The 94,332-nt window shown below is 62.6% G+C and carries 82 protein-coding genes and 2 tRNA genes; 41 read left to right on the top strand and 43 right to left on the bottom strand.

Annotated elements, in window-relative coordinates; all coding sequences use genetic code 11:
* Positions 1-582: hypothetical protein (locus VFO25_14185; protein ID HET9344052.1), on the top strand; the 582-nt coding region annotated here is incomplete at its 5' end.
* A 14-nt stretch (positions 583-596) separates the two neighbouring features.
* Here the strand turns inward: VFO25_14185 and VFO25_14180 are convergent.
* Positions 597-1,073 carry a DoxX family protein gene (locus VFO25_14180; protein HET9344051.1) on the bottom strand — a complete coding sequence of 159 codons (477 nt, stop codon included), beginning with the start codon at positions 1,071-1,073 and terminating at the stop codon, positions 597-599.
* A gap of 95 nt (positions 1,074-1,168) precedes the next feature.
* Here VFO25_14180 and VFO25_14175 point away from each other — a divergent pair, with 95 nt between their 5' ends.
* The gene (locus tag VFO25_14175) at positions 1,169-1,561 is read left to right on the top strand and encodes a hypothetical protein (GenBank protein ID HET9344050.1); all 393 of its coding nucleotides are present in this window, start codon (positions 1,169-1,171) and stop codon (positions 1,559-1,561) included.
* Positions 1,562-1,651: 90 nt separating this feature from the next.
* Here VFO25_14175 and VFO25_14170 read toward each other — a convergent pair whose 3' ends face one another.
* Positions 1,652-4,261 carry a TonB-dependent receptor gene (locus VFO25_14170; protein ID HET9344049.1) on the bottom strand — a complete coding sequence of 870 codons (2,610 nt, stop codon included), beginning with the start codon at positions 4,259-4,261 and terminating at the stop codon, positions 1,652-1,654.
* Positions 4,262-4,504: 243 nt separating this feature from the next.
* Between VFO25_14170 and VFO25_14165 the strand changes: the two genes are divergently transcribed.
* On the top strand, positions 4,505-7,744 hold the full coding sequence (locus VFO25_14165) for a TonB-dependent receptor (GenBank protein HET9344048.1): 3,240 nt from the start codon (positions 4,505-4,507) through the stop codon (positions 7,742-7,744).
* A 74-nt stretch (positions 7,745-7,818) separates the two neighbouring features.
* On the opposite strand, the gene VFO25_14160 is transcribed toward VFO25_14165, so the two are convergent.
* The 3 genes from VFO25_14160 to VFO25_14150 all read right to left on the bottom strand — a co-directional run bounded on the left by VFO25_14160 (position 7,819) and on the right by VFO25_14150 (position 10,612).
* Positions 7,819-8,697, bottom strand: a complete 879-nt coding sequence (locus VFO25_14160) for an AraC family transcriptional regulator (GenBank protein HET9344047.1) — start codon at positions 8,695-8,697, stop codon at positions 7,819-7,821.
* Between the two features lie 451 nt (positions 8,698-9,148).
* On the bottom strand, positions 9,149-9,856 hold the full coding sequence (locus VFO25_14155) for a hypothetical protein (protein ID HET9344046.1): 708 nt from the start codon (positions 9,854-9,856) through the stop codon (positions 9,149-9,151).
* A 24-nt stretch (positions 9,857-9,880) separates the two neighbouring features.
* Positions 9,881-10,612: a hypothetical protein gene (locus VFO25_14150; protein HET9344045.1), complete on the bottom strand. Its 732-nt coding sequence runs from the start codon at positions 10,610-10,612 to the stop codon at positions 9,881-9,883.
* Between the two features lie 205 nt (positions 10,613-10,817).
* On the opposite strand from VFO25_14150, the gene VFO25_14145 reads away from it, so the two are divergent.
* On the top strand, positions 10,818-13,562 hold the full coding sequence (locus VFO25_14145; protein ID HET9344044.1) for a response regulator: 2,745 nt from the start codon (positions 10,818-10,820) through the stop codon (positions 13,560-13,562).
* Positions 13,559-14,635 (top strand): HD domain-containing phosphohydrolase, encoded by a 1,077-nt coding sequence (locus VFO25_14140; GenBank protein HET9344043.1) that lies wholly within the window; start codon positions 13,559-13,561, stop codon positions 14,633-14,635. Before VFO25_14145 ends, VFO25_14140 begins: the two co-directional genes overlap by 4 nt.
* Positions 14,636-14,829: 194 nt before the next feature.
* Here the strand turns inward: VFO25_14140 and VFO25_14135 are convergent, their stop codons facing one another.
* Positions 14,830-16,440 carry a hypothetical protein gene (locus tag VFO25_14135; protein HET9344042.1) on the bottom strand — a complete coding sequence of 537 codons (1,611 nt, stop codon included), beginning with the start codon at positions 16,438-16,440 and terminating at the stop codon, positions 14,830-14,832.
* A gap of 281 nt (positions 16,441-16,721) precedes the next feature.
* On the opposite strand from VFO25_14135, the gene VFO25_14130 reads away from it, so the two are divergent.
* Positions 16,722-17,642, top strand: a complete 921-nt coding sequence (locus VFO25_14130; protein HET9344041.1) for a hypothetical protein — start codon at positions 16,722-16,724, stop codon at positions 17,640-17,642.
* Between the two features lie 84 nt (positions 17,643-17,726).
* Here the strand turns inward: VFO25_14130 and VFO25_14125 are convergent, their stop codons facing one another.
* Positions 17,727-18,662, bottom strand: a complete 936-nt coding sequence (locus VFO25_14125; GenBank protein ID HET9344040.1) for a stalk domain-containing protein — start codon at positions 18,660-18,662, stop codon at positions 17,727-17,729.
* A 199-nt stretch (positions 18,663-18,861) separates the two neighbouring features.
* Here VFO25_14125 and VFO25_14120 point away from each other — a divergent pair, with 199 nt between their 5' ends.
* On the top strand, positions 18,862-19,911 hold the full coding sequence (locus VFO25_14120; protein ID HET9344039.1) for an alpha/beta hydrolase: 1,050 nt from the start codon (positions 18,862-18,864) through the stop codon (positions 19,909-19,911).
* Between the two features lie 43 nt (positions 19,912-19,954).
* Here the strand turns inward: VFO25_14120 and VFO25_14115 are convergent, their stop codons facing one another.
* Genes VFO25_14115 through VFO25_14095 form a run of 5 tightly spaced genes read right to left on the bottom strand, consistent with a single transcriptional unit; the run spans position 19,955 to position 23,127 of the window.
* Positions 19,955-20,401 carry a GNAT family N-acetyltransferase gene (locus VFO25_14115; GenBank protein HET9344038.1) on the bottom strand — a complete coding sequence of 149 codons (447 nt, stop codon included), beginning with the start codon at positions 20,399-20,401 and terminating at the stop codon, positions 19,955-19,957.
* Between the two features lies 1 nt (position 20,402).
* Positions 20,403-20,837, bottom strand: coding sequence for a hypothetical protein (locus VFO25_14110; GenBank protein ID HET9344037.1), 435 nt, complete (start codon positions 20,835-20,837; stop codon positions 20,403-20,405).
* 3 nt (positions 20,838-20,840) lie between these two features.
* Positions 20,841-21,533 (bottom strand): CDGSH iron-sulfur domain-containing protein, encoded by a 693-nt coding sequence (locus VFO25_14105; GenBank protein HET9344036.1) that lies wholly within the window; start codon positions 21,531-21,533, stop codon positions 20,841-20,843.
* 22 nt (positions 21,534-21,555) lie between these two features.
* Positions 21,556-22,245 carry an SDR family NAD(P)-dependent oxidoreductase gene (locus VFO25_14100; protein ID HET9344035.1) on the bottom strand — a complete coding sequence of 230 codons (690 nt, stop codon included), beginning with the start codon at positions 22,243-22,245 and terminating at the stop codon, positions 21,556-21,558.
* A 12-nt stretch (positions 22,246-22,257) separates the two neighbouring features.
* On the bottom strand, positions 22,258-23,127 hold the full coding sequence (locus VFO25_14095; protein ID HET9344034.1) for an NmrA/HSCARG family protein: 870 nt from the start codon (positions 23,125-23,127) through the stop codon (positions 22,258-22,260).
* Between the two features lie 136 nt (positions 23,128-23,263).
* Here VFO25_14095 and VFO25_14090 point away from each other — a divergent pair, with 136 nt between their 5' ends.
* Both VFO25_14090 and VFO25_14085 read left to right on the top strand, forming a co-directional pair.
* Positions 23,264-23,818 carry a helix-turn-helix domain-containing protein gene (locus tag VFO25_14090; protein HET9344033.1) on the top strand — a complete coding sequence of 185 codons (555 nt, stop codon included), beginning with the start codon at positions 23,264-23,266 and terminating at the stop codon, positions 23,816-23,818.
* A gap of 143 nt (positions 23,819-23,961) precedes the next feature.
* Complete coding sequence (locus tag VFO25_14085) at positions 23,962-24,492, top strand: GPR1/FUN34/YaaH family transporter (GenBank protein ID HET9344032.1); 531 nt, start codon at positions 23,962-23,964, stop codon at positions 24,490-24,492.
* Positions 24,493-24,555: 63 nt separating this feature from the next.
* Here VFO25_14085 and VFO25_14080 read toward each other — a convergent pair whose 3' ends face one another.
* The 4 genes from VFO25_14080 to VFO25_14065 all read right to left on the bottom strand — a co-directional run bounded on the left by VFO25_14080 (position 24,556) and on the right by VFO25_14065 (position 29,991).
* Positions 24,556-25,242 carry a choice-of-anchor tandem repeat GloVer-containing protein gene (locus VFO25_14080; protein HET9344031.1) on the bottom strand — a complete coding sequence of 229 codons (687 nt, stop codon included), beginning with the start codon at positions 25,240-25,242 and terminating at the stop codon, positions 24,556-24,558.
* A 631-nt stretch (positions 25,243-25,873) separates the two neighbouring features.
* Complete coding sequence (locus VFO25_14075; protein HET9344030.1) at positions 25,874-26,773, bottom strand: hypothetical protein; 900 nt, start codon at positions 26,771-26,773, stop codon at positions 25,874-25,876.
* A gap of 69 nt (positions 26,774-26,842) precedes the next feature.
* Positions 26,843-27,256, bottom strand: a complete 414-nt coding sequence (locus VFO25_14070) for a hypothetical protein (protein ID HET9344029.1) — start codon at positions 27,254-27,256, stop codon at positions 26,843-26,845.
* A gap of 8 nt (positions 27,257-27,264) precedes the next feature.
* Positions 27,265-29,991: an adenylate/guanylate cyclase domain-containing protein gene (locus VFO25_14065; protein ID HET9344028.1), complete on the bottom strand. Its 2,727-nt coding sequence runs from the start codon at positions 29,989-29,991 to the stop codon at positions 27,265-27,267.
* A 210-nt stretch (positions 29,992-30,201) separates the two neighbouring features.
* Here VFO25_14065 and VFO25_14060 point away from each other — a divergent pair, with 210 nt between their 5' ends.
* Positions 30,202-31,212 (top strand): NHL repeat-containing protein, encoded by a 1,011-nt coding sequence (locus VFO25_14060; GenBank protein HET9344027.1) that lies wholly within the window; start codon positions 30,202-30,204, stop codon positions 31,210-31,212.
* Between the two features lie 5 nt (positions 31,213-31,217).
* On the opposite strand, the gene VFO25_14055 is transcribed toward VFO25_14060, so the two are convergent.
* On the bottom strand, positions 31,218-33,977 hold the full coding sequence (locus tag VFO25_14055; protein ID HET9344026.1) for an adenylate/guanylate cyclase domain-containing protein: 2,760 nt from the start codon (positions 33,975-33,977) through the stop codon (positions 31,218-31,220).
* A 79-nt stretch (positions 33,978-34,056) separates the two neighbouring features.
* Complete coding sequence (locus VFO25_14050; GenBank protein HET9344025.1) at positions 34,057-34,902, bottom strand: helix-turn-helix domain-containing protein; 846 nt, start codon at positions 34,900-34,902, stop codon at positions 34,057-34,059.
* Between the two features lie 309 nt (positions 34,903-35,211).
* Between VFO25_14050 and VFO25_14045 the strand changes: the two genes are divergently transcribed.
* Genes VFO25_14045 through VFO25_14035 form a run of 3 tightly spaced genes read left to right on the top strand, consistent with a single transcriptional unit; the run spans position 35,212 to position 38,687 of the window.
* On the top strand, positions 35,212-37,425 hold the full coding sequence (locus VFO25_14045; GenBank protein HET9344024.1) for a hypothetical protein: 2,214 nt from the start codon (positions 35,212-35,214) through the stop codon (positions 37,423-37,425).
* Positions 37,426-37,428: 3 nt separating this feature from the next.
* On the top strand, positions 37,429-37,809 hold the full coding sequence (locus VFO25_14040) for a hypothetical protein (protein ID HET9344023.1): 381 nt from the start codon (positions 37,429-37,431) through the stop codon (positions 37,807-37,809).
* A 5-nt stretch (positions 37,810-37,814) separates the two neighbouring features.
* Positions 37,815-38,687 (top strand): NAD(P)-dependent oxidoreductase, encoded by an 873-nt coding sequence (locus VFO25_14035; GenBank protein ID HET9344022.1) that lies wholly within the window; start codon positions 37,815-37,817, stop codon positions 38,685-38,687.
* A gap of 49 nt (positions 38,688-38,736) precedes the next feature.
* On the opposite strand, the gene VFO25_14030 is transcribed toward VFO25_14035, so the two are convergent.
* Positions 38,737-38,811 (bottom strand) — tRNA-Val (locus VFO25_14030).
* Between the two features lie 148 nt (positions 38,812-38,959).
* Between VFO25_14030 and VFO25_14025 the strand changes: the two genes are divergently transcribed.
* Together VFO25_14025 and VFO25_14020 are read left to right on the top strand one after the other, a co-directional pair.
* The gene (locus tag VFO25_14025; protein ID HET9344021.1) at positions 38,960-39,562 is read left to right on the top strand and encodes a hypothetical protein; all 603 of its coding nucleotides are present in this window, start codon (positions 38,960-38,962) and stop codon (positions 39,560-39,562) included.
* A 91-nt stretch (positions 39,563-39,653) separates the two neighbouring features.
* On the top strand, positions 39,654-40,967 hold the full coding sequence (locus VFO25_14020; GenBank protein HET9344020.1) for a trypsin-like peptidase domain-containing protein: 1,314 nt from the start codon (positions 39,654-39,656) through the stop codon (positions 40,965-40,967).
* Here the strand turns inward: VFO25_14020 and VFO25_14015 are convergent.
* Genes VFO25_14015 through VFO25_14005 form a run of 3 tightly spaced genes read right to left on the bottom strand, consistent with a single transcriptional unit; the run spans position 40,964 to position 44,570 of the window.
* Positions 40,964-42,550 carry a Na+/H+ antiporter gene (locus VFO25_14015; protein HET9344019.1) on the bottom strand — a complete coding sequence of 529 codons (1,587 nt, stop codon included), beginning with the start codon at positions 42,548-42,550 and terminating at the stop codon, positions 40,964-40,966. The genes VFO25_14020 and VFO25_14015 overlap by 4 nt on opposite strands.
* Before the next feature lie 48 nt (positions 42,551-42,598).
* The gene (locus VFO25_14010) at positions 42,599-43,696 is read right to left on the bottom strand and encodes a redoxin family protein (GenBank protein HET9344018.1); all 1,098 of its coding nucleotides are present in this window, start codon (positions 43,694-43,696) and stop codon (positions 42,599-42,601) included.
* Complete coding sequence (locus VFO25_14005; GenBank protein ID HET9344017.1) at positions 43,689-44,570, bottom strand: AraC family transcriptional regulator; 882 nt, start codon at positions 44,568-44,570, stop codon at positions 43,689-43,691. Before VFO25_14005 ends, VFO25_14010 begins: the two co-directional genes overlap by 8 nt.
* Positions 44,571-44,805: 235 nt before the next feature.
* On the opposite strand from VFO25_14005, the gene VFO25_14000 reads away from it, so the two are divergent.
* Both VFO25_14000 and VFO25_13995 read left to right on the top strand, forming a co-directional pair.
* Entirely contained in the window at positions 44,806-45,030 is a 225-nt protein-coding gene (locus VFO25_14000) for a hypothetical protein (GenBank protein ID HET9344016.1), read from the top strand.
* Between the two features lie 271 nt (positions 45,031-45,301).
* Positions 45,302-46,183, top strand: a complete 882-nt coding sequence (locus tag VFO25_13995) for a hypothetical protein (protein HET9344015.1) — start codon at positions 45,302-45,304, stop codon at positions 46,181-46,183.
* Positions 46,184-46,293: 110 nt separating this feature from the next.
* Here the strand turns inward: VFO25_13995 and VFO25_13990 are convergent, their stop codons facing one another.
* From VFO25_13990 to VFO25_13980, 3 genes are read right to left on the bottom strand one after another with little or no spacing between them, the layout of a single operon-like run.
* Complete coding sequence (locus VFO25_13990; GenBank protein HET9344014.1) at positions 46,294-47,499, bottom strand: hypothetical protein; 1,206 nt, start codon at positions 47,497-47,499, stop codon at positions 46,294-46,296.
* A gap of 22 nt (positions 47,500-47,521) precedes the next feature.
* Entirely contained in the window at positions 47,522-48,208 is a 687-nt protein-coding gene (locus VFO25_13985; protein ID HET9344013.1) for a hypothetical protein, read from the bottom strand.
* Entirely contained in the window at positions 48,174-48,590 is a 417-nt protein-coding gene (locus VFO25_13980; GenBank protein HET9344012.1) for a prepilin-type N-terminal cleavage/methylation domain-containing protein, read from the bottom strand. Before VFO25_13980 ends, VFO25_13985 begins: the two co-directional genes overlap by 35 nt.
* A 76-nt stretch (positions 48,591-48,666) precedes the next feature.
* On the opposite strand from VFO25_13980, the gene VFO25_13975 reads away from it, so the two are divergent.
* The 5 genes from VFO25_13975 (at position 48,667) to VFO25_13955 (ending at position 57,792) form a co-directional block, all read left to right on the top strand.
* Positions 48,667-51,051, top strand: a complete 2,385-nt coding sequence (locus VFO25_13975; protein ID HET9344011.1) for a bifunctional diguanylate cyclase/phosphodiesterase — start codon at positions 48,667-48,669, stop codon at positions 51,049-51,051.
* Positions 51,052-51,157: 106 nt separating this feature from the next.
* Positions 51,158-54,718, top strand: coding sequence for an AAA family ATPase (locus VFO25_13970; GenBank protein HET9344010.1), 3,561 nt, complete (start codon positions 51,158-51,160; stop codon positions 54,716-54,718).
* Between the two features lie 26 nt (positions 54,719-54,744).
* On the top strand, positions 54,745-54,942 hold the full coding sequence (locus VFO25_13965) for a hypothetical protein (GenBank protein ID HET9344009.1): 198 nt from the start codon (positions 54,745-54,747) through the stop codon (positions 54,940-54,942).
* A gap of 37 nt (positions 54,943-54,979) precedes the next feature.
* Positions 54,980-56,407 carry a hypothetical protein gene (locus tag VFO25_13960; GenBank protein HET9344008.1) on the top strand — a complete coding sequence of 476 codons (1,428 nt, stop codon included), beginning with the start codon at positions 54,980-54,982 and terminating at the stop codon, positions 56,405-56,407.
* On the top strand, positions 56,407-57,792 hold the full coding sequence (locus VFO25_13955; protein HET9344007.1) for a hypothetical protein: 1,386 nt from the start codon (positions 56,407-56,409) through the stop codon (positions 57,790-57,792). Before VFO25_13960 ends, VFO25_13955 begins: the two co-directional genes overlap by 1 nt.
* Positions 57,793-57,897: 105 nt before the next feature.
* On the opposite strand, the gene VFO25_13950 is transcribed toward VFO25_13955, so the two are convergent.
* Entirely contained in the window at positions 57,898-59,574 is a 1,677-nt protein-coding gene (locus VFO25_13950) for a hypothetical protein (GenBank protein ID HET9344006.1), read from the bottom strand.
* A 159-nt stretch (positions 59,575-59,733) separates the two neighbouring features.
* Here VFO25_13950 and VFO25_13945 point away from each other — a divergent pair, with 159 nt between their 5' ends.
* Positions 59,734-59,865 carry a hypothetical protein gene (locus tag VFO25_13945; protein HET9344005.1) on the top strand — a complete coding sequence of 44 codons (132 nt, stop codon included), beginning with the start codon at positions 59,734-59,736 and terminating at the stop codon, positions 59,863-59,865.
* Here the strand turns inward: VFO25_13945 and VFO25_13940 are convergent.
* Complete coding sequence (locus VFO25_13940) at positions 59,843-61,132, bottom strand: choice-of-anchor tandem repeat GloVer-containing protein (GenBank protein HET9344004.1); 1,290 nt, start codon at positions 61,130-61,132, stop codon at positions 59,843-59,845. The genes VFO25_13945 and VFO25_13940 overlap by 23 nt on opposite strands.
* 201 nt (positions 61,133-61,333) lie before the next feature.
* On the opposite strand from VFO25_13940, the gene VFO25_13935 reads away from it, so the two are divergent.
* Positions 61,334-63,409: a hypothetical protein gene (locus tag VFO25_13935; GenBank protein HET9344003.1), complete on the top strand. Its 2,076-nt coding sequence runs from the start codon at positions 61,334-61,336 to the stop codon at positions 63,407-63,409.
* Between the two features lie 15 nt (positions 63,410-63,424).
* On the opposite strand, the gene VFO25_13930 is transcribed toward VFO25_13935, so the two are convergent.
* The gene (locus tag VFO25_13930) at positions 63,425-63,628 is read right to left on the bottom strand and encodes a hypothetical protein (protein ID HET9344002.1); all 204 of its coding nucleotides are present in this window, start codon (positions 63,626-63,628) and stop codon (positions 63,425-63,427) included.
* Between the two features lie 235 nt (positions 63,629-63,863).
* Here VFO25_13930 and VFO25_13925 point away from each other — a divergent pair.
* From VFO25_13925 to VFO25_13915, 3 genes are all read left to right on the top strand, one after another.
* A tRNA-Val gene (locus VFO25_13925) sits at positions 63,864-63,935 on the top strand.
* 87 nt (positions 63,936-64,022) lie between these two features.
* Positions 64,023-64,478 carry a MauE/DoxX family redox-associated membrane protein gene (locus tag VFO25_13920; protein HET9344001.1) on the top strand — a complete coding sequence of 152 codons (456 nt, stop codon included), beginning with the start codon at positions 64,023-64,025 and terminating at the stop codon, positions 64,476-64,478.
* Between the two features lie 124 nt (positions 64,479-64,602).
* Positions 64,603-65,124: a DUF1264 domain-containing protein gene (locus VFO25_13915; protein HET9344000.1), complete on the top strand. Its 522-nt coding sequence runs from the start codon at positions 64,603-64,605 to the stop codon at positions 65,122-65,124.
* Between the two features lie 87 nt (positions 65,125-65,211).
* Here VFO25_13915 and VFO25_13910 read toward each other — a convergent pair whose 3' ends face one another.
* Together VFO25_13910 and VFO25_13905 are read right to left on the bottom strand one after the other, a co-directional pair.
* Positions 65,212-65,769: a hypothetical protein gene (locus VFO25_13910; protein ID HET9343999.1), complete on the bottom strand. Its 558-nt coding sequence runs from the start codon at positions 65,767-65,769 to the stop codon at positions 65,212-65,214.
* Positions 65,766-66,278: a hypothetical protein gene (locus VFO25_13905; GenBank protein HET9343998.1), complete on the bottom strand. Its 513-nt coding sequence runs from the start codon at positions 66,276-66,278 to the stop codon at positions 65,766-65,768. Before VFO25_13905 ends, VFO25_13910 begins: the two co-directional genes overlap by 4 nt.
* 118 nt (positions 66,279-66,396) lie before the next feature.
* On the opposite strand from VFO25_13905, the gene VFO25_13900 reads away from it, so the two are divergent.
* On the top strand, positions 66,397-66,831 hold the full coding sequence (locus tag VFO25_13900; GenBank protein ID HET9343997.1) for an Lrp/AsnC family transcriptional regulator: 435 nt from the start codon (positions 66,397-66,399) through the stop codon (positions 66,829-66,831).
* Here the strand turns inward: VFO25_13900 and VFO25_13895 are convergent.
* On the bottom strand, positions 66,828-67,772 hold the full coding sequence (locus VFO25_13895; protein ID HET9343996.1) for a tetratricopeptide repeat protein: 945 nt from the start codon (positions 67,770-67,772) through the stop codon (positions 66,828-66,830). The genes VFO25_13900 and VFO25_13895 overlap by 4 nt on opposite strands.
* A 249-nt stretch (positions 67,773-68,021) precedes the next feature.
* Between VFO25_13895 and VFO25_13890 the strand changes: the two genes are divergently transcribed.
* Complete coding sequence (locus tag VFO25_13890; GenBank protein ID HET9343995.1) at positions 68,022-69,266, top strand: ammonium transporter; 1,245 nt, start codon at positions 68,022-68,024, stop codon at positions 69,264-69,266.
* A gap of 22 nt (positions 69,267-69,288) precedes the next feature.
* Here the strand turns inward: VFO25_13890 and VFO25_13885 are convergent, their stop codons facing one another.
* From VFO25_13885 to VFO25_13860, 6 genes are all read right to left on the bottom strand, one after another.
* Positions 69,289-69,852: a hypothetical protein gene (locus VFO25_13885; GenBank protein HET9343994.1), complete on the bottom strand. Its 564-nt coding sequence runs from the start codon at positions 69,850-69,852 to the stop codon at positions 69,289-69,291.
* Positions 69,853-69,876: 24 nt separating this feature from the next.
* Positions 69,877-70,347 (bottom strand): N-acetyltransferase, encoded by a 471-nt coding sequence (locus tag VFO25_13880; protein HET9343993.1) that lies wholly within the window; start codon positions 70,345-70,347, stop codon positions 69,877-69,879.
* A 151-nt stretch (positions 70,348-70,498) separates the two neighbouring features.
* Positions 70,499-70,816: an STAS domain-containing protein gene (locus VFO25_13875; GenBank protein ID HET9343992.1), complete on the bottom strand. Its 318-nt coding sequence runs from the start codon at positions 70,814-70,816 to the stop codon at positions 70,499-70,501.
* A gap of 79 nt (positions 70,817-70,895) precedes the next feature.
* Positions 70,896-71,318 (bottom strand): hypothetical protein, encoded by a 423-nt coding sequence (locus tag VFO25_13870; protein ID HET9343991.1) that lies wholly within the window; start codon positions 71,316-71,318, stop codon positions 70,896-70,898.
* Between the two features lie 203 nt (positions 71,319-71,521).
* Positions 71,522-72,184 carry a response regulator transcription factor gene (locus VFO25_13865; GenBank protein ID HET9343990.1) on the bottom strand — a complete coding sequence of 221 codons (663 nt, stop codon included), beginning with the start codon at positions 72,182-72,184 and terminating at the stop codon, positions 71,522-71,524.
* The gene (locus VFO25_13860) at positions 72,177-73,772 is read right to left on the bottom strand and encodes a HAMP domain-containing sensor histidine kinase (GenBank protein ID HET9343989.1); all 1,596 of its coding nucleotides are present in this window, start codon (positions 73,770-73,772) and stop codon (positions 72,177-72,179) included. The genes VFO25_13865 and VFO25_13860 overlap by 8 nt, the downstream gene beginning before the upstream one ends.
* 77 nt (positions 73,773-73,849) lie before the next feature.
* Here VFO25_13860 and VFO25_13855 point away from each other — a divergent pair, with 77 nt between their 5' ends.
* Entirely contained in the window at positions 73,850-75,970 is a 2,121-nt protein-coding gene (locus VFO25_13855; protein HET9343988.1) for a hypothetical protein, read from the top strand.
* Positions 75,971-76,083: 113 nt separating this feature from the next.
* Here VFO25_13855 and VFO25_13850 read toward each other — a convergent pair whose 3' ends face one another.
* Positions 76,084-77,712: a hypothetical protein gene (locus VFO25_13850; protein HET9343987.1), complete on the bottom strand. Its 1,629-nt coding sequence runs from the start codon at positions 77,710-77,712 to the stop codon at positions 76,084-76,086.
* 282 nt (positions 77,713-77,994) lie between these two features.
* Here VFO25_13850 and VFO25_13845 point away from each other — a divergent pair, with 282 nt between their 5' ends.
* Genes VFO25_13845 through VFO25_13825 form a run of 5 tightly spaced genes read left to right on the top strand, consistent with a single transcriptional unit; the run spans position 77,995 to position 80,501 of the window.
* Positions 77,995-78,330: a metalloregulator ArsR/SmtB family transcription factor gene (locus VFO25_13845; protein HET9343986.1), complete on the top strand. Its 336-nt coding sequence runs from the start codon at positions 77,995-77,997 to the stop codon at positions 78,328-78,330.
* Entirely contained in the window at positions 78,327-78,764 is a 438-nt protein-coding gene (locus VFO25_13840; protein HET9343985.1) for an ArsI/CadI family heavy metal resistance metalloenzyme, read from the top strand. The genes VFO25_13845 and VFO25_13840 overlap by 4 nt, the downstream gene beginning before the upstream one ends.
* Positions 78,754-79,173: an arsenate reductase ArsC gene (locus tag VFO25_13835; GenBank protein ID HET9343984.1), complete on the top strand. Its 420-nt coding sequence runs from the start codon at positions 78,754-78,756 to the stop codon at positions 79,171-79,173. Before VFO25_13840 ends, VFO25_13835 begins: the two co-directional genes overlap by 11 nt.
* On the top strand, positions 79,174-79,830 hold the full coding sequence (locus VFO25_13830) for an aquaporin (GenBank protein HET9343983.1): 657 nt from the start codon (positions 79,174-79,176) through the stop codon (positions 79,828-79,830).
* An 8-nt stretch (positions 79,831-79,838) separates the two neighbouring features.
* Positions 79,839-80,501, top strand: a complete 663-nt coding sequence (locus tag VFO25_13825) for a cation transporter (GenBank protein ID HET9343982.1) — start codon at positions 79,839-79,841, stop codon at positions 80,499-80,501.
* A 1-nt stretch (position 80,502) separates the two neighbouring features.
* On the opposite strand, the gene VFO25_13820 is transcribed toward VFO25_13825, so the two are convergent.
* The 5 genes from VFO25_13820 to kdpF form a co-directional block, all read right to left on the bottom strand.
* The gene (locus VFO25_13820; GenBank protein ID HET9343981.1) at positions 80,503-81,642 is read right to left on the bottom strand and encodes an outer membrane beta-barrel protein; all 1,140 of its coding nucleotides are present in this window, start codon (positions 81,640-81,642) and stop codon (positions 80,503-80,505) included.
* 11 nt (positions 81,643-81,653) lie between these two features.
* Positions 81,654-82,256 (bottom strand): potassium-transporting ATPase subunit KdpC, encoded by a 603-nt coding sequence (kdpC, locus tag VFO25_13815; GenBank protein HET9343980.1) that lies wholly within the window; start codon positions 82,254-82,256, stop codon positions 81,654-81,656.
* A 45-nt stretch (positions 82,257-82,301) separates the two neighbouring features.
* Positions 82,302-84,368, bottom strand: coding sequence for a potassium-transporting ATPase subunit KdpB (kdpB, locus tag VFO25_13810; protein HET9343979.1), 2,067 nt, complete (start codon positions 84,366-84,368; stop codon positions 82,302-82,304).
* 2 nt (positions 84,369-84,370) lie between these two features.
* Complete coding sequence (kdpA, locus tag VFO25_13805) at positions 84,371-86,071, bottom strand: potassium-transporting ATPase subunit KdpA (GenBank protein HET9343978.1); 1,701 nt, start codon at positions 86,069-86,071, stop codon at positions 84,371-84,373.
* Between the two features lie 96 nt (positions 86,072-86,167).
* Positions 86,168-86,290, bottom strand: coding sequence for a K(+)-transporting ATPase subunit F (gene kdpF / locus VFO25_13800; GenBank protein ID HET9343977.1), 123 nt, complete (start codon positions 86,288-86,290; stop codon positions 86,168-86,170).
* 108 nt (positions 86,291-86,398) lie between these two features.
* Between kdpF and VFO25_13795 the strand changes: the two genes are divergently transcribed.
* From VFO25_13795 to VFO25_13770, 6 genes are all read left to right on the top strand, one after another.
* A complete protein-coding gene (locus tag VFO25_13795) occupies positions 86,399-87,940 on the top strand; it encodes an APC family permease (GenBank protein HET9343976.1) in 1,542 nt (513 codons plus the stop codon).
* Positions 87,941-87,962: 22 nt separating this feature from the next.
* A complete protein-coding gene (locus tag VFO25_13790) occupies positions 87,963-88,205 on the top strand; it encodes a hypothetical protein (protein HET9343975.1) in 243 nt (80 codons plus the stop codon).
* 150 nt (positions 88,206-88,355) lie between these two features.
* Positions 88,356-89,669, top strand: coding sequence for an MFS transporter (locus VFO25_13785; GenBank protein ID HET9343974.1), 1,314 nt, complete (start codon positions 88,356-88,358; stop codon positions 89,667-89,669).
* Positions 89,666-90,106, top strand: a complete 441-nt coding sequence (locus VFO25_13780) for a hypothetical protein (GenBank protein ID HET9343973.1) — start codon at positions 89,666-89,668, stop codon at positions 90,104-90,106. Before VFO25_13785 ends, VFO25_13780 begins: the two co-directional genes overlap by 4 nt.
* Positions 90,107-90,137: 31 nt before the next feature.
* The gene (locus tag VFO25_13775; protein HET9343972.1) at positions 90,138-91,085 is read left to right on the top strand and encodes a hypothetical protein; all 948 of its coding nucleotides are present in this window, start codon (positions 90,138-90,140) and stop codon (positions 91,083-91,085) included.
* 175 nt (positions 91,086-91,260) lie between these two features.
* Positions 91,261-94,191, top strand: coding sequence for a hypothetical protein (locus tag VFO25_13770; protein ID HET9343971.1), 2,931 nt, complete (start codon positions 91,261-91,263; stop codon positions 94,189-94,191).
* The last annotated feature ends 141 nt before the right edge of the window (positions 94,192-94,332 follow it).

Genomic DNA, 94,332 nt, shown 5'->3' with positions numbered 1-94,332 from the left:
CCCCCCCCCACGACGCTCGCGAAAGAGCCGTCAGCGCTCGTCGCGTTCGATCAAGCGTGGCGAGGCGTGACCGCGTATAGCGCGATGATCACGGTCTTCGAACAAAAAGGTTCCCAAACTCAAAACATGACCTTCGACTACCGCTTCACGAAACCGTCGAATTTGGCGCTTCGCGTCGTCGCCGGCGCGAACAAGGGCGCGACGCTCGCGTGGAGCGGCGGCAAGACGGTTGTGGTCAGACGCGGCTCGGGTTTCTTGTCGCTCTTCAGGCGGACGGTTCCGCTGAACGACCCGCTCGTCGAAACCATTCGTGGCTCGACGATCAATCAGCTGAGTTTCGGGGCGATCCTCGCACACAGCGGCCAGCCCGGCTCACTTTCAGAGACGCAGGGAGAAGTGATCGACGGAGTGGCGACCGAGTCGGTGACGCTCGTCCCGTCGAGTCCGCTGGCCGACGCTGATCTCACCCGCGAAGTGATCGAGATCTCGACGGCGACGCACTTCCCTTTGCGCATCCTAGGGTATGAAGGCCCGACGCTCGTCCGCAAGATCGACATCGCCGAAGTTCACTTCGTCCACTAACACCGCTCCGCCGTTCACCGCCCTGACACGAGCCGGCCGCCGCGGACCGTCGCGCCGATGACGATCCCTGCGCTGATGAGCACGATATTCTTGATGATGTACTGGCCCTCGAGCGTCGGTGCGAACGGGATCACCGAGAACGTCTCTTTGGGGAAGAAGAAGAGCGGCAGCAGCGTGCCGATCATCTGCGCGTAGAGAAGCAGAAGTGTCAATCGCGGCACGGCACCGGTCAGCAGGCCGACGCCGATGAGGCATTCCCAGACAGCCAATATCGGCAAACTCACGCTCGGACCGATATGCCCGAATGACAACACTCCGATCGTCTTACCGGCCAGAGTCTCCGCCGGGCTCATGTGCGGGAAGAACTTCAGGGCTCCAAACCAGAGAAATACGATTCCCAGACTTACGCGCAATAGCGTCAATCCGGAGCGGGCCATCCATCGGGTGATCGCCGCGTCTGCGCGCTGGAAAAATCCCTTTGCCGCCTTCATACAGGTCAGGCGTTCGCCGCTCTCTGCACGATTTCCGCAGGGCCTCAGCCCGTCGCCTATCCAAGTGCGGCGCTATGAGAGGGCTTTCCATGTTCATGAAATCGCTCGTTCTCGCCGTGGCTTGCGTCGCCACGTATCACGCGGGAGCGCAGGCGCAGACGTTCGACGCATCGTTCGCGTTCGCGCAAGGCGGCAATTGGCTGCGCGAAACCGATACCTGGAAAGGCGGCGGCGATCAGGGGTTCATCACGCTTGATGCTGCCCGGCATCGCTGGACCGAGGTCGTCGTCGACAGCGGTCGCGGCACGACCGTGCTGCGCGGCACCGACACCGGCGCGTCGAAGCTTGACCTGCGCAGCGTGTATCCGGACTCTCGTCTCCATACCGTGATCGCGAAGGTCGACGCGACGCATTTCTCGGTCGCCGCCACGCAGGCCGGCGCTTTCGGCAACGTCTCATCGAACGACCTCTGCGTCAAGCAGCCCTGACGCGCCATAAAAGGCCGCGGCGGTCGACCATAAAGGTCGACCGCTCCCTTTTTCCATACGCGGCCTTGTCGGCGTCGATCGAGTTCCGCTTTAGATCTTTTGCGTGATCGTCAAGATGAACTCTTGGCTCCCGGGAATCGACCCGGGGATGTACGGGCTCGGGCCGTAGTTGACGAACGGGTCGCCGTCGAACGGATTCGACTCGAGGAACGTCGGGCGGTAGTTCGCGGTGAGGTTCTGGATCTGTACCCCGACGTTCGTCTGGTTGCTCAGATCGTAGTAGAGGTTCAAGTTGTAGAGCAGGGTGGAGCAGCACACCCGGCCGTCGGCGAACTGCGATTCACCCGGGTCGGGCGAGTTGGTCGGGATGATCGCGCCGCATTTCGGCTGGGTCGGATCCGGTGCCTCGCCCGGGCAGTTGGTGTTCGCGTAGGTGAACTTGCCGACCCCGTACGGATATCCGCCGATGTAGTTGATCACCGGATTGATCAGCCACCGGTTGTGGCGGATATTCATCACGAGATTCGCCGTGTTCGGCGGCACGAAACTCACCGGGAACAACGCCCCGGCGTACTTGGCGCCAAGCGGAACCGACTGGTTGTAGTCGCCCGGCACGACGGCGAGCGCCCGCATGTGGGTGTAGTTGATGAAGCCGGACACGCCGTTGCCGCTGTGGTTGAACTGCCACTCGCCTTCGAAACCGTTGACGAAGTACGGTCCGACGGCGGTCGGCAGCGCGGCCGGTTGGCCTGGGTTATGGAATGTCAGGACCAAGTTGTCAGACTTCCGGTAGAACGGCCCCGCTTTGATCGCCATGCCGTCGCCGAAGTCATGCTCTACCGAGAAGTCGTAGAGATGGCTTTGCGGCACGTCGGGCTCGGCTTCTCTCAGGACCGCGAGCCGATTCGACGGCGAGTAGTCGAAGAAGTTCGGATACCCGGTCAGGAACAGTTCGACGCGGCTGTCGTACGGCAGCTCGGCGAAATTGCCGTCGGATCCGCGAATGACCGTGCCCGGCGACAACGTGTAGGTGAAGCTGCCCCGTAGCTGGTTCACTCCATCGGTGAACGTCGGCGCAGCGACGCGGTAATAGGTCCGCGTATCGCGCCGCCCGCTGATGTCGAGATCCAGCTTGTCGGTCGGCTTGAACGAATCGGAGATCCAATACGAACCGTCGCGGTTGTTCGTCGGTTCGACTTCGCCCACGCCGGACGACGGAAGCGCGATCGTCAAGTTGTTCGTGCTGTAGATCGACTGACCGCCGAACTTGATCAGGTTCTGCGCGTTCAGCTGACTGGTGTACTCGGCGAACAGTTCCTGTTGGTCGGAGTGGCGGTTCTCCCAGAGATCGTCAAACGACCCGTCGCCGAACGGGAACGAGAACGTGACGTACGAGCCGACGCGCGCGTAGTGCATCGACAGTGCCGAGCTGGGCCCGAAGTTGTGCGTCCAGCCGAGCTTGTCGATGAAATAACCCTGGTCGTCGTGATCGGTCATACCGGGCGTCGCCGACTCCGTGCACGACGATTGTCCGGGAAATAGGCCGATCCCATTGTTGCAGATGCCGCCTACAGCGTTCGGGCTCGTGGCGACCGCGCCGTCGGCGGGATTCATGCTGGGGAAGAACAGCGCCTGGAGCGTGTTGTTGTAGTGCTCGATGCCGGTCGTTCCCAGGTATTGGATGTCGTTGTCGTTGTTCGGTCCGAACCGGTAGTGCAGGTTGAGCACTTGGTCACGGCTGGGGCTGACGGCGCCGAGCTCCCCGATGGACGCCGTCTCGGCGGATTCCGGACCGGGATAGAACGTGTTGCGATTACCCCAATCGTAACCGGAGTTCCACGTCACCGCAGCCGCATACCAAGAGAAGCGTCCGTCGGGCGTCGCGCTGCCGTAGTCGAAGTTCAGGCCGTGATAGAACGTCGGGCCTTGTACGAGTGTCGTCACACTGCCGTGCGCGGGGTACGTGCCGACGCCGACGACGGTGTTGACGACGCCCGAGATCGAGTTGCCGCCGGACGCGTCGTACCCGCCGGTGCTGACCTGGATCCTCGAGATGCCGTCTTCCACGAGGTTCGTCGCGAACGTACCCGTGACGGGCTCAACGGTCGTGAGTCCGTCGTATTCGTAACCGACTTCTTCGAGACGACCGCCACGGATGTGCGCGGTGCCGCCCGAGTCCAACGTCACGCCCGGGAGCGTGCCGATGATGCCCGGCGTTTGGTACAGCGACATCGATCCACCCGAACCGTTCGTGGATGTTGCCGCAGCCGCGGTCAACACGTACTGGTCCGCCGTCACGTGCGGTTGGACGACGCTCGTCGCGCCGCGCACGGTGACGTGGCTGAGCACGGTCAGCTGCTTGGAAAGCGCGATGTTGACGACCGCGCTGTTGTTCTGGATGACGCTGTTGCCGTCCGACATCCCTGTTTGATAGCCGGCGGCAGATGCGGTCACGCGATACGTATCGGGGTACACGTTGACGACTGCGAAATCGCCTCTCGCGTCGGTCGTCGTGCGATACGTGCCCGACGGCGATACCGCCGTGATGCTGGCACCGGCGACTGCGGCGCCGGTAGCGGAGTCGGTGACTTTGCCTGTGATCTGTCCGGTCGAGCCAGCCAGTACCCTTGTTTCCTGGCCGAACACCAACCCCAGAACCAGCGCAACGCCTAAGACGCCGCGTAGGATCTTGCCGTTCATATGTCCTCCCATTTTTTTTGCCTAGTCGGGCCGTAGGGAACGGCCCGACTCGAGTCTAGCATCGCGTAACTCGTCTCGTCGCGGACGCTCGGACGTGCTCAAGCACATTCGGACGCGCTGGCATTTTCGTGACGCGCGCGCATTTGTCCGAAAATACTAACTCGGTCCGAACGTGCGCGACGCTCACCGCGCGTCGATGCTAGACTTCAATCGGATGGCAATCGCCGATCCAAGGAGGAAAACATGTCAAAGCATCGGCTCCTGGGCTTCGTGCTCGTGGTGTCGCTCGTGTTCTGCCAGGCAACGAAGACGCTGGCGGGAACGACCGGCAACATCAGCGGCGTCGTCACGGATGCAAGTGGTCAAGCGATCGCCGGAGCGGCTGTGTCGGGCACGTCGCCTTCACAGTCGGTCCGGGCGGTCACCGACGCAAAGGGATTCTTCGTCCTGTTGAATCTCTCGCCGGACACCTACGCCGTCACCGCGGTGAAGGACGGTTACGATCCCACCACCGAGTACGGACTTACAGTCTCCGCTGACCAGACGACGCGCGCCGACATCTCGCTGCGCCCGTCGGCCAAGGTCATCGGTCGCGTCACCGCGACGGCACAAACATCGGTCGTCAACAAAGCGGTCACCGGCGACCTTTATGCGGTCAACGCCACGTCCATCAACGGCTACCAGGGCAGCGCTGGCGGCGCCGAGACGCTCTATAGCCAAAATGGCGTCGTCGGCTCGCTGCCGGGCGTGGCTCGTCAAGGCGGCTCGGGCGGCGGCTACAACGGCCAGGGCACGCTGAGCTTGCGCGGAGGGTCGTTCGACCAAGTCGGGTTCGAGCTCGACGGCATTCCGCTCAATCGCGGTTTCGACCAGTACAACGCGACGTCGTTCTTGACCAACGGCCTCGCGAGCCTCGAGGTGTACACCGGCGGCGAACCCGCCGATGCAGGCCGCGCGATGTCGGGGTACATCAACCAGGTCATGCAGCGCGGCCGGTATCCGGGCGGTGCCGATGTCACGTTCGTGGGCGGCAACCCGACCTTCGACCACACGCTGCAAACGGACATCTATGGTGCGACGCCGGACGGCCACTTCAGCTACTACGTCTCGACGCTCGCCATCAACGCGGCGTATGACTTCAACAACCAGTCGAATAATCAAGGGCTGACATTCAACATCCCCGCCGGCGACGCGGGTTGCGCAGACTACAACCACATCGCGACCGGCGGTGGCTTCACCGGCGGAGCGATCCTCAATTGCGCGCAGTCGAACTCGCTGCGTGCGGAGATCTCGCAAGGGTTATACAACAACAATCCGTATGCGGACGAGCGCGACACCGTCGGCAACTTCCACTGGCTGTTCTCGCACAACGGCCTGCAGGACGATCTGCAAGCGCTCTACGTCGTCGGCATGACGATATCTCCGAACTATGACGCATACGGCGGCGGCGCAAAAGTCGACCCGGCGCTCTTCTGCGAAGAAGGCGCGTGCTCGATCGGCAACCCGAACCCGAACTCCATCGACTGGCCGACGGGCGCGGTCTATACGGGCGGCGTCGGCAAGCCGTACGATCCTTCGAAGTTCCTCGCACTGACGTGGCCGACGGCAGGCGGCTCGCAAGGGCCGATCGCGGGTGGATTCACCGACAACCAAGCCACCCAGTACTCCATCGAGAAGCTCGGCTACACGCGTTCGTTGAGCTCCACCTCGTATCTGCGGTTGTACGGCTACAAGATGTATTCGTTCTGGACGCTGAACCAACCGACTGAAGGCATCGTCGGCGGCACGTTCTACCAGCTGCACGACAACGCCACCGGCATCACGTTGAACTACGAGAACCAACTCAGTCCTGCCAATCGCGTCGCGGTCGACGTCGACTACAGCAAAGACATCACCGACCGCAACAACTACGGCAACTACTTCGGCATGTCGGATACTGCTGGGGTGCCCGGTGGTCGGACCGAGTGCGGCAACCTCTCCACGGATACGCTCGTCGCCTGCAATCCGGGCGATACCGTAGTCGAGACCCGCGGCCCCTACAACTACCTGTCGACGACGACGCCGATCTTCGGCGACGTCGTGCTTGCCGACACCTATCGACCCTCGGAGAAGTGGACGTTCAACGTCGGCGGGCGCTTCGACCAGTTCAAGTTCGCGTTGATGCCGCTTCAGATCACCGGCGCGAACGGCCTCGCCATGCAGTCGGAGCTGCAAGACGGCGTTTGCCTCCACGGCTTCGCCTATCCGGTCGGCGACCCGTGCAACGGCTACCTCAACGTCCTCTCGACGACCGGCGGCGGATTGCCCGTGGACGCGCCCGGCAAGGCGAACTGGCAGAACGTCTCCGGCGATCTCACCTACAACGAGTTCAGCCCAAGATTCGGCATGACGTTCGCGATGTCGTCGCGCGACGTGATCCGAGCGTCGGTCGGACGATACGTCGAGGCGCCGAACTCCGCGTTCCTCGAGTACGAATCGCCGAGCGTGTGGGGTCCGGGCAACACGGTGCGCGCGTTGAACCGGTACTGGGATGGCCTTGGCTTCACGGCGCTGCATCCTGTGCAGCCGGAAGACAGCACCAACTACGACCTCTCGTTCGAGCACGACTTCGCGAACGGCCTGTCCGCCAAGATCACACCGTTCTACCGCAACACGCGCGGACAGATCCTGACATTGCCGGTGAACCCGGCGATTCCGACCTTCGTCACGGGCTACAACTACGGCGCGGCCCGCATCAGCGGCAGCGAGTTCTTGCTTCGCAAGAACCGCGGCGGCGAAGATGGTTTGTCATTGACGCTGTCTGCGACGTATACGAACTCGAAGATCCGCTACACGAAGGCGGGCAACGGATCGTCGTTCATCGACGTCCAGAACGCCGGCATAGCGGCCTACAACGCAGCGCATGGTACGAAGTATGCCTTGCTCGATCCGAACGGCTACTACTACCCGTCGTTCGTGCAAGCGCCGCTCGTCGCCACGCCGTCGTACGTCGTTCCGTTCGTCTCCACGCTGACGCTCGACGAGCGGACGCACGGCTTCGACATCATACCGACGTTCAATTACCAGTCGGGCGCGCCGTACGGCGACCCGTCGCTCTTCCCGGATCCGAGCGGCCTCTCGGCCGTAGGACCGGATCCGTACACGCACACATTCGACGCGCCGGGATCCCTCAAAGGCCCAGCGTTCTTGACGATGAACCTCGCGGTCGGTCACGATCTGGGGCAACGCACGAAGGCGACGTTGCTCGTGACGAACGTGTTCACGTCGATCCACAACCACGGTTATCCGTGGGAGCTCCCGACCAGCGATGGCGTGATCTCCTACTCAGATAACTACTTCTATCAACTGAGTCCGCTCGGCGCGCCCGCGCTCAGCGGGTTCCCGCAAAACCCGGCCTACTACGGCGACAACTACTACCCGTACGCGCCGTACGGGCTAGCATCTGCTCGCCAGTTCACGTTCAGCGTCTCGACGAAGCTCTAACGAGCGGGCAGCGTCGATTCCGGTCGAGCTAAAGCTCGACCGCTACAAGGGTCAGTCGAGAAATCGGCTGACCCTTAGCGCGAGTTGCGGACGACCTCGGTCGGAGTGACGCCCATGACGCGGCGCATGCAGCGCGCCATGTGACTCTGATCCGCGAAGCCGGCTTTGAGCGCCGCGGCGCTCAGCCGCAAGCGACCGCCGGATATCAGATCGACGGCGCGGTCGAGGCGCTGCCGGATGACGTATTGATGCACCGGGAGACCGGTGGTGCGCTTGAAAAGCGTCTTCAGATGCGACGCGCTCATGCCGGTGGCGGCGGCGATTTCGGCGACGGAAAGGTCCGCGGCCAGATGCGCGTCGATGAAGTCGACCGTCGTGCGCAGCTGGCGCCGGGTCAGACCGTTCTTCGGCAAGACATCAGCGGTGCGCGAATAGCGACACAGCAGCTGCGCTGCGATAGCGGTCCCTAAACCCTCGGCATACAGCCGCTCTCGCGGATCGCCGTTTTCCAACTCGGCCTTGAGGGCCCAACAGATGTGCTCTAATTTGGGATCGCGGATCTGGAGCTGAGGCGCGATCGATAAGGCGCTCATCGAGAGGCCCATCGCATCGGCCGTCGACTCGAGCAGCGTCGGCATCAGGCGGACGAGTAGGCTTGTCGATGGGCCGACTTCTTCCCACTGCGCCGGTTCTCCGAACGGGATGATGTCGATATCGCCGGGCGCATGGAAACCGCGATGCATGACGCCGTCGCGATGATAGACGCTCGTCACCGGATTGCCGACGTTCATGTAGACGCTGAAATGCAAGAAGCTTGGACGATGCTTGAAGAGTCCGCCGGACGTGTGGTGGATCGATGCCTGTAGACCAGCCCAGGTTCGTTTCTTGCTCGATGCGACGAGCGTGAGCTGCGTCGGTCGTGCATCGTCCGGTTGCGGTACTCGGTCTAACATGTCTCATGACGATTTGACTTTGTGCTTCGCGTGTCCTAAGGAGCGGCACTTTGTTGTCACTCGATCGCGTTTTGATAGACTCGCAAATAATCCCGAAGCTTGTCGGATTATCCGTGTCATCGTTGCGCCAAAGAAAAAAGCTCTTGTCGCCACAGCAAGATATAGCGACAAGAGCCGTCGGTTCAAGGGGCTAACCAGGAACCAACGCGATCATACTACGTGAACACGGACGATTCGATGACGTTCGGATGAGGTTCGATATAATCGGGCGGATATTCGATGTCAGGCTGATGACGCGTTCGCCTGCGCATCCCGCTGAGTACCTGAACGTGCGCGACGGGAGATGCCGACTCTGTTACGCTTCTGGTCGGCCTCCTCTTGAAGCGAGAAGGAAGCATGACGGGCGCCGGCTCGCACTCGGCGGCCGTCATGTTATTTTGCCTGCGATTAGCTACTTCGGACCGGGCGAGCCGTCGGACCAATGGGAAACCGGGATAGCGATCGTGAGCGGCTCGTATTGGCGATAATACGCTAAACTCGAGGGCCCAAGTATCGGCGAACCCTTGAAGCCTGCGGCCCACGTCGAGACCTGATCGTACGCGATAAACGGCATGACGTGCGGATGCCAAGGGCCGTCCGCACCGAGTAGGTAGCCGTCCTTCGACATCATCAGCGCGAACGAACCGGCAGCAGGGTCGGTGAACTTGTGGTCGGCGTAGGCGGCCTTCGACTTCGCGGCGATCTCTTCGCGCGTGGCACCCGCGATGGCCCACTGCGTTCGCGCGAGGTACTGCGGGAGCACGCTTTCTACGGCGGGAGGATTGAGGCACGCCGGCCCGAGACCACGCCAGTTCCAAAACTCGGGATCATCGAGACCCGCCGTCCACGAGCGCCCGACAAAACAGACCCAGCCGTTTGTGCCCTTTGCCGCTACGACGTAGCCGCTGCGGGTCAGCACGAGGACCTCGGCATCGGCCGAGACCGACGGCGGTGCTGCGGTGCGAGCCAATGCGATTTCGGCGGTAGCGCTGGGCATCAAGTACTTCGCGATCGGCGCCATCGCGCGATACGGATCGGCCTGCGACGCTTGACCGTGCGCAGCGGCGCCCGATGCGAGCAACGAGGCAAGAGCAAGAGCAACGTAAGCGACGTTCTTCATCGGGGTCTCCTCAAGGAATTAAGATCACATGATCGGTGCGGACGATCCATCTGACCAGTGCGACACGGGAACGAAAAAGAGCGCCCACGGCTGGGGCCAGACGAGGTGGCTGCTGTCGTACACGACCGGAGAGCCGACTCGGTCCGCACCCCAACTTTCTCCGGATCGCGCACCGAGGGTCCGAGGCGTGTAGACCATGATGTGCGAGTACCACGCCTTGACATGATCGTCGATGTATTGCTGCTTCGACATCATGTAGCCCATCGAGCCATTTTCAGGGACCGGCAACTGCTTGTCGGCGACGGCAGCCGTGAGCCGTTCGCGGATCGTCGCTTCGGTCGCGCCGGCGAGCGCCAGTCTCGTCGCAAATATCGAATATGGCAGCACGGTGCGCGAAGCTTGCGGATTGAAACAAATGGGCGTGCGAACTCTCGAGTTCCAGAAATTGTCGTCATCGAAGGCCTTGGTCCAAGAGCGGTCCACAAAACATGTGAAACCGTTCGAGCCTTTCGCAGCGGTTTCGTAGCCGTGCATGTCGAGCACCAAGACGGTCGCATGATCCGAGATCGCCTTAGGAGCGGCGCTACGTGCCAGGTCGATTTCGCTTTGGCGGTCCGCCATCAGGTATTGACTGACGGGAGCCATCGCTGGGTAGAGCGTCGGCTGTTGACCGGCTCGCGCCACGCTTGGGATCGCAGTGCTCAGAAATGCGAGCGACGCGAGCGCTGAAAACACGATGGTTCGACTAGCGTTCATAGTTCATCACCCGACGGATTAGCGGAAGTGGTCTGACTGCGGCGTTTGAGACCGGTCGCCACACTTACCTTTCACGTGTCGCAGCGTTGTCGCGATAGGACCGATCGTGCTGCGATGTGTCCGAGGGTGCTATTTTCGGCGTTCGGGACAGCCCGCGGGCTGTGGGCTTCTGCCCAGCGACCGATAACTACGGTGAGGGCTGAACATGCGCGTAAGCCTGAGCACCAAGACGCTCCTGCTGGTCTCCGTTCCGCTCGCATTCATACTCGTCACCAGCGGTGTGTTCCTGAGGCTCCAGCAAAGCACCGAATCCGCCGAGCGATGGGCATTGCACTCGGCGCTCGTGATTTCCGACGGCCAAGCGCTCCTCGCTTCTCTCGTTGACGCCGAAACCGGCGTGCGCGGCTACGTCGCTACGGGCGATTCGAACTTTCTCCAACCGTACGACCGGGCGGTAGCGACGATCCCGGCGAGCGCCGCGGACCTCGTCGACCTCGTCTCCGACAACCCGCACCAGGCCGCAACCGCTCAGCATCTCGCAGCGCTCTCCGCTTCGAACCTGCGATACCTCAGCTCGACGATCAATAGCATGAAAGCCGGACGACGTCAGGACGCTTCGAGCGCGCCGCATCTGCTCTCGGGCAAACGGCTCATGGACGCGCTCAGATCCACGACGGCCTCTTTCCTCAGCGAAGAGCAGCAGCTCGATGCGGATCGACGAGCCGAACTCGCGCAGACCTGGCGCCAGTTCGATGACGTCCTCTTGGTGACGATCGTTCTCGCCTTCGTCCTCACCGGCGCGATCGCGTTTGTCGCGAACCGCGGGTTGGTCAGCCGATTGTCGGAGCTGAAGAGCAAGACGGAATTCTTCGGCGTCCACGGCGAGCTGCGTCCGCCCATCCGAGGCGATGACGAGATAGCGCTAGTCGATCGGGAGTTCACGAAAATGGCGTCGGTGGTCGCCGACCGTCAGCGGGCGCTGCTGCATGCCCGCGATCAGGCGGCAGACGCCAATCGGCTCAAGTCGCAGTTCTTGGCGAACATGAGCCATGAGATCCGCACGCCGATGAACGGCATCATCGGCATGAGCGAGCTGCTTCTCGGGACCGATCTCGGCGACGAGCAGCGAGACTTCGCGCGCATCGTCCACGATTCTGCCCAAGCGCTGCTGGCTCTCATCAATCAGATACTCGATCTCTCGAAGCTCGAATCGGGCAAGGTCGAACTCGCGCTGCTCGACTTCTCGCCCGTCGCCGTCGTCGAGGATGTCGCCGAGCTGATGAAGTCGCGCGCACGCGACAAGGGCCTAACGCTGCGGACGTTCGTCGCTCCGGAAATTCCCACACGCTTGCGAGGCGATCCCGGCCGCCTACGACAGGTCCTTCTCAACTTGCTCGGCAACGCGGTCAAATTCACGGAGCGTGGCGGCATCGCCATCCACGCGGAGGTCGCTTCGCTCAACGATGCCTTCATGACCGTTCGCTTCAGCGTGACCGACACAGGCGTCGGTCTATCGCAAGAGGCGCGGGAGCTTATTTTCGAGCCTTTCACCCAGGCACACACGGCGCCGGCCGGTCCCGGCGGCACCGGCCTTGGGCTATCCATTTCGAAGCGGCTGGTCGAGCTCATGGACGGCGAGCTCGGCGTCACGAGCGCGCTCGGAAACGGCTCGACGTTCTGGTTCACGGCGCGCTTGGAACGTCTGACGTCCGAAGGCCAGCCCGTCACCGAAACCGTCTTGCACGGGCTTCGAGCGCTGGTCGTCGACGATGACCCCACCGATCGCGAGATCATACACCGCTACGTCGTCTCGTGGGGGGTCCGCAACGGGTCGACGCGCGATGCCGACGGTGCTCTCGCGATCTTGCGCAAAGCAGCGGCGACCGGCGATCCTTACGACGTGGCGATCGTCGACTTCGTGATGCCCGGTATGGATGGGCTCCAGCTCGCCCGCGCTATCGCCGACGAACCGTTGATCGCAAAGACTCGGATCATCCTCATAACGGCATATGATGCCGCCGAGATCCGGCGCGATGCTGCGCGCGTCGGAATCTCCGCATATCTGTCAAAGCCGATCCGTCAATCGCAGCTCTTCAATTGTCTAGCGGGCATCGCCGAAGCAGACCTCGCGGTGAATCGGCGCGTCGAGCCGGTGAACGGGGCAAAAGCGGGTACGATTCGGCTCGTAGAAACGACCGGCGGCCAGACCGGTCGAATACTGCTCGTCGAAGACAACCAAGTCAATCAGAACATAGCGCTGGCGCAATTGAACCGGCTCGGCTACGAGGCCGACGTCGCGGTGAATGGCCTTGAGGCGGTCGACGCATTTGCCCGCGGCACGTACGCCCTGATCCTGATGGATTGTCAAATGCCGACGATGGACGGCTTCGCCGCGACGAGCGCGATAAGGACGCTCGAGCAGCGAAAAGGGTACCGGACGCCGATCGTCGCGATGACGGCGAACGCGATGGAAGGCGACCGAGAGCACTGCCTTGCCCGCGGCATGGACGACTATTTGCCAAAACCGGTCCAGCTCGAAGCGATGCGTGCGTGTGTCGACCGATGGGTTTCGCAAGATCCGGTGCCACTGGGTGTGATGGCGGGCAATGGGCGAGCCGCCGAGAGTACCTCGTCAGGCGGACGCGGCTTCGACCAGGACCGGCTGCGCCAACTGTTCGGTACCGACCAGTCCGCCATGCGTGCAGCGCTCGAACTCGCACGATCGGATATTGACCGCATCGTCCGCGGTTTGGGTTTAGCGATCGACGCGCGCGATGCCGGCGGCGCGAAAGCGCTTGCCCACGAGTTGAAGGGCATGGCGGGGAACATCGGCGCCTCGACCGTCGCAGCGGTCGCAGCGCGCCTCGAATCGGCCACCGCTGCTGGAGACTGGCCGCAAGCCGAGGGTTTGACGAGCGAACTCGCCGCGGCGGCGGATCGTCTCCGATGAACGTCGTCATCGTCGACGATAGCGAACCGAACCTCCTCATCTACAAGGCGGTCGTCCGAAACCTGTCGGGTTGCATGCCGATCGCCTTCTCGTCGTCGGCGGAAGCGCTGAACTGGTGCCGAGCCAACGAAGCAGACGTTCTCATCGTCGACTACAACATGCCGTCGCCCGACGGATTGGAATTCATCCGCCTCTTCCGCGCGCTCCCCGGCAAGGGCGAAGTCCCGATCCTCATGATCACCGCTGAGACCGATAAGGCTCTACGCTACAAAGCTCTCGAGACCGGCGCCAGCGATTTCCTCACCAAGCCCGTCGATGCGATCGAATTCGCGGCGCGGACGAAGAACATGCTCGAGTTGCGACGCAGTCGACGAGATCTAGAAAGCCGCGCGGGTTGGCTCGCTGACGAAGTCCGCAAAGCCACCCAAGAGATCGCCACGCGCGAACGGGAGACGATCTGGCGTCTCGCCCGCGTCGCCGAATTCCGAGACGTCGCGACCGGCATGCACATCGTACGGATGGCGCAGTACTGCAGAGCTATCGCGAAAGCGGCCGGTCTCTCCGCCGACGATCAGGAGCAGCTGTTCCTCGCGTCGCCGATGCACGACATCGGCAAGGTAGCGATCCCCGATTCGATCCTGATGAAGCCCGGCAAGCTCACCGAAGCCGAGCACGCGACGATGAAGCAGCACACGGTCATAGGCCACAGGATCCTCAAGGACAGTCCGTCGGCACTGCTGCGAGGCGCCGCAGAAATCGCGCTCAGCCATCACGAACGGTACGATGGGTCCGGGTATCCATTCGGACTGAAGAAAGATGACATCCCGATCAGCGCGCGGATCTGCGCACTCAGCGATGTCTTCGACGCCCTGACGTCGGTACGGCCGTACAAGGAGGCGTGGCCGCTCGAAGACGCGACCGCCGAAGTCCGCGCGGGCGCCGGCACCCAGTTCGATCCGCGCATCGTCAACGCGTTCGATACGGCGCTGCCGGAAATCATCCGGCTGAAACGCGACTTCTCCGATAGCGCTCAGCGGGGACAAGCGGATCTGACGGATAGGGCGACCGGCTAGGTCGACGACAGTATAACCGACCTAGGGCGATAAGCGCGCCGTCCGCCCCGGGGAGCTGCTCGATTCGAGGCTTCGTCGCCCGCCGGTTTACCGACCGGCGAGGTGACATTTCTTTTCACGGACATCAAAGGCTCGACGCAGCGCTGGGAAGCGCATCCCGAAGCGATGAAAGCCGCGGTCGCGGCGTCTAAGGACTACGAGTTGAGGGCCGCTCGCAGGTCTCGAAGGGCAGCCCGGGATGACGAATTTCCGCCGAGTTTGACGCAGAGATCGAGCGCTCGAAGGTGGAGCAACGGGCCGGCGGCGCCACGCGAGAGCTCGACGGCCTCCTCGCTGTACGCGCGCGCCTCACGTTCGCGCCTCAGAGCGACAAGCGCGCTGGCTTCCGCAAACCTCGCACGGCCGAGAAGGCGCGGCCAATCGCGAACGCGGACGCCCGCCGAGTGAGCCATCACGGCAGAACGCCCCGGTCGCTCGAGCAAGGTCAAGGCTTCGGCCTCGGAGATCGCCAGCGCTTGTGAAATCGAGAAAGGATCGCAAGGCAGCGCGCGAGCGGCTTTGATCCATCCTAAGGCGGCATTCCCGTCTCGACGGTGGATGTCGATGCGCGCGAGGTTCGAGAAAACGATAAGGCGATCGAGAGCGCTCCCGAATAAGTCGATGAGCGCCCACGCCTCCAACGCGAAGTGTTTGGCCTCATCGAACCGACCCAACGTCAATAGGTGCGCCGACATCATCTGCATTCCGACGCGCAGGCTCCGAACATCCCCGTCGCGGCTGCCCGCTTCCACGATCTTGGCCACGTCCTCCAGAGCGCCAGAAACCTGGTCGGCGCGAAGCGCGCGGAGTCCCGAGGCCCGAATTGCGACATCGACTCCCAAACGCGTGCTGGTGAGCCTCTCGCGCGCGACGATCGACGACGCTTCATCGATAATAGCCAGCGAGCGCACGACATCGCCTTGTTCGAACAGGATCGAGCCCTCCGCGATCAGAGCTTTCACGAACGTCTCCGCGTAGCTGCGATCGCGCGAGTAATCGCGACGGAGGGCTTCGATCAGAAGGTTTCGGTCGGATACAGCCGCGGGGGTCCCTTGGCAGTGCGCAACCTCGAACTCCACGAGATCGCAGCCAGCACTCAAGATGTTCTTCAAGGGGCTATCAGCGATATCGGCGAGCAGAACCCGTGCCTGCTCAGTCGTCGCGCGGGCTTCCGCGAAAGACCCGAACTCTGTTTGCAACTCCGCGCATAGGCAAAGCGCGCGAATGGTCAGCCTTGGATCACTGCTGTCGCGAGCGAGGGTTAGCGCCACGTCGTACGCTCGTTCGAACTGGCCACTGTCGCGCAGCGCGCCGATCGCTAAGAATTTCGCCTCGTTTTCTGCTAGTCCGGTGAAGTCTCCATCGCCGCTGCTCCGCAGTGAGAGGCGGTCCTCAAGGGCGTCAGTAAATCGTTCTCGCGCTTCGCGGAGGTCACGGTAGAACTGGCTCCGCGAAAGGTTCATGCCGCGGGCAATGGCAGCGTGACTTTCGCGTTCGACGTCGCTTTTTCGAAGGACGGCAAAGCGGCGCCGCTGTTGGTCGGACTCGGAGCTTAGCTCGTCGAGGAGCGAGGTGACGATGCTCGGCAGCTGGTCCGCAAAGCTAACACGCCTCCGCAGATCTTGACGCGGCGCAACGTTGCCATCGGCTTCCATAACCAGAGGATGCCGCGCTAGGGCATGGCGATTGCGAACGTTATGCAGAAGCGTCACCGCCGCGCGCACCCGAATATCGCTCTCCCGCACCGCTGCCTTTGCCTCCGTCATATGAGACCGTCAAGAGGGAGAGCGGGTTTCTCGGCGGCGTTCGCAACGACCCGCCGAATTTGCGACAAAGACGGGACTTACTGGGCTGGGAAGAGCATCGCAGAAGTTAAACGCTAGGACTCGGATCTAACCGCGCTAGCATTCCACAGGAGCTTTGCATCATGCGTTCGCTAAGAGTAGTCCGACTCGCGGTGGCCGGTTTTTTCCTGATTGCGTCGTTAAGCGCTTGTGCCGCCTACCAGCCGATAAGCACCGAACGCATTGCCGCGAACTATCGGTCGATGATCGCGCCCAACGGCGCGCGCTCCGTGCTTCCCGAAGGATTCAAGCCCAACGCGACCCGACCCGCGTGGATGAAGTCGCCGCCGATACAGGATGAGACCGCAGGCCCCGCGCACATCGCGGTCGCGCAATTCGGCGGCTCGAGCGTCCTTTGGTTCCTCCTCAACAACAGAAATAATAACCCTCCGATCGATTGTGAGCCGGCCTCGTCCACGAATGGTATCGCTATCGATCGCGCCGGGAACCTCTGGGTGCCGGATGGACGCGCGAATACGACGACCGAATACGGCCCCGGCTGCGGTGGTGCAAAACTCACGATTCCGGACCCGACAGGTGAACCGGCCGACGTCGGGTTCGACGGCAAGAACCGCGTTTATATACTTAACCTGAACAATCAAAGCGGACCACCGACCGTCGAATATTACAACAACACAACTGGCGCTCAGCTCGGCACGCTCAGCGATCCCTCCTTCAACGTCCTTTTCGGGATCGGCACCGACCGCCTGGGCAACGTCTTCGTGTCGAACCTTACGACGAATAACGACGGAATCGTCATCGAATTTCCGCACGGAAAAATGCCCGGCACTCAGCTCTCTGGCATTAACCTGGGACTACCGGGTGCGCCGACATTCGATAGCGCGAACAACTTGATCATCGCCGATTGGCTACGTAACACGATCGATGTGTTCTCGCCGCCGTATACCGGGTCGCCGACGACGGCGCAACTTATGGGAGCATCGATCTGGTGCAAACTCAACCGTTATCAGACCCATCTGTTCTGCGGCGACGCCGGCAACGGATCGATCGACGTGTATGCCTATCCCGGAGATGCGTACAAGTATAGCTATACGTCAGGCTTATCGCCCGATGCGCTCGTGACGGGCGTTGCGCCGGCACCCGCAGGTGCCTACGGCATCTAGTTTCCGGTTTGAGGAGAATGAGGAAACGGCAGCGGGCCGAGCGATGCGCTCGGCCCGTTTTTGTGGTTCGACTTTCGTGACGCCTTACTGCAGCTGCAGCGGGTCGGTCAGCTCGAGCGACACCGGCGTTCCGGACGGCACCGTCATGTTGGCCTTGCTGTTCGAGGTCAACAGATAGCCGCCGACCGCACCGATGAGGCCGCCTTGGTTGCTGTCCATCGACTTGCCGATCCAGTTGCCGAGCAGCATGCCGCCGAGGGTCCCCGCCGCTTCCTTCGCGATCATCGATCCCTGCGTGGGGTCAACCTTGAGCACCCTGGCCGCGATCGGCTGCGGGTCCGCGCTGTTCGCCAGCGCGATGGAGTCGACCGCGATCTGCACGGACGGGTTCGTCCCCTGAGCTGCGCCTTGTGCCTCGATCACCTTGCCGTAGATCGTTGCGCCGGCGAGCGCCGACGGCGTGTCTTGCGCGTTCTGCGGCACCGTCAGGGTGATCGGCTGACCGATGTACGCGCTGGCGGTGTTGAGCGCGGTATCGAGCGTCGCGTTGATGATTGATCCGCTCGGGATCGGCGGCTTGGCGGCGGCGATATCGATCGCGCCAGTCTGGCTGTTGTAGTCCACGTTGGCGCCTAACGATTCGGACACGAAGCGGAGCGGCACCATCGCGACGGAACCCTCGAGGAATGGTGCAGCGTCGAGGAACACCTGCCGTCCGTCCACGACGGCTTGATTGGAGCCGATCTTCACCTGAATGGTGTTCGTGCCGGCGGTGGCGTTGATCGTACCGTTGTCGTAGGCGACCCCCGCGCTAAGACCCTGGAAGATCGAGCGCATCGGAACGAAGATCCGGCCGCCGCGCTGGATCGGCGCCTGCGAGAGCGCGAGGTTCAGCCCGTTGAGGACGACCCGATACGACGCCGCCGAGGCCGGCATCAAATACGCGTTCCAAACGATCGCAAGACCGCACACGAACGTGGTCAGCCTGCGGAGCCGCGATGGGTATGTAGGGGTGAACATGATGGTCCTCGCTTTGTCGGGCGTCGAGAGCAAATCGCTTCTATGATTGATTACGCGGGCGTTCGCGCAATCGTTAGCGCCGGATATGAGAGGATGGAGAGGAAGGCTTGAATGCTTAGAAATTCCCAAGAAATCACGAGCGGGCTGATGAACCTCAGCCCCCAAGTCATCAGCTTCGTAACCAAAGAGGGCTAGCGATATGAGCGAAGATCTCAACATCGACCGCCGCAGATTCTTTGGCAAAGCGGCCATGGCCGTCATCGCCGCCGAGCTCGGAATGATGAACCCCACGATCGCGCAATCGAGCGGTGAAGATACGGTAAGCCTAACACCGACGGATTCCAAGAATACGTCCTTTGCATCCCTCAAGCAGGTCAACGCCGGCGTTCTCAACATCGGGTACGCCGAAGATGGGCCGGCCGACGGGCAGCCTGTGATTCTGCTGCACGGTTGGCCGTTCGACATCCACGCCTTCGTCGACGTCGCTCCGCTTCTGGCGAAGGCGGGATATCGCGTGATCGTCCCCTACCAACGCGGCTACGGCTCGACGACGTTCCTCTCTGCCGACACGTTCCGCAACGCTCAGCAGTCGATCTGCGGTGAAGATGTCGTCAACCTGATGGACGCGCTCAAGATCAAGAAGGCGATCATCGGCGGCTTTGATATCGGATCGCGAACGGCGGCCGTCGTAGGAATCCTCTGGCCCGACCGCGCCAAAGCGTTGGTCCTCGTCAGCGGCTATCTGATCGCCAACGTTCCGGCCAATAGGCTCCCGGCATCGCCGAAAGCTGAATACGCCTTTTGGTATCAGTGGTATTTCTCGACGCAACGTGGGCTATTGGGTTACACAAAATACACGGACGATTTCAATCGGCTCATTTGGACGATTCAATCACCCAAATGGCAGTTCAGCGATGCGACGTACGATCGCACGGCGGCGTCGTACAAGAATCCCGATCATGTGGCGATCGTCATACACAACTACCGTTGGCGCATCGGCCTTGCGGCGGGTGATGCGAAATACGACGGTTTGGAGAGCAAGCTGTTCGCTGGTCCTGCCATCGATCTCCCTACGATCACGATCGCAAGCGATTTCGACGGCGCGAATGCCAGCGGTGCTGCGTACCGGAGTAAATTCACGGGCGAGTATTCACACCGTATCCTCGCCGGCATCGGGCACGATGTGCCACAGGAGGCACCGCAAGCGTTTGCCGACGCGATCATCGCGGCTGCCGGCATGAGTAAGTAGCGATCGCGCGACGAGGTTCGCGGGGTAAGTCAGTGTTCGAGTTTCAAAGAGCTTTGCGAAAGGTGATGTTTCGGTCGATCTCTTCAAAGCCGAGTGCGTGGTGCGCGGATGCGCTCGCATCATTCGTGAGCAGGCAGTCGGAGGCGATCTCGCGATAGCCGTTCGCGCGCGACCAAGCCTCCGCCGACCGCATGAGCGCTCGCCCGACGCCGATGCCGCGCCGGTCGGCGGCCACATACCACCCCTCGACGTAGGGCACGGGCGAACTCGTGCAGCCATCGGCATGCGATCGGAGCGAGAGTTCGAGCATGCCGATCGGCGCGCCGTCAGGTCCCTCGCAAATGAAAACCCGTTCGAGCATCGTCGGCGAATCGAAGTGAGCGACGGCCTCCGCTTTCAATTCGTCGACGTCGGCATCGGGCCAGAGTGACGCCCGCATCGCGGCCCATGCGATCGCGTCGTCTTTCGTCACCTCGCGGACGTTGATCAAGTCACGGCGTGTCTTTCCACCCGGTCTCCACAACTTTGCCGCAGTTCGAGCACCCTCCACTCTCGTACCGCTTATGCTTGGCTGTTATCGCGAGTGCCTCGGTCGGTTCAACGACGCAACCATAATTGCTGCCGGGCTTGAAGTGATAACCTTTCTTCGTCAGATACGCGTAAAAACGATCGAGGACGGATTCGTCGACTAGGTACCCACCACTTGGCAAGTACTTCACCGGACGGGTGGTCTGGAATACGCCCGTGATATACGTGTTGATCCCTGCACCGCCTGATGTCGAGCACGCGATGAAGGGTCCGCCACTAGCAACGGAGGTCATCGGGACTAACAGTGCGGCCGCGACGCACATCGAGAGAGATAGCGGCACAAGGTACGAGCGAGCGGAGATTTTTCGCAAGGCATTCGTCTCCAACAGCTCAGGCACCCGTTACTTCGTCAGCCCGTCGTTAAATCCGATGTCGGCGTGCGAGCCGTCGCAAAACGGCTTGTTCTGCGATGCACCGCACCGGCAGAGCGTCACGCGGTTGCGTATCTCGTACTGCTGACCATCGGCGCTCTCCACTCTCACGCCTCCACGTACCCAAAGCGGCCCGCTGCACTGCATCGCGGGATCTTCGACCAGCGAAATCGACGGTGTCAGCTGCGGTTCGACGACCTCACCCGTATCGCGATCTCGGACGACTAGCCGCCCCGAAGGGCAATGCGTCGCCTCGTGCGAGACGATGCGTCGTACTTCTTTGTCGTCCGTCCGCTCGATCAGCGTCCAGATAGTTCCCGCGTTGTCGCAAAAGCGGGCGTACGCGCAAAGCGGGCGATCGTCGTAGAGCGTCATCGTCGGTCCGTCAGTCGCCTCGGCCTCGCGTTCGAACGGCTCGCGCGAGGCAGTTTCGGTTCCGTCAAAGCCGACGCGTTTGTGGGATCCGTCGCAAAACGGCTTGTTCGTCGACTGCCCACAGCGGCACAACGCGTACTGCTCGGGTGCTTTTACGGCCGGACCTGTGTCCCAAGTCCAAGAGCCGCCCTCGCTATTCGTGCCGATCGTTTCAATCCCAAGCGGAAGTCCGCCGTAGACGAGGTACGGTCCATCCTTTGAGACCTTGATGTTGGCCTGGTCGTCCATCTCACATTTTTCCGCAGGTCGACTATTTGACCTCAGCTCGGGTCTCACCGCGAGCTTTATAGATCTCCCAATGCCTTTCGGCGATGACGGCAGGATCGACGAGGTCGGCGTTGGTCGAACCGGTGGTGTTTATCGCGCGGTATACCATGACCTCACCGACGTACACGCCTTCGCCTTTTAGCCGCTGCTCGAGCAATCCGACCACTTTATGTTTCGCCGCACTCGAAAGCGCGAGGCCCATGACATGCAGATTGATGACGGCCTCGTCTACCTGAGGCGATACCAGGCCGAATGCACCGTTCGACACGAGCACAGCGCCCTCGCCGTTTCGTTTCAGATCGGGAAGCGCTTCGTCCGTAGCCGCGATCAACCCGAATACTGCCACATCGAACACTTTGTCTAACGTCGCTTGGTCGGCGGCAAACACGTCGCTCACGTCCACGCCACCATACGCGTTCCAGTGTAGAATGGTGATCGGCCCCACTTCAGACCGCACCTTGCGGACGGCCGCACGGATCGACGCCGGATCTCCGGCGTCAGCGGTAACCGCGAGCGCATTGATATTCTTGGCCTTGAGGGCCGAGACGCCCGCGTTGAGTCGATTCTCATCGCGCCCGATGAGAGCGACCGAAAATCCCTCTCCACCGAATTTCTCCGCCAGCTTGACGCCGGTGCCGGGGCCATAGCCCACGAGCATGCTGACTTTAGGCAACTCCTGTCCTCCTCACGTTTTCGCCATCGCCCAGCCGGCGCGGCTCAGAAAACTTTCGAAATCGAGCAGCGCCGGATGCTCGCGGCGGACTGCGGCGATGTCCGCGTCGTATCCGACCGCCTCGAACCACCTGAGCATTTTCGCGTATTCTTCGCCGGCCGTTGCCTGAAACTGGTCCCACGGCATTTGGACGTACTGCACCGGTCGGCCGATGACTCGCCCAAACGTGGCTGCGACGTCGGACATCGCGAGGTTGTCTCCGGCGATATCGAGCTCGCGGCCAAGCCAGCGGTCCGGTTGTTCGAACGCCAGGGCGACGAACGCGCCGATATCGTCGACGGCGATCTCTTGAAGCTTTGTGCCCGGGTTTAGCGGCAGCGAAAGAGTGCCTGCGAGAATGTACTCGAGCCCAAAGAACTGCCAGTTGTCCATGAAGAACACGGGCCGGATGATGGTATGCGGAATGCCGATGGCGCGAATGTGCTCCTCGATCTTCCATTTGCTCTCGAAGTGCGAGAGCCCAGTCTTGCGCTGTGCGCTAGCCACCGAGCTGTACACGAAATGACCGACACCGGCGGCTTTGGCTTCATCGGCGAGCGCGATGCCCTCTCGTACTTCGCCGTCGTAACCGCTTTCCCAAAAATTCTGGACCGAGAAGACGCCGTGCGCACCTGCGAGCGACGAACGGTACGACGAGGGGTCGTTGAGGTCGCCCTGCACGATCTGTGCGCCTGCGGCGGCGAGATCGTGGGCCGCGGGCTTTTCCGGATGGCGCGTAAGCGCGCGCACCGTGTATCCCTTGTTCAGCAAGTGGCGCGCCGCAGCTCCGCCCTGTTTGCCAGTCGCACCGGTGACGAAGATGGTTTGGTCGGCTCTTGGCATCGCTTACCTCAAGTCTTGCTTTTAGCAACGTCCGTTGCATAGATATCGTGTGCCTGGTATAATACGGCTGTCGGGCGAGGGCGTCAAGCGACAAATCGGTAGAAGTGTCGCTTATCCAACGGACAGCTGAGAACTGATGGCTACCAGTGCAACCGCCCAGGGGCCGCGCGTCGATCCGCGGGTTACACGTACCCAAAAATTGATCCGCGACGCGCTCATGTCGCTGCTCGCGGAGAAGAGCTTCGAGTCGATAAGCGTGCAAGACATCGCCGAACGCGCGACGGTCAACCGCGCGACGTTTTACGCGCATTTCTCGGACAAGTTCGCGTTGCTCGAGGTCATGACTCGCGATGAGGTCGGCGCCAAACTTTCCGAAGGAGATCCCCTGAACGCGCCTGATACGCGCGAGCTCCTCAAAGGTGTCGGCAGGAGCGTCTTTGGTTTCGTCGGCCAGCACAGCCACTGCAAGGTCGATCGCGATTTCGAACCGCAGTTCGAGAGCGCCATCGAGGCCCGGGTGACCGAGTTTCTCCAACCCTCGTTCAACGATTGTAGCGCTCGCCTCATCGCCTCCGCGCTGGTCGGCGCTGCGATGAACTGGCGCCACCAAGCGCCGAAGATGAGGCCGGATCCGATCGTCGACAATATCGTCGGTATCCTGGTCGACGGAGTCGAGAAGCAAAGGACATAAGCGTCGGGCGCGGCCCGGCCAGGTCTTGCAAAGACGTTGTCGAACGACCGGCTTTAGCGTGACGAATCTTTGCGATTCGTCTAACGTCGCTTTTCGCCGCACCGCGCTGCGGTGAACACCGGAGGGCGAACATGGGTGCTACTGTGAAATCGACTCCAGATCTTCGGATGATCCCACTCGGACTTTTCAGCATTGGCGTGGGACTCTTCATCGTGGGAGGCGAGTTTGTTACCGGCGCGCGCGATGCTGGGGCGTTCATAGCGTTCGGCCTATTCACGGCCGGGCTCGGGGCGCTGATAACGGGATATTGGGCGTTTCGTGCAGACAATGTTTTCGGCGGCGTAGCGCAATCGGTCATCGGCCTGCTATTCGCATCCTTTGCGATCTACGACTGGTTCTTCTATGCATCTGCAAAGGACAGCAACGCCGACTTCGCGTGGATGGCATTTGCCGCAGCCGTGGTCGTAGGCATGATCGCTTTTGCATCGTTCAAGGCGAGCATACCGCGGCTGGCATCGGTGACACTCGTGATGTTTTTCTTGTTCCTCGCATTTCTATGGGCAGGGTCGGCATTTCACACACCGATGATGTTCCTCGTCAGCGGCGTCATCGCAATCCTCACCGCGATTATGTCGTGGATCGGCGGTCTGCTGCGGCTTCTGGCGAGCCTATAATAACGAAAATGCCGCAAGCGCTTGCGGCATTAGGTTTCAAATCTGGCGTCGGTTACCGGGTGGCTAAGGCGTCACCCGGAATACCTCGCCTTGGAGACGAGCGCCGCCGGTAGCGGCGACCCCATAAAGATTGCCGGCTTTGTCGGCAACGAGCGTACCAGTTGGGCCAGCACCGTTGCGACCTGTGAAGGATACGAGAATCGTCTCCTGTCCGTTGGGAGTCATCTCAAACACGTTGCCCTGATAGAAATCCCCTCCGTTCGTAGTCCCGAAGAAATTCCCCGACGACGCGAGTGTGAGGCCTCCTTCAGGAAAACTGCCGTCGGAGCCATTGAATGAGTGGAGCACAAGCGACGGGTGCACGTACCCGCCGATCGTGTAGACGACACCGTTGTTCCATTGTCCACCCTGCAATGTTGTGCCGACGATGGTGCCGGATGCGTTCTCCATAAGGCTTGAGCTTGGCCCATCGCCGTCGCTCCCGCGGAATCGGTGGATGATCATCTCTTTACCAGTTTTCGAGAGACGATAGATCGTGCCGCATCCTGCGTACGCGCCACCGCATTGCGCGCTATTTATGCCGCCGGTTCCGGTCGTTCCATAGAGGTTCCCCACCGCATCTCGGATGAGTGGCCCATCCGGCCCCATTCCGTCCGGAGCTCCCGTGAACTGATAGAGCGTGCGCTCTCCTATCCCGGGCTGCACCTCAAAGACGAGACCGCAACCGAAAAACACCCCCGGATCACACAAGCCAGCCGAGCTTCCGCCGCCTAACGTCGTGCCGAACAAGTCACCGCGGCGGTCCATAATGAGCGCCGCCACAGGCGAGCTGCCGTCAGGGCAATATGGATAATGAGTGGGGCAGAAGCTGTAAAGGACATGCTCCACACCTTGTGCGTCTATCTCGAACACGGTGCCGGAGTCATTTGCGCCGCCGGACTTAGTAGTTCCAAACAAATCCCCGGCAGAATCGCGTATAAGGCCCGCAACGGGCACGCTCCCGTCCGTAGGTGGCCCACTAAACGCGTGAATCACGGACTCGTTGCCTTGACTATCGATCTTGTAGACCGTACCGCAGCCGGTGCTGGAACAAACACTCATATCTCCGCCGACGGAGGTCGTGCCGTAGATATTGCCGCGGTAGAGTAGGAGCGAACCGTACGGAGCCCCGCCGTCTGCGTTTCCCGTGAACGTATATAGAACTGCGAGGGTCGAGGAATGCGAGCTGGCGCGCGCGGTGCTGGCCCCAAACTGAGTCAGACTGACTGCGACAAGAAGGCTAATAATGGATGCACGTCGGCTCATGATAGCAACGGTCCCAATTCTATGACGTAAAGCGATCGCCTTGGTAGGCTCGTTGCGGACACGTTAATATGAAGGTTCAGCAAGGCAAGCCCATACTTCGTGCGTCTTCGCGCGCTTTTTGATCCGACTCGAAACGCCACGCCGTTTGGTCGTCCACCGTCAGTGCGGGAAGGGTGAGAGACAAAGACGCAGCGGATGACCTGAAGGCGGCCAGCGTCGCTTCGAGCACCTCTCGATCGGCGTTTTTCCAATGGTAGTAGACCATCACCCACGTCGAAGCGAGGTTGACCCGTTCCGAATCCATGCCGCAAGGGTCTGCCCGGCCCTTGTGGGCGGCGTTCGCGAGGCGAATGTCGTCCGCAGCCGCCCAGGCTGTCGCTAGCGTGAAATCATCTGGGACCGCGCTATCCGGACACGCGGCGGACTCTTCAATCGAGTCGATTCGGCGATGGGCATCCGCGAGGAGCCGTTTTCTCATCCGAGGGTCTTTTGTCGCGTCAAATCCACGTAGATCGTCAAGCAGCTGGTCGACGCCAGCCTTGTCGAGACATGCCCAACCTTGGACCCCGGGTCTTGCGATATCAGCGAACTGCGAGTCGGTGTTTATCCAACAGTCACGACCGCGGTGGTCGCCTTCGATGACCTTGATCAGCAACTGCCCCTCGAGATAACCGCCAACGTTGAGCGCGGTCACGCGGGTGCCTTGATCTAAGATAATCGCGTTCTGAAGCAAACGTCGCTGCGCATCAACGTCGCGACGAAAGCGCGCACCGAAATATGTGTCGGCTTCGACGCTCGTCGGGAAGCAAGCGACGCTGAACGGCTCGAGCCTTCCAACCGCACCAGGGCTAAGTGTGTTGTTCGTTCGTGCGACAATGAACGAGATATATTTGAGGTCAACGTACGCCGCTATGATGAGGACGGCGATAATACCGCCGACCCACCATGCCCAGACGAACCGTCTCCGCCTAGCCATCGCATCGGTGACTTAGGCTCCCGCCTCGGGGTTTCCTCACTTCCGATGTTGGGTGGCCTCGAACTCGATCTAAGAACCGGTTGGATTAGCATCCGGCGTCGTTGAACGTCGCAGATTCCATAACCCATACACCGAAAGGATGGCGGAGAAGACGGAGGTCACAGCGAGCGCGAGCAGGGTCCAAACGAAGAAGAACACTCCACTGGACTGCGCCAGCGCGCCGGCCGGCAGTCCGCCCACTCTAATCACGTGAATTGTGAAGACCCCGATGCCGACGATCGATCCGAGGAGCATGATGGCGTGCCCCGATCGCCGCTCGCCGAGGATCAGCGTTCCGTATAACCAGACGACGAGGATGGCGATCGCCGCGACATTTATAGCCGGTGCCCTATCGGTCCCGTAGACGATGTCATCCGTCAAGTGAAGCGAGAGTAAGATGATCGCGAGCAGAGACGTGGTGGTCAAGACGATGCTGCGCTTCATGTGAACTCCTAGGCCTTCATCGCTTCTTCGAACGCCTGATCTTCCGACCACGCAGCACCTTCGGACGTGATACGGTGGATCTCCGCGGCTTCCAGAAGTGCTTCGAGTTTCTCCTTGATCACGCCACCGCTTTCGCGATGCTCTACGATGCGTCCGAGACCGAGCGACTCGAGCTGCCTCGTCGCGTATCCGAGCAGGCGACCCGCCTTCACCGTCTGACCGCTGCACGCAGCGACGCTGCCGAGATCAAGAAGCAATTCTGCGACGTAACGCTCGTCGCCCGTTTCACGTGCGAGTCGCAATCCTGCTCGGCCGGCGTCACGCGCTCCGATGATGTCCCCAAGCCAGACGCGCGTTATCACGATGTTGCCGTACAGGATCACCAGGTCTTCCACGTTCTTCTTGCGCGACAGGATCGCTAACGCTTCGGAATTGGTCCGCTCGGCCGCTTCGTGATCGCCCGAGTGGTTCTCGTTCGCGCCAAGATTCGTGAGTGTGCCGCCCACGCGGCGCTCATCGCCGAGCGCACGGAACATCTCGAGCGCCTCGCGGTACAGAGTCCGTGCGGCGCTGCGGTCATGGTGGCGATCCGCGAAGACCGCTCGCAAGTTGATGCATTTCGCGAGCGCAAGTTCGGGGCCGACCGTACGGTATATGTCCGACGCCCGCGCAATCGCTGTGTCAGCCGCCGCATCCCGGCCGGCCAGATGACTGTGCCAAGCCACGCTGTACAGCGCGTCAGCAGTACCGGCAACGTCGTCGTGTTGCTCGTACAATTCTTGCGCGCGGACGGCCATCTCGTAGATCTGTTCGCCGGACCCCAGGAGAACGAGCGCAAGTAACAGATCGGCGTGCAGATCGGGTCGTGCCGGCCTGGGCAGACTTTCCAGCGCGAGCGTTGCCCATCTCCGAGCTTCGGCGGACAGGCCCATGGCCTGCCACAGCCGTACGCTCGAGCCCGCGATCGCAGCGCCGATCACGATGTCGTTAGCTTGTTGGAGCGACCAGCTCAGCGCGCTTCGCAGGTTGGCGGTTTCAGCCTCTTGCCGAGCGAGCCAAGACTCTGCCGCCTGCGCGCGATGCGTGGCCTTCGCTGCATTCGCAAAATCTTGGAAGAATTCAGCATGGCGCCGTGCGAACGTGTCGCCGTCGCCGGCTTCCGACAATTTCTCGATCGCGTAGGCACGAGTGGATTCGAGAAGACGGTAACGCTCGCTGTCGCTGCCGGTTTCCGCAAGGACAAGTGACTTGTCGGCCAACGACGAGAGAAGGTCGAGGACTTCTGCGCCGTCGACGCTTCCGTCCGAGCAGACAGCTGCCGCCGCGTCCAGGGTGAATCCGCCAGCGAAAACGCCTAGGCGATTGAAGAGCGTCTGCTCACGCACGTCAAGTAGCCCGTAGCTCCACTCGATGAGCGCCAAGAGCGTCTTCTGGCGCGGCAACGCGGTACGGTTGCCTCCGGTGAGGACTTTGAAGCGTTCGTCCAGTCGTTTCGCCAGATTCGGCAGCGAAAGCACTTTGATGCGCGCCGCTGCGAGTTCGATGGCCAACGGAATCCCATCAAGGCGCCGGCAGATGTCTGCGACGATCGGTGCCGTGTCGTCGGATAAGGCGAAGCGGCTATCGGCGGCCGTCGCGCGTTCTACGAACAACGCGGTCGCCCCATGACTTCGCGCTTCGTCCGCTGTGGGGATCGACGATGCGTCGGGCACCGAGAGCGAGGGAAGCCGGTGCAAGAACTCTCCGGCGACGCCGAGCGATTGGCGGGAGGTGGCCACGACATGGACTTGCGGACAGGATTCCAAGATCGCGTCGACGAGCGGCGCGACCGCGTCGAGCAGGTGCTCGCAGTTGTCGAGGATCAGCAGCAGCTCCCTGTTCTTCAGGGCTTGCAGGAGCGAAGATTCGATGGAGTCACCCGACTGGCTCACGTCCAACGCTTGTGCGATGACGCTGGGCGTCAAACCGCCGTCCGAGATACGCGACAGATCCGCGAACCAGACGCCGCGCTCGTAGCGGTCGATGAGGTCGGCGCCGACCTGCAACGCGAGCCTCGTCTTGCCGACTCCGCCTGCACCAGAGACGGTGACGAGCCGGTGCGCGGTCACCAGGTCTTTCACGAACGCCAAGTCGTGCTCGCGCCCGAGCAGGGCGGTGCGCTGCACCGGCAGATTGTTGGGCCTTGCGTCGAGCGATGCTAGCGGTGCGAAATCCGACGGCAATCCGCCGCCGGATACTTGCCACACGCGCTCCGGCTGCATCAAGTCCTTGAGCCGGCGCAGGCCGAGATCGACGAGCGATGTGCCGCCGGGCAGACTGTTCGCGACAGATTCTCTCACTGCGTTGCTCACGAGCACTTGGCCACCGTGCCCGATGGACATGAGTCGCGCGACGCGATTGACCGTCGGCCCGTAGTAGTCCGAGTCGCGCTCAACTGCGGTGCCGACGTGAATGCCCATCCGCACGCGGAGACCGCCGACCGAAGAGAAATTTTCCGCGTGCATGCGTCGCTGGCAGGCAAACGCCGCTTGAACTGCTTGCCGCGGCGTGCTGAACGCCGCGCAGAACGCGTCGCCTACCGTCTTGAAGACGAAGCCGCCGTGTCGCTCGATCTCGCCGCGGATGAGTGCGTCGTGCCGCGCGATCGCCTCGGTCATCCCGGCGTGATGGTGCTCCCAGCGATGCGTACTGCCCTCGATGTCGGAAAAGAGAAACGTCACCGTGCCAGTAGGCATGGCGACAGGATCCTGAGCTTGACGCTCGGCTTCCGGCGGCATCACCGGATGCTTTCGGATTATCGCCCAGCCGGACCTAGCCCTGAAAATAAAGGCTGGGACGTTTGGCCCAACCTACTTGAGCCTGATCAAGGACCCGATCTCCAAGGTGGCCTTTCCGACTCGACCGAACACCGCGCGGCAAGATTTCAGATTAGAGATGGAGTTATCATGATGCGTAAGAGCTACGCCGTATTCGTTATTCTCGCTGCGTTAGGCGCAGCGGCATGCCAGATGCAGTCGTCATCAGCATTCGGGGCGTCGCGGACGCCACTGATCCCACACGTCGCCGCGCATCCTTCCGAGCCTGACCTCGGCACCGGCTTCATCTACGTCGTCAATCCCACGTCGAACCTCATCACGATGTATCCGAAGTCCGGTACCGGCGACATAGCACCCACAGCGACGCTCAGCGGCTCGAATACGCAGCTGAACTCTCCGTTCGACGTCTTCGTCGCAACGCACGGCAAGATCTACGTGACGAACCGGACCAACAACTCCGTGACCGTATATCCGTCAGGGTCGACCGGCAATACCGCTCCGACACAGAACATCTTCGGGCACAACACGCTTATCGGAAAGCCATCGGGAATCGGAGTCGATTCCTCCGGGGATATCTACGTCGCGAACAATCACCTCAACTCGATCACCGTATATGCTCCGAACGCGAATGGCAACGTCGCGCCGATCCGTACTATCAGCGGTCCGAGCACGAATCTCAACGCACCCATCGGACTAGCGATCAACGCCAGTGACGAGCTCGTCGTAGCAAACCCCGGACGCAACTCTGTCGAGGTCTTCGCGAAGGACGCGACCGGCAACGCAACGCCCGTCCAAGTGATTGTCGGCGCAGCGACCGGCCTACTCGCGCCTGTGGACGTCGCGACAGATAGCGCCGGCCTGATCTACGTCACCAACCTCAACGGGACGAGCATCACGATATACGCAGCGAACGCGAACGGCAACGTGAGTCCGCTCCGGGCTATCTCGGGCACCATGACCGGTCTCAACAAGCCTGGAGGTATCGAAGTAAACGGCCTAGGGAAGATCTTCGTTGCGAACAACGGAAGCAGCAGCGTCGAGTCATTCGCGGCGGGAGCGAACGGCAATGCGGTGCCTGCGACTACCATCGGAGGGCTCAACACGATGCTTGATCATCCGGCCGGCCTATCGCTCCACTAGCTGGGTCAGACTTTCAACGCTTCTTCGAACGCCTGATCTTCCGACCACGCGACGCCTTCGGCGGCGAACGCTGCGATCTCCGCGTCGCCTAGCTTGTCTCGAAGCGCTGCCGTGAGTCTCTCGTAGCTCCACTTCTCCGTGAACTGGCGCTCAAGGCCAAGCAATTTATTCTGCGCATCAACGTAGCCCAGCAATTGAGCCGCGGGGCCGCTCTCACCGCGGAGAGCTGAGATCAACGCTAAGTGCTGCAGCCCGTTAGCGATCGATTGTTCGACGCGGGCCTGACGTGCCAAATGTAGACCCTCCCGCGCTGACTGTCTTCCTCCATTGGAGTCTCCGAGGGCGATGTGATACACAGCAATGTTGACGTGGATAAAGCTGCTGCTACGCGCATTTTTTCCGCGTAGAGTCTCCGCCGCCCGACTCGCCAAGCGCAGCGCCTGGTCGGGGTGACCTTCCGCAAACTCAAACTCGGCCATATCTGCCTGCACTTGGGCGGTACCTTCCTCATCCCCACACGCCTGATGAGCCGCCAACGACTCAGCGAAGAGGTCACCGGCCCGGCCTCGGTCGCCCACCATCCACTCTACTGATGCCAGTGCGTGGAGACAAATAGCGGCGCGCAATCTGTCCCCGCTCGCGCGCACCGCGGAAAGAGCTCGCGAATACTCCTGGCTTGCTTCTTCATACCGGCCCATATCAAGAAGAGCTCGCCCAAGCGAGATGCGGGCGTACCCAGCCCAACGGACGTCACCCACTGATTCGAATAGGCGCACTGCGCGCTCGGCAGCCTCAAGCTTTTGCTTGCCCGCTGATTGCACACCGAGCGCATGCCACAGTCGCGCCGCGACCCATGGCTGCTCTGATTCATCCACGCGCTCGAGCGCAAGGAGGATCCAATAACGGCCCTCGACAGCAAGACCGCGGCGCCACATCGAGCTCAGCTGTCCGGCGATCGTGCCGCCTACCGTCGCGTCGTTCCCCTGGGTGAGCGTCCACTCGAGCGCGCCGCGGTAGTCGTCCAGGTCCAATTCCACCTCTGCAGGCCAGGAAAAGAACTCCGTATTATAGCGCTCTGCAGTCGCCTGCGCCTTGTCGCGGAAAAATTCCGCATGGCGCCGAGCCATGCGGTCGCGCTGGTTTGATGCGGTCAGTTTGTCGAGCGCATAGGCCCGAGTGGATTCAAGGAGATGGTAGCGCTCATGTTCTCCGCTCGTATCGGCGATCACGAGCGACTTGTCCGTCAACGAGGCGAGCAGGTCCAATACGTCGATTTCGTCCGAGCCCTCGGCGCCGCACACGCTCGTCGCGGCCTCGAGGCCAAACCCGCCGGCGAAAATGCCCAAATTTCTGAACAGCAGCTGCTCCTTTGGGTCGAGCAGGTCGTAGCTCCAGTCGATGAGCGCGCTCAAGGTCTTCTGACGCGGCAAGACCTCGCGGCTGCCGCCCGTGAGGACCTTGAAGCGTTCGTCGAGGCGTTTTGCGAGATTCGGGATCGACAAGACCTTGACGCGAGCCGCAGCAAGCTCGATGGCGAGCGGAATGCCGTCAAGTCGGCGGCAGATGTCAGCGACGATTGGCGCCGTGTTGTCGGTGAGGGCGAAGGACTTGTCGACCGATCTGGCGCGATCGACAAAAAGCCCGACCGATCCGAATTCCAAAACCTTCGAGGGCGTCACGTCGGTCTGGTGCGGAACCTCAAGCGAGCGAAGTCGCAAGACTTCTTCATCGCCGATACCTAGCACTTGTCGCGAAGTGCTCAAAATGCGCACGTCCGGCGCCGCGCGGAGAATCGAGACAGCCAAAGCGGCGACCGTCTCCAAGACGTGCTCGCAGTTGTCGAAGATGAGGAGCAGCTTCTTGTGCTCGAGCCAGGGTGGAATCGACTCGTCGACGCGGTTGCCCACCTTCTGGGAAATACCCAAGACTTGTGAGGTGACGCTCGCGACCAGTTCAGCGTCGCTGATCGGTGCGAGGTCGACGAACCAAACGCCGTCCGGAAACCGATCGAGGATCTCTGCACCAGCTTGCACGGCGAGCCGCGTCTTCCCGACGCCGCCTGATCCGGCGAGGGTCAGCAGATGATGTCGAGCTAGCAGGTCTTTGACGTCGGCGACATCGCGTTCGCGACCGACGAACGTGGTTCGCTTGATCGGGAGATTGTGTGGCAGCGCGTTGAGCGAGCGAAGCGATGGGAATTCAGACGGCAAGCCGTGTCCGTTGAGTTGCCAGACATGCTCCGGTTCGGTCAGATCCTTGAGTCGGTGCGAGCCGAGATCGACCAGCGACGTATCCTTAGGAAGATCAGCGTGCGCGAGGTCGCGCGTCGTCGCTGAGAGGAGCACTTGGCCGCCGTGGCCGATCGACATCAAACGCGCGACGCGATTGACCGTCGGCCCGAAGTAGTCAGTGTTGCGTTCCTCCGCGTGCCCGGTGTGCAGGCCGATGCGTACCCGCAAACCGTCAACGAGCTCAAAGTCTTCTTCGGCGAGAGCTCGTTGGGCATCAATCGCCGCGCCGACCGCTTGCGGCGCTGTCGCGAAGGCGACGCAAAACGCGTCGCCGAGCGTCTTGAAAACAAAACCGCCGTGTCGCGTCACGGCCTCGTTCACGATTTGCTCGTGGCGGGCGACGGCGGTTCTCATCGCATCCTGATGGCGCTCCCAGCGCTGCGTACTGCCCTCGATGTCGGAAAAGAGAAACGTCACCGTGCCCGTAGGCATGGCAACAGAGCCCTGAGCTTGACGCTCGGCTTCCGGCGGCATCACCGAATGCTTCGGAATATTGCCCAGCCTAACCTAGCCCTGAGAATAAAGGAACGCCGCGATCGATAGCGGCGCGCGGTCATTCGATGGTGGGCGCGAGAGGTCTCGAACCTCTGACTCCGGTTCCGAGCGATAGACCTGAGGTCTGGCGGACGAGCGTATTGCTACGAAGCCTCGCGGGCGTCATGCCGTAAGTCCTAACAAATGTCCGCGTCATATGGCTCTGGTCGCTAAAGCCCGCTTCAGCGGCAACGGCGCTGATCGAAATGGTGGGATCGATGATCAGTGCGGAGGCACGCTGCAGCTGGAGCACCCGCAGAAAACGTGCAAGACTGATGCCGTAACTGCGTCGGAAGGCCCGCGCGAGGCGCGTCGGTGAGACGTGCGCGTCTTTGGCAATAGTACTGATTCCAGGTCCACGGATCCGGTTCGCGCGCAAGTCTGCAACGATTTCACGCAAGTAACTGGGACTACTCCGCGGCGACCAATCGGGTCCGTTGGTGATTGCGCCGATAAGCTCGAGGCCTGCGCATTCCAGCGTGAGCGGGTCTGCCGAATCGACGTTCGCCGCCATGCTGTGCGCGATTTCGTGACAGCGCGCGTTGCCGTCGTGCGCTTCAGGTTCGAGTTCGAAGAATCGTTCGAGCTCGACGGATAGCATCAGCCGCAAGAACGTACAGCCGCCTTCGTGATAGAGGGTCTCGTGCGGCGTCTCCGGGCGCGCGACGATCACGACGCCCGGCCTGGCAAGAGTGGTCTTTTTCTCGGTGTTATCGGTGACTGAACCCCTCAACAGCACCGCGACATTTACTTCCGGGTGGACGTGAAATGGCACCCGAGCCTCCGATTGCGTTTCGAGCAGATCGATGGCGAAAGAGCCGGCCTGGGCCTCCTTATGTTGGAATTGACCGCGGGGAGCGTCCATGGCCTTTCAAATTCGAGCCGAATCAATGCCTGCTCCTTTGTCACAAAATTCATGCAAGCGCGCGCTTACCGTGCATTTTGTACAAGAAATATCGGTGATCGTCCGTTTATGCTAGCGCCGTACGATGCAACTGAAACCATTGCCGCATTGGTTCGCGCTCGCGTCAGGGATCTTCATAATTCCCGTAAACGCGCAAACTTCGGCAGCCCCATTTACGGCCGCTTCCCGTGATATACAGGCGATTAAGGGTGTGCTTCCCACCGTCTGGGCATTGAGATGACGCGCCACTATGGAATACCGCAGCTCGCGTTGCTCCTTGTCTTGCTTGTGAGTGCCGGAACACGAGCGGCGGCGACCTCATTGCCCCAAGCGTTTGTCGCCGTTCAGGCACCGCATTCGATGGCATTGGATCCGCAGCTGCGCGATCCAGCTTGGGCACAGGGTGCTATCGACGGGAGCGAATTTGAGAATCTGACGACCCGCGAGCCGGCTGTTCTTCCCACGAGCGTCTACTTGCTTTACGATCATCAAAATCTCTACATCGGCTTCAAGGCCGAGCAAACCGGCGTGCCGATCACGGCCACGCAAACCACAAACGACGTCGGGTTCGGGTTGGATGACTTTGTGGGCGTAGCGATTGATACGACAGGCGCCGGCAACGACGTATACTTCTTCGAGACGACGCCCAAGGGCGTGCGCTACCAACAGGCAAACGAGAATGTACGCTACGATCCGCGCTGGCAAAGCGCGGCTCAAGTCGAAGGTTCGTCGTGGACGGCGGAGATGATCATCCCGTTGAACGTTCTGCGCATTCGGCCGGGTGCCCAGAACTCGTGGCGGCTGAACTTTGTTCGGAGCATCGCGGCACGAAACGAGCACTACACGTGGTACTTCAATGGCTTGATGGTTGACGGGCAAGTCGGTCAGGCGTGGCCTGCGTTTACCGACGCGCGCTATTGGCCGACGTTTGAGCTGAGCGGCTTCAACGCCGCGGTAGCCGCTCGCCCGAAACCCCGCTCTGAAATGTATGGTCTTGAGAGCGCCGGATCAGAACGAAATCAATTCGAGCAGGCCAACGGCACCTTCTTGCCTCAAAATGTGCGCGCCGTCGGCGTCGACGTCACTGTTCCGGTCACAGCGACGATCAACTTTGTCGGAACGCTCAATCCGGACTTTTCCAATGTCGAGATCGATCAGCAGACCATCGTGCCTCAGGAGTTCAGACGAGGACTGCAAGAGTATCGTCCGTTCTTCGCTCAAGGCGCGACTTTTCTCAACCCCGAAGCGACCTCGGGATTGAGTAGTCCCACCAGCCCGAATAATCAAGAATTCTATTCGCCCGACATCGGACCGTTCGACCGCGGGGCGAGCCTCGAAGGCACTTTCGGCCTGCAAGCGTTCGGCATACTGTCGTTTCGCGGATTCGACGAAATGACCGGCAATACGTTCGATGACACCGCCTATGGGTACCAGCATGCACTGAGCGATCACTCATTTGAATATTGGCTGGAGGGCGTACTCGCGCATCATAGCCTTGCGGGCGACGACGTGACTAACGATTTCGGCGCGTCAGGCCGTGATTACAAGTCTGGGTGGGGGTGGGCGATCGATCATGCGATGGAACACGGAAGCTGGGTGCCCGTCACCCGAGTTGCGGACAGCACCGTCGGTCTCTTGACCGTGCAGAAACCTAACTATCAGACGGTTCTCGCGTATGGGGACATTTCGCCGACCTACAACCCGATCGACGGCTTCACGTTCAACTCCGACATTCACGGTTTCCAAGCTTTCCTGAAGACGACGGGCGCACCGTCGTGGGCAAAGAACGACGCATTCACGCTTGTGGGCGACCGATTTTTTGACCGTTCTGGAGCGATACACGAGGCGGACGCTTTCGCTCAACTCGACGTGACATTCAAGAACGGTTTTTCCATCGACGGTCTTGGGCCGGTCGATGGCGTCCTGCGTGGCTACGACATTCCGGAGAACTCCGACTGCACCGGCCCGACGATCGGCTCGTCATTCTTCACCGGATTCCCGTGCTATCTCAACGGACAGAATCAACGCTTCGATCTCTTCCAGTCCGCGCTCGGATATAAGGACGGCACGCCTGCACCGATCGATGCCTCGACATCGTGGGGTCCGTTCGGCACAAATTACACGCATCTGTACTCGATCACGACATCACGGCCTCTTGGCAGGCGTTTCTCCCTCGGCCTTGAGTACGACGGCACCGACGAGCGGTCGTTTGCAACCGGTGAGCTCGACTCGCAATGGCTGCGGCGGGTCTCTTTGGGGGAGTCGTTCGGCCCCGACTCCAACGTGTCGCTCTCGCTGCGCTCGATCAACGGTCTTGGCGGGTTTTCACCTAGCGTCGGTACGGACGTGGCGCTTGCATACCACCGCCGTTTCTCAAACGGCAACGAGGTGTTCGTGAACTACGGCACTCCGGCGGCATTTGCCACGGTGCATCAGTTTATCATAAAGTACGTCTTGCACACCGGCGGGGCGTCAGGAACGTAAGACGTGGCTACCCAGGATGTGCGCCAGTACACTGACGGCCCGGTCATCGAGGTGGACTACATACGAGTTGAGTATGGGCATTTTGAAGAGTACATAGATTGGCTAAATTCGACACGGAAGCCGACCATGGAAGCCATGAAGCAAGCTGGGCTAATCATCGATTACAAGGTCTTCAAGGCCACTCCAAAATCACCGGATCAGCCCAATATATATCTCTGGTTCACTTTTAAGAACATGGCGGCCTTAGACAAAGGCGTCGAGCTAGAAGATGTGGCCAAGAAAGCAATCGGTAGCACCGAGGTTCAGAACAAGGCCAGAGTGGCCCGGAGTGAATACAGAAAAGTTCTGGGCACTGAATATATACGTGAACTTATCCTAAAATGAAACCCGTGGGCTTCATCGGCCTTGGGAACATGGGCGAGCCGATGGCGCAAAACCTGGTGAGGGCCGGCACGTCTCTCGTCGTCTGGAACCGATCGCCTTCAAAATGCGGCGTGTTGGCCGAGGCAGGGGCTGCTGTCGCGAACGATCCGGCTGAAGTCTTTGCGCGATGCGATGTCGTGATCCTTATGCTGTTAGATGGCGCCTCGATCGATGCCGTGCTAGCGCGCCGCAACAGCGCATTTACGGATCGGGTTAACGGACGCAAGCTGATTAACATGGCGACAACCTCGCCCGCCTATTCGCGCGGGCTCGAAGCCGACGTTCTCGCGGCCGGAGGCAGCTATGTCGAAGCACCTGTCTCCGGCTCGCGGAAGCCTGCCGAGGCCGGGCAGCTCGTGGCGATGCTGGGTGGCGAGCACGGGGCCGTAGAGGCGGCCCGCCCACTGCTCCAACCGATGTGCCGAGAGATGATCGAGTGCGGACCGGCTCCGAATGCGCTGCTCATGAAGCTCTCGGTGAACCTCTTTCTGATCACCATGGTAACCGGACTCGCAGAAGCGGTGCACTTCGCCGAACGCTACGGATTGGATCTTTCTCAGCTCGTCGCAGTTCTCGATGCTGGGCCGATGGCGAGCGACGTGTCGCGGGTCAAGGCGGCGAAGCTCGTCGCGCACGATTTTGCTGTGCAAGCCGCAATCTCTAACGTCCTATACAACAATCGGCTGATCGCCGAGGCTGCGCGAGAGGCAAGCATCGCGTCGCCGCTCCTCGACGTCTGCCACGCTCTTTACGGTGAGACCCAGGCGATGGGTCTAGGCGGCGCCGATATGGTTGCGGTGATCCGCGCGATTGCGAAGCGAACTGCGGCTAACGTGTGATCGCGTTTGCCCTGCCAAGCCTACCGATCCGATTTGTTCGGCTTCCCGATGGTGGGCGCGAGAGGTCTCGAACCTCTGACCCCTACAGTGTCAATGTAGTGCTCTACCCCTGAGCTACGCGCCCGGACCAGGCCATCTAGGTTCGAATAACAGTGTTTGGACCCTGCCGTTCGCGCGTGGCTGCAAGCGAGGTTCGACGCGGTTTTCGGCCAATCGTCACCTAGCGCTTTGGCTCGACGTGCCATATACTAAGGCGCCTTGGAGTATTTCCCATGACGCTCAACGATCTCAATGCGATCGCACCGATTGTCACCGCCATCGTGATCGCAGCGACGGCAGTCGCGGCGCTCGTGCAGCTGCGTCACATGCGCGCCGCCAATCACATCGGTGCGATGTGGTCGGTGCACGAGATGTTCAGCGATGCGGGGTACATCGGCGCGCGTCGTTATCTTCGGACACATCTGGCCCGGCTGGTCGCAGACCCAGGGTTCCGCGGATTCGCAACCATGGAAATTCTCGGTCATCCGCCGGCCAATCCGCCCGAAGAGTACATCACTGCCATCAATGCCGCGACGCTGATAGCGAACACTCACGAAATGCTCGGCAACATGATCGTTCAGGGTCTCATCAACCGCGAGGTCATGCTCCGCGGATATGCGTGGGTCATCGACGGCACGTGGCGGATGATGGAGGAGTACGTCAAGATCCTTCGCGCTGCTGAGGGCGGCGACGGGCTGTTCGAAGACTTCGAATATATGACCGTATGCTCGCGGGATTGGATCAAACACAACCCGGTGTCGTACCCGAAAGGCTACGGGCGTATCCTACCGTCTTTCAGCCAACCCGGAAACGGGCCAGCGGTACCGACCGCCTAAAGGGCGCCCGGGGCTGTCACGCGGACGGCGTTTTCTGCCCCAGTACCTGCCGAGGCGGCGACGGCCGGTTGCGCGAAATCGTTCCTTGGTTATGAGTCTCCTCATGGCGGCGGCATCGATCGCGCAAAGCGTCGTGCTCGTCGCCGCATCGACGCAGGGCGGGTCGAAGACCGGCTCGGGTTTCGCGATATCGTCGACCGCATCGACGACGCGAATCCTTACGGCCGCGCACGTCGTCGATGGAACGACGTCGCCGCTCGTCTTCGTCGGTGGCCCGCGGGGCGATCATTACACCGCCACCGTTCTTCAGACCGATAAGCTTCGCGACATCGCCCTCCTCGAGATCCAATACCGCGGCATTCCGACCCTCACGCTCGACGACGCGCTCGCGGATTCGGGTACGCCGGTGCAAGCGTTCGGCTATCCGACGCTCGCTCCACCACCGGGCGGCGATCCAAAAGCGACGCCGCAGCCGCTCCCGCTCGGCCAGATGCAGCTCGTCTCCGTGTCCGCCAAGGTCGACGGCGTGGGAGAAGAAGGAGAGTCGATCCTGCTCGACGCCCCGCTCACCCACGGCGACAGCGGCGGACCGGTCATCAACGCATCGAGCGGAAAAGTCGAGGGGATGGTGCTCGGCCTTGCGGCTGGCTACGGCGTCGCACATTGGATGACGGGCGACGGGCTCGCGATCAGCGCCGCGGCGATCAACGCGTTTCTCGCGCAAAGCGGTCCGACCACGACGCCGACCCCTCCCGCATTCAACGTCGCCTTTGCTCCGAACAAGAACACCGATATCTCGGCTTCTTGGACGCAGCTCGCATCGAGCGCCGGCTTCACCCTCGGGTCGCAGAGCAAGGGCGACGGCCTGTGCACGAACGCCGCCGGCGCGGCGACGGCCAACGCGATCGTCAGAGAGTGGACCGAAGAAGGCGTATTCGCATTCGTCGTGACCGACTGTTCGGGTGCCGTGTACTATCAGGACTACATCGATATGGATCCGAACGCGCTGCCGAACGCATGCAGACTGATCGGGCGCGCGTTCCTCGGCTACGTCGACACGCATCGCCCCGAGTGGCAGACGCTGCTGAAGTTCGGAATCGCCGTCGACCCGAAACAGAACCCATACCTCGCGCTCATGTCAGTCGGGCGCAATCCATTCGGACAGCTCATCGTCACGCATATCTTCCGCGACGGGCCTGCCGATCGCGCCGGACTGCAACGCGGTGACGCGATCGTCAAGATCGACGGGCAGCCGACGCGAGCGCTCGCGGATCAGTACATCTCGAAGATGCTCGATCAACCGAGCGTGACGTTGATCGTCGATCGCGAGGAAAAAGAGTCGACGGTGAAATTGACGCTGCGTCGCTTCGCGGATCTGACGGCGAACGGGGCGATTCCGCGCTAGGCTGTAGATCCTGTTGTCTCGCTGCGAAGCTCCTCGAGATCTAGTTCGCGCTGCAGCTTTCTCATGATCGACGGGGCGATCGCACCCTCGTCATACAGGCGCAGGACCTCGCGCATCTGTGCATCGCTAAGCGCCGCTTGGATGCGACGATATGCCTCCGCTTGCTTTCGCAGCTCGGGCGTCGGGGCTTCGCCGACGTCCTTATAGTGTGTTATCGCGTGCTCGAGATGCGTGCGCGCGTCTTGTACGGCATCGGCATCCGCCCACGTCTCCTTAGCCAGTTGTGCGAGCGTGTCGCGCGCAGCGCGCGCGACCTTCAACCGCGCGAGGGATTCTTCGCGGCTTGTCGTCTCGGCTGTGATGCCGAGGGATTTGATGAATCCGTTCAATGTAAGACCTTGGCCGACGAGCGTCGCCAAGATCACGGCGAATGTCAAGAGCACGATCGCCGAGCGCGCCGGAAAGGCCGCGCCCAATGCTACGGTGAGGGGCACCGCTAGCGCGGCGGCGAGCGAAATGCCGCCGCGCAACCCCGTCCAGGCGACGACAAGCGCATACTTGAAACTCGTGATGCGATCAACCTTGCCCGTGCGCGACAGAAGGCGCGGCAGGAAGTGTGTGCTCAATATCCACACGATGCGCACGACGATGACTGTCACGCTGACCGCGATCGCGGCGAGAGCGAGCGAGATCGCAGCGGTGATGCCCATGCCGGCGAGGATCGGATTGAGCTGGAGCCCGACGAGCAAGAAGAGGATACCGTTGATCATGAAGAGCGTGATGTCGCGCATCGCGACGATCTGGACGCGCGACTCCGCCGATGTGATGACCGCGCCCTGACGTCCGAGGTATAGCCCGGCGGTGAGCGCAGCCAACACGCCGGAGAAGTGGAGCGCGTCCGCAGGAAAGTACGCGGCGTAGCCTGTGAGCAGGGAGACGGTGTTCTGCAGCATGAGGTCATCGAGGTTGCGTCGGATGAGGCTGAAGATCCATCCGACCGCAAGTCCTATCACTACGCCGCCGGCTCCATCCGCGATGAGCTGGAACAGACCCGAAGCCCACGAGAACGTGCCGCTAACGGAAGCGACCAGAGCGAGGTTGAAGATGACGAGCGAGGTCGCGTCATTGAAGAGGCTTTCGGCCTTGATCGCCGTGATGAGCCGTCTTGGAACGCGCAGCCGCGATGCGACGGCGAGCGCGGCCGTTTCGTCGGTAGGGCCGACGATCGCGCCGAAGACGACCGCGCCTGCCCACGTGATGCCGGGAACGAGTGCGTGCGATACGACGGCGACCGCGGCGATCGTGACGATGACGAGGAAAACGGCATTGAGGATGATGAGCTGCAGAATCGCACGGAAATCACGAAGCGACGAGGCGAACGCCTCGTAGTAGAGCAACGGCGGCAAGAATACGAGAAAGACGACGTTCGGCTGTAACGCGACTTGCGGAAGTCCAGGGATGAAACCGAGGACGAGACCGCCGAGCACGAGGAAAATCGGATATTCGACATTCACGCGCTGCGCGAGCCACGTGAGAGCGGCCACTGCGGCGAGAAGGCCGAAAAGCATCTCGATCTGCGCCATGGGGCGCTCGAGTTTTGTTAGCGGCGGCGGGCTTCCCTGGAGGCCGGGCTATTTGTCGGAGCCGACCTCGCACGACTCGAAGTCGAAGCTGTAAAAGCCGACCCCGTAGCGCTGCGGCGACAAGCGCAACTCGTGCTTGGCGTAGTGCTTGTTCGCGATGATGTCGTAGGCGCGGGGCGCGTCGACCGTCAGGAACGACTTACCGCTCGAATCGAATTGCAGGTCGGCGCCGGCGTCGGCGTGCGACACAGGCTTTCCGTCCTGCGTCACGTCGACGCGCTGCGAGCCGCCGTTCTCGGGTCTCAGCACGCCGACGACCTGGATCGCCTCGTAATTGAGCGAGAGATAATCGCCGCCGCCGTCGGCGATCATCCCTTGATGGTCTTGCGATTCTTGCCAATACCCTTGCAAGTAGATGCTGTTGTCGATGTGGTTGCCGCGATCGCTGAAATCGAGCTCGCCCGAAGTATCACGCCCCGTCGGCGGATCCGCGATGTTGTTGCCGTGCCACGTCCCGACGTACAGCTCGGGGGTCTGCGGATAGCAGACGGCGCCCGGTTTGTCGTAGCTGTCTTGCGGGAGCAGCGCCATGATCGCCGGCAGTTTCAGACTCTTGTCTTGCGCGAGCAAAAGCGATTGGATCTTCGTTTCGGTCTGCGGGTAGTTGCCCTCGCCGTGCTGGGTCTCGACGAGATCGCCCTCTTGATCGTAGAGGAACTCGGCCGGCCACCCACCGGCATCGTAGCGCTGGAAGATCGCGCCTTCGCCATCGAGCGCGACCGGCCACGTGATGCCGAGCCGCTTCGTCGCATCGGTCACATTCTTCGTGTCGCCTGAGAAACCGAACTCAGGTGTGTGAACGCCGATGATCTCGAACCCATCGGAATGATAGCGAGAATACCAGGCCTTGAGGTACGGCAACGTCCGCAGGCAGTTGATGCACGTGTATTCCCAGACGTCGACGAGCACGACTTTGCCCGAAAGATCCGATGGTGCTAACGGCTTGCTGTTGAGCCAGCCTTTCGCGCCGTCGAAGGGTAAGATTTTTGTGGGGTTCGCCGAGTCGGCGACGACCGCAGCGGGGGACAGTGCGAGCGCGACGGCGCACAAAACGGCGTATATATATGGAAGGCCCGATTTAGCCATAGAGGCGCATGACTGAGGCCGGAGTCAGACCGAGAACGCGACGCATGCAGCGCGCCATGTGGCTTTGATCGACGAATCCGGTCTGGATCGCGACTTCACTCAGCCGCGCGCCGCCGCGCGACAGAAGGTTGGCGGCGATCTCCACGCGCCTACGGATCACATACTGATGGACCGGCACGCCAACGCTCTGTTTGAAGAGCGCGCGGAACGTCGAAGCACCAAGGCCCGCGATCGCAGCGAGGGCGGCCAGCGACAGGTTCGACCCGATGTTGTCCCCGATATAGTTCATGACGCGCTCGAGTTGGTTTCGCGAAAGGCCGCGTCGTACCATCGTGCCGACTCTGGCGTAGCGTCGCAATAGGTGTGCGACGAGCGCGGTTCCGAGGCTTTCCGCATACAAGCGGTCGTTCGGCTCCCCAGCCTCGAGCTCAGCCCGCAATGCCCAGCCGATGTGCTGGAGCTTCGGATCGCGCACTTGAAGCCGCGGCGGTATCGATACGGCGTCGGAGTTGATGCCCATCGATTCCGCCGTTGAACGGACCATTGCCGGGTTGAGGTCGATGCTCAGGATCGTCGTCGGGCCGTCATCCTCCCATGCCGCAGTACAGCCGACAGGAACGATGTCGACGTCGCCAGGCGTCTGCATACGACGTTGAATCGGCCCGTCGCAGCGGCAGGTCGCGGCGACCGTTCTGCCCATGTGCATGCTGACGTTGTGCGTCGCGCGCGCCGGCACTTCGACGAGCCCGCCTGACGTATCGTAGAGCGCGGCATCAAAGCCGCTCCATTGACGGCCTTCGCTCGAAGCTCGCAGCAGGAACTGCATCTCGCTCGTTCCTGTCAGCCGCGTCCATGCTCGCTGTTCCATACTCATGTAAACGCGTATTCGCGCAGCGCGTGCCGCGATTCCTGAAGTCTGGCACGTTTGCGTCATCCGCGCAGGTCTCAAAGCGAAACTCGCGACGCGTGCATTGACATCACGCCGTCACCTTTATCGAAACGTACCCTGTCGTAGACAAACGTCCGCGACCGCGGAGCGATAGGATGATACGCTCATCGGAGTGTGCCGCTAAGGCGCACTGCATCACCTCGACAGGAGATACAAGTAGATGGGTCATCGATTCCTGAGAATCGGCCTCATCGCGCTCTTGGTCGTGATCGTCCAGGAAACTAGGGTGCTGGCCGAAACGACTGGAGCGATATCAGGCCACTACAACCAGCCGCCGAGCACGGCGTCCGAACAATACAAGCTGCTCCGCCAAGATCTTGCGTCGTTGGGCGCGGCGCACTCTTGGCCGATCGGCTTCACGTCGACGATACAGAACAAGGTGTAGGTAGGCGACCCAAGGCGCTTGTCTACAGTGAAGGGCCGCCGGCATTGCGCCGGCGGCCTTTCGAATCTCGACCGCTCCCCGAGTCTTCTGAGGAGGGCAAGCACGCTAGAGGTGGCGGGCTAGTACGCCATAAACTTCGTTTGAGCGAGGGAAGATAATGATACGTCTATCAAGAGCGGTTGCGGTTGCCGGAGCCGTGCTGATCCTATCGGGCTGCGCCGGAAGTTCGACGTTGCCAGGATCGGGATCGGCGGCGTCAAGGTCGGCCGCGATGCCCGCCGAGCCGACGATGAGCATCGCCCGGACGCTTCCCCACAAGGACGTGCTTTACGTATCCGACATCCTCGACAGCCGGGTCGACATCTATCCGTTGAACACACAAGACCCATCGCCGATCGGCAGCATCGTACAGCGGGTATACATACCGACCGGCTTGGCTGTCGACGCGGCACACGATCTGCTCGTAGCGAACAACGAGACGCCGATCCCAGAAAACGGAGGCAAAGGACTACCGACGCACGTCAACGTTTATCCGCCGGGTAGCGACAGGTCGAGCGGATCGTATTGGCAAGGTGTGGACCATCCGACCGACGTCGCCGTCGGGGCCGACGGCACGGTGTACGTCGCGAACTTCGGCGATGGGTCGGTTTCTGAGTACGCCCCGGGTAGCATGACGCCGTCACAGCGTTTCCAACCCCCGAGCGGATCGGCGGTCGCGCTCGCGCTCGATGCTCAGAACAACTTGTACGTCGCATGCGCGACGTCGAATGCGGTCTTCGAGTTCGCGCCGGGCTCGACGCAAGGAACGAACCTCGGGCTCGTGCTCGGCGGCGAGCCGCACGGGATGGCGTTCGATGCGAGCGGTGACCTGATCGTCGCGGTCAGCACGGCGCCGAATTCCGGTTCCGTCGTCGACGTCTTCGCGCCCGGGAGCAAGACGCCGTCCAAGAAGATCACGGGGACCTTTCAGCCGTTCATGATCGCGCTCGACAAGTCGCAGCGTCACCTATACGTCGCAGATTTCGGCTCGGGTAATCACGACGGCGGGGTCTTCGAGTACACGTACCCCGCTGGCCGGCTCGTCACGAAGTATTCGAAAGGCGGAGCGAGCGGTGCGTACGGCGTCGGCATCTCGCCGCCGTCCGTGCCGTGAGCAGTTTCCCGTTCACATAAAAAAGCCGAGCTTCGCTCGGCCTACTAAATCCCTTATTGTAAGGTCGCGGCGGTCGAGATGAATCTCGACCGCTCCCTTTCCACAAAGAGCTAGTATTCGGCGTAGGAGATGACTTTGACGAGACCCGCCAGCGGCCGCACGGGCGGGATGACCGTCGGATCGTACGTGAACGAGCCGCTGTCGCCGCCGTCGAACGTCAACGTGCCGAGCGTCATGATCGCGCCCGTGAACGTCGAGTCACCCGCGAGCTTCGTGCCGCCCTTCACTTCGAGGTACGCGGCGGTCGCGCCGTTGCCGTCGATGATCGCCGTGCCGTTGACGACGAGTTCGCTCGGCCGGCTTTGGAAGTTGAGACCGGCGCCGCCGTTTACGGTGAGGTTGCCGTTGACGATCACCGTCCATAAGCCGGTGAAGGTCGTCTGGCCGCTCGTGACTTTAAGCGGCCCGTCGTAGAACAAGACGCAGCTGTGCGAAGCGCCGCACGTATACGTCGGGTCGAGCGCGCTGCCTTTGGTTTGATAGAAATCGTCCGGGTTCGCGCCGGATTGCGCTTGGTTCTTCATGCTCGCGACCATATAGTCGAACTGGCTCACCATCGGCAGCGAGATCATCGACGCGTGCGTCGTGCCGGGCGGTATCGTGTTCGTCTCACCGCCCGCTTCTGCACGTCCTTGGAATGCCGCTGGTACGTCGGCCCGGATCGACTCGTTCGCATGGAGGGTGATAGCGTTTCCCCCACCGGTGGCGAACGGCGCCTGATAGCTTCCCTGAATGTTCAAACCGGTGAGCGCGGCGTAGTGAGGGTAGGAAAGAGAACCGATCTCAACCGTCACCGCGGCCTCGAGCACGGTCGGCCGCTCGCCCCTGGGTCCGGTGCCGACGCTCACGATGACGGCGCCGAGCGCCGGAATGGCGATCGTGTTGCCGCCTTGCGGCTGCGAGAGCGTTTGCAGCAGGCCGCCGAGCGTCGTGAGTACGGAATTGAGCAGACCCTGCGCGGGGTCGGTAATCGTCTGCGGTTGCCCGCCGAGGAGATTCGGATAGATCGCGTATGTGTACTTGAATCCGTTCGACAGCGTCGCGGAGCGCGATCCGGTGTTCAGAAGCGACGTATCGAGCGCATCGAGCGCCGCGTTGAGCCCTGCTTCGGAGGCGTCGAACGATTCGTTTTTCACTTCCGTCTGGCGCGCGTCGCTGGCCGCTTGATCGGCGCTAGCGAGGACGAGCGTCGCGACGAGCGCGAGAATCGATACGATGACGAGCGCGTAGACGAGGAGGAAGCCTCGCTGACCCACACACCGCGTCGCTCGCATCGCGCTAGTTCCGCGCATACGCGTCGCCTTGGACGGAGAGCTGACTCGACAAATCGTCGGGATTTTCGAGGGCGGTGAGACGCAGCGCCACGTGATCCTTTGTCACGTCGGCGTAGGATTGAAGGCTCAAGATATCGTCGGCGACGCGGTCCGGTGCAGTTGCTGCAAGAGCGGCTGAGACCGCTTGCGCCGCGTCGGAGTTGAGGACCAATGGTTCCGCGTTCAAGGAGACCGATGCGGGCTCGAAGGCGAGGTACATCGAGTCGGCGCCGTCCGTGCCCGCTGCGAGCCAATAGATCTTGAAGCCCGTCCACAAAGGATGCCCGGTGGAATCCCAGCGTGTCGGACCGCTCCCGTCCGATTCCGCGGTGAGAATGGCGAGCGCCGGCGCATCGGTCGGCGAGCTGTACGTCGATGCTTGCGTGCACGTTATCGCGTTGTTCGCGTTCGCGCACACGAAGATGCCGTTCGTGTCGCTTTGCCTGACGTCGCGCTGCAGCCGGTACAACGTCGCATCGACGACTTGGATCTCACTGGTCGACGACTGCTCGATGGTTTGCGCGGTGAGGATCGGCTTGCACAACCCGATGACGAGGCCGATCGCCGACATGCCGATCGCGGCGGCGATGAGGATCTCCGGAATCGAGATGCCGCGGCTAGAAGCCGGCTTGCGAGGTGATATAGCTCTCAACCTTGACCTTTTGCGTCGGCCCGTTATCGGCGGACCATTGGACGTTCACCGAGCAATCGAAGCTGAACAGCGAGCGCGACGTGCACGACGGAGTCAACGTCAGCGCGACAGGCACCGGCGCCGTTCCATCGGATGAAAACGAGGGCGGAACCACGCTGACCGTGGGTGCGGGCGGCAGATTCGTATCGACGCCCGAGGACTGTATGTATTGGCGGATGTCGTCGAGATATTCTTGACCGGCGGAGACCGCTTGGACGCGCACCGAGTCTTGAGCCGTGAATCCGTACGCCGCGGGGATCGCGCCGACGAGCATGAGGATGCCGATGAGCAGCACGACCATGCCGACCATCGCTTCGATGAGGCTCAGACCACGGGACCGCATATCACTAAGATTATACAGCGGTGTGTGCGTTACAAAAGTCATGTAACTTCGGGCCGGCGGTTCCGTCAAATAGGAGATGAGACCTAAGGGGATAGGCATCACGCGCGAGGTCGTCGGTGTGACGGCGCTCACAGTAGCGGCGGCGTGCGTCGCGTTCGTCGTCGTAGCGCACTCGGTCGGCATCGAGCGCTCTGCCCAACGTGATGCTGACATCACGCGCGCGCGGATCGCCGCGGCGAACGATGCGCTCGGTTATTCCGCGCGTGTCGGCAGCGCCGCCGCAGGAGCGATCACCGGTCAAGCCTCCGCGGCCATCGCGCAATCGTTTGCCGATCTGCATGCGGCCGACGCCGTGCCGAGCGTCTCCTTTGGTCTCGACGAAGCGGACGCAGCGCGGCTCGCCGGCCTGAGGCAGGAGACCAGCGGCGCCGCTCAAGACATGTTCGCTTCGGCCGGCGATCTGCTGGCAGCGGTCTCGTCCTCTCGAACGGACGATTTAGCGCCGCTCATCGGCGGGTTCGCGTCGCGCGAGAGCGCATACACGGACGCCCTTGCTGCGGAGGCCTCGTTTTATGACGATGCCGCCGAGCGAGCTATGATCGCCGTGCGCGCTGAGTCGACGGCGTCCGGCGCCGTCGTGTTTTTGATCCTTGGGATCGGCATCGGCTTCGTCATCATTCCCGCGCAGCGACGCGCATTGCGTACGGCGGAGTCGGCGATCCGTTCGGAAGAGCAGCAAGCGCGGATAGGTTCGGAGGTGGCGCGGCACGTCGCAGAGCGCGACCGGCGAGAAGCCGAAGCGCAGTTCCAGGCGCTCTTCCGGCGTTCGGTCATCGGCGTCGCGCTGACCGATGCGCGAGGGTGGATCCTGGAATCGAACGAGGCGCTCCAACGCATGCTTGGGTTCTCGGAGCGAGAACTCCACGGGTCGTCGTACGGCGAGTGGGCGATCGACGGCGACACGGGCGCGGAGGCGGGTGCGGTCGGCGAACGTCGCGAGCGCCTGTTTCGACGCAAGAACGGCTCGACGCTATGGGTGGAACAGACATCGACGATCGCACCCGCGAACGCGGACGGCGCGCCGCCGGGAACGATCTGGATGGTGCAAGATATCGAGAAGCGCAAGAACGCGGAACGACGTCTGCAGCACGACGCGACCCACGACCGATTGACGGGTCTGCGCAACCGGGGCTATTTCGACGAGATCGTCGACGCGGCCGTGCACAAATGTTCTGCGGGTACCGCGCCGGGGTTTGCGGTCTTCATGGTCGATCTCGACAGTTTCAAATATGTGAACGACACGCACGGTCACGCGGCCGGCGACGCGCTGTTGACGCACGTCGGCGAACGCTTACGGACGTGGGCGTCAAACGATCACATCGTCGCCCGCTACGGCGGCGACGAGTTCGCGGTGTTCCTACCTGAGGTCGCGGAGGCCGGGCAGGCGTTCGACCACGCAGCGAGGCTCGAACGCGCGCTCGACGCGTCGACGTTGGTCGGCGGCGCGGAAATGCGGGCGACGGCGAGCATCGGCATCTGTCTGTGGAGCGATCATTTCGCGGACGGCGATGCGCTGATGCGAGCAGCCGATGCCGCCACGTACCGTGCCAAAGCGACGGGCCGTGCGCGCGCGGTGCTATACGATTCGGCCATGGCGCAGCACGACGATCTACGGCGGCGTATCGGCATCGAGTTGCACAACGCGATCGAGCGCGATGAACTGCGCCTCGAATTCCAGCCGATCGTGTCGCTGCCGCGTCGCACGTGCGTCGGCTTCGAGGCACTCGCGCGCTGGACGCACCCGACCCTCGGGCGCATCGCGCCGTCGATCTTCATCCCCGTCGCAGAGGAGGTCGGGCTCATGCGATCGATCGGTGCGTGGGCGGTCCGTTCGGCGTGTTCGCAGCTCGCGCGCTGGCAGCGCGACGCGCGGGTGCCCGACGTCAAGCTCAACGTCAACGTCTCGACGCATCAGATGGCCGATCCATCATTCGTCGATTTCATCCATACATGCGTCGACGAGACCGGCGTCGACCCGCGGCGCCTCGGGCTCGAACTGACGGAGACCGCTATGCTCGATCGCAACGGCACCGCGAATGAGGCGCTCGCGAAGATCCGCGCGATGGGCATTCCTGTGGTCCTCGACGACTTCGGCACCGGATATTCGTCGCTCAGCTATCTCCAGCTGCTGCCGATGGACGCGCTGAAGATCGACCAATCATTCGTACGCAGCCCGCACGACGGGCTTGCGGCTCCGGCGATCGTCCATGCGCTGATATCGCTGTCGAAGTCACTCGGCATCTCGGTGGTCGCGGAAGGCGTGGAAACCGAACAACAAGCCGCGCACCTCGAGCGGATCGGGTGTCCGGCAGCTCAGGGATTCTTGTTCTCGAAATCGTTGAGCGCGGATGCGGCGCTCGAGTTCTTGTTGCGCAACAGCCGCACGGCAGACGCCGTCTAGACAAGCCGCGGCGGTCGACCGTAAAGGTCGACCGCTCCCTTTCAAAAACGCGATGTCGCGGCGGTCGACCGTAAAGGTCGACCGCTCCACCTGTTAAGAACAGGGCGTGGTGATCGAGATCCGGCTGCTCGGCCATCCACAGTTCCTCGCGGACGGCGACGCGATCAAGCTCCCGAACCGCGGAGTGACCATACCACTCGCCGCTTACCTCTTGCTGAGCCGCTCGGAGCCGGTCTCGCGCAACGTGCTCGCTTTCACGCTGTGGGCCGACGAGTCGGAAACCCGAGCGCTCTCCGAGTTGCGCCGTTACGTCTACCTCCTGAACAAGGCCCTGCCGGCACGAGCAGACGGGGAGCCGTGGATCCTCGCGACCGAAGATCTTCTGCGCTGGAACGGCGACGGCGCGATGCGCTTCGACGTCGCGGAGTTCGAGCGCTTGTGCAAGACCTCGGAAAGTCAAGCCGACGCGGTCGCGCTTTACGCCGGCGATCTGCTCGAAGGATCCTACGAAGATTGGGTGGTCGCGCATCGCGAACGCCTTCGAAACGCGTATTTCGGCGCGCTCACAAGCCTCATCGCGAAGCATCGCGATGTCCGCGATTTCAAACGTGCGGCCGAATATGCGAGCCAGCTGCTCGCCGCCGACCCTTGGCGCGAGGACGTGGTGCGACTGCTCATGGCGTGCCGCTACGAGTACGGCGACGGCGCGGGGGCGCTGGCGGCCTTCGACTCGTTCGCGAAGCGGTTGCGCAGCGAACTTGGCGCCGAACCGATGCCTGAGACGCTCGTCGCGCGTGAAGCGATCGTGCGCAATGCTCCGCTGCCCGCTCAGCTGGCCGCTCCTCGACGCATAGACGAGAGCGCGACCAGCTCGCGACGGACGACCGAAGACGTCCTGCCCTTCGCCGGCCGCGAACTCGAACTCGAACAACTGCGCGCCGCGTGGGTGCGCGCCGCCCACGGCCACGGCGGCTTCGTGCTTGTCGGGGGTGCGGCCGGAATCGGCAAGTCGCGGCTCGTGGCCGAGCTCGCGACGAGCGTCGAGGCGGAGGGCGCGAGGATCTCGATCGGCTCGACGACGTACGACGAACGTCAGCCCTACGAAGGCATAGCCGACGCGCTCCGCTACAGTTTGCCGTTCGTCGCGTCGCTCGATCTCGATCCGCTCCGCGCATCGATCATCGCCCAGCTCGTTCCCGAGTTGGCGGTGTGGCGCGAAGGTCTGACGGACGCTTCGCCCGTGGATCCCGCACGGCAGCGACTGCGCCTACTCGACGCGATGAGCGAATGTATCGGCGCGATGGCGCGTCCGCGTCCGTTGCTCGTCATCATAGAGGACCTCCATTGGGCCGGTGCCGATACCGCCGCCGCGCTCGCCTTTTTGGCCCGTCGACTGTCGCGCTCTGCCGTGCTCTTGATCGGAACGTACCGGGATGAGGAGACCGGGCGCTCACACCCGCTTCGGTCGGTGATGCACGAGCTTCGCGCCGAAGGCGTCGTCCAGACGATCGCGCTCCGGCCGCTGTCGCTCGAAGCGGTCGAGCGGATCGTCGAGCAACTGCCGGTCGCGCTCGACGAACGCGCGAAGGTCGCGCGCCTCGGATACGAGCGAAGCGAGGGCAATCCGCTGTTCCTCACCGAGGCGCTGCGTGGCGGAGCCGACGCGTGGGGGAATAGCGTCGTCTTGCAGTCGCTCATCGCGTCGCGCGTCGCGACGCTCAGCGAGCACGGGCGGGATATCGCCGAGCTCGCAGCGGTCGCGGGCCATGGTTTCGAGGTGGACCTTGTCCGCGACGTCGCGGGCATCGACGAAAGCAAGGTGCTCGACGGCGTCTACGAATTGATGGATCGTCACTTGGTGCGTGAAGCCGGCGCGCGCGGCCGCTACGACTTCGTCTTCACGCACCACCTCATCCACGCTGCGATCTATGAGGGCATCGATGCGGATGTGCGAGCGCGGCGACACCGGCGGATCGCACAGATCTTGAGCGAGCGGTCACAAGGCAGCGAGACGTTCGGCGCAGCCGATTTTGCGCTCCATCGCGAACGCGGTGGCGACCTTGCGGGCGCGGCAACGGCGTACGTCGACGCCGGTCGCCACGCACTCCGCTTATTCGCGAGTGACGATGCCATCAGGCACGCGACGAAGGCGACGGATCTCTCCGAGGACGATACGGTCCGCGCGCAGGCGCTGCTCGTCCGCGAGCGGGCGCTCGGCCGTGCGGGTCGTCGCGAAGAACAGGCCCGCGACATCGAATCGCTGCATGGGCTGGCGACCGCCTTGACCGATGACGGCCTCGCATGGGAGACCATGCGACGGCGTGTGAACTTCGAGCGCGGTCAGGGCGACCGCGACCGGTACCGTGCCGCCGTGGTGGGGCTTGAAGAGCGCGCCGCACGATCCGGCGACGAGCGGAGGCACGCGGAGGCGCTGCTCGCACGCGCCGACTATCTCGTGCTCAACACGAGCCATGCGGAAGCGGAAGATCCCGCGATGCGCGCGCTCGACGCGTACGAGCAGCTCGGCGATGGCGCCGGGCAAATCGAAGCGCTCGCGCTGCTCGCGCAGATCGCGACGGTCGCAGGCGACTTCGACGGCTCGCGTCGCTTTCTGTCGTCGCTGCGCAAGCGCGCGGAGAACCTCGCGGACAAATCGCTCGTCCTGCGCGCGATCGCGACGGCGACGGTGACCGCGCTCCAGCGTCATCAGATCGACGACGCCGCCGAACTCGCTCGCGAAGGGCTCGCGCTCGCGCGATCGATAGGCGACAGGGAAGAAGAAGCTGACGCGCTCCAGCGGTTGGCCACGGTCGCGACGTGGCAAGCGGATTTCGACGGCGCGCGCCGGGCGTTCGCCGAATCAGCCGCCGCGATGGAGGCGATCGGCAACGCGCGCGGCCTGTCGCACGCGCTCGCCAACGAATTCGTCCTTTCCATGCGCCTCGGCTTGCTCGACGATGCAGCCCGATTGGGCCAGCGCGCGCTCGGCCTCGTCGAACGGACGCACGAGCGGCGGCCGCTCGCCGTGACGAAGGTGAACATGAGCCTGTCGAGCCTGCTCGGCGGCGACACGCAATCGGCGAAGCGGTTGGCGATCGAGGCGCTCGAGATCTCGCGCGAGATCAAGTTCCCGCTCTTCGAAGGGGCGGCGCTCTCGAATCTCGGGAACGCGGAGCGCGCAAGCGGAGACATCACGACGGGTCTCCGGCACCTCGAAGAAGGCTTGGCGCTGCGTAAGGCGGTGCTCGAGCCGGCCGACGTGCTCGACGATCAGTGCGATCTCGCGGTCGCCTATCTCCAAGCAGGCGACCTCAAGCGGGCCGTTGCTGTGGCCGACACGATGCTCGGGGTCGCGCAGTCGTCGAACGCAGGCAGCTTCTGGCCGCACTATTGCTGGTGGGTCGGAGCGCTCGTCAAACGCGCGACAGGCGACGAAACGGGCGCCCGAGAGCTGCTCGATCGGGCCGTTTCGGAGATGGCAGCCTTCGCGGGCCGGATCGCCGATCCGCAGACGCGGGCCGCCTTCCTTTCCTTACCCCTGTGCGTCGAGACGGTGGCGGCCGCCGACCGCGGCGAATGGCCCGCGTACGCTGGCGGCGCGCCCGTCGGCTATGGTGGGGCCAAGAAGCGCAAACAGCCGGCAGGCACGCGCCGCCGGACGCGCTGATCCACGGCTTTCGAGCGGAGCGGTCATTGGACAACGGCGACCAGCGGACAGAACACGTCTTCCTCGTTCGGATGTGGCGGGAGCGCGGCGGCGCCGATCCGCAGTGGCGCGGCTCGGTGCAGCACGTGGCGACAGGTCGCCGATTGTTCGTCGGAAGTGCCGCTGAAGTCGGCGACTTCATCTCGCTCCAATTGCGGTCGGACCCGAGCGTTCAGCGGCGATAAGCACGCGGCGCGCACGGCGCTCTGTTACCTTGTCGTCATGAAACACACGAAGCTTAGCCTGATCTGCCTCGCTATCGCCGCCGTTGTCGTTGGCATAGCATCGATCCCACCCGCTCGCGCGGCGATAGAGGATGCGATGTCGTGCGCGCAATCGGCGCCATGTCTGGAATGGGATAACACCGGTGGCGGGGATGCGGTCAAGGGCGTCTCTTCTAGGGGCAACGCGCTGCACGGGCAGACGAAGTTCAAGAGCGCCGGCAAAACCTCGGGAACGGCCGGCGTGCTCGGCGAGGATCTTTCGACCTCGGGAAATCTCGATTCAGGCGTGTCCGGCGTGTCGACGAATGGAGCGGGAGTCACCGGCACGTCATCGGCCTACAACGGGGTTCAGGGGTTCTCCTCAAGCGTCGGGAGCGGGGTCTACGGCCAGAGCAGCTCCGCTCCCGGCTTTGGCGTCGCCGGCCGCAACACGGCGACCTCGCACGACAACAACGGTGCGGGCGTGCTCGCGGACGGCGGTTCCAGCGATGACGGGTTGCACGCGTTCGGCAACGGTGCGAACGCGAACGGCGTCTACGCGTTCTCGCAGACCGGTTCGGCGCTCGCCCTTAACGTCGGATCGACCGACCTAGCGCCGACACTTTCGATCAATGACACGGGCAAGGTCATCAACGACGCGATCTCAGTCCAAGGCACGTCGGGGAACATCTTCTATCTTCAGGACTCAGGGACCGCCGCGTTCTCCGGCGAGCTGTTCGCCGGATCACTGAATGCCGGCGCCGTGCAAAGCACCTCGATCGCAAACTCCGGGGTGTTGGACGATTACGGTCCCTCCAATGCCGCTGCGCTGTATGTGACGAGCCCGGACAGCAACGCGGCGTGGCTCATCAGCTACGACAACACGAACGTGCCGACCGTCTACGTCCAAGGGGCCGAGGGCTCAAACGGCTTCGAACAGGATGTCTTCGACGTCGGCCACGCCGGGTTTACGGATTTGAGAGTCACGACGTACGGCAACATGTACCTCCAGGGTCACTTGTTTACCGTCGGGTCGTGCCATACCGGTTGTCTTCAAGGCGGCAAACAAGTGCGCTCGGTCGATGCGTATGCTTCATCCGAAGCAGAACCGACGATCGAGGACACAGGGGAAGCGACGCTCGTCGGAGGCGTGGCGCATGTGCAGCTCGATCCCAAGTTCGCGAATGTCATCGACACGAATTCGGACTACGTCGTATTGATCACGCCGGAAGGCGATTGCCGAGGCCTCTACGTCGCCGATCGCCGCTCGGACGGCTTCGTCGTACGCGAACTTCAGGGCGGTCATGCGACGCTCGGGTTCGCATATCGCATCGTCGCGAAGCGCTTCGGCGTGAGCGGGGCGCGGCTGCCGATGATGGATGTCCGTCCGGTCGCGATGCCGCCGGCGCCGCACGCCGTCCGTCGCGTGCTGAAAAGAGGTCACTGATGGGCAAACATCTACGAGCGCTGATCGCGACATGTGCCGCGCTCACGATCTGTGCGATCGTCACGGTCACGATACCGCCGGCGCGGGCGGCGATCGAGGGTGCGATGTCGTGTGCGCTCTCGACGCCCTGCTTGGAGTGGGATAACACGGGCTCGGGTGACGCTATCAAGGGCGTCTCGATGAAGGGCAACGCGCTGCACGGCCAGACGAAGTTCAAGAGCGCGGGAAAGACGGCCGGCAAGGCGGGCGTTCTCGGCGAGGATCTGAGCACGTCAGGCAACCTCGATTCCGGAGTGCTCGGCACCTCGACCTTTGGGGCCGGCGTGACCGGCACGTCGGCGTCGTACAATGCCGTGCAGGGCCTATCGGCGCTCTCCACCGGCGTCTATGGACAAACCGCGGGAGCGGGCGCCTTCGGTGTCGCCGGCCGCGACATAGCGACGACGCACGACAACAACGGCGCGGGCGTGCTCGCCGACGGCGGTCCGGCGGACGACGGCCTTCACGCGTTCGGCAACGGCACGAGCGCGAACGGCATCTATGCCTTCTCGCAAAGCGCGTCGTCGATCGTGACGAATCAGGGCCCGAACGACTCGGCGTCTTCGCTCGTCGTCCAGCATACATCGGGGCCGACGAACCTGCTCATCGAAGGAGTCGGGCCTTCAGGAGACGTTTTCCAAGTGTCGAGCACCGGCGCGGGGCTTCTGAGCGGCAACCTGATCGTGGGGAAAATCAGCGATCAGGGCACCCTGAGCGCATTGGGGAGCATAGAGGGCGGGAACGGGCTGCGGATAGATTCCGGAACGGTGACCTTCTCAGCCGCACCGGGAGCCTCCCAAGTCCTCGACATTTTCTCGGGCACGTCGAACACGGGAACGGGCGTCTTGAACCTGGAGAATTCATCGGGCACCGCCGACTTCAACGTGACCGACGGCGGTGACATATTCATCGACGGGCTCATCCATACGCACGGCTCTTGTAATTCGGGCTGCATCATCGGTGGAAAGCGCGTCCACGATGTCGACGAGTACGCACCGATGGAGACCGAGCCGACGATCGAGGACAACGGTGAAGCGACTCTGATCGACGGAGTCGCGAACGTCGCGCTTGATCCGAAATTCGTCAACGTCATCGATCCGGCGAGCGAGTACCTCGTGGCGGTGACGCCGGAAGGCGACTGCGAGGGGCTTTTCGTCGCGACTCGCGGGCCGAACGGGTTCATCGTGCGCGAGCTGCGGCATGGGCATCACAGCCTGAGCTTCGAATACCGGATCGTCGCGAAGCGGACTGGCGTCGACGCGCCGCGGTTGCCGATGACGAACGTCACGAGGATGGCGCCGCCGGAACGTATGCATCCACACACGTCGCGACCCGGAGCGATATGAACGAAAAAAAGGCCGAGCATTCGCCCGGCCTACTACATTAAGTGAGGCGAGGCCGCGGCGGTCGAGCTAAAGCTCGACCGCTACAGTCATTGTCGGGATCGTTGGTTAGAACTTGGTTGCGCCGAGTTCTGAGGCCCAGTCGCCGTTGGACGGCGAATACTCAGACGCCATCCAGATGCGATTCGTCGTAGTTCCCTCGTAGCTCGACGCTTCGTAGTCGCCCCAGCGTCCGTCGAACGTGGCCGTGATGCCCATCCGAAGGAGGCGGGGATTCTCCAGCGTGCCGAGCGCGTCGGCGTGCCGGCGGCCCGCGTAGTAGATCGACGGGTTGAGCGTGCTGCTCATCGAGTCGAAGACCATGGCCATGTTGCCGGCCTTGTCGGGCATCGGCGCGCCGAACGACGCGTCGCGGTCGCCCGTGAACGACAACACGCCGTTCTGCGCCATCGTCGCGGCGGTCAGCGATGTTCCGCTGAACGTCGGCGTGATCTCGCCCCACATGACGCCGGGAACCGTACCGCCCGAACCGTTATTCGCACCGGTGCCCAGAGCGAACCAGATGTTGCCTTTCGTGTACACCGGCGTCGCCGAGATGCGCGTATCGAGCGTCTCAACGCACTGCGAACAGCCGGGTTCGTCCGCGTTCGGCGGATACGAGTAGTTCATCGACGTCGCCGTTTGCATCGTGAGCGACGGGTTCGTCAGAGCGTGCGCCATCGCGAGCACGTTGATGCCGGTGCAGGCGCTCGAGCAGTCGGAGTCCATGTTGAACGAGCTGACGAACAACTCGGCGGGTGCCGAGCGCCCTTCCGCGACAACCGGCTGGACGGTGTCGAGCAGCGTCGACCCGACCTTGATATCCTTCAGTCCGTGCGCGGTGACGGTCGAACCGGCTTCCATACCTGCCTTGCTCGCGGCGAAGATCTCGTCGTACAGATAGGCCGATCCGAACTTGTTGAACATATTTCCGCCGAAATAGAATGCCCGCTTATCGAGACCGATCTGCGTGTAGTCAGCCGCATTTTGCGCGCCGAACGTCATGTCGAACGCGTAGACGTTCCACGTGCCGTTCGGGTCGGTTGTTTGCGTGACCGCCACCCAATAGAGCGACTGAAGCGGGCAGTTGTTGATACCGAACGCGCCCTCGACTTGGAGCATGGCTACCCAGTAGTGGCCGTCCGTGGGATCGTAGATGGCGCGGGGATCGCTCGTGAACGGACCGTTCGGATCGCACGAACCTGGGTTCGGAACGTTGAAAAATACTTGCGAATTTTTCGGCCAGCCGGGCTGGATCGCGCCGGTCGGGTCGTAGACGGCCACCGACGTGTTGACCGCTTGGACTTCGAAACTTGACGACGCTGCGACGGCCATGTCGGGCGGCTCGCAACCGCCGAAATACTGGCAGATGCTCGCGGAGTCGGCCATGCCGTCGAACTTCACGCTCGCCGGTGGCGTGTTCGGCATCAGATCGTAGTTGCCGGGGAACGCGTGCACGTCGTACGGCGCCATCGGATTGTGCCGCGCTGCCTCTTTGCGCAGATACCACGTCGCCGGGCTGACGCCGACGAGGAACGGCATCTCGCCCTCGCGAGTCATCGGGATGTACTTCGCCTGCGGGGCGAACCGCATGTTGACCTGATGCATGTAGACGAGCCGTCCGATGACGGGCTGCGCTGTGACGGTCGGGTTAAACGCAAGCGCGGAGTGCGACGCAGTCGCAAGCAACGCAACGACGAACGCTAGTGTGAACGCGATGCGACACAAGAAGCTCAGGGGCTTCATCAAGTTCGATCCTCCTCAAGATCCGAAGCGACTAGGCGACGCCCAGTTGAGTCGTGTCTTAATGAAGCGAGGAGGAAGGCACTTGCGACCAATGGCCTAGGTCTCGAACAGCGCCGTCAGAAATCTAGACGTGCCGACACTTCCTCCAATGAGCGTTTCATGGACAAGCGATTCACCGCGATCTTGCGCAAATCGCCCGCAAAGGGCGGCTGGACATACGTCGTCATGCCAGGTTCAGCGACGTTCTTCGGCACGCGGGGACTGCCGCTTACGGCGCGACGCGAAAGATGACGCCGCAGCCGGGACCGTAGTACGAGCACGTTCCCTTACCGCCGGCGTACGTCGTGCCATATAGGAATCCGTCGCGTCCTCGGGTCAGCTGGTCGTTTGGCATGTCGCCATCCGCACCGCCGCTAAAGCGGTAAAGAATCGACTCCGTCCAAGATCCGCCCTGCATGCCGGGCGGCGACAAGCGGTAGACCGCGCCGGCGTTGATGTTGTTGCCAGATGTCGTGCCGAAGAGAGAGCCACCGTTCCCTAAGACGACGCCACCCAGTGGGTCAAAGTCGCCATCGGCGCCGAGGCTCAAGACTATATTTTCGATCCACGGCGGACCGCTCTTATTCGGCTCGAGCTCGAACACGATGCCCTGGGTGTAGGCGCCGCCTGCCTGCGTCGTTCCGAAGAGATGACCGTTCGCGCCGAGCGTCAATTCGTTGTTCGGGAACCAGCCGTCGCTCTCGCCCTCGAAGCGGTGGAGTACGTCGTACTTTGACGTGCCGGGCATAAAGCGGTATACCGTGCCGCAATACGAGGGGAAATCGGGCGTGCACACGCCGTTCATGCCGAACCTGATCCCGTAGATGTTACCGCTACGATCCAAGACGAGTGATCGTCCAGGGGGCCGAGCGTTGCGCTGCCGATCGAATGCGTGGAGAACGTTTAGCTTGAGCGAACGGGTCCCAGGCGATAGGCTCGAAAGCGTGCCGCCTCCGGCAGATCCACCCTCGATAGTCGTCGCGTAGAATCCGCCACCAGCAGTCGGGAACAGCGCGTCGCCGATGTCGGGACTCGTACCGCCGTACTGGAAGGAGAAGAGGATGTACTCGGTCCACGGCTCGTTCTGCTCGATCGGTGGCACGAGTTCGTAGACGGCGCCGGCGTTGTGCGCGCCGCCGGAGTACGTCGTGCCGTAGACGTTGCCCTCAGGGTCGGCGAGGAAGATCGTCGGCGTCGGCTGGTAACCGTCGACACCGTCCGAATTGAAGGCGTGGATCGTCGTCTTCGTCCACTTGCCGCCCGGCGTCGAGGGTGGCGACAGTTCGAAGACCGTGCCGCAGCCCAGATAGCAATTCGTGTTCGGGCCTCCGAGGTAGGTCGTGCCGTAGAGATCACCCTCTGCGTCGGCGACGAGTCCGAGCGGCCCGAAACCGTCGGCGACGTTCGTAAAACGGTAGATCGCTTCTTCACGTGCGACCGCGGCGCTCGTGGTGGCGACGAAGGTGAGCCCCGCGGCCAAAGCGGCGATCGCCAAGCTGAAACTCGTGAACCTGTTCATGACTTGCGAGATTATACCACTCGACCCTGAAATTTGAGCCAGCGATTCGCAGTCCGACACTGACACACTTCTAGGCCGGGCCGAGTAGCAATTAGTATATGTGCGGCCTACTCGAGTGCGAGTCACTACTACTATATTTATAGTTGACAACGGCTATCCGGATTTGTTATCGTCTGTCATGAGGGAGTCGGAGGCGCGAAAATGCTCACTTTGCTCGTACCCGCCGTTCAGGCGCCACCGCCGCTCGACAGCAGTCATGGCGCGGCATCGTGGCCGGTCACCACGGCGATAACGCTGCCCTGGAACGTTCAGCACGACAAGCCTGCGACCGACTCGACCGCCGTGCGCGTTGTGACGGATGGGCATTATCTGTACGTGCGCTTCGATGCGGTCCAGCACGAGCCGATCATCGCAAACCAGCATAGCGATGACGTGGTCACCGGCGGAAGCAACATCGGGGGCGGAATCGCGTGGAGCGACGACGCCGTGTGGGTCGATCTGTGGCCGACCGGACCCGGCGGCTTCCAATACCAATTCGAAGCCAACCCGAACGGGTCGCACAACGAGGCTTCGAGCGAGAACACGGCGTTCGCGCCCCAATGGCAGTCACACGGCTGGACGAACGCGGACGGCTACACGGTGACGATGGCGATCCCGCTTGCCGTCGTCCACGGTGCGCATCAGGGCACGTGGCTCATGCAGTTCGCGCGCTACGTGCGCTCGACCGGCGAGCTCGACGTATGGGCGCACGACGCCACCCAAACGAATCCCGACGACGTATCTCGAGCAGGCGACGTCACTATGTCGCTCGTCGTCCGCCCGCCCTTGCCTAGCCCGCGCATCGGCCTTTACGGTCTCGATCGAGTTGCCAGCGGTTCTGTGAGCGGTTCGGGGTCGCACTTCGGCGCAGATTTCTCGGTGCCGGTCACGCAGACGGCATCCGTCTTCGGCACGATCCACCCGGATTTTTCGAACGTCGAGCTCGACCAGCAATCGATCTCGCCGACGGTGTATGCACGCGTCTTCGGCGAAGTCCGGCCGTTCTTCACGCAATCAGCGGGTTACTACAATAACTTCAACTGCGACGTCTGCGGCGGCTTCCACACGACGCTCTACACTCCGGCGATCCCGACGCCGCTCGACGGCTATGCGTTCGAAGGCCGCCAAGGGCTATTCGGGCTCGCCGGTTTCGACTCGATCGGCTCCGGCCGCACGGATGCCGCCGGCGCGCTGAACTACACGTCGCCCGACACGCATTGGAACGGTGCGTTCCAACACGTAGCGACCGATGTGCCCGGCACCATCGACGATTCGAACGAGGGCGGCGTGTCGTGGTTCAACGGCAGGAATTTCAGCGCTTACGCGAACTATGCGACTGAATCGGGCACGCTCGTGACCGACGCATCGCAGGCGAATTGGATCGACGCGGGCACCGGCTGGGGATCGCAGACCTTCGCGCTCTATGGAGCGGTCCGAAAGCTCGGCGATCAGTTCAATCCGCTCGATGGCTTCGATTCGCACCCGGGCATCGCGGGCTACGCGCTCTATTCCGCGCGCGTATGGTCGTTCGCGCCGCAAGATATCTTGACGTCGGCCGGCGTGAGCGTGTTCGGCGACCGCTATCAAGGCGTCACCGACGGCCAAGCGCAAAGCGACAACAGCGTGCTCCTCGATCTTCTGACGAAAAACACGATCGACGTGCAATTGTCCTCAGGCTCCGACTACTGGCGCTTTGGGACGGGGCCGACATCCGTGCTTGCGCCGATCTCGCAAAGCGCCGGCGTCAGCCTCACCTATCACAGCGGCATGCAGAACAACCTGAACAATTTCCCGACCCATGGGGCATCGTCGACGCCGACGTCGATCGCTTGGTACACCGGCCGCTACGGCGTCGGCACGCTCGACACGTGGTTCCGCAGCTCGACGCTCAAGGTCGGAGGCCGCGGCTCGCTGACGTTCACGGTCGACGACACCGCGCAGTGGATGCCGCAAGGTATCAACGACAACGTCCAATGGTTCGACGGCGCGGCGTATGCATACCAGGTCAGCTCGAGCTCGTCGTTCGCGCTCGGCTTGCGGCGCGTCATCGGCATCGCCCCCGTGCCGAACGGCGGCGGCAACTGCATCGGCGAATGTTCGAACGTCTCGGTCGCGTATCACCTGCGGACGCGTGACGAAGAGTTCTACCTCGCATACGGCGACCCGAACTCGCTCGTGACGGTGCCGCAGGCGATCTTGAAGGTGATCTTCTACGTGGGCGGCCAGAAGGGTACGTGACCGCCATCGCGGATCTTAATGGCCGCCGGCGATCCCCATGGATTGCGAGTCCGGCGACGGCTGCGAGTCGAACACCTGATAGTCTGCGCGGGCGACATCCGTCGAGCTCGTCTTCGCCGCTTGGACGCTGACGAGCAAGAACTCCAAGAGGGTTCCGACCATGAGCGACAAGACGACCATGCGAACGATGATGTTGAACAGGCGTACCCAGTCCGCCATGACCTTGTCTCGATAGGCCGCCGTAGCAAAAGACCTCACGTATGTATTATTGGCCCAGCAGCCCGGATATGACAGGGCCAGCGCTACCTGTGATAGTCAGATTCACATGTGGCTATCGACCTTCACGGGCTTCGTCGGAACTTCACACGATGTCCGCAACAAACACCGAACTGCCCGAAGTTCGCTCGTGCCGGCAGGCAGCGCGAAGGGCCACGTGGTAGAACGCGAGACATCTGGGCGAATAGCTTAGCGGTAGAGCACTCGCTTCACACGCGAGGGGTCGCAGGTTCGATCCCTGCTTCGCCCAAGTTTCGATGAACTATGTTGGCCGTCTACTGACCCGATCGCGCCGGGTGCAAGACTAACCTAACGACGCTCGAACTCCGGATGCCTGATGAGCAAGCGCGAGAAAAGCAAGTTCGCTGTCTCGGTCGCCGCGTGGATTGTCCGATTGGCGCTCGGCAGCGCGTTTCTAGTCTCCGTCGCCGATCGCTTCGGCGTGCTCGGCCCTCACGGTGCGAGAAACGTTTCTTGGGGAGACTGGCAGCACTTCGTCGCGTACGTCGCGATCCTCAATTGGTTCGTGCCCAGCGCCCTCGCTTCACCGCTCGCGATCGTCGACACGATAATCGAATCCGCCCTCGGCATAGCGCTGATGCTCGGGCTTTGGCCGAGACTGGCGGCCAGGGTCGCTGCGGGGTTACTCCTCGCTTTCGCGGTGACCATGACCGTCGCGCTCGGCATCGTCGCACCCGTGAGCTACGGCGTATTCTCTGCGTTCGGCGGTGCGCTGCTCCTAGCGACGGTCTCGGCGCCCGGATCGACCGCCTGGTCGCGCCGTACAATTTGAGCCGCACGAGCCTTCGGTTCTAGAGGTCCGGCCTGCGCTTCGACTAACTCTCGCGCATAAGCACGTCAACGGTTCGCGGACGGGCTCTTCGTGTTTTGAGCCCGGTCGCACGAGAGGAGGGTCCATGTCGCGCTTCAAGTACGCCGCCGCGTTCGCGGCACTGCTCGCGATCGTCGCTTCGATCGCGCTCTTCCACCGGCCGGCTCAGGTCGCTAGCGCAAGCATGATGTCGGCGTCGACGTCATCGCCGGTAGCCGGCTACACGCTCCATATCGATGCGAGTCAGCACTATACGGGCCACCCCGACGAGATCATCCACCACTGGTGCAAGACGTTCTCACCGTCGTTCATCGAGTGCCAGCTCTACGACTCGGACGGTCCGAACGGACACCTGGTCGGCGTCGAGACGATCGTACCGACGTCGGTGTGGAAGACGTACAGCGCGGACGAGCGCGCGAAATGGCACTACCATCGCGTCGAGATCCCGAAACTGAAGGTCGCGATGATGCCGGGTCTGACCAAGGAGCAGTCGCAGAAAGTCATCGCGTCGCTGCTCGAGACCTACGGGAAGGTCTGGATACTCTGGGATCCGCGGTCGACCGGCGGCAAGCCGACCGGCGATCCGACAATCACGATCCTCAAGTAAGGCGAGTCCGCGGCGGTCGAGCTAAAGCTCGACCGCTACAGACTCAGGAAAGGTCGCGGCGGTCGAGATTTATCTCGACCGCTCCCCTTATTCGCGCGTGTAGCGCGCGTCGTACGTCGTCCGCCACGTCGAACCGCCATCGAGTGAGATCTCGATGATCTGGTGGACCGCATTGTTGTCGATCGGCGTGAGCGTCGTGCGATCGAGGACGATTTTCGACCCAGGTGGTCCTGGCAAGATGCCCTGGAAACGGGTTCCCTTATCAGGATAGATCGCGATGAGACGCTTCATCTTAAGACCGCCGCGAACGGTAGCTTCATCGGTGACCCAGACCTGCGACCACGTCTTTTCGAACGGGTCGTAGTAGAAGAGACTCTTGCCCTTGCCGCCGCCGGCATCGCGCCAATCTTCGGTCACGGCACAGCCGTCGAGGATCTTCGTCACGACGTCGGTTCCGTCGTAGCGGCCGTCAACGGTGACGCGCCAAGTGCCGAGCCAAAAATCGAGCGTGTGGAAGCCAGGATCTTTGTCGCATGTCGCCGACGCCGGCGCGGATGGCTGCGCCGGCGCCGGAGACGCTTGAGCTGCGGCTAGCGCGAACACGGCGATGCCTGCAGCGATCGCGAACGTCGACGATCGCCTCAATGGGCGCGCACGTACGTACCGTCGAAGACGTTCTGCCACGTCTTTCCGTCGTCGGACGTAAAGTCCCAAACCTGCCGGACGTCGCCGTTCGCCTCGGGCGTCCAAACGATCCGGTCGGTGACGAGCTTGCCGGCGCGGTTGACGCGCTTGCCGCTGAGCACCATCTTGCCGTCGACGAGTCCGCCGTCGAGCCGCAATAACAGACCGGTGCTGTCGACCCACGTCTGGTGCCATTGCTTATCGCCGGCGTAGTAGATGTTGAAACTCGTGCCGGTCGAGCCATCAGTGCCTCGCCAGTGCTCTTGGAGAACGCACGAGCCTTGCTCGAGCGTGACGAGGTTGTGCCCGGCAGGCGTTCCCGATGCGGTGTCCTTGACGTTCCAATCGCCGATCCAGAAATCGAACTGCCGGTGCTCGGTCGACGTGCACGGGGCCGGGCTCGGTGCGGGTTGAGGGGATGCGGCAACAAGAGCGACGGCGACGGATACGGCGAGGGCAGCGGTCAACATCGTTACGATACTCCAAATCGAGGCGGAATACGACCCGCGGAGCAAGTATATCACGGCACAAATATGGATTATCACCAAATATACGCCATGAAATTGCCAATCGGTGGTTTGATTCACCATGAGTGACAAGATCGACAGCGAATTAATCCGTCTGCTTGCGACAGACGGGCGGATGTCGTTCCTCGAACTCGCGCGGCGCGCCAATCTTAGCCCGAATGCGACCGCGGAGCGCGTCCGCAAATTGCTACGCCGCGGGGTGATCAAGGGCTTCACGGCGATCGTCGATCAGACCGCGCTCGGCCGGCCGCTCATCGTCTATGTCGACATCCGGGTGAAACCCGGCGCCGATTCGTTGCGGCTTGAACAGACACTGCGCACGCTCGCAGGTGCGGTCGAATACACGACCGTGAGCGGGAACTACGATTATCAGGTGAAGCTCGCGTGCGCCGATCAGGACGATCTATTCAAGAAGATCGTCAAATTGCGGCTGCAGCCGGGTGTGCAGGAGACGCACACGCGGCTGATCCTCGGTGAGACGAAGCTCGGCGCCTAGTTCCCTTCGAGCTTGTTGATCTCGTCGGTGGCCTGCTTCGCGCTCTGGTCGTCGCCCGCGATCTGGTAGAGCTTGAGCGCGGCTTTCATATCAGTCAGCGCTGCGTCCTTGTCGCCGAGCTTCTCTTCGACGAGCCCACGCTCGTAGAAACCGTCACCGTCCTTCGGCTTGCGCTCGATGTACGTGCCGAAGTCGCTCTTCGCGGCCGCTAACTCGCCCGCGTCGCGATTGGCGAGCCCACGGTTGTAGAAGGCGACGGCGTCGTCTGGGTTGCGTTTTATGTACGTGTTCCAGTGCCCGATGGCATCGGCTGCCTTCCCGTCGTTGCGCTCAGCCCATGCGAGATAGAAGAGCCCATCATCGCTGTTCGGGTCGATGTCGAGCGCGCTCTTGCAGTCCTCGAGCGCTTGCGAGTATTTCTCGAGATTGTCGTAGGCGTGGCATCGCCCCGCATACGAGTTGACGAGCGTCGGATCGTTCTTGAGCGCGGTCGTGAAGTGCTTGACGGCTGCCGCATCGTTGCCTGTGTCGAGATCGAGATAGCCGAAACGGTCGTATGCGTAGCCGTCGCCCGGGTTGAGACCGATCGCCTTCGTGCAATCGGCTTTGGCGCCCGTGTAATCTTCGAGTTCGCGTCTCGTGTCGCAACGAGTCGCATAGCCGTACTGATAATTCGGATTGAGTTTCAGGGCGATGTTGTAGTCAGCGAGAGCGCCATGATGATCCCCGCGGACGTCTTTGATATCGCCGCGAAACGCGTAAGCCGAGGCTATGCTAGGATCGAGGGCGATCGCCTTGTTGCAATCGGCGAGCGCGGTATCTAGATGGTTGTCGTTGAACGCCGCTCTACAAGCCTTGACGAGCGACTCGGCCTTCGCCGATCCAGAATCGGAGCCCAGCATTAAGGATGCGACGAGCGTCGGAACGATCAAAGCGATCATCGATCACGCCTCCAAGCGAGAGCTGAACAGCGCCGTCGGTCGTTCGAAATGCCGAGCTCCGGTCGCCAGCCGTTCGTTTTCGAGCGTCTCGGTCGGGCGGCCTTCGCAGCGATGTGCAGGCGTGGCGCGCCGGTTCCGGCGAAGAATTTACGACCTTCCCGTCGCGACCATGCATGGATATGCATCGTCGGACGGCTTTTTGCGCGTGGCGCGATCTGCTAGCGTCCGGGCGCAAGACAAGGAGCCGACGTGACACCGCACATCCCCGTCTTCAACGGTTACAACACCGCTTTTATGCTGATCTGCGCGAGCCTCGTCATGCTCATGACGCCCGGTCTCGCGTTCTTCTATGGCGGCCTCGTCCAACGCAAGAATGTCCTGACGATCATGATCCAAAGCTTCATGTCGCTCGGGTGGACGACGGTCCTCTGGTACGCGTTCGGCTACTCTATGTGCTTCGGCCCCGATTGGCACGGGATCATCGGAGATCCGACCTACTACGCGTTCCTCAAGGGCGTGACGCTGCAGACGATGTTCACGGGGAACGATGCAGGTATCCCGCTCATCGTGCACATCGCGTATCAGATGATGTTCGCGATCATCACGCCTGCCCTCATCACCGGTGCGTTCGCAAACCGGGTCACGTTCAAGGCGTACTTCCTGTTCCTGACCGCGTGGCTCATCCTCGTATACTTCCCGTTCGTGCACATGCTCTGGAGCCCGCTCGGGTTGTTCGCGAAATGGGGCGTGCTCGATTTCGCCGGCGGCATCGTCGTCCACGCGTCCGCGGGTTTTGCGGCGCTCGCGTCGGTGCTCTACGTCGGTCGCCGTTCCGTGGTCGAAAACAGGCCGCACAACGTTCCGTTGATAGCGCTCGGTACGGGCCTGTTGTGGTTCGGATGGTACGGCTTCAACGCGGGCTCGGAGCTTCGCGTCGATCCCGTGACCGCATCTGCGTTCTTGAACACGGATATCGCGGCGTCGTTCGCAGCGGTGGCGTGGCTCATCGTCGAGTGGGTCCGCGGACGTCAGCCGAAGTTCGTCGGGCTATTGACCGGCGCCGTCGCGGGGCTTGCGACGATCACGCCGGCGGCCGGCTTCGTCTCGCCGACGACGGCCGTCATCTACGGCATCGTCTCGGGCCTCGTCTGCTATTACGCCGTCGCGCTGAAGAACCGGCTCGGCTGGGATGACGCGCTCGACGTCTGGGGCGTGCACGGCATCGGCGGTTCGCTCGGCATCATCCTACTGGGTGTGTTCGCGTCGACCGCGTGGAATCCGAACGGCGCTGATGGATTGCTGCTCGGCGGCGTCGGCTTCTTCGGCAAGCAGGTGACCGCTGCCGTCGTCTGCAGTCTGTGGGCGTTCGTATTCACCTACGCGATGTTGTGGCTCATCAACAAGATCACACCCGCGAAAGTGGATCCGGCGGCGGAAGAGCGGGGACTTGACGTCGAGCTGCACGGCGAAGAGGCGTATCCGTTCGGGCTCTGATCCGCCGCGTCGGATCTGGAGGTCAGTCGCTAGGAACTCGAGCCGACCCCGGCTCGAGTTCGGTCATTCGTGGAAGGCTTCGAGGGTAGGTCCCGTCGCCGTATTTCTTGTTCCACAGTGCGGCTCTGACCGCAAGGTACTCGAAGTTCTCGGCGACGGCGCCACCGTTGGTTTTGCGCGCGAGCACGATCGCCGGCGAGGCTCTCTTCCACGCGTTATATACTTGCGCCGAGATGATGTCGAGCAAGATCCGTTCGTCAATCAGGCCGTGCTTGGCGTACGTGCCGACCTGCTCCCAAAAGTCGAACACAAGCATCTCCGGATGCGCGCTTCGATCCATGCTGCCTTCGTTGGAATAATCGGCGCGAAAGTTCGGATCGGTCAGCTTCGCGGGTAAGTCGCTATGGAACCGCGCATATGCCTCGCGCAGCGCGGGCGCGTTCCACTGATCGAGGATCTCGAGCAGAGCGCTGAGCTGATTGCTTGCGCGCAGGTGTCGGAGTTGGACGACCGCGGCGACCGCCGTCGCGCCGATGACGATGAGGGTCGCGGCCGACAGTATGATCCCGATCCACTCAACCGACACGACAGTTCCTTTCCGATGGCGCGACTATCGCAAACGCTTGCTCATGAGATACTCGGAAAACCCGTCGACGATGTAATCCTTGAGCTCGCCGACGACGGCGTAGCCGTGGCGGTCGTAGAGCACTTGCGCGCGTGTATTAAAGGAAGAAACGCAGAGGAAGATGTGCTTGGATGATTCACGTGCACGTTTTTCGACGAAATCGAGGAGGCGGCCACCGATCCCGAGCCCGCGTGAGTCGGGCGACACCGCGAGCGACGCGATGTACGGAGAATAGATGATCCCGCGATCTCTCAGTAAGAGAAAGCCGCAGGCCATGCCGTCGCGCCGGGCCACATAGAGCTCGCTGTCCGTGCGATGGAAGAGCGGCCGCGTCTGATCGATCGTCCGCCCGAGCGTCAGCCACGGTTCCGACGACGCCATGAGCTGCGCGCACCATTCGCGGTCGTCGTCATCCGCTTCATCGATCGTGATTTCGCCGAGCACGGCGTCGCTCATCGACGATGAGGTTTGGTGAGGACTGGAGGTCGGCCTGTTGAGCCGACCGCTCCACGCCGAGCTTCGCTCGGCATACCACACGGTCGAGATAAATCTCGACCGCTCCCAAGTTCTTTATCGGCGGTCGACCGTAAGGGTCGACCGCTCCATTTCAGTCTGTGTGAGGCCCGATGAGGAGGCTGGAGAGGCCGACGATGCCCATAAGCCGCCTGATTCGCGCCGGCGCGATGACGGCAAGATCAGTCAGTTTTTTCGCATCGAAGAGCACGCCAAAGCCTTGCGATCCGACGTAGGTGCAGCGGCTGAAGTCGATGACGACGCGCTTCGCGCTTCGAGCCGCTTCAGCGATGGTCTGACGGAAGTCCGCGTCGGTCTCGGTATCGATCTCTCCGAAGACGTGGATGTACTCGTCGTCGCCGATCGGCTGCCTGACGAACGCCGCGCGCGCCACATCGCGATATAGCTGCATGGCACAATCCTATAACGAATGTGACATGGATACAACGCGGGTTAACTGGGGGTTTTGCATCGGTGACGACCGCCCGATTTCAGGACGCCTTGGGGCTCCCTCGAAGCGCGAATGACCTCGCTGCCGCCATGAGATTCGCCTGGATTTCCGCTAATGGATGATCGCGGAGAATGAGTGCGGGAACCGCGTCGTCGAGCTGGGGATTGCTGCCTTCGAACCAGGCGCGCGCCATCTCGACGTCGCTCATCCCCGCGATCATCGTCGCGAGCTGGAGTGCGAAACGAAGCACGTTCGGCCGCTGCGGTGTCCTCGAGTTCGTCCACTGAAGCACGGCGCGCGTCTCGCGGACGCCGCCGATCACGGCCACCAACGGTGCGCCTAACCGGTCGATGAGCTCGGAGACGACAGCCTGGATCGGAATCTCCATCGCGTGCCCGTGCGCATCTACGTCCGACAGGACGTCGTCCTGGGCGAGCCGGTCGTTCGTGGAGGCAGCGTCCATATCACGTATTATAGCCAGTCTAATCACATAGTCAATACCACAACGTATCTTCACACGAAAAGCCCATAAAATGCCATTACCTGCTCGACTAGCCGGCAAGCGGCTAGGCCTCGGCGGTCGAGCTAAAGCTCGACCGCTACAGTCGAAGGGCGGGTCGCGGGGGTCGAGATAAATCTCGACCGCTCCCGGGCCGACCAGGGGGGCTAAATCAGACCGCGGCGGAGGGCGACGACTGCCGCCTGGGTGCGGTCGGCGGCAGAGAGCTTTCCCAGGATATCCCGGATGTGGCCCTTGACGGTGCCCAGGCCGAGGCTCAATCGCTGACCGATTTCGACGTTGCCGACCCCGTCAGCGATGAGCCGAAGGATCTCTGTCTCGCGCTCCGTCAGCGGGGAGCTCTCGGCGGGCCTGGAGACCTGAGGGCTGCCGACGTGCCTGAGCACGACGTGGGCGATTGCCGGGTCGAAGTAAGCCGCGCCCTCGATAGCAGCGCGTACGGCCGCGATTACCGCAGTCGGCGTGCCCGATTTCACGCAATAGGCGTCCGCGCCGGCAGCGAGCGCCGCGAGCACTTCGTTATCGAGGTCGTGCATCGTGAGAATGACGACGCGCGTCTGGGGATGCGCCGCGCGGATGCGGCGCGTCAGCTCGATGCCGTCGATACCCGGCAAGCCGACGTCGATGACGGCGACGTCCGGTATCAGCCGATCGACGGCTTCCCAACCGCGCAGACCGTCATCCGCCTCGCCGACGACCTCGAAGCCCGCCTCTTCGAGCGCGAGCCGCAGCCCTGCGCGGGTGAGCGAATGGTCTTCGACGATGACGACGCGGCCCTTGCGGCCTTGTACGTCCGCCGGCTCAGGCATGCTGTCCGACTTGCGTGTACGCGGGGATGACGATCGCGAATTCGCTCCCATGCGGATCCACCGGGCGATATGTCGCCGCGCCGGCGTGATTCTCGGCGATGCGGCGAACGATGTAGAGGCCGAGACCGGATCCGGAACCGACGCGCGAAGCATCGTTCGTCGAAAGCCGCTGAAACAACGATGGCCTCTCCGACGGCGGCACGCCGTAACCGTCATCTTCGACGGACAGCGCGACGTTGTCACCATCGCGTTTGACGCCGACGGCGATCGTACCACCTTCGGGCGTCCATGACACGGCATTCGCGACGAGGTTCATGACCGCGCGCCTGATCTCGCGGGCGTCGCCCGCGGCAACGGCGCCCTCGTCATCGCCGACTCGCATGCGGATCCCCTTCGCGCGCCACAGCGGATCGAGTTCGTCGACGACGCTCCGCGCGACGGAGCCGAGCTGCACCGGTCCGCGCTCGGTCGAGTGCTCGCCCGACTCGTATTTGGCGACCATGAGCAGCGTCTCGGCGAGGCGGCGGAGCTCGCTGTTCGACTCGATCGAACGACGCACGATCTCTTCGTATTGCGCGGGCAATGCGCCGAACTTGCCCTCGAGCGCCTGCTGCATCGTCATGGCGGCGGCTGAGAGCGGCGTCCGCAGATCGTGCGAAAGCGCGTACACGATGTCGCGGATGACCTGTCCGCGTTCGTCGATCGCGCGATTCGCCCGAGCGAGCTCTTCGTTTTTCCGGCCGAGTTCGACGAAGGTCGCTGCGTGCGCGATCGCGGTGGCCGCCTGTTCGGCGAACGACCTGACCCACACATCGGGCTCGCGCTCGCCCGAGGATGGGCCGTCGTCTCCGCTCGCGAGCACGAGGATCGCGAGCGAGACGTGCGCGTCGGCGAGCGGCACGACGCTCGCGGCATCGGCGTGCAGAGCGTCGAGCGCGAGACGCGCCACAGGATCGCTCGGCGTGAGCGATACGAGATCGCGACTCTCGATCGCGCGGCGGAGGAATTGCGTCAACGGCGATGGCGGCGTCGCTCGCTCGACACCCACGTCGGCTTGCGTCCCGTCATAGCGGTAGACGAGTTCCGGCTGGGTCGAAGCATCGAGTAAGTATAGCTGAGCCGAGCGAGCACCGAGCGTGCCGATCGCCTCGCGGACGATCGCGCGAGCGACGAGGTCGACGTTGAGCGACGAGCGGATGCGCTCGAACGCATGTCTGATCGCCTCGGCGCGTTCCGCTTGCTTTTGGCGTGCGGCGAGGCGCCCGCTTCGCAGCGCCGCCGTCTGCGCGATGCTCCCGAGCACGCCGACCAAGACGATCGAGAAAGCCGCGAGCGCTCGGTTCGCGATCGCGATCGCCGTGTAGTGTCCACCCTGGTGGAAGCCGTTGTACCAACCGGCGACGATGTCGGCGATGATTGCCGCCACGACCACCCACGCGGTGAAACGTTTTTCCAAAAAGAGGCTGGAGAGCGCGACCGGGACCGCGAGGAGGATCGCCGCGACGAGCGATTCGGGTGTGAACATGTCGACGATCCACGCGCCGAGGAGGAGCGCGACCGACAGCCACATCGCGACACGCGGTTGCACGAACGGGGTTTCCCTTCCCAAGGCTTAGCTGACCTCTAGACGGACGCCGTGCACGGTGCGGCGAAGCTCACGCTGCTGTGGCCACCGCAGACCATCGATCTCGGGCAGAGGAGATACTTCGAGACCTGGGCGCACAACCGCGTCTGACGGTGTATTTGGGATACGCGCCCGGAGCCGGCAAGACACATCGCCTCTTGACCGAGGCGCGCGCGCTCGCCGATGCCGGCGTTCGCGTCGCGCTCGGCTGGGTCGAGACGAAGGATCGGAGCGATCTCGAGGCGCTCGCCGCCGGGCTGCCTCGCATCCCACCGCGCACGGTGGCGGTCGGCGGATCGACGTTCGAAGATTTCGATCTCGCCGCGGCGCTGGCATCCGACTATCAAGCATTCGTCTTGGACGAGCTCGCGCATACGAATCTCGCCGGCGGCCAGCACGTCAAACGCTGGGAGGACGCGCTCGCGCTCAAAGCCGCGGGAAGATCGGTCATCGGCGCCTTCAACGTCCAGCATCTCGAGAGCGTCGCGCCCGCCGCGGAAGCGCTCATCGGGTTTCCCGTCCGCGAAATCGTGCCGACCTCGTTCCTGCGGAGCGCCGATCAAGTCGTCGCCGTCGACGTCTCGCCCGAACAGCTCGAGTCGCGGCTTCACGCGGGCCTGATCGTACGGCCTGATGACGTCGACCGCGCGCTGCAAGGTCCGTTCCGTCCGCAAACGCTTCGCGCACTCCGAGGGCTCTTGCTGCGGACGATCGACGACCTCGCTCGTGCTCGCATCGAAGCTCCGCAGACGTCGGTCGCGCTCGCGTTCGTGCCGAAGGACGTCGATGCGGGCGGCCTCGTCGCGCACGCGGCCGCATTCGCCGATGCGATGAACCTGTCGCTGTCGGTGGCGCCGCTCGAGGCCGGTGCGTTGGAAAACGCGACGCTCGCGGCGCGCGCCGTCAACGCGGGCCTCAACGAAAGCGAAAACCTCGGTTCGAACCTTGCCGGCGTCACCGCGCCGCTCGTCGCGTTGCCTCTTGGCGATCTCGCTCGACGCGTCGCCGCGGGCGGGGCGGTGCGCGACGTTCTCATCGTCGACGCAGCCTGGGCGAACTCAAAGGAGTGCTCCGCACGCCGTGCTGCGAGCGGCTACGCGTTCGGTCAGACGCTTGCAGATCGTCAACGCATAGGCTACGGGAAGCTGACCGTCTACCTCGGTGCGGCTGCAGGGTGCGGCAAGACGTATGCGATGCTCGACCGCGCGCATCAGATGGTCGACGCCGGAGTCGACGTCGTGGCCGCGCTCGTCGAGACGCATGGGCGCGCAGACACGGAGCGGCTCATCGACGGCCTCGAGGTGCTGCCGCGCAAGCGTATCGAGTCCGTCGGGATCGTGTACGAGGAGCTCGACGTCGACGCGCTCCTGTCGCGCCGCCCGGCGGTGGCATTGATCGACGAGCTCGCGCATTCGAACGCCCCAGGCAGCGTGCGCACGAAACGCTATCTCGACGTGCTGACGGTCATCCGCGCAGGCATATCGGTCATGACGACCCTCAACATCCAACACCTCGAAGGCTTGAACGACGTCGTCCGCCGGTTGACCGGCGTGACTGTGAGGGAGACGATCGCTGACGGCGTGCTGGAATATGCAGACGAGGTCGTCCTGATCGACGCGAGCCCGCAGACGCTGCGCGATCGCTTGCGTGCCGGGAAGATCTATCCCCGCGACCGCGTCGACGCGGCCTTGTCGTCGTTCTTCCAGGTCGAGAACCTATCTGCGCTGCGCGAACTCGCGCTGCGCGAAGCGCTTCGCGTACGCCGCCCGGCGCCGAAGGGTTTGGCGCGGGTCGGCGACCTGCTGTTAGGCGTGGCGCCGCGCGAACGCGACGTCGCGCTTATCCACCGTGCGGCGCGGCTTGCCGACCGGCTCAGCGTCGATCTGCACGTGCTTCACGTCTCCAAGCCGCGCCACGCGCGCGATCCGGTCGTTTCGGTCCTCGAGGCCGCGACGGTCGCCGTCCGAGCGGATTGGGCGCTGGCGGTCGCCGAGCGTCCGTACGAAGAACTTGCGCGGCGCGGCCGCGACATGCGGGCCGTCATCGTCATCGAGGGCGCGCGCGCTCGGCCAGGCTTGCTCGCGGGTCCGACGGTCGCGCGTCGCGTGCTCGACGCGGGCGCGAAGGAACTGCTCGTGCTCGCGCCGGTCGCGTCGGCGTAGGGCACGCGGCTCAGGTCAGACCGCGGCGGTCGAGCTGAAGCTCGACCGCTACAGAGTCTAGTGGTTAGGCCGCGGCGGTCGAGATAAATCTCGACCGCTCCCTACCCGTGGGGCTAGTGGCAGCCCCGGAACTTGTACGTCGCGATGCGCGTCTGCCACGGAGCCGAACCTGTCGTCTGGATGTACTCGTTGACGTACCAGAACGTGCAGTCGTCGACCGGATCGACGCTCATCGCGGTGTAGTCGCCCCAGCGGTTCGCGGAGCTCAACTGCGAACCGGTTCCTTTTTGGATGACCGCTTCGTGAAGCGTCATCGTGCCGAGCGGATCCGCAGGTTTGCGTCCGGTGAACCTGATCCCCGGGAAAATGCTGCTTCCATCCGAGACGCTGAAGCCGAGCAGCATGTCGCCGTGATGATCGGTCGCGATGCTGCCCATCCAGCGGTTGATGCCGTCGGACGGCGCATACGTCCCTTGCTGAAAGATGGAATAGACACCGCTGACACGGCGGATCTCGTACCACCGCACACCTGCGACGCCCGGGCTCGCTTGCACCGACTGGTTCGTCACGAGCTGCTCGTAGCCGACGTGCTTCCGGTAAGCAAGACGGAAGGTCGGGCGCTGACGATAGCCGAGGAAATCGATCTTCACCGTCGTGCCCGGCTGCGGAATGCATTGCCGGCCGGATCCGCATGGGAACGTCGAGTTGAACGAAGCCGTCGCCAACTGCGTCGGTCCGGTCAGCGTCGACGCGTTCGGATTGCTCCAGAGGACGGTGAGATCGTAGATGTTGAGCGCGTCGAAGGACGCGCCGTACGGGCCGTTGTCGTCCTGCGTCCCGACGATGGGAGCGGGTGCGCCGGCGGCCGGAAAGCTCTTACCGTCGACGTCGGAAGGCAGAAGCCCGTCACCGATCGTGGCGATCGGGACCACAGCGGAGTCGAGCAAGAAATGGACGCTGCGCGCATTCGGATTGCCCGCGACCATCTTTTTCTTCTCGAGGCCGTAGACGCTGATGCCGTACGAACCGTTGTTACCGAAGTCGCGCGACGTCAGGATGTACGAATCGCTCCAGTCGCCGTACTTCGGATAATCAGGGAAGTTCGGACCGGCCGCGAACGCGTAGCGGAAGTACGAGCCCGTCGGGTCGCCGGTCTGCGATACGGCGACGCAATTCCAATAGTTGGGTCCGCGAGTCGTGAACTGGGTGAGGATCCAGCGATCGTTTCGGCGGTCGTAGAGCACGACCGGGTCGCCGGAATTTTGCGCGCAATCGGGGACCGAGAAGCCGCTGAACAGCGTGCCGATCGTCGTCGGGCCCGAGAGCTTGTTGCCGAGCCGGTCGTAGACCGCGAACGACAGATTGACCATTTCGACGAAGTTGTTGATGCCGATCGCGCCGTCGGGATCCGGCGGCAGCACGCCGTTGATGTTGCTGATGCCTTCGAACGAGAGGCTCGGCCCGATGTTCGGGTCGGTCCCCATCGCGCGCTGGACGACCGGATCTTTGAAGACCGGCACGTTACGCGGGAACGGTCCGTCGTACTCGTGGACCTCGCGCGCACCGCCGACGAAATTCGTCACCGGCATCGAGCGCACCGGACGTGAGATGTCGAACGCGACCGCCTTCGTGACGACCGGTTTGTAGATGGCGTAAGGCTGGGCGTGAGCCGGCGTCCTGTCGGCAAACGTCAATCCGAGCGAGAGAACTGCCGCAGAAACGACGGCGGTCTTGATGTTCATCGTGACTCCTCCGCGAACGAGAATCGCTGACGACCTGGAATGACAAGTACGCGACGCCCGGAATTGACGTCTCTCAGGTCTACCGCCGTGCGGCGCTCCAATCCTCCGGGCCGCCGATCGGTGAATCTGGCGGCCGTTCTATATCATATGGCGCTCACGGCGCCGATGGAGCCCGATATCTGAGAATGCGGCGTTAACGGTTGACCGCATCGACCGATTTTCAGAATCGCACCCTCAAGCTATTATATTGACAAATCTCGATATACGCGATAACATCGACGTATGTCAATGCAGCGATGCACCCCGTTCGTCAAAGTTGTCGACACCGATTTCGGGGAGCAAGCCCAGTTGTTCAAGGCGCTGGGCGACCCGCACCGATTGGCGATCCTCGCCACGCTCGCGCGCGCCAAGGACGAGGTCTGCGTCTGCGACTTCACCGCGGGACTTCCGCTGGAGCAACCCACGGTTTCGCATCACCTGCGTTGGCTGCGCGAAGCCGATCTCGTTCGATCCAGTCGGACGGGGACATGGGTGTACTACCGCCTTGCTCCGGGGGTCCTCGGTCGACTGCGCAAAGCCGTCAACGCGCTCTTCTCAGAGAAAGCAATAGCAGCGTGAAAACGCATTTGAATCTGGCCACTCGCGACCTCGCCAAGAGCGTCGCCTTCTATCGTACCTTGCTCGACGCGGAGCCCGCGAAGTCGTTCGATGACTACGCGCTGTTCATCACCGACGATCCAGGGTTGGAGCTGGCGCTCGACCGAAACGCGCGCGCGGAGGCCGGCCATTCGGCCCACTTCGGCATCGTCGTCGATTCCGCCGATGCGGTCGATGCGGCTATCGCGCGATTGCAATCCGCCGGATTGCCCGTCGACATCGAGCGCGAAGAGACGTGCTGCTACGCCAAACAGACGAAGGTGTGGGCGGCCGATCCGGACGGCCGACATTGGGAGGTCTATACGGTACTCGAAGATACCGAGACGCGAAACGAGGGTGGCGTGACGTGCTGTTCCGACGCCGACCCGAACGCAGAGGAATGTTGTGCGGTCTGACAAGCCTGAGGTGCTCTTCGTGTGCGTGCACAACGCGGGGCGTAGCCAGATGGCGGCCGCGCTCCTCGATGCAAGATCGCACGGAGGCGTACACGTGCGCTCCGCGGGCAGTGCGCCGGCGGGCAACATCAATCCGGTCGTCGTCGAGGCTCTAAACGAGATCGGCATCGACGTCAGCAAAGAATTCCCAAAACCGATGACCGACGACGTCGTGCGCGCAGCCGACGTCGTCATCACTATGGGCTGCGGCGATGTCTGTCCGATCTATCCGGGCAAACGTTACGAGGACTGGGAGGTCGACGATCCGGCCGGCAAGGACATTCTGACGGTCCGAACGATCCGCGACGACATCGAACGGCGCGTGCTGCGCCTCATCGAACAGCTGCGTTCGATGAAGACGACGACCTAAGTGCAATTGAGAGGGGCGCTCGTCGCCGAGTTCGTCGGCACGTTTTTTCTTGTGTTCGCCGGCACCGGCGCGATCGTCGTGGATTCGATCAGCCACGAGGTCACGCACGTCGGCGTCTCGTTGGTCTTCGGCCTCGTCATCGCCGCGCTCATCTATGCGCTCGGGCACGTTTCAGGCGCGCACTTCAATCCGGCGGTGACGGCCGGCTTTTGGGCGCTGGGTGAATTCCCCGCACGACGGGTGCCTTGGTATGTATCGATGCAACTCGCCGGTGCCGCTGCGGCGAGCGCGCTGCTTTTCGCGATCTTCGGGAAGACCGGCGAGCTTGGCATCACCTTGCCGCAGAGCGGAGTATCGACATCCTTGATCCTCGAAACGGCGATGACGTTTTTGCTCGTATTCGTCATCTTCGGATCGGCGGTGCACGGCAAGGCCGTCAAGAGCTTCGCCGGCATCGCGATCGGCGGCACGATCGCGCTCGACGCATTGTTCGGAGGGCCTATATCCGGGGCGTCGATGAATCCGGCGCGTTCGTTCGGGCCGGCACTCGTGACCGGTACGTGGATCGATCAATGGATCTACGTCGTCGGGCCGCTCGTAGGGGCGCTCCTTGCCGTCGCGACATACAAGGTGATGACGTCGCCGGCACGAGACTAGACGTCTACATGGCAACACCGATCGCGGGCGGCATCTCCCCGGGATTCGATCGATCGCAGCTGATCAGCCGGGCGATCCTCGTCGAATGGTTCACGATCGCGTGGATGACGGTGGAGTCGGGCGTCGCGATCTGGTCGGGCATCGCGGCGAGAAGTGTATCGCTCACCGCATTCGGCCTCGACAGCCTGATCGAGATGACTTCGGCGGGCGTTCTGATCTGGCGGCTGGATTGGGAACTCGGCCATGACTGCACCGACGAAGGAACCTGCAATCATCTCGACCGCGTCGAATTGCGGGCGAGCCGGATTGCCGCGGTGTTGCTCTTGGCGGTCTGCGCGTACGTGGTCGTCGAGGCGGGCATCAAGCTTTGGAATCGAAGCGGCGAGGAGTTCTCGGTCGATGGGCTTGCCGTCGCGATCGTCGCGATTCCGGTGATGTTGTGGCTGTCGGTCGCGAAGCGACGGTTAGGCGCCAAGTTGCAGAGCGGATCGCTCAACGCCGACGCGGCTCAGGGTGTAGCGTGTTGGTATCTGGCTGTTGTCGTCATCGTCGGCCTGGTCGCACAACGCCTTCTCGGGCTGTGGTGGGTCGACTGCATCGCGTCGTTGGTCATCGTCGCGTTCTTGCTGCGCGAAGCGCGCGAGGCGTGGGAAGGCAAGCATTGCTGCTAGTCTAGATCTGGGTGCCCAGTTCTAATACGATGCGCGACTGATTCGTCGAGTTGCCGGCGGGGCTGAAAGCGAGGCCGGGTGCGGCGCCCGTGACATGCGCCTGCGAGAGATCGATCCTGAAAAACGCCCCTCCGCCCAACTTCCAAGCCGGGGTGAGAGTCCACGACGTGATGCCGCTTCCGGGCCCGTAGCCGATCAGGTCGGCGTTGAGGCTCGCGTCGGTCGGCGAGCTCGAGTTGTGGAGCGTCTCCCAACGCAGCGCCGTCGAGAAGTTGTTCGACCAGGTGAGGTTCGCGAGCACGGCACCGCCGAACGCGCTTTCCGAATTTGCGTAACCGAGCGCCGATGTCGCGGGCGATCGCGCCCATAGCACGTACGGCGCGAGCTGGAGCTTGCCGCTCGTTCTCGTATAGACGAGGTTGAGCAGCTCTTTGTTCGCGATCGACGTCGTCTTGTTGCCTGGCGTTCGCGCGTTCGGGTCGAGCCAGACCGCGAGAATCGAATCGGATGGGTCGAGGGCATACGAGACCGCCGCCTCGGCAGCGCCGTAATTGCCGGAGTAGTAACCGTCGTTCGCACCAAGGGTGAACGTCGTCTTGCCTTGCGTCCAGTTCGCCCGGATGCCGCGTTCTACGGCGTTCTCGACGTTCCATACGGCACCGCGCTGGATGTTCCAGTTGAGGTACGTGAACGTCGACTCTGCGCCGGTGAGCGACGCGAGCACGCCCGCGCTAACGCTGAAGTTCGGGCTGGGCACGTACTCGAGGTAGGCGAGAGGAACCGGTCCGAAGAGGTCGGTGTTCGCACCAGATTGGATCGTCTTGTTGCCGGCGACGCCGATGGTCGGTATGCTGTACGCGCCGGCTTGGAGCGCGAACTGCAGCGTGCCCGAGGTCTTCGTCAGTATCGCGAACGCGTTGCTTACGTTGAATCGGCTCGTCAGATCGGCGCCGGTCGGCGTATCGAAGCTGCCGATCGCGTTGACGCCGCTCGTATATGCTTCTGTCGCGCTGAAGACCGCATGGATAGCGACAGGTGACGGGGTGGGTGCCGTCGTTGCGGTATCGGCGCGCGCGATATCGCGCACCGTGACGAGTGCGAGGAGCCCTGCGGCTATTGCTGCGACGGCTTGCAATCTCACTGTCTTGTTCGTCACCTTTGCGGCGTGGCCGAGTCGAGCGCGAGGTTGAGCGCGAGCACGTTGACCCGCGGTTCGCCCAAAAACCCGAGCTCGCGCGGTTCGACGTTCTGACCGATGATCGCGTCGACGCCGCGGACGCTCATGCCGCGGGCCTTAGCGATGCGTGGCGCCTGGTAATACGCCGCTTGCGGGCTGATATCCGGGTCGATGCCGCTTGCGCTTGAGGTGACGAGATCCATCGGCACCGTCATCGTGGCGTCGGGGTTCTCCTTTCGAAGTGCGGCGAGCGTGCTTTTCGTCGAGTCGATGAGTTTTTTCGACGTCGGCGCGAGGTTCGTGCCGCCCGTCGACGTTGGATCGTAGCCGTTGCCCGCGGCCGACGGACGGCCGTGGAAGTATTGCGGCTTCGTCCACAGCTGTCCGACGATATCGGAGCCGATAGGGGTGCCGTTCTTGTAGACGTACGCGCCGCGCGCTTGCGCGGGGAAGATCGCCTGCGCTGCGAGCGTCATCGCGATCGGATAGATCAGACCGAACATGATCACGGTGACGATCGTGAAGAGCACCGCTGGGGCGAGGTGGTGGAGGAGGTTGTCTTTGGGGTGCGCATTCATTTACTTTTATCCTGCTTTGCCGAGCTTCGCTCGGCCTACTACATATCATGTGAGGTGGAGGGCGGCGAGAAGCATGTCGATGAGCTTGATACCGATGAACGGCACGATGACGCCTCCTACTCCGTAGACGAGCGTGTTCAAGCGAAGGACGGCGTTTGCGCCGATCGGGCGATATTTGACGCCGCGGAGCGCGAGCGGCACGAGCGCTATGATGATGAGGGCGTTGAAGATGACGGCGGACAGGATCGCGCTCTGGGGCGTCGTCAACTGCATGACGTTGAGCGAATTCATCACTGGATATGCGGTTGCGAACATCGCGGGAAGGATCGCGAAATACTTCGCGACGTCGTTCGCGATGGAGAACGTCGTGAGCGCGCCGCGCGTCATGAGCAGCTGCTTGCCGATCTCGACGATCTCGATGAGCTTCGTCGGGTCGGAATCGAGGTCGACCATGTTCGCCGCTTCTTTAGCCGCCTGCGTGCCCGAGTTCATCGCGACCCCGACGTCGGCTTGAGCAAGCGCTGGGGCGTCGTTCGTGCCGTCGCCCGTCATCGCGACGAGCCGGCCATCGCCCTGTTCGCGCCGGATGAGCGCCATCTTCGTCTCGGGCGTCGCTTCGGCGAGGAAGTCGTCGACGCCGGATTCGCGGGCGATCGCGTCCGCCGTGAGCGGGTTGTCGCCGGTGATCATGATCGTGCGGATGCCCATGACGCGCAGGCGGTCGAAGCGCTCGCGCATATTCGGCTTGAGCACGTCTTTGAGGTGGACGAGCCCGAGCACCCCCTTTCTCGTCGCAAGCAACAGCGGGGTTCCGCCCGAACGCGCGATTCGCTCGACGTCTTGCGCTAGGACCGACCCGTCCTCGCCGCCTCGTTCTCGGACCCACGCGCGCACCGCATCGGGCGCACCTTTGCGGATGGCGTCGCCGTCACCGAGATCGAGTCCGCTCATACGCGTATATGCCGAAAACGGTACGAACTGCGCACCAACGGGTGTCGCTCCGTTTGCGGTCGACGCGCCGCGTTCGATCGCGAGCGCGACGATCGAACGGCCTTCGGGGGTCTCGTCGGCGAGCGACGATAGGTAAGCCGCGCGGATCATGTCGGCGTTCGATACGCCGGGCGCGGCGACGAGCTCGGTCGCCTGGCGGTTGCCGAGCGTGATCGTGCCGGTCTTGTCGAGCAGCAGCGTGTCGACGTCGCCGGCGGCTTCGACGGCGCGCCCGCTCATCGCGAGCACGTTGCGTTGCATGACGCGGTCCATACCGGCGATGCCGATCGCGGAGAGAAGGCCCCCGATCGTCGTCGGGATGAGGCACACGAGCAGCGCGATAAGCACTGTGACCGATACGGTCGTGCCGGCGTACATCGCGAACGGCGAAAGCGTCGCGACGGCGATGACGAATATGATCGTCAGGCCCGAGAGCAGGATCGAAAGCGCGATCTCGTTCGGCGTTTTTTGGCGGTTCGCGCCTTCGACGAGCGTGATCATACGGTCGAGGAACGTCTCGCCGGGGTTGGACGATATCCGCACGAGGATCTCATCGGAAAGGACGCGCGTACCGCCGGTGACGGCGCTGCGGTCGCCGCCGGCTTCGCGGATGACCGGCGCCGATTCGCCGGTGATCGCCGATTCGTCGACGGAGGCCGCGCCCTTGATGACGTCGCCGTCGGCAGGGATGAGTTCGTTCGCGGCGATCTTGACCACGTCGCCCTTGCGCAGGGCGGTCGCGCTGACGAGCTCTTCGCCTTCCTGGTTCTTGCCGCTGACGAGCCGGGCTTTCGTCTCGCTCTTCGTCCTGCGCAGGTAGTCGGCTTGCGCCTTGCCGCGTCCCTCGGCCACCGCTTCGGCGAAGTTGGCGAAGAGGACGGTGAACCATAGCCAGACAGAGATCGCGAAATCGAAACCGGCCGCTCGATGCGTGGCGAGGTCGCGGAAGAAGAAGAGAAGCGTGACGATTGCGCCGACCTCGCAGACGAACATGACCGGGTTGCGAGCCTGCCCGCGCGGGTCGAGCTTGACGAATGAATCGCCGATCGCTCGCAGCGTTATATCACGGTCGAAGAGCGACTTCGCGCGCGGGCGGCGATCGATGCGGCGCTGCGGTATCATGTCTATCGCACCTGTCCGTGGAGCATGCGGAGGTGCTCCACGATCGGGCCGAGGGCGTCGGCGGGGAAAAACGTGAGCGCCCCGACGATGACTATGACGCCGATGAGCAGCCCGACGAAGATCGGCGAGCGCGTCGTGAACGTGCCTGAGGATTCGGGCGCGCGCGGCTTGCCGGCCATCGAGCCGGCGAGCAGCAGCGCGGGGATGAGGAAGAGGTAGCGGCCGCACAGCATGACGACGCCCATGAGGATGTTGTAGTACATGTCGGCGCCGAGACCGCCGAACGCGCTGCCGTTGTTCTCGGTGGTCGAGGTGAATCCGTAGAGAATCTCGGCGAAGCCGTGCGGTCCTGCGTTGGTGAGCGTCGCGGTGCCCTGCGGGAGCACAACGGAGAGTGCGGTCGGAACGAGTGCGAACAGCGGCAGAACGAGCGCGCCGATGATCGCGAGCTGCACCTGGCGCCGCTCTACCTTCTTGCCGAGGTACTCAGGCGTTCTGCCGACCATGAGCCCCGCGATGAAGACGGTCAGGACGACGAAGAGGACCATGCCGTACAGCCCCGTGCCGACGCCGCCGAAGACGACCTCGCCGAGCTGCATGTTCGCGAGCGGCACGAGGCCGCCGATCGGGGTGAACGAATCGTGCCACGCGTTGATCGCGCCGCACGACGTGTCGGTGGTGACGGTCGCGAAGAGGGCGGAGGCTGCAACGCCGAAGCGCGTCTCCTTGCCTTCCATGTTGCCGCCGTGCACGCCGAGCGCCTGGACGATTGGGTTGCCGGCGCCCTCGGCGCCATACGCCGTCGTGAACCCGGCGGCGAAGAGAATGGCCATCGCTGTGAAAAGCGCCCAGCCCTGACGCTGGTCTTTCGCGTAGCGCCCGTACGTGTACGTCAGCGCGGCGCCGAGGCTGAAGATGAGCACGAGCTCGAAAAGGTTGCTGAACGGCGTCGGGTTCTCGTTCGGCGACGCGGAGTTCGCGTTGACGAAGCCGCCGCCGTTCGTGCCGAGCTCTTTTATCACTTCCTGCGAGGCCATCGGGCCGCCGGTGATCGCCTGCTTGAAGCCTTCTATCGACGTGACGTTCTGGTAGGCGTGGAAGTTCTGCGGCGTGCCTTGCGAGACGAGCACGAGGCAGCCGACGATGCTGATCGGGAGCAGGACGTACAGAAGCGTGCGGGTGACGTCGACCCAGAAATTGCCGACCGTCGTCTTGTCGGTGCGCGTCACGCCTCGTATGACAGCGATCGCTATCGCGACGCCGACCGCGGCGGAGGCGAAGTTGTGCCATGCGAGCCCCGCCATCTGGCTGAGATAGCTCATCGTGCTCTCGCCCGAGTAGAACTGCCAATTCGTGTTCGTGGCGAACGAGACGGCGGTGTTCCATGCGAGGTCGGGCGCGACGTTGGCGAAGTGCTGCGGGTTGAGGGGCAAGTACGCTTGCGTGCGGAGCAGCGCGTACATATATAGAAGGCCGACGACGCTGAATGCGAGGACGGCGAAGAGATAGGTCGCCGCGCTCATCTCCACGCGCGGGTCGATCCGGCACAGCTTGTAGACGAGGCGCTCGACCGGCGCAAAGACCGGCGTGAGCGTCGTCTTCTGGCCCTCGAACACGCGCGCCATGTACGCGCCGAGCGGTTTGGTCAATGCGATGACGAGGGCGAAGAAGACGATCGTTTGCAGCCAGCCGACGAGCGTCATGTCAGATCCGCTCGCACGCCGCCGTGAAGCGCTCGAAGAGGTAGAAGCCGGCGATCGAGGCGATGATGAGGATAAGGTCGAGCATGTCTCGCCTGCTCAGAACCGCTCGGGGCGGAGCATGGCATAGGTGAGGTATGCGAGGGCGAGGATGGCGAGGACGAGGCCGATGATCTGGTCGAGCACGACCCAATGATAGCGCGGGTCAGGAGGCTCCGCCATCCCCCGCTCGGACGCTCTTGCATCCGAACGGATAGTCCGTTCGGATGATGCTTGCACGGAAGCAAGGCGCTCGCCGACGCCGACGTAGAATGTCAGCGGTTGAGCGCTATGTCATCGATGTCGATCGCCGCCAAACCGCAGGAAAGCACCGAGCTTCGGCGCGCCGTCTCGATCTGGGGTTCCTACGCGTGGGGCTATGCCGACGTCGGCGCGGACATATACGTAGCGCTCGGATTGGTCGTGGGCGCGGCGATGGGCGCCGCGAACATCGCGTTCGCGTTCGCCGGCATCGTCTACGTCTGCATCGGGCTCGCGTATACCGAGCTCGCGTCCGCGTATCCTGTCGCGGGCGGCGGCCAGTTCTTCGTCACTCGTGCTCTCGGCGATTTCATGGGCTTCATCGCGGGCTGGGCGGTCGTGCTGGACTTCACGATCGACATCTCGCTCTTCGCGTGGATCAGTATCGGATATCTGAGCGTTCTCGTGCCGTGGCTGACAACGCATCACGCGTGGTATTTCGTCTGCGTGTTGGCGTTGACCGCATTCTTGACAGCGATCAACGTGCTCGGCGTCAAACAATCGTCGCGCATCAACGAGATCGTCTCCGCGCTCGACGTTGTCAACGAGACTTTGATTTTGGTCTGCGGCTTCGTGTTCGCATGGAGCCCGTTCTTGCTCGTCCACAATATGCAAGCGCATTGGCCGACGACTTCGAATTTGCTCCTCGGCGTTTCGCTCGCGATCATATCGTTCGTCGGGCTCGAGAGCATATCGCAGGCGGCCGAGGAGACATATCGCCCGTCGAGCGTCATGCCGCGGACGTCGCTCGCGCTCATCTTGACGATCTTGTTGTTCGCTTTATCGTTTTCGAATCTCGTGTTGGGCATGGCGGACGTGCCGACGAGCGCGGGCGCGACGCCCATGTTCGCGTACTTGGGCAACGCGGATAACAACGACAAGGCTGTTGCAGTATTGGCCGGCTTCATCCCGTACCTCGGCTGGCTTTTCAAGCTCTACGTGCCGCTGCTCGGCGCGTGTCTCATCATGATATCGAGCAACTCCGGCGTGTACGGGGCGTCGCGGATCGCGTACTCGATGGGCAATTTCAACCTGTTGCCCAGCGTGTTCAAGCGGACGAACGCCAAGACGAAGACCCCGGTGTTCTCGATCTTGTTCTTCGCGGGCGTCGCTTTGGTGGAGCTGGTGGCCGCGTATCTGCAGGGCGATCAAGCGCTCAACTTTTTGGCGGACCTCTACGCCTTCGGAGCCGCGCTGTCGTACACGCTTGTATTCGTAGCGCTCATCGTCTTGCGCTTTTCAGATCCGCACGCGCCTCGGCCGTATCGGATGCCGTGGAATATCCCGATGACGATCCGAGGTGCCAAGGGGACGCTTTCGATCGTCTCCGTGCTCGGCTTGATCGGCATCGGCTCGATCCTGGTTTTTACGCTGCTGACCCACCCGATCGGGCGCATCGCGGGTCCGGCGTGGGTGGTGTTTGGCGCGCTATTCTACGTATTCTATAGAAGGCGCAATCGTCAGAAAGTCTTCGCGAGTCTGAAACGCGACTGGGTTTCGCATCACGAACAGGTGCTGAGCCGCGCCGGCGAGCTTGAAATGCTCGACGAGTACCGGCGCGCCACGACGTGATCGACGTCCAGCGATCTACTTGATGAAGAACAAAATGTGGAGGGCCCTTGTCGAAATCGGCTTTATCATTTTTCTGTTCTACGCCAACCTGTTGATGGGTGAGTTTGAACGTTCGGGGCGTGGAGTGAAAATGGGTCTGGCCTGGGCTGCTAGAGATATTCTGACCGATACGAACATCGCCATCGGTATCAGCGCGGCGTTCATAGGCTACGTCGTCGTCGAGTTGTTGCGAGGCAGGCAACCGACCGTGACAAGCAAGTCATAACGTGCCGGTGGAAGACCGCGGTATTGCGCCACGAGCCGAGCTTCGCTCGGCCTACTACAATCTAAATGCGAGGCCCCACCGGTCGAGCAGAAGCTCGACCGCTACAACCCCAGGGAGGGCCGACGTCTCAGCTCGTGGTAGCGGCGCGGGGTGGCGAGACTTTTATTAGAAGACGTCCCGTTCGGCGCATTCCACGGCAAGCTCGCGGTCTATGCGAACGGCGGGTTGTTCTGCGATGGCTACATCCTCAGCAGCTTCGGACTTGCGCTCACGACACTCCAGCAGCACATCGCGTTGTCGCAAAGCGTCGAGGGGCTCGTCGCAGCGGCGCCGCTCATCGGCATCTTCGTCGGCGGCCTCATCTTCGGCTACGTCACCGATCTCGTCGGACGGCGATTCATGTTCTTCGCCGACCTCGTCGCGTTCATCGTCGCATCGCTGTTGCTCGGCATCGCTCAGAACGCGGCTGAGCTTGTCATCCTGCGGTTCGTGCTCGGCGTCGCGATCGGGGCGGATTACGCGATCGCGTCAGCGCTCATCGGCGAGTTCATGCCGCAGCGATCGCGCGGCGGAGCGCTGGCGAGCATGCAAGTCGCGTGGTTCGTCGGCGCGCTGGCAGCGTTCGTCGTCGGCGCACTTCTTCAAGGCGCGGGTCCGGACGCGTGGCGTTGGATCCTCGCGAGCAGCGCCGTACCCGCCGCCCTTGCACTGATACTTCGGAGCTCCGCACCTGAATCGCCGCGCTGGCTGCTGAGCAAGGGGCGCAAGGCCGAGGCGCTTACCGCTCTTGCGCGCGTTCTCGGGCCGAACGCGTCGATTGACGACGTCGTCGACGAACAGGTGCCGACGAAGGTCGGCCGGCTGATGCGAGGCAGATACGGCGGCCTTGTCGCGTTTGTCGGCATCATGTGGCTGCTGCAAGTGACGCCGTTTTTCGCGATCTACACGTTCGAGCCGCAGGTGCTCGACGCGCTCCGGTTGTCGCATGCGGCGTCGGTCGTCAGCTCCGTCGTCATCACGGGGTTCTTCCTAGTCGGCTCGATCGCCGGGATGTGGCTCATCGAACGCTGGGGTCGGCGTCCGCTTGCGATCGCGAGCTTCGCGGCGAGCGCGGTCGCGTTCTTCGCTCTCGCGGTGGTCCAGGGCGCTGCGCCGATCGCGTTCTTCTTCGTATTCTATGCGCTTGCGATGGGGCCGGCGTTTTCGCTCGAGCTGGTCTACCCCGCGGAGCTTTTCCCGACTGAGGTGCGTGCGACCGCCGCCGGCGTCGTCACGGCGATCAGCCGCATCGGCGCCGCTGCGGGAACATTCTTGCTGCCGACATTACTCCAGTCGCATGGGGCGTCGTGGGTCATGTGGGCGTCGTGCGTGTTGTCGGTGATCGGCCTTGTCATCGCGGCGCTCTGGGCGCCGGAGACGAAAGGCATGACGCTCGCACAGTCGAGCGGCGTCGCGCGTCCGTGAAGCGTGGAGCGGCTCGAAGGTCCGCTGGCGATACGGCGGGCTACTCGGCGAAGCCGCTTGTCGAAAAGCTCGGCATCAAACCTGGCCATCTCGTCTTGATCCGCAACGCGCCGCGCGGCTACGCGACGACGCTTGGGAATCTGCCGCTCGGCGCATTGCGTTACGCATCGGGAAAGGGGCCGTTCGACGTCATCCAGGTGTTCGTGTCGGTGGAACGCGATTTGCGCCCTTCAATCAGCGCGGCGCGGGTCAGCATGAAGCGCGACGGCATGGTGTGGGTTTCGTGGCCGAAGAAGTCGTCGGGGCGAAAGACGGACATCGATGAGAACGACGTCCGCCACGCCGGGCTCGCGCTCGATCTCGTCGACGTCAAGATATGTGCGGTCGATGACGTCTGGTCGGGGCTGAAATTCGTCATCCCTGTGAAATTGCGGTGAAAAGGATTTCGACGAGCACGCCGTACTACTAATGAAGATGCTCGTTTTCGCCGCAGCCGCGCTGCTCGCACTCGTAACGCCGGGACCCAGTCCGAGCCCGGAATACTCGCAGCCGCCGGGGCTTAAAGAAGTGTTGCGGGACCAGACGTCCGATTCGCCTGCCGCCACGAGGGGCTTGTCGGCGACGACGATCTTCGCCAAAGCGCGGCTCGCGATGTATCTGCGGACATACCCGCGCTACGTCGCGTACGTGGTCGACGTCCAAGCGGACACCAACTACGGCAAACGCTATCACGAAGGCTTTCGCGAGTTGCTCCGCACACACGACGGTGCTCTTGCGGTCCATACGGTGCCGCTCTACACGTCGAACGCACCGCCGCATCCATACGGCTTCAGTTTTTTCGGCATCAGTCCCGAGGGCAAGCCGAGCGATCACATCGAGCCGCCGTTCGGGGTGCCGCTCATGTCGGCGGTGTACGACTTCGACCTCGCGCGCGGACCGACACCGAAGCACTACGGCGGTGATGTTCCGCCGGAGGACCAACCGCCGATCATCGGACGGATCGCCGTCTCGGGAGCAGACTACGATGTGACGTTGCTCGGCGAGGATACGATCGACGACTACCCAGTCTACCATCTGTCGCTGACGGCGCGCGAGCATCCCGAACGCAATCGCATTCGCGAGTTATGGGTCGACGAGAAGACGTTCGATGTCCGAAAGCTCGTGACCGACGGCATCTTCGACGAAGGTCAGGCGACAACGGTGCCGTGGACGGTGACGTTCATCGATTTACACGGCTGGTGGTTCATCCGCACCGAGTCGACGACGGCGACGCTTCACGGGCCGAACCACTTCATCTTCGGCGGCACGACCTACAATGGGGTGAACTATACGTTCGGCCGCTATGAGTATCCGGGCCTGATCTCTGATTACGAGTTCGTGCACTTCGGCCCCACGACGCAAGCGGTGCAGGAGTAGGCCCTTGGTGGATGTAGCGGTCGAGCTTTAGCTCGACCGGGCGATCCCGCCAGAGCGAGTAGTCGGTTCCAATCGGCAAGACCGCGGCGGTCGACCGTAAAGGTCGACCGCTCCCACCCTTACGCTACGGTCGACCGTGAAGGTCGACTGCTCTATTTTCTCCTAATTTGTCTGCATGAGGAAGATGCTTCATTTTATCATGCCGTTCGTCGCGATCGTCATGCTCGGCGCGACATCCCCGTCATCATCGAACGGGATCACGCCGGCACTCTATTCCGACATGCGGTGGCGTTTGATAGGGCCGTTCCTTGGCGGACGCACCGTCGCGGTCGCGGGAATTCCGACGCTGCCAAACGTCGCGTACGTCGGCGCGGTCGACGGCGGCGTCTGGCGTACCGAGAATTATGGCTTGACGTGGCAGCCGGTCTTCGATGGCCAGGACACGCAATCGATCGGCGCGATCGCGGTCGCTCCGACGAATGCCTCGATCATCTACGTCGGAAGCGGTGAGGGATTGCGCCGGCCGGACCTTTCGACCGGCGATGGTGTGTACAAGTCGACCGACGGCGCCCACACGTGGACGCATCTCGGTCTGCGCGACTCGCAGCAGATCGCGAAGATCATCGTCGACCCGCACGATGCGAACCGGCTGTTCGTCGCGGCGCTCGGTCATCCGTACGGGCCGAATCCGGAGCGGGGCGTCTATCGCTCGCTCGACGGCGGCAAAACGTTCACACGCGTCCTGTATAAAGATGAGAATACGGGCGCCATCGACCTCGCATTCGATCCGACGAACGCACAGACGGTGTACGCGGCGCTCTGGGTGTCGCGGCGCTCGCCATGGCATATGGGCGGCGAGATGGAGGCGCCCGGAAGCGGGTTGTACGTTTCGCACGACGGCGGCGATTCGTGGAAGCAGTTGACGACCGGATTGCCGGGCGTCGCGCAAGGGCTCGGGCGCATCGGCATCGCGATCGCTCCGGACATGCCGAGCCGCATGTACGCATGGGTGCAGGCGGACGCCAAACACACCGGCATCTATCGGTCGGACGACGCGGGTGCGAGCTGGCACGTCGTCAATAGCGATCCGCGTGTGTCCGGACGCGGGGACGACTTCGCGTGCGTGACCGTCGATCCGACGAATCCGTCACGCATCTTCGTCGCGAACACGTCGACGTGGCTATCATCCGATGCCGGCGCGACGTTCACGGCGCTCAAAGGCGCGCCTGGCGGCGACGACTATCATACGATCTGGATCAATCCGCTCCATCCGTCGGTCATCGTCTTGGCGGTCGATCAGGGCGCGACGATCTCCGTCGACGGCGGCGGCACGTGGACGCCGTGGTACAATCAGCCGACCGCGCAGTTCTTCCACGTGACGACCGACAACCGGTTCCCGTATTGGGTGTACGGCGCGGAACAGGAGAGCGGTTCGACGGCGATCGCGAGCCGCAGCGACTCGGGCGAGATCACGTTCCGCGACTACCATCCCGTCAATCTCGAAGAATACGGCTACGCGGTCGTCGATCCGCTCGACCCGAACATCGTCTACGGCGGTAAGGCGCAACGTGATGACCAGCGGACGAGCCAAGTGCAGGACATCTCACCCGACGAGATCGGCCAGTATCGCTACGACCGCACGGCGCCGATGGCGATTTCGCAAGTCGACAAACATGCGCTGTTCCTCGCGGCGAACGTCGTGTTCGAGACGACGAATGCCGGGCATAGCTGGAAGATCATCAGCCCGGACTTGACGCGTCAGCACGAGTCGATTCCGCCGACCGTCGGCGTGTTCGCGCCGAAGAAGCCGGGCGGCGGCGTCATCTTCAGTCTCGCGTTGTCGAAGCGCGATGCTTCGGTTCTCTGGGCTGGCACCGATGACGGCTTGATCTGGCGGACGTCGGACGGCGGTGCGCACTGGAAGAACGTGACGCCGCATCAGATGGGGCAATGGGAAGAAGTCCGGACTCTGGAGACGTCGCGAACCGACGATCGCACGGCGTATGCGGCGGTCGCGCGCTACAGGTTGGATGATGCGAAGCCGTACATCTATCGGACGCACGACGGCGGCGCTTCCTGGTCGTTGATCACACGAGGTTTGCCAGATGATGCGTGGGCGAACGTCGTGCGCGAAGATCCGGTGAGGCCGGGACTGCTCTATGCGGGGACCGAGCGCGGCGTCTATGTGTCGTTCGACGACGGCGGTCAGTGGCTGCCGCTGTCGTTGAATCTGCCGTCGACGTCGATGCGCGACTTGACGATTCACGGCGACGATCTGGTCGTCGCGACGCACGGACGCTCGTTTTGGATCCTGGACGATCTGACGCCGCTGCGAGAGATGGCCGCGTCGATCGCGTCGTCAAGCGCGTACTTGTTCAAGCCGCAGGTGACGTATCGGTTCAGGCACGATCGATATCAGCAAACGCCGTTCCCGCCGGAAGTGCCGGCAGGGCAAAATCCGCCGGACGGGGCGATCATCGATTACTATCTCGGAGCGGCAGCGACCGGCATAGTGCGCCTCGATATCTTGGATCCGCATGGCGGCGTGGTACGCACGTACAAGAACACGGATACGCCGCCGTTGTTCATGGATCAGATGACCGTGCCGAACTACTGGATCAGGATGCCGGCCGTGCCGCCGGCGAGTGCCGGCATGCACCGTTTTGTGTGGGACCTGCGGTACGACCGGCCATGGGCGATCAACCACTCGTACTCGTTCAGCGCTGTGCCGCACGACACGCAAGCGGAGCCTTTGGGTGCGACGGTGCCGCCGGGGCGATATACGGTGCGGTTGACGGTCGACGGCCGGTCGACGTCGCAGCCTTTGACGATCGTGGCCGATCCGCGTTTGTCGACGAATGCTGCGGGTTATGCGGATCAGCTTGCGTTGGAGCAACAGATCTCGGCGCTCATGGAGCGTTCGTATGCGGCGTGGAAAGCGGCAAAGGCCGCCGCGTCGCCGCGCGCCGACGACCTCGAGGCGATCAACGATACTCTGAGCGGGCTGATGGTCGCGGTCGACGACGGCGACTGCGAGCCGACCGAGCAGCAAGTCGCGGCGGTCGCAACGGTACGAGCGCAGCTTTCAAAGCTCATGAAGATGTAGTAGGCCGAGCGAAGCTTGGCTTAATCAAGGACTCCTGGGAAGACCGCGGCGGTCGAGCTAAAGCTCGACCGCTACATGCTATCGGGAAGGCCGCGGCGGTCGAGCTAAAGCTCGACCGCTACATGCTATCGGGAAGGCCGC

It is taken from the genome of Candidatus Eremiobacteraceae bacterium (assembly GCA_035710745.1).
Lineage (GTDB): Bacteria > Vulcanimicrobiota > Vulcanimicrobiia > Eremiobacterales > Eremiobacteraceae > JANWLL01.
The sequence above is the reverse complement of the archived record's forward strand: the minus strand, read 5'-3'. Positions and strand labels throughout refer to the sequence as shown.

Coding starts and splice junctions, on each gene's coding strand:
- VFO25_14180 (HET9344051.1), bottom strand. CDS start 1,073: ATGAAGGCGGCAAAGGGATTTTTCCAGCGCGCAGACGCGGCGATCACC.
- VFO25_14175 (HET9344050.1), top strand. CDS start 1,169: ATGAAATCGCTCGTTCTCGCCGTGGCTTGCGTCGCCACGTATCACGCG.
- VFO25_14170 (HET9344049.1), bottom strand. CDS start 4,261: ATGAACGGCAAGATCCTACGCGGCGTCTTAGGCGTTGCGCTGGTTCTG.
- VFO25_14165 (HET9344048.1), top strand. CDS start 4,505: ATGTCAAAGCATCGGCTCCTGGGCTTCGTGCTCGTGGTGTCGCTCGTG.
- VFO25_14160 (HET9344047.1), bottom strand. CDS start 8,697: ATGTTAGACCGAGTACCGCAACCGGACGATGCACGACCGACGCAGCTC.
- VFO25_14155 (HET9344046.1), bottom strand. CDS start 9,856: ATGAAGAACGTCGCTTACGTTGCTCTTGCTCTTGCCTCGTTGCTCGCA.
- VFO25_14150 (HET9344045.1), bottom strand. CDS start 10,612: ATGAACGCTAGTCGAACCATCGTGTTTTCAGCGCTCGCGTCGCTCGCA.
- VFO25_14145 (HET9344044.1), top strand. CDS start 10,818: ATGCGCGTAAGCCTGAGCACCAAGACGCTCCTGCTGGTCTCCGTTCCG.
- VFO25_14140 (HET9344043.1), top strand. CDS start 13,559: ATGAACGTCGTCATCGTCGACGATAGCGAACCGAACCTCCTCATCTAC.
- VFO25_14135 (HET9344042.1), bottom strand. CDS start 16,440: ATGACGGAGGCAAAGGCAGCGGTGCGGGAGAGCGATATTCGGGTGCGC.
- VFO25_14130 (HET9344041.1), top strand. CDS start 16,722: ATGATCGCGCCCAACGGCGCGCGCTCCGTGCTTCCCGAAGGATTCAAG.
- VFO25_14125 (HET9344040.1), bottom strand. CDS start 18,662: ATGTTCACCCCTACATACCCATCGCGGCTCCGCAGGCTGACCACGTTC.
- VFO25_14120 (HET9344039.1), top strand. CDS start 18,862: ATGAGCGAAGATCTCAACATCGACCGCCGCAGATTCTTTGGCAAAGCG.
- VFO25_14105 (HET9344036.1), bottom strand. CDS start 21,533: ATGGACGACCAGGCCAACATCAAGGTCTCAAAGGATGGACCGTACCTC.
- VFO25_14095 (HET9344034.1), bottom strand. CDS start 23,127: ATGCCAAGAGCCGACCAAACCATCTTCGTCACCGGTGCGACTGGCAAA.
- VFO25_14090 (HET9344033.1), top strand. CDS start 23,264: ATGGCTACCAGTGCAACCGCCCAGGGGCCGCGCGTCGATCCGCGGGTT.
- VFO25_14075 (HET9344030.1), bottom strand. CDS start 26,773: ATGGCTAGGCGGAGACGGTTCGTCTGGGCATGGTGGGTCGGCGGTATT.
- VFO25_14070 (HET9344029.1), bottom strand. CDS start 27,256: ATGAAGCGCAGCATCGTCTTGACCACCACGTCTCTGCTCGCGATCATC.
- VFO25_14065 (HET9344028.1), bottom strand. CDS start 29,991: ATGCCTACTGGCACGGTGACGTTTCTCTTTTCCGACATCGAGGGCAGT.
- VFO25_14060 (HET9344027.1), top strand. CDS start 30,202: ATGATGCGTAAGAGCTACGCCGTATTCGTTATTCTCGCTGCGTTAGGC.
- VFO25_14055 (HET9344026.1), bottom strand. CDS start 33,977: ATGCCGCCGGAAGCCGAGCGTCAAGCTCAGGGCTCTGTTGCCATGCCT.
- VFO25_14050 (HET9344025.1), bottom strand. CDS start 34,902: ATGGACGCTCCCCGCGGTCAATTCCAACATAAGGAGGCCCAGGCCGGC.
- VFO25_14025 (HET9344021.1), top strand. CDS start 38,960: ATGACGCTCAACGATCTCAATGCGATCGCACCGATTGTCACCGCCATC.
- VFO25_14020 (HET9344020.1), top strand. CDS start 39,654: ATGAGTCTCCTCATGGCGGCGGCATCGATCGCGCAAAGCGTCGTGCTC.
- VFO25_14015 (HET9344019.1), bottom strand. CDS start 42,550: ATGGCGCAGATCGAGATGCTTTTCGGCCTTCTCGCCGCAGTGGCCGCT.
- VFO25_14010 (HET9344018.1), bottom strand. CDS start 43,696: ATGGCTAAATCGGGCCTTCCATATATATACGCCGTTTTGTGCGCCGTC.
- VFO25_14005 (HET9344017.1), bottom strand. CDS start 44,570: ATGAGTATGGAACAGCGAGCATGGACGCGGCTGACAGGAACGAGCGAG.
- VFO25_14000 (HET9344016.1), top strand. CDS start 44,806: ATGGGTCATCGATTCCTGAGAATCGGCCTCATCGCGCTCTTGGTCGTG.
- VFO25_13995 (HET9344015.1), top strand. CDS start 45,302: ATGCCCGCCGAGCCGACGATGAGCATCGCCCGGACGCTTCCCCACAAG.
- VFO25_13980 (HET9344012.1), bottom strand. CDS start 48,590: ATGCGGTCCCGTGGTCTGAGCCTCATCGAAGCGATGGTCGGCATGGTC.
- VFO25_13975 (HET9344011.1), top strand. CDS start 48,667: ATGAGACCTAAGGGGATAGGCATCACGCGCGAGGTCGTCGGTGTGACG.
- VFO25_13960 (HET9344008.1), top strand. CDS start 54,980: ATGAAACACACGAAGCTTAGCCTGATCTGCCTCGCTATCGCCGCCGTT.
- VFO25_13955 (HET9344007.1), top strand. CDS start 56,407: ATGGGCAAACATCTACGAGCGCTGATCGCGACATGTGCCGCGCTCACG.
- VFO25_13950 (HET9344006.1), bottom strand. CDS start 59,574: ATGAAGCCCCTGAGCTTCTTGTGTCGCATCGCGTTCACACTAGCGTTC.
- VFO25_13945 (HET9344005.1), top strand. CDS start 59,734: ATGGACAAGCGATTCACCGCGATCTTGCGCAAATCGCCCGCAAAGGGC.
- VFO25_13940 (HET9344004.1), bottom strand. CDS start 61,132: ATGAACAGGTTCACGAGTTTCAGCTTGGCGATCGCCGCTTTGGCCGCG.
- VFO25_13935 (HET9344003.1), top strand. CDS start 61,334: ATGCTCACTTTGCTCGTACCCGCCGTTCAGGCGCCACCGCCGCTCGAC.
- VFO25_13930 (HET9344002.1), bottom strand. CDS start 63,628: ATGGCGGACTGGGTACGCCTGTTCAACATCATCGTTCGCATGGTCGTC.
- VFO25_13920 (HET9344001.1), top strand. CDS start 64,023: ATGAGCAAGCGCGAGAAAAGCAAGTTCGCTGTCTCGGTCGCCGCGTGG.
- VFO25_13915 (HET9344000.1), top strand. CDS start 64,603: ATGTCGCGCTTCAAGTACGCCGCCGCGTTCGCGGCACTGCTCGCGATC.
- VFO25_13905 (HET9343998.1), bottom strand. CDS start 66,278: ATGTTGACCGCTGCCCTCGCCGTATCCGTCGCCGTCGCTCTTGTTGCC.
- VFO25_13900 (HET9343997.1), top strand. CDS start 66,397: ATGAGTGACAAGATCGACAGCGAATTAATCCGTCTGCTTGCGACAGAC.
- VFO25_13895 (HET9343996.1), bottom strand. CDS start 67,772: ATGATCGCTTTGATCGTTCCGACGCTCGTCGCATCCTTAATGCTGGGC.
- VFO25_13880 (HET9343993.1), bottom strand. CDS start 70,347: ATGAGCGACGCCGTGCTCGGCGAAATCACGATCGATGAAGCGGATGAC.
- VFO25_13875 (HET9343992.1), bottom strand. CDS start 70,816: ATGCAGCTATATCGCGATGTGGCGCGCGCGGCGTTCGTCAGGCAGCCG.
- VFO25_13870 (HET9343991.1), bottom strand. CDS start 71,318: ATGGACGCTGCCTCCACGAACGACCGGCTCGCCCAGGACGACGTCCTG.
- VFO25_13865 (HET9343990.1), bottom strand. CDS start 72,184: ATGCCTGAGCCGGCGGACGTACAAGGCCGCAAGGGCCGCGTCGTCATC.
- VFO25_13850 (HET9343987.1), bottom strand. CDS start 77,712: ATGAACATCAAGACCGCCGTCGTTTCTGCGGCAGTTCTCTCGCTCGGA.
- VFO25_13845 (HET9343986.1), top strand. CDS start 77,995: ATGTCAATGCAGCGATGCACCCCGTTCGTCAAAGTTGTCGACACCGAT.
- VFO25_13825 (HET9343982.1), top strand. CDS start 79,839: ATGGCAACACCGATCGCGGGCGGCATCTCCCCGGGATTCGATCGATCG.
- kdpC (HET9343980.1), bottom strand. CDS start 82,256: ATGAATGCGCACCCCAAAGACAACCTCCTCCACCACCTCGCCCCAGCG.
- kdpB (HET9343979.1), bottom strand. CDS start 84,368: ATGATACCGCAGCGCCGCATCGATCGCCGCCCGCGCGCGAAGTCGCTC.
- kdpA (HET9343978.1), bottom strand. CDS start 86,071: ATGACGCTCGTCGGCTGGCTGCAAACGATCGTCTTCTTCGCCCTCGTC.
- kdpF (HET9343977.1), bottom strand. CDS start 86,290: ATGGCGGAGCCTCCTGACCCGCGCTATCATTGGGTCGTGCTCGACCAG.
- VFO25_13795 (HET9343976.1), top strand. CDS start 86,399: ATGTCATCGATGTCGATCGCCGCCAAACCGCAGGAAAGCACCGAGCTT.
- VFO25_13790 (HET9343975.1), top strand. CDS start 87,963: ATGAAGAACAAAATGTGGAGGGCCCTTGTCGAAATCGGCTTTATCATT.
- VFO25_13775 (HET9343972.1), top strand. CDS start 90,138: ATGAAGATGCTCGTTTTCGCCGCAGCCGCGCTGCTCGCACTCGTAACG.
- VFO25_13770 (HET9343971.1), top strand. CDS start 91,261: ATGAGGAAGATGCTTCATTTTATCATGCCGTTCGTCGCGATCGTCATG.